We start from the raw sequence: 115,343 nt of genomic DNA on the forward strand, positions 1-115,343 counted from the left end.
AGAGAAAGCACCACCACCATGACGGGAATAACCGCCATAGGTATCTACAATGATTTTACGGCCTGTCAAACCAGAATCACCTTGAGGACCACCAATGACGAACTTACCAGTGGGGTTAACCAAAAAGCGAGTTTGTTCATCAGGCTTAACATCAATATCACTAAAGATGGGTTGTACTACAAGATCCCATAAATCAGCTTTGATTCTAGCTTGGATAGCAGCATCATCGCTAATATCGTCAATGGTAGCAGTATGTTGAGTAGAAATTAATATTGTATCAATTCCTACAGGTTTACCATCTTCATAAACCACAGTAACTTGAGTTTTGCCATCAGGACGTAAATAAGGTAAATCACCTGTTTTTCTCACTGCGGCTAATCTTCTGGCAATGCGATGAGCTAAACTAATAGGTAAAGGCATAAATTCGGGCGTTTCATTACAAGCGAAACCGAACATAATCCCTTGATCGCCTGCACCAATGCGGTCAAATGCTTCATCACTATCTTGTGCGCGAGTTTCTTGGGCGACATTCACACCTTGGGCAATATCGGGTGATTGTTCATCTAAGGCGATTAAAACGCTGGCACTATTAGCTGAAAAACCGTTCACCGCGTCAGTATAGCCAATTTCTGCGATTTTTTTACGGGCTAAATTGACATAATTGATATTAGCCTTAGTGCTAATTTCTCCAGTAATTAATACTAAACCAGTATTAACTACTACTTCTGCCGCCACACGACTAGCAGGGTCTTCGGTCAGTAGTGCGTCAATAATAGTATCAGAAATTTGATCACAGATTTTATCTGGATGGCCTTCTGTAACTGACTCAGAAGTAAATAAATAGCGTCGAGACAAAGGAATTTCCTCCCGTGAGAATTTTTTCACCGATGTGGACTGGACATCAGCGACTAGTTTCTGCAATCATAACAAAACATAGAAAATTTTGTAACCTTTATTCTAGTTTAAATCTTGGTTTTCTCAGCTTAACCACTCAGCAACCTAGTAATTAATGGAGATATTTACACAATATTTGGCAAAAATAAGCAAAATTAGTCATACAAGATACATAAATCATATACGAATTAGGACTTGTACTAGATACAATTAAAACTATGATAATTAAGTAGTAGATCCCCGACTTCTTCAAGAAATCGGGGATAAAATGTTAATTATCATTTAAATAATCAATTGCTGCTGCTAATTTAGAAGGATAATTTCTCGCAAAGCCTTCAAACCATAAACCTTCAGTGGATAGAGGATCTAATTTTTTTAACCATTCCTGTGCTTGTTTTTCTAATTTTACTAATTCTTGGGCTTTAATTTCCGCTTGACGCTGTTTCTCCCTAGCAATTTCTGCTTGTTTTCTTAATTCTTCTTCCGCCTCTTTTTTAGCAATATCACCTTTAACTTGTGATAATAAATTATCCATTAAAGGATCTGATTCATAAGATTTATCTGCACCACCAAAAATTGATATATTACCAATATTTACTGAGTTTATTGCAGAAGATTCAGCTTTAACTTGTGATAATAAATTATCCATTAAAGAATCTGATTTATCTTCTCCACCAAAAATTGATATATCCTCAATATCCTCAATATTAGCAATATTAGGTATGGGGTTTATTGCTGGAGGTTGATTTTTTGGTTGTGGTTGTACTGGTGGTTTTGGTTGAGTATATTCATTTTTGAGATCATCTAATAATTTATCAATTTCATTCATAATAATTACTCCTTCAATTATATATACAGCAGTTTCCGTTATTATAAGGTACAGATATTAATAATAAAACCCTAGTAACACAGGTATCTTGCTGTGTTCCCACTGTACCTCATGTAGATGGAATGTGCTGTAACTATAACAGGATATAAAGTTTCAGGAATTACTGGTTTGGTTGATTTAGTTTTTTTAATTACAGTTTTCCAGGTAATTAAATCACATGAAAAACTGCAATCTCCTTGAAATCAAAAAAATCAAAAAAATCAAAATGCTGATTTTTGATTATTCAATGTATTAATGAATTTTATGTTTAATCATTAATAGCATTGAGTAATACTTCTGATAAACTCATATCTTCCATATCATCCATTGTTACTGTATCACAAATATCAAACTTTGCGCCAGCACCTTGCAATTCATCATCTAAGACTTTTAAAAAGCGAGTAGCTTGGGGATCATTGCCAACTTGAATAAAGGAAATGGCTAATTCCTCATCTCGATCCATTTTGCGAGATGCTTCAATAATTACTTTCATCACAGCTTTACGATCATCAGGTTCACCATCAGTAACTACTAAAATTGTTTCACCATTTGGTTTAGTTTGTCCTGCGGCTTTCCTTTGAAAATAATCATCTGTAGCAACTTTTAAAACTCCTGCTAAGTCTGTACTTCCTGATGGATCATTTTCTTGAAAAATTTGTCCCACTTTGCCAGATGTGACATTATCATATTTTTTAAATCTTCCAGAAAATAAATAGACTGTGATACCATCAGGATCAAATTGTTCACATTTACTTGCTAACGCCAAAGTTGATTCTTGGGCTGCTACCCATCTACTTCTACCACCTTTTTGGTCAGGTGTTGACATACTACCACTTTTGTCAATGATTAAAGTATAATCGCGGTTTTCTAACATGATTTAATTCTCCATTTTTTGATAATTAGGTCATCATTTTTCCATGATTATTTTATGATTATTTTATGATTATTACATCATACTTGTATATCATTTGTATATCAAAAAATACCAGGGTCAAATATCAAATAGTAAATTATCAAATTATCAAATTACATTTGATTTTCTTACCAAACTAACTGTTACATCCGTCTAGTTTCTCCTGATAGCTAACTGCTAATTAAGCTGTTGTGCCTTTAACTTGAATAATTAATACAAGCAAGATGCTTGTGCTACTGTAACGTCAGGTTGTTTAATTATACAGTGAGTGCTGCACATTAGCTTACTAATAACGTAAGTTGCCAGTTAAATAAAGTAAGGTGCGTCAGAATCTTAAAATTGGTAATTTCAACCTAAATTATTCTGTCTCACGCACCCTACAAACTACAAAATATCCGAAAATTAATAACTAGCGACTTGAGTTAATAATTAATCAGTAATTGCATTCATTAAAACATCAGCCAAACTCATATCTTCTATTTCATCTAAGGTGACGGTATCACAAATATCGAATTTCGCACCTACACCTTGTAACTGATCATCTAAAGCTTTTAAGAATTTTCTAGCTTGAGGATCATTGCCTACTTGAATCACAGAAATGGCTAATTCTTCATCTCTTTCCATTTTTTGAGTAGCAGCAATAATGATTTCAAATACCGCTTTACGATCATCAGGTTCACCATCGGTAACTACTAAAATTGTTTCACCATTTAGTTTAGTTTGTCCTGCACTTTTACGTTGAAAATAATTATTTATGGCATCTTGTAATACACCTGCCAGGTTTGTAGTTCCTGCTGGATCATTTTCTTGAAATATTTGGGCAACTTTGGCAGATGTTACGTTATCGTAACGTCTAAATTTGCCAGAAAATAAGTAAACTGTAATGCCATCAGGATCAAATTGTTCACATTTTCTCGCTAAAGCAATTGTGGACTCTTGGGCTATTTCCCATCTACTTCTACCCCCAACTTGGTCAGGTGTAGACATACTGCCACTTTTATCAATAATTACTGTGTAATCACGATCGCTCATCATAATTTCCCTTTTTTAATCTCATCACTTTCTATTGTAACCCGTGAATATGAGTATGGTACTAAAAATGACAAAAAAATTAAAGATTAAAAATTAAAAAAATGTTAAGAAACGTGATCAGCTGATGTGCAGCACTCACTGTATAACTAAAAAACCTAAAACTACAGTAGCACAAGCATCTTGCTTGCATTTATTATCCTAAAACTAATGTAGCACAAGCATCTTGCTTGCATTTATTATCCTAAAACTAATGTAGCACAAGCATCTTGCTTGCATTCATTATCCTAAAACTAATGTAGCACAAGCATCTTGCTTGCATTTATTATCCTAAAACTACAGTAGCACAAGCATCTTGCTTGCATTTATTATCCTAAAACTAATGTAGCACAAGCATCTTGCTTGCATTTATTATCCTAAAACTACAGTAGCACAAGCATCTTGCTTGCATTCATTATCCTAAAACTACAGTAGCACAAGCATCTTGCTTGCATTCATTATCCAAATTAAAAGTACAACAACTTAGCTAACTGGAATTAAAAAAATCTTTACATAAACTTAGGGATTAAAGGATAATTATTACAAAAATTTATGATAATAATTAGAAAAATCAACGGATCAAAAAAATTGAGAGAAATTTGATAAAAATATTTATGATGATTTTTTCTTGAATTTATTAGATATTATCAAATTAAAGGCTTAAATCTAGGCACATCATTATGTCTGTAACCAATGTCACTGAAGCCACATTTAAACAAGAAGTATTGGAAAGTGAAACCCCTGTTTTAGTTGATTTCTGGGCTCCTTGGTGTGGTCCTTGTAAAATGTTATCACCTGTAGTTGAAGAAGTGGCTGCTGAATACGAAGGTCAAGTAAAAGTAGTCAAATTAAACACTGATCAAAATCCCACAGTAGCTAGTCATTATGGTATTCGCAGTATTCCCACATTAATGGTATTTAAAGGAGGAAAACAAATTAATACTGTAGTTGGCGCTGTTCCTAAAACTACCTTAGCTAAAACTTTGGATCAATATATTTCTTCATAGCTTTTAGCTTTTAGCTATTAAGAACTAATTGAATATTTTATTGATAGATCATTTTCGATCTGATATCTCTAACTTGTTAACCAAAATTGGAGATTTCAGATCCCGGACTTCTTGAAAAAGTTCGGGATCTTTTTGTTGAGTCAGATCCCGGACTTCTTGAAAAAGTTCGGGATCTTTTTGTTGAGTCAGATCCCGGACTTCTTGAAGAAGTTCGGGATCTTTTTGTTGAGTCAGATCCCGGACTTCTTGAAGAAGTCCGGGATCTTTTTGTTCATAACTAATTGAGAACTACTATATTTTGATTTTTGAGCAAATGAACCTGATCCGCAAATTCTTTGATAATTTACGAATATATACCTTGAAATTAAAACTAAATAACGCTATTCTAACCATATCACTTAAATAAATGAACATAGCATGACAACTAATACCGAAATTCAAGCCTTGGATGTACCTACCGCGATTTTACAACGTCGTTCCATCAAAACCTTTAAACCAGATGCGATCGCCCCAGAATTACTCAAACAATTGATCGAATTAACTGTGGCTGCACCTAGTAGTTTTAATGTACAATCATGGCGGATTATTGTGGTACAAGATCAAGCCCAAAGAGAGGCTTTATGTGCGGCTTCTTGGAATCAAAAACAAATTAAAGAAGCACCTGTAACTTTTGTTTTTGCGGCCGATGCCAGTGCAGGAGAAAAAGATTTAACTCCTATTTTAGAACAAGGTGCAGCTACTGGTGCATGGAATGAAGGTACTGTTAATTATTTCAGAAATGCCATTCCTAAATTTCAAGTTAGTTTAGGAGAAAAACGTCGGGAATATGCTATTAAAGATGCCATGATAGCGTCAACAAATTTAGTTTTAGCCGCAGAAAGTTTAGGTTTATCCACTTGTTTTATGAATGGTTGGATAGAAGATCAAGTAAAAGCGGTAATTGGTGCAGAAAATGATCCAGAATTAGCGATCGCTGTCTTAGTTCCCGTAGGATATGCAGCCGAACCTCGGTTAAACCCTGGACGTTTACCATTATCTACTAATGTTTTTGTAGATAAAATTAACACCTCCTATCAAGGTTAATGGTAGATAATTATCTATTTTGGTATGGTAAGGTAAACCAAAAACTTACCTCCATACCAAAACTAAGCCAATGTGTAGCACTCACTGTAAAACCACAGTAACGCAAGCATCTTGCTTGCATTCATTATCCATAACAAGTGACAGTTTCAGCTATTCGTCATCCCCAAAGTTTCTGATTTTTTAGACCCAAAATGCACACTTTTGATGGTGTAGGAAAATCCTGGAACTTTCTTTTTGTGTGTTTAAGCTAATGTGCAGCACTCACTGTATAATTAAAAAACCTGAAGTTACAGTAGCACAAGCATCTTGCTTGTATTAATTATTCAAGTTAAAGGCACAACAGCTTATCAACCTCAAACCTTTCATTCGTCAAGATTTGGGTTTTATTCAGCAAACCCTAATTAATCCATATCAGTTTCAATATTATTATTAAACCCCAACTCAGATAATGCAACTTTCGTTTCTTCAATCTTTTGCATAGCTATTTCTCCTTCTATTGTAAACTCAACTTTTAATGTTAACTTCAAACTTGGACTAGTAGTAAACTTGGCCAGCACTTTCGAGTAAAAGTTCATCCATTTTTGCGGTGTAATTACACCACTCCACTTTAATAATTTGGGTAATACAACTGGGGTAATAATTTCAGGATCTTTTGTTGGTTCTGGTTCATCTGGTAATTTCTCCTTATTATTATTAATGTTATTATTAATGTTATTATTAATATTATTATTAATATCATAAGATGTAAGTTTCTCTCTCACAGTGTTGGAAATCAGTGTAGAATAATCTTGAGTATTCAGGTTATGAGTAATATTTTCCCTATTTTCTGATAGTATTGACGAGTTTTCAGAAACAGTTTCCTTAGCAGCTAAAGCTATTTGATAAGCATCTGCTGTTGCTTTAGTAATGATAAACATATCCTCAGAAATTTCTACATCTCTACTGGAAAAATCACATTCAAAATAAAAAGGCTCATAACCATGATTACTTTTTCCAACATAAGCTAAAGTTCCCTCCTTGACACCGCGAGATATAGCATCTTTGACAGCATCACTATTCACATCACTATTTAACAATCTAGGAAATAATGGAGATGCAAAAAAAGCATCGCGGACAGCTTTGGTACTCCATTCTCTAAATGCCGGTGGCCAATTTCTACTTAAAAAGCGCGGGTTAATACTATCAGTAACATCACCACTTTGGCGTAATTTATTAATAATTAAACTTACTAATGTTGTAGATTGACTGGAGTTTACTTGACCCAAATCTATGACACGGATTTTGTTATCTTTACCCAATAAAGCCACAAATTTATAAGCATTCCACACACTTTCTTTTAAATTAGATTCACATTTTTTCAGATTTTCTGCTAATTGCCGTTTTTGGTTTTCATCTAATCTTTCCTTTTCCTCATCCCGTATATCTTCCCAGGCTAAAACCTTTCTCGCTTCTTCTCGCAGTTTGGTATCAGTATCAGCAATTGCCCAAATTATGGCGCTCTTAAAAGTTCGATTGGATGCGCCACATTCTTTAGTCATAAACTCAATCATTTTTAGAGTCTGACTATCCTGTATAGAATGTTCTGGTGCTAACATTGCTAAAGTTAAAACAGGACTATTAGAAATCCTACTAGAATTTTCTGGAAATTCAGCTAATTGTATTCCTGGATGAGAAGTAAAAACTTTTTGAATTTCTGATTTTACTCTTTCCGTAATTCTTGATGATTGAACATTGGCGCGACGGTCTGCTAAAATTTTATTTAAATTTGGTGACAGACTAAAACAATATTTATTTTTTTCTATTAACAAATAATAACAATCTGTAGATAATGTCTCTAAAACTGTTTCTACATTGCCAATATCTAAAGATGGTTCTGCCACCGCTAACCGAATTTCTGGGATAGTAGATTCAGCCCGTAAAATACCACCATTAGATTCAAAAAATATCGTAGTTGTAACTTTGCGGTGTAATCGTAGTTTTTTAATTTGGTCGTCAGCTACCATATCTAAACGGATAGCATGGGAATCTTTTTTACCACAAATATCAGTTGTGACTGCACCTTCTAATCTATTTTCTCCCAATTGTTCAAAAACAGCAGAGCGAAATTGGGGGTCATCTAGGGGTGCTGTTCCTAAAGTAATTAAGGGATCACGGTGCGCGCCTTGATATCCTTCTTTATAGGCATGGGACACCCATAAAGCTAATAAACGCAATACTCCCCTAGTACGTTGGAAACGAGGTACAACTTGCCATTTACGCTCAAAGACTGATAATACTGAAGGATGGAAAGGATAGGTAGCATAAAAAGCTTCACGGGGGTTATCTACAGGAAACCAATTAGGAAGTTGTTGGCGGTGGTCTAGTACCCAGTCAGCGTATTCATTACAGGCATCAATAGCATCTTTTGGTAACATAATCCTACCATCAGCACTCACAGCCCTAGCATCCCATTCAAATAGTCTTCTTCTGATAATTTCTGAAGTTTCCGCTTCTGCTGACATCATAATAGGTTTACCCACCCGATCCAGCATTTTTTTAAATCTTTGTTCATCCCCTTCATCAGCTGAAGTGTATTCCATTTCTGAAGCAGGAATGGAAACTACTAACACCACATTATCTGAACCTCTAGCGGTTTCTGATAATGCTTGAATGAAATTATATAAACTATTGTGATAACCATCTTTTCGATATGTACTAACATAGTTGATAATTTCATCCATTAATATTAAACAGGGTTTATCTTTGGGCAGAAATTGTTTAATCACATCGCCTTTAGGTTCAGTAAATCTTCGCTCATGTTCTGCTAATATAGCTAAGGCATTTTCTCCACCTAATTGATAAGCAATTTCTCCCCAGGGTGTTTTCCGTAATGGTATACCATCAACTCCACCACGGCCATTAATAGAATCAAATTCAGTGCCTACAAACACAGCTACTGCTGCTTCTGGAACGGAAGAAATACCAGCTTTTTGTAATATCTTTTGTACACCAGTCCAATTATTAGCAATAGCACCACCTTTAGCTAGATGATAGAGTAAGGTTAAAGCGTGGGTTTTACCACCACCAAATTGAGTAGAGAGATTAAAAATAGCAGAGGTTTCTGTTTTTTCACCAGATAAACGCCGCACAACTTGGGCGGAAAATTCAGTTAAATATTTAGTTAAATAGGTACGTTCAAAAAATCTTTCTGGTTGTTGATAGTCAGCAGGTGCTTTTTGATTTCTAACCTGGTCTAAATGTACTGCAAATTCCGCAGCGTCTAAAGGTTTACCTTCCCGTAAGTCTTCGCGGGGTGTTAGTCCATCAATTTTGTACCAAGGTTTAATAGTTGCCATAAGTTTAAGTGTGTGGGTTAAGTGTGTGGGTTAAGTGTGTGGGATTGTGGTATGTAGTGCGGAGTATGGAATGTGAGTAGGAAGTTTTGAGAGATATATTTTCTAATATCAGTTTATAAATTTACTAAAAAATTCCCAGGATTAATTCCAAGGATTAATAATTACAACTTTAGTACCAACAAAATCTTTTTCATTACGGGTAACAAGGATAAGAGAATTTTTTAACGCGGTGGCAGCAATGAGAGAATCCATAGCAGGTAAAGGTTGTCCATTTTGTTCTAATTCTGCCACTAGGTTTCCCCATAAAACCATTGTGGCAATATCTAGACCTAAAATTCTATTTTTAAACCGATGGGGTAGGCTTTCATTGAACCATTTGGTAAGAGATTCTTTCCGTTTAGATATAGGAAGTTTATTGATCCCTTTAGCAATTTCACCAATTGTAATTACGCTCAAGTAAAGTGTTTCTGGAGGTTGGGCATCTAGCCAGTTTAAAACTTGTTGATTTGGTTGTTTAGTAATGGTTTCAGAAATCAAGCAAGTATCAAGAAGATAAGTCATGGGAATCAGTTAGGGAAATGAATCATGGGATAAAACTATCACGGGGTAAACTGGTATCTCTACTCAGGTCTAATTCTTCAGCTACTTCAGCTAAGGGAGATTGACGGAAAAATTCTGAAAGTTTACTTGGTTGTTCTGGAAGTGTTTGGTAATTTTTATTTTCCATATTTAGGCTTTGTACTAGTAATTGAATTATGTAAAGTTTATCGTTGAGGGAAAGTTGCAGGAGTTGTTGTTCAAGTTCTGGAATAACCATAATTTTGGTAGTGTGAAAGTGTGGGGTCCTGGTTGGGTTTCACTGTGTTCAACCCAACCTACGCACCTGTATAAATTAACCATACTAAGTAAGTAGACGAAAATAAATCAAAGTAGATTAAGTAATGTAAAAAATCTGGAGATGATTTCGTAGTGAGGGCTTCAGCCCTCAAATGAGGAATAAATTCCTCACTACAAACTTTGAATTATTCAAGCCGTTCTACTTATAGTTTAACTATTATAGTACGTTTTAGGGTTTAATCACCAATAATATTGATTGTAAAAATAACCATGTTGTAGAGGTTTAGCAGACTTTCAGATCCCGGACTTCTCAAAGAAGTCCGGGATCTAAGCACACAGACCTTCAGATCCCGGACTTCTCAAAGAAGTCCAAAATCTAAGCACACAGACTTTCAGATCCCGGACTTCTCAAAGAAGTCCGGGATCTAGTGGGCAGAAATGCGTTTAATGGGTAGGTCAACTTCGATGAGGCGTTTAGCGTATTTGGTGGTGTTCATGGTTTTTTGTTTGAATTAGGTGGTTATTGAAGGAGTAACTTGTAGATGAACTACCCCATTTTACTTCATTGAAGATGGGGTTTCTACATCCCCATCAGTAAAGTTGATCTACTAACTCTTTGTCTCATAAAGGTTACAATCTCAATTAGTCATTAATCAGAATTGGATTAAGCAGAAAAACCACACCAATTACATGGTTTATTAATCACTCTGACTGATTGAAAACCTTAAAATCAAAATCCTTTGCTATCAAGACTTACAAGGTATTTTTAAAAGTAATCAATCAGCAATTAGTGAGTAATTTATGATTGATATTTTTAATATAGCAACTATATCCACTAGCTGACATATTGGATATATTGGATATATTGGACATTGTTATTATAAATGACGTATATGATAAGATTTTTGTATGAGTATGTTAATGAAATAATGGATATAATGGATATGATGGATAAACAAAAGAGTAAAAAAGATATGGCAGAAATAAGAGTTTTTGTTAAGCCAGAATTAAGACAACAATTTAAAAGTAAGTGTGTACTAGAAAATAAAACCATGAGTGATGTTATTGCTGACTTCATGGCTACTTATGTTAACGACAATCAAGAAACTAGCCACACTTAAAAACCAATGACAGTTAGAGCGATCGCGCTAACAACCCCAAACAACCAACCCAACGGAACCATGACAACTGAATTAAGTAGATTAGACCGGATAGAAGCGATTTTAGAGCGCGTGGCGGTGCAACAAGAAACTACTGCTACAACACTGGATAACTTAACAGGTAAAGTTGAGGATATTACTTATAAAGTTGATGACTTTATTAATACAGCTACCAGTGTTTTAGGAAGAAGTGCCATTTTAGATGACATCATAGTTAGACTTGACTGCAATTTTGAACTACATCAGCAACGATTTGAGGAAAACCAACGCTCAATTAATGCTGCTTTAGAAAGACTAGAGGCAATTTTGATGCAACTAATGGATAAGTAAAGCGATCGCCTAAAACAAAATTAAAGACTTTCAGATCCCGGACTTCTTAAAGAAGTCCGGGATCTAAGCACACGGACTTTCAGATCCCGGACTTCTCAAAGAAGTCCGGGATCTAAGCACTTCGTTTTCAATTGATAATGTTCTATTTTTATCAATGGTTGCCAATTTAATCTCACTGGATCTTGAATAATATGAACTTCTGGAAATGAAGCACAATTAAATACTACATACAACCAGTAATCATTCTTCAATCTTTCTGCTGTTTTATATTCATTAGTTGTTAATGCCAACTCACCAACATTTGCCCGTCCTTTGACTTCAATAAACCTCACTGCACTAGCTTTTAATGGATCTCCAGAATCAATTTCACGGGATATCAAATCAAACCCGCGATTCTCCTTCTCCACACTCACAACTTGCCAACCTCTAGCTTTTTCATATTCTATAACTGCTTGAATTGCTATTTTTTCAATTTCATCATCATCTACCATCGGCGCAATTTCTGGAGAACTTCTTTCAGGATGGGGTAATACCCAAGCACGTCCATGATGATGAATATCAGTAATGGCACAACTGGCCTCTTTTTGTAACTCTTCCCGTCGTTGTTCTAACCTGCCATTTAATTCAAATAGTCGGTCTTCTAGTTGTTTAATGCGACCATCTAACCCTTGTTCTTTAGAACCAGATTCTTTGGTTTGAAATAACTCTGCATATTGAATCTGGATTTTATCAATAATCACATTTAGACTAATTTCTATATGATTAGAAATTGTCTGTACTTCCTTTTGTCGCTGTGTACGAATTTCTGTTAAAAAGCTATTTAATTCCTGTTCAATTAATGCTTGTTCTACCTGTTCTCGACTAGGTAAACTACTATCATCTGGTAAATAATCAACTAAATTAGCTAAATTCACAGAGTTATTATTATTGTGATTATTCTCTGTTTGTACTTCGTTTTGCTTGGTAAAATCTCCTATTTTTGCTGGTACTAAATCTAAAAATAAAGTTGGTTGACGGACAGACATTGTTCCATTTAACTCTGTCTGCACTACATATAAACGCTCATGGAGTTTTCTACCCCGTCCATCGGTAATAGCAGCCGAAAATACATCTAATCTCGCTGGTTTATGACGGTGTAAATCAAAAAACACCGCACCCCGACGCAAATCTTCCTGTACTTGGTTAGAAACTTCATCCCGCACACATTCAAATAATGGATGTCCTGGTGTCACCCATTCTAAGGTGGGGTCATCTGTTAAGATATTTTTATCAAATGCAATCTTTTTATAATCCCGTCCCAATTTACCAAAGCGGTTTTCTAACCTATCTCCTGTTGCCCATAAAGTCCGAGGAACACGCCCAATTCTGTATATTTTCTTACCCTTAGCCGTTTCCTTGGGATGAATCCCCGCTATAGGTGCTGCTTGCACAAAGAAATCATGGATCACTTCCGGTACTAATCTCCGTTCTTTAGCTTCAGCAGATTTACCGATAATTTGTGATAAATTTAATTCCCGTTTCGCCAGTCCTTCCAAAGCTGAATCACTAATTTTACGGAAACGTTCTGTATCTACTTGTTCTACAATCCGATTAAGAATTACAGACTCAGTAAGATTATGAGCGTACATATCCCGAATCATCCTTTCTAACTGATTAGCAGGGAAAATATCACCCAGCACGTTAAATACTTTACCTGTCCTATCTGGATCTAAATCCATCTCAATAGCGTGAATCCTGTCAAACAATTTCCATAAAACGTAACCTTCTTTAGTATTAGTAGCTACAAAGTTAAAAATCAAACAATCTTTATCCTGTCCATAGCGGTGAATCCTACCCATACGCTGTTCTAACCGCACTGGATTCCAGGGAATATCATAATTAATCATAAACCAACAGAATTGTAAATTAATACCTTCTCCTGCGGCTTCTGTCGCTACTAAAACTTGACAATCTTCTCTAAATTCCCGTTCTGAATAAATGCGAGTATGGGGAGTATCTCTATCACCTATTTTCATTCCGCCATGAATTTGAGTAACAGTTAATCCCCATTCTTTTAATTTTACTACTAAATAATCTAAAGTATCTTTATGCTCGGTGAAAATGAGCATTTTCATTTTCGGATCTTTAAATATTCCTTTTTGGGTAATTACTTCTTTTAACTTGACTAATTTAGATTCAATTTCCCGTTTTTCTAATATTAGTGCTTGACTAATTAGTTGATTTAATTGTATAATTTCCTGTTTTAAAGCAAAGGGATCTATGGAAGCTACTACACCTTCTAAATCACCGATAATTTTTTGTTGTTCAGGTTCTGGTAATTCTTCAAAATTGTCTGGTAATTTCTTATTAATTTGTTCTTGACGATAGCTTTCTGGATCTTCTAAAATTCTTTGGCGTTTATCGCGCATTCTTTCTAAACTACGGCGAACAGCGTAAATACTAGAAGCAAAGCGACGTTGTAACATAGCCATAGTAAAACCTAACGCTCTACCTCTGGCTGTATCATCACTGGCAGCTTTAATTGATTGGTCTTCTACATAATCAGTAAGTGCATTATAAAATTCTAACTCTTCTGCATCAATTTGAAATTCTATGGTTTCAACTTTACGGTTAGTGAATAGTTTTTTCACAATTCCTGTTTCTGCATCGGGAAATGTTTTTAACGATTCTTTAGTGCGACGTAGGTAAAAAGGAGCATTATTCCGTTTCATTGCTTCCTCTAAACTGCTCACATCTCCATAAACATCTCGGTCTAATAATTCTAGAAATAAACAAAAGTTTTTCGGATCGCCTTTATGGGGTGTAGCTGTCATTAATAAATAGTGGTCGGTAATTTTTCCCAGTTCTTCACCAAGTTTATAAGCTAGGGTTTTGCTATCGGAACTGTAGGCACTCATTTTATGTGCTTCATCTACAATAATTAAGTCCCAGTTACTTCTTAATAAACTATCTTTTGCGTCCTCAATGCGCGAAACCCAAGATACAGAAGTGACAACTTGATTTTTTTCTTGCCAGGGATTAGAACCATAGTTAGCGCGTAGCACATCACCGCGTATCACTTCAAATTCTTCCCGAAATTTGTCTTTGAGTTCTCGTTGCCATTGAAATGTTAGGTTAGCAGGGGTGATAATTAATGTACGTTGAACTAATCCTCTAATTTTCAGTTCTTTAATTAATAATCCTGCCATAATTGTTTTTCCCGCACCTGGATCGTCAGCTAGTAAAAACCGAATGCGAGGCTGTTTTAAGAAATACTCATAAACTGCTTCTAGTTGGTGTGGTAAGGGGTCTACACGAGCGATCGCTAATGCAAAATAAGGATCATATTCATAAGCTAAACTTAAACGTAATGATTCTATACCAAAGCGAAAATACTGTGCATTACCGTCAAAGGGTTCTTTTTCTGGTGTACATTCTAACTGTTCCAACTGTTCAGCATTGAGAATGGGTTGATAGGTATAGTTAGTATTGATTCCTGTACCAATGAGTTTTATAGCATCACCCATAGGTATAACCATTAATACCTGTACTGGTTCTGGAAACATTGAACCACTTACAATTACATTTGCTTTCAGGCGTTCTAGTTTCATAGCTTTACTAATTATATCTGTTTGCATTTGTTTATACATTTGTCTTATTTAAGGCTTGCTAAATAAATGTAAAACCTGGATATGTCAAAAGTTACAAGCTGATCAACACGCAAAAAGTGCCAGAGTTTTCCAGGGGATACCTAAAAAAGCGTGTATTTTGGGTTGAATAAATCAGAAAATTTGGGCATGACAGCGATAAATTACTGTATTAATCAATAATATAATGTATAAATGTATTCTGTAAATATTTTATTAGTTTATTTTTGTTGCGTTAAGTTAAGAATTAGAGATTTTTTGTAATAAAACTTTAATGATCAATACTTCAGACAGCATATACAGCCGTTTCCGTTATTATGAGATACAGATGTTAATGATCAAACCCTTGTAACACAGGCATCTTGCCTGTTAATAGTGTACCTCATTTACCTTAAATCTGCTGTAAAACCTGTCCGATAATTAAATGTGTATCAAATGTGTAAGCTGTTGTGCCTTTAACTTGAATAATTAATACAAGCAAGATGCTTGTGCTACTGTAACTTCAGGTTTTTTAATTATACAGTTTAGTTGCACATTAGCTTATCAAATGTGTATGATCAGCAAAACCTCCTAGGGACAATTCATGAATTGTCCCTACCATAATTTTCACCACAAGTCTATAGAGTTTCTATTTTTTTAATCTTGGTTTAACTCTCTAGCACAAGTTAAATATCTCGCTAATAAAGCTAAACTAATGCTTGTAAGACTGGCTGTAATCATCCTGATTTTATTATCTATCTGTGAAAATTGTATATCACTCAAATCACCTTTAAATAAATTAGAAATAATTGGACTTATAAACAGCCATAGAAATATCCCCAATGATGTTAATACAGTTAATAACTTAGCTGTTTGTTTAGGTTTACAATAATGTAACCAACGTAAAGCTAGATAACACCCCATTACTTCCCCTATCCACCAACCTAAGAATACACCTAATAAAACTGGTAATAATCCTTCTAATCCGGCATTAGGCATAAAAAACTTAGTATAGTTAGTGCCTAAATATACACCCAAAGCTCCTAATGTAATAGATCCGATTAAACTACCAAAAGCAGCCGCAATGTATCCACCTTGTTTACTTTTTTCTAAAGACATTATACCCTTTACTATTTAATTAATGTGATTTTATTTCAAAAATAATTGAATTATAGTTAAATTATAGTTGAATTATAGTTAAATTATAGTTGAATTATAGTTGAATTATCATATAAAACTCCTATTTTAATTTTGAACGAAACTGTGGTAAATTTTCTAAAATCCTCTTCCCCTTTGCCTCTTGCCCATATTTCTGTACATATCATTACAAAGTTATAATTTGTAATTGTACATTAATAAACATAAAAATAATTATTTTTGATTTAAAAATATGAAAATAAAGCAATAGTTAAAAGCTGTTGTTTTACCCTGTAATCATTGTAAAAGGTTTGCCTTTAGTTATTTGACCAGTTTACAAAAAGTTACTTAACCTAAACTTAATCTGGTTTTTACGTCTAGGAACAATAAGATCCCCCACTGGTTGAGGAAGTTGGGGATCTGGAAGATATGGTAGTCAAAAACACGCCTTTATAGCTTCATAAATTGCTAGGCGTAACTAAGCGTAATTATTATTGTGGCAAATATCATCAATTGCACAAATAAACCAATTTTTGATATCTGACGCACTCTAAAAAACAATCAAAAAGCATAAGTTTGATCAAGGTGTAAAACCATCGGTCTAAGTCTAGGAGAAGACAATGCTAGATTTTTTCACGTCATTGAATGAACATAATTTACCATATCCAGATCCTTTACATCCTATCGTGGTTCATTTTGTAATTGCGATGGTATTATTCTCAGTTTTCTGTGATGTGGTTGGTTATTTCACTGGCAAAACTCGGTTATTTGAAGTGAGTTGGTGGAATATGTGTATTGCTACAGTTTCGATTTTTGTAGCAATTATTTTTGGACAATTTGAAGCAGGTTTAGCGAAACCTTATGAATTAGCTAAATCAATTTTAAATGTTCACACTCTTATTGGTTGGTCACTTTCAGGAGTGATCGCTGCTATTAATGCTTGGCGTTATGTTTTGCGGAGTCGTAACCCCAATAAACTGCCATTTCATTACATTGCAGTGGGTATTTTACTAACATTAATTGTTGGTTTACAAGTGTATCTTGGTGATGAACTTGTGTGGGTATATGGCTTACACACTGTGCCAGTCGTGGAAGCAGTAAAGGATGGACTTTTACCATGAACTCAGAACTACTTGATCAAATAAGTCACCACATGGGGGCAAATGGCCTACCTTACGTTTTACCTATTCATCCTAATTTAGTTCATTTAACTTTGGGATTATTTATTATTGCCATTGTTTTCGATTTTTTAGGTGTGTTCTTTCCTTTGGAAAAATGGGTGTTCAAATTCTTGGGAATTACTGTAGAACGTTCTCAATTATTTGATGTAGGTTGGTACAATATTTTTGCCGCTTCTGTAATTACCTTTTTTACAGTTGGTGCAGGTTTTTTTGAAATGTTGTTAGCTGCACCTCCTGCTGATATTAAAAGCCCTTGGGGAATGTTAGCAATGCCCACAATGATGTGGCATGGTGTCGGTGGTGTTTTACTTTTAGCTATTATTGTGGGCATGACATTTTGGCGTGGTTGGCAACGTTATATTATTGGACTACAACATGAACGAGAAGTACAAATTCCTTATTTAGTTGTAGGGGCAATAATTATGTTGTTATTGTACTTACATGGCACATTAGGAGCGCATTTAGCAGCAGATTTTGGTGTCCATAATACGGCAGATAAGTTATTGCGAATGGGTCAAGATTTGAATCAAGTATTAGGTGGAAAATAGCTGTCACCTATGGACTGTAACTTGCTATATTTCCTTTTCTCTCCTTGCTAACTAACATGAATATTCGACTAATTTTGAATTTTTTAACTCTAGCAACTGGGGCGATCGCTGTTACTTTTACAAGTATTTGGATCGGAAAACAATCTTACTCTTGGCTTCCTCCCCAGGCTGCGGCTGAATCTCATCTTGTTGATGATTTAATCAGTTTTTTAGTGACAATGGGCGCGTTTATTTTCTTAGGAGTAACTGCGGTTCTATTGTATTCCATTCTCTTCCATCGGGCGCGAGATACAGACTTTAGTGATGGTCCTCATATTGAAGGTAATATCACTTTAGAAGTAGTGTGGACTGCCATTCCCATTATGTTAGTTTTGTGGATAGCTACCTACAGTTATCAAGTTTATGAAGAAATGGGGATTCAAGGACCAAATCATTTATTACATTTGCATAATCCCATAAAAATGGTCATGGCAAATAGTGATAATTCAGAAACTCCTGAAATTACTTCTAAAACCACAAAACCCATGGAAGAAATTGACGTTTTAGCTAAACAATGGGCATGGGTTTTTCACTATCCAGAAAACAACGTTACTAGTACAGAATTGCATTTACCAAGCGATCGGCGCATTCGTTTAAAACTGCATTCAGAAGACGTACTGCACGGCTTTTATATTCCCGCATTTCGCGTCAAACAAGACATAATTCCTGGTCATAACATTGACTTTGAATTTACTCCCATTCGTCCTGGAGAATATCGCCTCATAGACTCCCAATATAGCGGTACATATTTCGCTACCATGACCGCCAATGTAGTTGTAGAAAACTCAGAAACCTACCATCAATGGTTAGCATCCGCCGCAAAAAATACACCTTCACCTGCGCCTAACCAAGCAGTAGCAGAATATAACCTAAAACTCAAAAATGGCATTGATAGCGGTTGGGAAAGTATTCAACCCGCCGCACCTCCACTAGTTAACTTTCCTGGTTAATCATAAACTGTAACTTTACACCTAAATATGACAAATATTCCCATAAACAGCTTTAGCCATGCTGAACATCAAGATCCAGGAGACTGGAAAAGGTACTTCAGCTTCAGTACCGACCATAAAGTTATCGGTATCCAATATCTCGTTACCTCCTTTATCTTCTTTCTCGTCGGTGGCATTTTCGCCATGATCATCCGAGGCGAACTGATCACGCCAGAAGCGGATCTCATAGATCGTACCGTGTACAACGCCATGTTTACCATGCACGGAACAGTCATGTTATTCCTGTGGACATTCCCATCCCTCGTTGGTCTTGCTAACTACATTGTCCCCATCATGATCGGGGCGCGGGACATGGCCTTTCCTCGCCTCAACGCCGCCGCTTTTTGGATGGTCCCAGTGGTCGGTATTTTGATGATCGCCAGCTTTTTTGTACCTGGTGGTCCCTCCCAGTCTGGTTGGTGGGCATACCCCCCCGTCAGCACTCAGAACCCCACTGGTAACTTAATTACAGGTCAAGTCCTCTGGTTATTAGCAGTGGCAATTTCCGGTGTATCTTCCATTATGGGCGCAGTAAATTTTGTTACTACTATCGTCAAAATGCGTGCGCCTGGTATGGGATATTTCAGAATGCCGTTAATGGTATGGGCAGTATTTAGCGCACAAATTATTCAATTATTTGGACTACCAGCATTAACAGCCGGAGCAGTAATGTTATTATTTGATATTACTGTGGGTACATCGTTCTTTGACGCAACTAAAGGCGGTGATCCAGTAATGTTCCAGCATTACTTCTGGTTTTACTCCCATCCAGCGGTTTATGTAATTATTCTGCCAATTTTCGGCGTATTTTCAGAAATATTCCCCGTTTACTCTCGCAAACCCCTATTTGGTTATAAAGTTGTCGCTATTTCTTCCATGCTAATCGCTGTAGTAAGCGGTATAGTATGGGTACATCATCTGTATGTAAGTGGTACACCTGGTTGGATGCGGTTATTCTTCATGTTAACAACCATGTTCGTATCTGTACCTACAGGAATTAAAGTATTTGCTTGGGTAGCGACCATTTGGGGTGGAAAAATACGATTAAATACACCAATGTTATTTGCATTAGGTGGATTAATCATGTTTGTATTTGCTGGGATTACTGGAATAATGCTTTCTTCAGTACCAGTAGACGTTCACGTCAATAATACATACTTTGTGGTGGGACATTTCCACTATGTACTGTATGGAACAGTCACAATGGGAATGTATGCAGCCATCTATCATTGGTTTCCCAAAATGACAGGAAGAATGTTCCATGATGGCTGGGGAAAAGTTCATTTTTGGTTGGCATTTATTGGTACAAATTTGAATTTTTTACCCATGCACCCATTAGGTTTACAAGGTATGTTAAGACGTGCAGCCTCTTACGCACCAGACTTAATTGGTTGGAATATTGTAGCTAGTTTGGGTTCATTTTTGTTAGGAATGTCCACCCTACCTTTTATTTTCAATATGCTAATTTCTTGGATGCAAGGTGAAAAAGCACCGGATAACCCTTGGTTAGCAATTGGTTTAGAATGGGAGATTTCTTCACCTCCTCCTATTGAGAATTTTGAACAGATTCCAGTGGTAATTAGTGAACCCTATGGTTATGGTAAGTCCGAACCTTTAACAGCTACTTCTGAACATAAATAATTGATATTGTGCGTCATATTTATAGGTTTTTTATTAATTTTGACGCACTATTTCTATTTATTTTCTCACGCAGAGGCGCAAAGTCACAGAGAGAGTAATTGGTAATTAGTAATAAGTTTGTTGAGTAAGTGGGAAGTTATGATGGATAGTTCTATGAGTTCTGAGGAATTACATCAGCATCATGAACATGAACATGATGAAGAAGGCAATAAGATGTTTGGTTTTATTGTGTTTCTTTTATCTGAAAGTGTCATTTTCTTGAGTTTTTTCGCTGGTTATATTATCTATAAAACTACTGCGGTTAATTGGTTGCCGCCTGGTGTCTCTGGTTTAGAAGTTAAAGATCCTAGCATTAATACTGTGGTTTTAGTTGCTAGTAGTTTTGTAATTTATTTTGCAGAAAAAGCCCTAGAAAAACATGATTTAAAAACTTATCGCTTCTTGTTGTTTCTAACAATGGCAATGGGTAGTTATTTCTTGTATGGCCAAGCGGTGGAATGGAGTAGTTTGGAGTTTGGTTTTACTTCTGGTACTTTCGGCGGAATGTTTTATCTATTAACTGGTTTTCACGGTTTGCACGTTTTCACGGGTATTCTGTTACAGTTAATTGTGTTGTTACGTTCTTTCATGCCTGGTAATTTTGATAATGGCCATTTTGGCATCAATGCCACTTCTTTGTTTTGGCACTTTGTTGATGTTATTTGGATTATTTTGTTTATCCTTATTTACGTTTGGCAATAGGTGTTTTGTTAGCTGAAAATCAATCTAAGAATCAATAAATTATCTAGGGGTTTAGCATTGCTGAACCCTTGTTCATGTATTTGTGTATTTGTATAATTATGCTAAAATTATCTATTTGGGAAAATAGCGATAAATTTCTTTTCTGTGTAAAACTCTTTCAAAAATTAATGTTTCACCATCAAAAATAATACCAAGACGATAATCACCTATGCGAATACGATAAGCATTATCATATCCCTGAAGTTTTTTGATATTTGTGATTTCTTCAAAACTTGATATTGCGATTATTTCTTCAAAAGCAAACTTTTTAATAGACTCATAGTATGGTGTACTTTTAAGTGCTTTTAAATCTTTAATAAAACTGGGTAGATACTGAGTATTCATTATTTTTCTAATTCTGCTAATGCTGCATCTAAATTTAATGGTGTTTCATTTTCTACCTCTTTCATAGCTAGAATAAGTCCTTCATCTTCAAGTGCTTCTAGCAATCGTAAATAGTCTTGAAAATCTATAACTACTTTTCTGATATTACCTTGAATATCAGTAATCAATTCTTGGGCAAAGGGATATTTATTAGCTTGCATTTTGTTTATATTTTTGTTTGGTGTCAATATGTTGATATTTAAACTTAATTTAGCATATCTATATCAGGTTTGAATAGAAGTTATAAAAATTATGTAGTAAATTCACAAATGAAGCCATAAATAATACTCAGTATTTTTTTGTTAAGATAAGTAAATTCACTTTTGCTAATTAATTACAAGTATCTATATTATATAAGTAGATGTATAATTACATATATATTATATTAAGATTAATTGTAGTGTCATTGCAAAAACTCTGTATTTACTAATATAGCAAAAATTTATGAACCTCCATACTTTCAAATCTTGTTTAAGAAATCCTGTCTACGAAGATCAAGACATCTTAATTTATCAAGGAGATTCATTATTATTAATGAATAAATTACCAGCAGAATGTTTACCTTTAACTGTCACATCTCCTCCCTATAATATAGGCAAAGAATATGAATCTATATTGTCATTAGAAGATTATATTCAATGGACAGCTAAATGGATTAATCAAGTCTATCATTGCACATCATCAGATGGTGCATTCTGGCTAAATCTTGGTTATCTTTCTATTCCTAAAACTGCTAAAGCAATTCCTATTCCTTATTTAATTTGGGATAAAGTTCCTTTTTATTTAATTCAAGAAATTGTTTGGAATTATGGTGCAGGCGTAGCTGGTAAACTGTTTTTTTCTCCTCGTAATGAAAAGTTTTTATGGTATGTTAAAGATCCTCAAAAATATGTATTTAATTTAGATGATATCCGAGATCCTAATGTGAAATATCCTAATCAAAAGAAAAATGGTAAATTAAAATGTAATGTTAACGGAAAAAACCCTACTGATGTTTGGCAAATTCCTAAAGTTACTTCTGGTCAAAATCGTAGTTCTCAAGAAAGAACTCCTCATCCAGCACAATTTCCCATTGAGTTAATTACTAGAGTTATTTTAGCTAGTAGTCATCCTGGAGATATCATATTTGATCCTTTTTTTGGATCTGGTTCAACAGCAGTAGCAGCTATTAAAACAGGACGTAAAGTAATAGGTATTGAAATTAATCCAGATTATGTAAACATTGCCGTAGAAAGGGTTAAAAGGATTCGCTATGAACAGGAAAATCAAGTTAAACAAGGTATAATTGGTAAATTACAGCAGTTTCCGTTATTATGATGTACAGATGTTAATGATAAAACCTTTGTAACACAGGCATCTTGCTGTGTTCATAGTGTACCTCATATAGATGGAATGTGCTGTAAGTCAAGCAATTTCTAAACCAGTTTGTACTAAACTAGTACCAATTCCTTGATTTTGATATTTATTCTGGAATTATAGCTAATGGTGCTAAACATAACACGGAGAATCACGAATTTTATCTATCAGTTTTGCTTCGTTTTCAGTTGCAAATACTTGAATATTCACTTCTGCTATAGATGAATAATCTAATCCTGTTTCAGGACGAATTTTCATGATTTTCTATTCTCTGATGATTTTATCTAGGTTAGATAAAATAAATTCCATCTTTACTTAATTTTATCAGACATCACTAACCACAAGATCCCCGACTTCTTTAAGAAGTCGGGGATCTGACTTGATCGCAAATATTAAGAATTGATTAAAAACTAATTATTTATACTCATAGATGATATAAGAAAATATATTTCTTACCAATCACCAATTATCTATGAATCACAAACCTTATCTCGTTAAACCAGGTTCACAAATTTCTCTGCTTAAAGATTATGATCCCGCCTATAAATGCGAGTTTCATGAAAAAACTGATGCTGATAAAAAATTACAAGCAGGTATTGAGAAACTTGCTAGATATCAAGATATTCTTTATGCCCAAAATACCTATGCTTTATTAATTATTTTTCAAGCTATGGATGCTGCTGGTAAAGATAGTACCATTAAGCACGTAATGTCGGGAGTTAATCCTCAAGGTTGTCAAGTATTTAGTTTTAAATCTCCCAGTGATGAAGAGTTAGATCATGATTATTTATGGCGTTCTATGAAGGCTTTACCAGAACGCGGTAGAATAGGCATTTTTAACCGTTCTTACTATGAAGAATTATTAATAGTTCGTGTTCATCCAGAAATTCTCAAAAAGCAACAATTACCACATTTTCCTAATGGTAATAAAATTTGGCTGCAAAGATTTGAAGAAATTAATAATTTTGAAAAGTATCTAGTTAATAATGGTGTTATTGTTCTGAAATTTTTCCTCAATGTCTCCAAAACTGTCCAGAAAAAAAGGTTTTTAGAAAGAATTGACGCACCATCAAAAAATTGGAAGTTTTCGGTAAATGATGTTAAGGAAAGGGCTTTTTGGTATGACTATATGAAGGCTTATGAAGATGTTTTTAATCATACTAGTACCACCCATGCTCCTTGGTACATTATCCCCGCAGATCGTAAATGGTTTACAAGGTTAATTGTAGCAGATATTATTTGTACAAAATTGCAGGAATTACATTTACAATATCCCCAAGTCAGTGAAGAATATAAACAACGTCTTGCAGAAGCTAAGAAAATTTTAGAAGCAGAAGATGACACTTAAAAAGACTCGGCCTTGCTGAATTAGAGTATGAAATGGAAAAGTTACAAAAATGAGTCTACCTTAGTGTACCTTTAAGGCAAGCAGGACTTACGCAACTGGCACATTGGTAGGGTGCGTCACATATCAACAATTTGTTTATTTGCAGGATTTATGAAGTCTGACGTGGTTAATGACCTTAAGGAAATTAACAACTACTCTTTGCTATTATCTTAAAACTGTTGCCGATGAATCTTTTATATATTAGCATTGAACTAATATATTATATTGATACTGGCTGTAAGATTATATTATTTGCTAAAGAACGACGTTTACTTACATAAGCATCACGTAGGCTGGGTTGTGGTCTGGTGATCTTTTTAGATAGTTTCTCTAAAATAGGTTGGGGAATAGCTGCACTGTGACGTTGAGTTAAGATGGGCATTTCTTGCCAACAACTCCGGCAAAACCAGTAGGTTTCTTGTCCACGAATGTGTTTGAGTAGAGAATCTTTACAACAAGGACAGTAGTACATAACGGTAAATCCTTTTCTTTTATTAAAGTTATCATCTGAATTTCATTTATGAAGCTAATTAAGGTAATCACTGGAATTAGTTAAGTCGCTTAGTTCTATTAAGATTCGTCGAATTTCGCTAAATTATAGATGTATATTCCTTACAATATAGATCGTAAATGTGAGGAAGTTGTGAGGATGTTTACAATATTATTTATTTTGTAACATTTGTATATATTTTTTGAATTAACTAACAGTCATATTTATGATCCCTGATTGTTCAAGAAAGTTGGAGATCATTTACTTTTGTTAAGAAAATATATCCTCACAAGATCCTCAAAATATCTCTGTATAACAAAAATATAGCTGAAAAATTCATGGGTTACATGAGAATAAATCTTGAAGGAATGTAACAGTATGTTAAACACACAACTGAATCCAGAAATAGCCCAACAAGAAAGACAAACGGCGCTGGTATTACCTTTTAACTGTGTAGGTATTGTAGATATTCCCCTAGTAGGTGGTAAGAATGCGTCATTAGGGGAAATGATTAAACAACTGGATACTAAAGGTGTAAAAGTTCCTAATGGGTTCGCTACTACTGCCTATGCTTATAGATATTTTATTACTGATGCTCAAATAGAAAAACAATTGAGAAAGATTTTTGCTGACTTGGATGTAGAAGATGTTGATAATTTACGACGATGTGGTAAATTGGCCAGATCATTAATGTTAGAAACGCCATTTCCCATGGACTTACAGGAAGCGATCGCTCGCTCTTATCAAGCCTTATGTCAAGTATATGGTACAGATACAGATGTAGCGGTGCGTTCTAGTGCTACAGCCGAAGATTTACCTGATGCTAGTTTTGCAGGACAACAAGAAACTTACCTGAATGTACATGGGCTTTCAGGTGTATTAGACGCTTGCCATAGATGTTTTGCCTCTATCTTTACAGATCGTGCTATTTCCTATCGGCAAATTAAAGGTTTTGATCATTTTGAAGTTGCTTTATCGGTTGGTGTCCAAAAAATGGTACGTTCTGACTTAGCAAGTTCAGGTGTAATGTTCTCTATAGATACAGAAACAGGTTTTAAAGATGCGGCTTTAATTACGGCAGCCTATGGTTTAGGTGAAAACGTGGTGCAAGGTGCTGTCAACCCTGATGAATATTTAGTATTTAAACCTACTTTAAAAACCGGACATAAACCCATTTTACAAAAACGCTTAGGCACAAAAGAAATTAAAATGGTTTATGATGTTGGTGGTACAAAACTAACAAAAAATGTTTCCGTTCCTGACTCAGAAAGAAGACAATTTGCCTTAAATGATGATGAAATTCTGCAATTAGGAAAATGGGCTTGTATTATTGAAGATCATTATTCCCAAGTGCGAGGAATGTTTACACCAATGGACATAGAATGGGCAAAAGATGGTATCACTGGTGAATTATTTATTGTCCAAGCTAGACCAGAAACAGTTCAATCCCAAAAATCTAAAAACGTCCTGAAAACCTATCAGTTAAAAGAACAAAGTCCCGTATTATTAACTGGTAGAAGTGTAGGCGAAATGATCGGCAAGGGTAAAGCCAGAGTCATCCTTGATGTTCACCAAATTAATCAGTTCCAAAGTGGAGAAGTATTAGTTACCAACCGTACAGATCCGGACTGGGAACCTATTATGAAAAAAGCTAGTGCAATTGTGACTAACTCTGGTGGTAGAACCTGTCATGCCGCAATTATCGCTAGAGAAATGGGTATTCCTGCCATAGTTGGTTGTGGAAATGCAACTACAGTTTTGACAAATGGTCAAGATATTACTGTGAGTTGTGCTGAAGGTGAAACAGGCAAAGTTTACGCAGGTTTATTAAACTTTGAAATTCATGAATTGCCGTTAGATGAATTGCCCAGAACTCGCACAAAAATCATGATGAATGTGGGCAACCCTGAAGAGGCTTTAGGTTTAACTGCCATTCCTAATGATGGCGTGGGTTTAGCCAGAATGGAATTTATCATTGCTAATCATATTAAGGCACATCCTCTAGCATTGTTACATTTTGATGAATTGGAAGATGAATTAGCTAAGTACAAAATTGCAGAATTAACAGCCCAATATGAAAGTAAAGCAGAATTTTTCATTGCCCAATTAGCCCAAGGTATCGGCACAATTGCTGCGGCATTTTATCCTAATCCTGTGATTGTGAGAATGTCCGATTTCAAGAGTAATGAATATGCTAATCTTTTGGGTGGAAGACAATTTGAACCTAAAGAAGAAAACCCGATGATCGGTTGGCGTGGTGCTTCTCGTTACTATGATTCTCGGTATCGTGAAGGTTTCGCTTTAGAATGTCAAGGGATGAAACGAGTTCGGGATGAAATGGGTTTAACCAATATGATTTTAATGATCCCATTCTGTCGCACTCCCGAAGAAGGAAAACGGGTATTAGATGAAATGGCCGCTAATGGTTTAGTGAGAGGAGAAAACGGTTTAGAAGTTTATGTAATGTGTGAATTGCCTAGTAACGTAATTCTTGCGGATGAATTTAGTAAAGTATTTGATGGTTTCTCCATTGGTTCTAATGATTTGACTCAACTAACGTTAGGATTAGATCGAGATTCAGAATTAGTTGCCCATCTGTTTGATGAACGAAATGAAGCGGTAAAACGCACCATTGCTAAAGCTATTGCTACTGTGAAAGAACATGGTAAGAAGATTGGTATTTGTGGACAAGCACCTAGTGATTATCCAGAGTTTGCGAGATTTTTGGTAGAATTGGGAATAGATTCTATTAGTCTCAATCCTGATTCTGTGATTAAGACAATGCTGGAAATTGCTTCAGCAGAAAAAGGTCAATAATTAATTGACAATTAAGCCAGATCCCCGACTTCTAAGATCAATTGATAGTTGATTTATCAGGTTTAAAAAAGTCGGGGATCCAATATTCGACAGTTTGGCAGCAAAAAGTGAATTTTCAAATCTAATAAATCAAATCTTAAATTATCGGGTTCTCTTTAGCAGAATTTACTGATTATGCAGCCAATAAGTTTAGAAAAATCAGAAGAATTACCCACAGGAAATTTTGCAGCATCGGATCTAACTCATCCTGCTAATTTGTTGCAAACTTTAGAGGAATTACGTCAAACTGTAGAAAGAGAAGGTACGGAAATATTTACAGAATGGCGATCGCAAATTCATCGTTTAGCATTTATTGATAGTAGTCTGAATCTGGCCTATTATTTAGCATTAAGAAGACATGATTTACGCCCCCTACAAGCAGCTTTAATACCCTGGGGTTTATCTTCTTTAGGCCGCATAGAAGCTAAGGTTTTACCCACTTTAGACGCTGTAATTGCCACCTTAAAAGCAGTTTGTCGTCAACAAACTAGTTCACAAATTAATCATCCACCAATTAGAGAATTTTTACAAGGCGATCGCTTACTACAACAAAATACAGAACATTTATTTGGTGAAACTCCACATCAGCGCCGGGTAAGAATTATGGTGACATTACCCAGTCAAGCTGCTACTAGTTATGAACTTGTGAGGGACTTAATTCGTCAAGGTACAAATTGTGTAAGAATTAATTGCGCTCATGATCAACCTACACAATGGTTAGGAATGATTAATAATGTGCGTCAAGCCGAAATAGAATTAGGATATACTTGCAAAGTAATGATGGACTTAGCAGGACCAAAACCCAGAATTAAATATGCCATTGCCCCCCATCCTAAACATCGTATATTTAGAGATGATTTACTACTTTTAACCCACGAATTACCCACAACTTTAGGCTCACAAACATTTCAAGCTAGTTGTACAATTCCTGAAATATTACCACAATTAAAAACAGGGGCAACAGTGTGGATTGATGATGGTAAAATTGGCGCGAAAGTTGAATCAATTACTTACGAAGGAGTGTGGTTAAGAATTACCCATGCTCGCATTAAAGGAGAAAAAATATTACCAGATAAAGGCATGAATTTTCCCTACACAGAGTTAAATCTAGCAGCATTAACAGAGAAAGATAAACAAGATTTAGACTTTATTGCTACCCACAGTCATAACATTGATATCATCGGTTATTCTTATGTACAAACTGCCGCAGATATCCAACTTTTACAACAAGAACTCACAGCTAGATTACCAAAAAATGCCAAAGTTCCTGCCATAGTTGCCAAAATAGAAACACCTTTAGCTGTGAACAACTTACCAGAGTTAATTATTCAAGCAGCAGGAACACAACCCTTGGGAATTATGATTGCTAGAGGAGACTTAGCCATAGAAATAGGTTATCAAAGATTAGCAGAAATTCAAGAAGAAATTCTCTGGTTATGCGAAGCCGCGCATATACCTGTAATTTGGGCTACTCAAGTATTAGAAAATCTGGTGAAACATGGAATGCCATCTAGGGCAGAAATTACCGATGCTGCGATGTCAGAACGAGCAGAATGTGTCATGCTTAATAAAGGTGCTTATGTGGTAGAAGCTGTGGGTATTTTAGATGATTTACTCACTCGCATGGAAGCCCATCAACTTAAAAAAACACCTCAATTGAGAGCTTTACATTCTTGGTAGAGTATCTTGGAATGCATGACTTCCGCTTTGCGGTACTAATGGATCCTCAACTTTTCAAAGGAGTTGAGGATCTTTGTATTGGCAAAATTTTACAAAAATTATTATCATCATATATACAACTACACTTATAATTACAACTATAAGTTTGTAATTATTGCAAAAGTAGCAAAATATATTACTGATCTAGCTATGAGTCATCAACCCTTGGAGCAAGACACAATAGAAAGAGAAAGATCACAAAATTCCCTAGAACAAAGTGAAGCAAGACTATTTTTAGCCATGTCAGCAGCTAACATGGGAATATGTGACTGGAATTTAATAAATAATCAGGGTATTTGGACAGATAATATGCCCAAATTATATGGTGTTCCTAATAATAGTAAATGCCCCAATTTTCCAGATTTCCTAAACTTAATTTATCCAGAAAATCGCTCTTCAGTAAAAGAAGCTATATATTTAGCAATGGAAAAAGGAGTAGAATTAAGCATTGATTATCAAATAATTTGGCCAGATGGTAGTCTTCATTGGTTAGGTAGTAGAGGTAAAGTTTATCATGATGAAAATAATCGCCCCATTCGTCTAATTATCATTACTAGAGATATATCGGAAAGAAAAGCAGCCCAACAAAAAATTTATGAACAAGCAGCACTTTTAGATATTGCTAATGATGCTATTTTTGTCAGAGATTTTCAAGCACAGATTTTATATTGGAATCAGGGAGCGACGAGAATTTATGGTTGGGAAAAGTGTGAAGTTTTGAATAAAACCATTAAAGAAATTTTTTATAGAAATATTTCCTATACCCAGGAAAAATTAGCTTTAAAAGCAGTAGTTAAGTCGGGAGTTTGGTTAGGAGAATTACATAAAGAAACTAAATTAGGAAAAAAAGTCATTGTAGAAAGTCGCTGGACATTAATGTTTGATAGTGATGGACAACCTAAATCTATTTTAACTGTAGATACGGATATTACCTACAAAAAAGAATTACAAGAACAGTTTTTTCGTTCTCAAAGAATAGAAAGTATTGGCACTTTAGCTAGTGGTATTGCCCATGATATTAGTAATATCCTCACGCCAATTTTAGGCTCTGCCCAATTACTGAAAATTAAATTAGGTTCACAGCAAGAATGTGAAAGAGAAATGATAACAACTATTGAAATTAATGCTAAACGCGGTGCTAGTTTAATTAAACAGTTGTTATCATTTGGTAGAGGAGTTTCTGAAAAATCTCAAATTATCAATGTCAAAGATTTGATTCAGGAAATTATGCAATTTACGCAAACTTTCCCCAAAACTATTGAATTTTCTCAACACATACCTGAAAAATTATCATTTACATCTGGAAATTTTACTCAATTATATCAAGTATTAATAAACCTATTAATTAATGCCAGTGATGCTATGCCTCAAGGTGGTAAGATTGATATTAGCGCTGAAAATTTATATATTGATGAAACCTATGAACAAATGAATTGTGATGCTAAAGTGGGCAATTATGTAGTAATTAGTATCACGGATACAGGAGAAGGAATAAAACCGGAGAATTTAGAGAAAATTTTTGAACGATTTTTTACCACCAAACCAATAGGAAAAGGTACAGGTTTTGGTTTATCAACAGCTTTGAAAATTGTTAAGGAACATGAAGGTTTTATCAATGTTTTTAGTCAAGTTAATAAAGGGAGTAAATTTCAAGTATTTTTACCAGCTATCAATATAGGAAAAACCGAGGATCACAATGAAGATGTAGATGTAGATGTAGATGTGGAAAAATATCAAGGAAATGGAGAATTAATTTTACTAGTGGATGATGAGGCGAAAATTAGGAAAATAACTAAGAAAATATTAGAAAATTATAATTATCAAGTGATGACTGCTAGTAGTGGTATAGATGCGATCGCTCTTTATTGTCAATATCAACATAATATTAAAATGGTATTAATGGATATTATCATGCCAGAAATGGATGGCATTATAGCTATTCGCACATTAAAAAAAATCAATCCTCAAGTAGAAGTAATTGCTTGTACAGGAATGAGTACATTAGATATATTAGAATCTATTAATAATATCCCAGTAGCATCTATTTTATTAAAGCCATATACTAATAGAGAGTTACTTAGCAAATTAAAAGAATTGACAATGGACAATGGACTTACGCAAGTGTCACAGTAAAAAATCTGTTGTAGGGTGAGTCAGATATCAACAATTTGGTTATTTACATGATTTATAATGTATGACGTGGTTGGTGAGCTTGTCGAACCACACCTTACAAATGTACAAGTTGCCTAAGTCCTGTTGATAATTTTTCGTTGTCAACTATCAACTATCCACTATCAACTATCCACTATTAACTATCAACTATCAACTATCGCCTACATAAATGCCTAAAGATCGGGCAGTTTGAATTAAATCACCATCAGGATCTACATAAAAAGGACTCCTCTTAACCACATCCGTAATAGGAACAGAAACAACGTGATTATCTTGCCAAGCTATCATTTGATTATACGTTCCTTGAGCAATTAAATCTACTGCTTTTTTACCAAACATAGTGGCTGTTAACCTATCTAAAGCGGAAGGAATTCCACCGCGTTGAATATGTCCTAAAACTGATACTCGCGTATCTACAAAATGATGAGTTAATTCTGTAATTTGATCCGCAATATATTGACCTCTGCCACATTTAGGTGCAATAAAATGAGGAGAAGGGGCATTTTCTAAACTGCAAGTATCACCATTGCATAAATCTTCTAAACAGGGAGTAGCACCTTCAGCTACCACAATAATAGCAAACTTCCTTTTCCAGCGATCGCGTAATTCCTGCAAATGATCACAAATACCCTTAATAGTATAAGGAACTTCAGGAATTAAAATCACATCTGCACCTCCAGCAATACCAGAGTGTAACGCTAAATGTCCGGCCGTGCGTCCCATCACTTCCACGATCATCACTCGATCATGACTTGCTGCTGTAAATGTGAGACGATTAATAGCGTCAACGACGGTATTTACAGCTGTATCAAAACCGATAGCACGTTCTGTTAAAGCCACATCATTGTCAATGGTTTTAGGGATACCGACTAAATTCCATCCACCTGCCACTGCTAATTGATTAATAATATTTAAGCTACCATCACCTCCAATTACAATTAAAGCATCTAAGCCCAATGCTTGATAACTTGCCATCATTTCAGGTATGGAAGCTAAAGTATCACCCTTATTAATACTGCCCAAAACAGTACCGCCCATATTTAATAGAGGATCAATACCGCGTAAGTCCCAGCCGTGCATACTCAAAGGAACTGTTTGGCGTTCTAATAAGCCTTGGGTAGCATAGGGAATACCCACCACTTCCCAATCGTAAGTAAGATTAGCATGACTAACCACAGCGCGAATGGCGCAATTTAAGCCTGGACAGTCACCACCACTAGTAAGAATACCGATACGTTTGTTCATAATTTGGTGTGTAATATAACATCAAGGAATCAGGAGTTTGGCTTTCATACCCACCTGGAACTTGAGTTCCAGGCTAATAGCTAAAGTTTACTAAAGTTTACTAAAGTTTACTAAACAATTTAAAAACAATTCTGGTTATTTCAGTCATCTTTAGATGAATTTTGCTATTAGACACAGGAATCAATTCCCAGTCGGGCTATGGGTTTTACGTTAAGTTGACACTTATGTATTGTTTCCAGATATCTCGCAATGCTTTGAGAAAAATCCCCAAAACGTTGTTCCTAGTACCCAATCACCCATTACCCATCACTACTTATCGTACTGGTGCTAACTTTTGTATATTCCGTTCCCAGACTGGGTTATAAGTTTGTAACGCCTTCATATATTGAGCGCGTTCAAAAGCACTAGGATCAGGGCAATTACGCTGACTCATACTACCTTGCATTTGCTTCACAGATTCGTATTCATGGGTTTCCATCCATTCTAGCAAATCTTCCCGCAAACACTGAATATGATTAATACCATGCCGTAATAAAACAGAACATAACATAGTAGCATTTGCGCCCACCATCAACATCTTTACCACATCATGGGCATTATGAATACCACTGGTTGCGGCCAAACTACCGTTAATATGACCAAAAAGAATAGCTATCCAACGCAATGGTAAACGCATATCTTGGGGTGTACTCAATAATACATGAGGTTCTACATCCAAAGTTTCTAAATTAATATCAGGTTGATAAAAACGATTAAACAACACTAACCCATCAGCCCCAGCATCATCTAAACGTTTAGCCATATTTGCAGTATTAGTAAAATAAGGACTGAGTTTTACAGCTACCGGAATAGTGACAGCACTTTTCACAGATGTGAGAATATCCAAATAATTCTGTTCAATTGCTGAACTTGTTAAATTGGGGTCAGTGGGAACATAATAAATATTTAATTCTAATGCAGATGCTCCTGCTTCTTCCATCAATTTGCCATATTCTGTCCAACCGCCAGGAGAACAACCATTTAAACTAGCAATAATGGGAATATCCACTTGTTCTTTTGCTTTGCGAATATGGTCTAAATATTCTTCAGGTCCAATTCGGAAAGTAGCAGGTTCAGGAAAATAAGTTAAAGCCTCAGCAAAACTTTCTGTACCATAAGTTAAATGATGATGCAGTTCGTATTTTTCTAAAGTTAATTGTTCTTCAAATAAAGAGTGCATCACAACAGCACCAGCACCAGCATCTTCCATTAATTTAATATTATCCACATCTTGAGAAAGGGGAGATGCAGAAGGTATTAAAGGTGATTTTAATTCTAGTCCCAGATATGTGGTGGTTAAGTTCATAATTTTGGTAATTAGTGATTGGTAATTAGTGATTGGTAATTGGTAGCAGATCCCCGACTTCTTTGTTGATCTGGTACAATAAATTATCAATTAATATTAGAAGTCGAATATTAGAAGTCGGAGATATTATTTGGCGTTATTTAACTGGTTCTGCTTGTTGACTTTCTTGTAATTTTCTCGCAGCTAAATATTGATACATTTGCCAACGAGTATTAACATCTGCTTGGGCTTCTTGTAATAATTCTTTTGCCCTTTCTGGATTAATTTTAGTCAACATTTTAAAACGATTTTCCATGTACATGGAATTTTCTACAGGTATTCTAGGAGTGCGTGAATCAAGCTGTAAAGGGTTTAAACCTTGTTCCACACGGTCGGGATTATAACGATATAATAACCAACGTCCAGAATCAACTACAGCCTTTTGATTTTGCATAGCTGTGGCCATATTAATACCATGAGCAATACAATGACTGTAGGCAATAATTAATGATGGTCCATCGTAGGCTTCCGCTTCTAAAAATGCCTTTAATGTTTGTTCATCTCTTGCACCCATGGCCACACTAGCAACATAAACATTACCGTAAGTCATGGCAATTAAACCTAAGTCTTTTTTAGTTGCAGGTTTACCACCAGCGGCAAATTTTGCTACTGCACCTTTGGGGGTAGATTTGGACATTTGACCACCTGTATTAGAGTAAACTTCTGTATCTAACACAAGAATATTTACGTTGCGTCCACTAGCAATTACATGGTCTAATCCACCATAACCAATATCATAGGCCCAACCGTCTCCTCCAATCATCCACACACTTTTCTTCACTAAATAATCAGCAAGGGATTTTAGATTTTTGAACGCAGATAAACGCTGACAAACACCGATATCATCTTCTTGTATCTGCGTTAATCTGTGTTCATCTGCGTTAATAATTTCCTCTAATTTTCCTTTGAGAATTGATACTCTTTCTCTTTGTTCATAAATATCTGCTTCGTCTTTTTGTTCAGCATTGAGAATTGCAGCAACTAAATTATCTCCAATTTCAGAGGCTAATTGTTGCAATAAATAAACGGCAATTTCTGCTTGTTTATCTATAGAAACGCGGAAACCTAAGCCAAATTCAGCATTATCTTCAAATAAACTATTGGACCACGCTGGACCTCTACCTTCAGCGTTTTTAGTCCAAGGAGTTGTAGGTAAATTACCACCATAGATAGATGAACAACCAGTGGCGTTTGCTACTATCATGCGATCGCCAAATAATTGCGTTACCAGTTTAATATAGGGTGTTTCGCCACAGCCTCCACAAGCACCAGAAAATTCAAATAATGGTTCTTGCATTTGTTGTTGATTAATATGATTCAACTTCAAATTTCTGCGGTCTGGATTTGGTAAACTCAAGAAGAAATCCCAATTATGTTTTTCTTGTTCTCTTAATGGTCTTTGTTCTGCCATATTAATGGCTTTTTTCTTAGGTTCTGCTTTATTTTTTGCCGGACATACATCCACACATAAAGCGCAACCGGTACAGTCTTCCGCAGCTACTTGAATCGTGAATTTTAAATCATGCCAATCATGTTCTTTAGCATTAGCACTCTTGAAAGTGCCAGGGGCATTTGCTAACTGTTCAGGTTCATAAACTTTACCCCTAATTACACCATGAGGACATACCATGACGCATTTTCCACATTGAATACAAACATCAGAGTCCCACACAGGAATTTCCTGGGCAATATTGCGTTTTTCCCATTTAGATGTACCCGTTGGATATGTACCATCACAAGGTAATGCACTCACTGGTAAATCATCACCTTCACGGGCAATCATTTTACCTAAAACATCACGCACAAAGGCAGGTGCAGTGTTAGGAATTGGTGATTGGTGATTGGTAATTTGTGATTGTTTAGTTAATTCTTTAGTAGTGATTTCGTGCAAATTCTCCAAGGTTTTATCAACAGCTTGAATATTCATTTGGACGATTTCTTCACCTTTTTTACCATAGCTTTTACGAATTGATTTCTTAATTTGCGCTATAGCTTCATCTTTGGGTAACACACCTGATAAGGCAAAGAAACACACCTGCATAACTGTGTTAATATGTCCGCCCATTCCCGCTTCCCGTGCCACTTTATAGCCATTAATCACGTAAAGTTTCACATTTTTATTGATAATTTCCTGTTGCATAGAAATGGGTAATTGTTCCCAAACTTCATCTTTATCGTAGGGTGAATTTAATAGGAATGTACCACCAGGAATAATATCTTTCAACATTGGGAATTTTTCCACAAACTCCCATTGATGACAAGCCACAAAATTAGCTTTACTAATTAAATAAGTAGAACGAATTTGTTCTGGCCCAAAGCGTAAATGAGAAACTGTCACAGAACCAGATTTTTTAGAATCATACACAAAATAACCTTGGGCATAATTATCGGTTTCTTCCCCAATAATTTTGATAGAATTTTTATTTGCCCCTACCGTACCATCTGCACCTAAACCATAGAAAATTGCCCTTACTGTGCTATCTGTTTCGATGTTAAATTGCGGATCATATTCTAAACTAGTGTGAGTGACATCATCATTAATACCAACGGTAAAATGATTTTTTGGTGTGGCACTAACCAAGTTATCAAATACAGCTTTTACCATTGCAGGAGTAAATTCTTTAGATGATAAACCATATCTACCACCCACAACTTTAATATTATTAATTCCCTTTTCTGATAAAGCTGTAATCACATCACTATACAGAGGTTCACCAATTGCCCCAGGTTCTTTTGTTCTGTCTAAAACTGCAATACTTTGGGTTGTTTTTGGTAATGAATCTATAAATCTTTGGGTGTCAAAAGGACGATATAATCTAACTTTAACTACGCCAACTTTTTCACCATTTTTATTCAGATAATTTATGGTTTCATGCACTGTTTCACAACCTGAACCCATGAGAACAATTATCTTTTCTGCTTCAGGATCTCCATGATATTGGAATAGCTTATATTCTCTTCCCGTTTCCGCCGCAAATTCATCCATTACTTTCTGTGTAATATCAGCACAAGCCAGGTAAAATGGATTCACTGTTTCTCTAGCTTGAAAGTAAACATCGGGATTTTGGGCAGTTCCTCTTAATACTGGTCTATCAGGTGTTAATGCCCGCCCACGATGGGCTACAATTAATTCTATGGGTAGGAATTTTTCTAAGGTTTCTCTTGTTAATGTTTCTACTTTCCCTACTTCGTGGGAAGTGCGAAAACCATCAAAAAAATGTAAAAATGGTATCCGTGATTCTAAGGTTGCCCTGGTAGAAATAAGTGCAAAGTCTTGAGCCTCTTGTACGGATGCAGCACATAACATGGCAAAACCTGTACTTCTAGTGGCCATAACATCGCTGTGATCACCAAAAATAGATAATCCCTGTGCTGCTAGGGATCTAGCCGCAATATGAAACACTGTAGGTGTCAGTTCACCAGCGATTTTATACATATTAGGAATCATTAACATTAATCCCTGAGATGCTGTAAAGGTTGTTGTTAGTGAACCTGTCTGTAATGCACCATGTACAGCACCAGCAACTCCTCCTTCACTCTGTAACTGCACCACTGAAGGAATAGCACCCCAAATATTAGGTTTATTTTCACTCATCCAAGCGTCAGACCACTCGGCCATAGGAGAAGATGGTGTAATTGGATAAATAGCAATTACTTCATTGATAGAATACGCTACTTTAGCAACCGCTTCGTTACCGTCTATCGTGGCATAATTTCTCGTTTTCATCGTCATTAACCTTTAATTTTTCTCAAATATAGGACTTACACAACTGCTACATTGGTAAGGTGCATCAAATATCAATAATCTGTTTATTTACAGAATTTATGGAGTCTGACGCACCCTACAACAGATTTTTGGTGTAAGTCTTAATAGAATTAGTAAAACTCATTTAGTTTTCTAGTTTCTCCTTTGAGATTAAAGGTAAAATTTGAGGAAGTTGTGAGGAATACTCCACTGTCTTAAAAATACCAAATTTCTTAATATCACCCAGTTTGAATTTCAGTTGAAATTTACATTTATTAACTTTCTTATAGTTATGTTATCCTCAAAGAAGTCAGCTTGATCTTTAATAAAAGATCCCTGACTTCTGGAATAGATCAGGGATTTTGTTGTTTAATTGAGTGATGATAAATCTGGATAATGATCTGAATTATTAATGTTTTGATGAGATGTATTGGTAATCAAAAGACGATTTTTTTGAATCAAACGGCTATAAGTACGTTGAGGAATATAATGAATAGGATTGTAACCAATATAGCGCAAAATTAACACACAAGCCCAAGAATACCGACCATTAGTTATGGCTTCAGTAATTTCATTAAATTGTTCAGGAGTCATGATATTATGACGATGATTGTGAGAATAAGTTTGGTAGTTCATAAATCTTGATCTTCTAATATTGTATGGTTTTATGCTTTTCATGCTTTTCATGCTTTTTAGGTTTTATAAACTTTTTTCCTATTCCTTAGTCTCTATCTACAGAGATAAATTTTTTCATATCCCCCAGATCCCGGACTTCTCCCAGATCCCGGACTTCTCCCAGATCCCGGACTTCTCCCAGATCCCGGACTTCTCCCAGATCCCGGACTTCTCCCAGATCCCGGACTTCTTAAAGAAGTCCGGGATCTTTATCTTTATTATTAATACTATGGGTTTTGACGAAATTTAGCTTTCATTTCTTGTAATTCTTTCTCTATTGGATCATTAGCTTGTGGTTTTCCTTGACTACTTGTAAATTGAGTTTTCATTTCTTGTAATTCTCTCTCAATAGCCGGATCTCTGGCAATAACTGGTTTAATAGGAGTAGTTGGTAATGTTGTACTTGGTTGTTTAGGTTTTTGGCTAAGATTTGGGTTGACATGGTTTAAATCTTGAATAATTTCTGCAACTTTTTGATATCTTTGACTAGGAATAGATTCAACCATTTTATTAATAATGTTAGTTAATTGTTGACTTACAGGAGTCTTTAAGAAATGTTGCCAAATCCACACTCCATTATGACTATCATAACTATCAAAAGGCGATCGCCCAGTTAACAAATTAATACAAGTCACTCCTAAACTATAAATATCACTGGCAAAAATAGCCTTTCCTCGCATTTGTTCTGGTGCTACATATTCAGGACTGCCAATACTTGTACCTGTCTGATTTAAAGCAGTAGCCGTAGCTGATTTTGCCGCACCAAAATCCACAATTACTAATTTATTATCACTACTACGACGAATAATATTTTCTGGTTTAATATCCCTATGTATCACTTTTTTATTATGACAGAATTGCAATACTGGCAATAAATCATTTAACAATAATCTAATTTTATCTTCATTAAAAACACCATTTTTTATTAATTCTTGATGTAAATTTAAACCATTAATAAATTCTTGCACTAAATATTGTCTATTATCCTGTGTAAAATATGCTAACAACTCAGGTATTTGCGGATGTTGTCCTAAATCATCTAATTGTACTGCTTCTTGATTAAATAATTCTATTGCCTTTTGTGCGGTATTTGTTCCTTGTGCTTGCGGGTAAAACTGTTTAATCACACATGGAGGTTTAGAAGGTTTATCTTCATCCACTGCTAAAAAAGTTCTCCCAAAACCACCTTGTCCGATAGGTTTAATAGCGCGGTAACGCTCTTTCAATAATAGTTTAGTACCACAAGTTAAACAAAACTTGACATCATCAGGGTTTTCTGGTTTAGAACAGTGAGCATGAAGACAATAACTCATAATTTTAGATTTAGAGATTTAGATTATTGATTGTGATTCTATTTCTAATTCTATCTTTTATGTACCAAAACCTAAAAACCCGATCAAGATTGACCGGGTTTTGAGCGAATTTAGAGATTTCAAATGGGTAAACTTAATAAGTTGATAATAAGGTGGACTGGGAAAACACAAACTAGGCATCTTAATGTTTTTCCGCTTTGGGATTTGGTTTAACCACTTACAGATGGTCTTTTGCCACTTTTTATTAAATAATGCTGTCGTTTGTCCGGGCTAATGATGGAGGACACTGGATCAATCGCCCCTTTGTTTTTTTTACTCTGTGTCCTGATGCTTTTAATATAGCACCGTTTTTTCTGATGAGATCATTTATTTACTAAACTTGATGTTTCTTAAAATTCCTTAACATTTGCTCGGAGCAAATGCCGTAAATTCGTGGTGATGATATTGATTTTTAGTAGAAATTTTATTTGTACAGCATTTACATACATATTGCATACATAATTACATCTTATAAACATATATAAGATACCCGACTTCTTAAAGAAGTCGGGTATCTGGCGATTGAGGTCTGATTTATTAATGCTATAGATATGAAAAGAAAAACAAATCAATAAAATTTTAATAATTTTCATAAATCGTAGTGAATGTTACACACAATTATGAAATCAGTAGTTAGGATTGAAAAAATGTTGAATCAATCTAGGAAAAGCCAACAAAAATCATTATTTCCCTCAATTCTTTTCTGTCATAGAAAGTTATTAATAGGAGTTTAACGTTCCCAAACAAAATATTCTCCAAACATCCTCATAAAGTTTTGAAAATTGAATGAAAAGCAATAGAGAAAAGTAATTTACCCATCTGAAAAAATGTAGTGCAGGCATCTTGCCTGAAATATTGGCATAATTTTGAGATTTTTCGACACCCGAAAAGGAGTTTACCATGCCTCAACAAATGTGCTGGTTATCTAAGTCTAGTGGTGATGATGAGAAGATTTTGTATTTACAAATAGCACCGGGACAACCTTGGCGGCCTTATACAGCGTTTCCCCAATTTTCAGTTCCAGATTATCGTATTCCTGGTGGTTCAAAGGGTTGGGCAACCTATCAGAAACTATTGAAAGCAGGTTGGACATTAGTACCTAGTGCTAGGGCAAGTGAGTTTTCTACTAAGATTATTGTAGAGGCAACTGTTAATAGTTAAATAGTAGATGATTCAGATCCCCGACTTCTTAAAGAAGTCGGGGATCTTATTTATTTTATGAACTTATGAAACTTGTAATTCTGCTAATCTTCCCAAAACTTCCTTACTGTGAATTGTCGGCGCAACTTTTACAAAAGTTTCCCTTAAAATACCTTGAGGATCAATAATAAAAGTATGGCGCATAGAAGACACTCCCAACCATGAACCATACATTTTACTAACTTCACCTTTTGTATCAGCTAAAAGAGGAAACTTCAAACCTTCAGAATCACAAAATTCTGCATGAGAATTAACATCATCAGCACTCACACCAATAATCTGTGTATTTTTGGCAATGTATTTAGGTAAATCTTCTTGAAAACGCCGCGCTTCAATGGTACAACCAGAAGTAAAATCTTGGGGATAAAAATACAAAACTACCCATTTTCCACGATAATCACTTAATGAAATTTCTCCATTTCCTACATTAGTTGGTAAGGTAAATTCCGGTGCAGGCTGATTAATTGCTGGTAATTTACCACCTAATGCTGTGGCACTAGGCATAAAGTTAAACCAATTAATCACTGTTAAGCAAATGGCAAATAAAATGATGATAAAATTGCGACGAAAAATCATGATTCTCAACAACAAAATACTTAACACAAGTTTACATCATTTATGAGTGATTTGTGGATGATTCTGGTGGATTTTCTATACTTTCCATATATTGACTATCTATCAAAAAAGTACCTTTACTTAAACGAATACCCCAATAACCTCCGGGACGACGGTCAATAACTATACCTTCTTCCCCTAGTGTAATAATATCAGGAGGACGTAACATAGGCATAGAATCAGCAGTTTTTACGTATGTAGGTAGGGCAATAATGCGAACTTTACTACCTATAGGAAACTCTGGCGACATGAGGCAATAATTCCTATAATTAATGATTTAATCTCATTAAGACTTAACTAGTGTAAGGTGCGTCAGACAGCATAAATAATGTAAATAAACAGGTTATTGATATCTGACGTACTCTACTAATTTTCTAATTGGGTAAGTCCGGTTGATTTAACCAATTTATTCCTGTAAATTCTACATTATTTTGTCAGAGAAAATACTTAAAAAACCATTAAAAAACCATTGATAAAATCAGGGTAGCTTTCAGTTTGATAGCAAAAGGAATCACTTTTCTTTTTGATTTATTCTTTATTTAGTTTTTATGTATTTTGATGACAAATAATTACAAATATTATATGATCTGGGTAATTTAATGTTTACAATCTAATTAATGTCATTGAGGATCAGGTCATGTACAAAAACATTGGTCTAGCAATATCTACATTGGCCAAACCAATACTTCTGGTAACGATATTTAACTTATCACTACAGTCAATCTCTGTAGCAGAACCACAAGGATTTAAAACCCCTAGCGGTAATATTTTTAGCTAAAATCACCACACAATCAACAAGAAACATGACATTTATAGTCCCCAGTAATTACAATTTTTTAGGCAGATTTTACCGACTAGCTAGTATTAGTATTTTGGCTAATATGATGGTTCCTTTAGCTGGTTTAGTAGATATTGCTTTTTTAGGACATTTAACAGATATTCGACATTTAGCAGGAGTAATTCTTGCCACTATTCTGTTTGATTATCTCTATCGTGTGTTAAAATTTATGCGTTCTAGCACTAATGCAATTACGGCGCAAGCAGTGGGTAAGGATGATGATAAAGCTGTAATTTTAGCTGGTTTACGCAGTGGTTTAATAGCTTTAATAGTGGGTTTAGTTATTATTTTATTGCAATATCCTTTGCAAAAAATTGGTTTCTTTATTTTGAGTGGTTCTTCTGATATTGAAACGGCGGGAGTTGATTATTTTTATGCGCGAATTTGGGCAGCACCTGCGGTATTATTGAATTTTGTTTTATTTGGTTGGTTTTTGGGTAGAGAAATGAATTGGGTAATGTTATTAATGTCTATGGTGGGTAATGTTTCTAATGTTATCTTAGATTATTTCATGATTTCTAAATGGGGTTGGGCTAGTGCTGGAGCAGGTTTAGCAACGGCGTTAAGTCAATATTTAGCTTTACTTATTGGTTTAATTTGGATGGTTTTTACTATTCCTTGGCAAGTTGTACCATCTGCTATTAAAGAATTATTTCATTGGGTATCTTTGAAAGAAACTTTTGTTTTAAAGGCTAATATTTTGATCAGGTTTATAATCTTAATTTCTGTCTATTCTATTTTTACTAATTTGAGTGCATCTATGGGAACAAATGTGTTAGCACAAAATGGTTTATTATTACAAATTGCTCTATTGAGTCAATTTACAATTAATGGTGTGGGAATGACAACACAAACTATGATCGGTAATTTTAAAAGTAAAGGTAATTCCCAACAAATGATCCCTGTTTTAATAGTTGCTGTAGTTACTAGTGTAGTCATAGCATTAGGCTTTTCTAGTACATCTATTTTGTTTCCTGATCACGTTTTTGGATTATTAACTAATCATACAGAAATAAATCAAGATATTAATCAATTTACGATTTGGTTATTACCTATTTCAGTAATTACAGGAATTACTTTTGTTTTGGAAGGTTATTTTATTGGTTTAAAGGAAGGTGGAATTTTACGCAATGCGGTATTAATATCTTTTTTTGTGGCTTTTATTCCTGTATTAATTGCAGCTTGGTATTTCCACAATAATCATTTATTGTGGTCTACTTTGTTATCTTATATGACTAGTAATATGATTTTTTTGGCTGTCTCTATACCGCAAACATTGCCAGTTAAAGTTACAGATGAACTGACAGATAAAACTGCCTAAAACATCAATCCCCAAATTATTTAACTTGAATAAACTTAAATAATTGGGGGATATGTTTTAAATAAATGGAATCAATTATTGGAAGTTTCCATTTTGCTGACGAGAACGCATATTTTGTTTAAATTTTTCCAGTTTGGCTTTTTGTTCAGGAGTTAAAACACCTTCCATTCCTTTTTTTGCTGATTCTCTAGCTGCTTTAATTTCTTTCTTTTGTGCATCAGTTAAATTTAAAGACTCAAATATATTTTCTTTATCTCTACCTCTGCCTTCCAATTTTTGATTGCCATTTTTTCTCGCTTCGTGTCGTGCTTTCATTTGTGCTTTTGCTGCTTCTAATTTTGCTCTTTGTTGAGGAGTTAATACAGATTCAATTTTTACACGGGTACTTTCATGAATTTGTTTGAGTTGCGCTTTTTGTGCATCTGTTAAATTCAATTTACTAAAAGGACTTTTTTCCATTGTTTCCTGTTCTGGTGGTGGTGGATTGTCACCCATTTGCGCTTGAGCTATAAAAGGTGTGGCTGTTAAAGCTAGAGCAAAAGTACCAGCTATAAGTGATAGTGTTTTAATTTTCATAATCTGCTCCATGCTTGCTTTGTTGTTTATGGTTTGTTGTTTGTTTTTCTATGTTTTTATCATAATCCTTTACTTGAGTAATGACATGAGAAAAAAGTCATATCTTTACCCGTTACTTTAGTCATGGTTACTTTATTCACCATAATATATACAATAAAATAAGATTCGTGACTTCTGAATATTACAATCAATAAATCTATGAATAAACCTATTCAATTTGATAATCATCCATTTAGATTTCTCCTTTATTTAGAATGGATACTATTAGGATTTTCAGTTTTTATGGTACTTTTGCCATCTGCTTCTCCACGTTTTCCTAGTGATTTTCCTGAAATAACAATTTGCAGTTTAACTATTTTCGGTGTTATGGGTTTATGGTTGCCAACTCAGAATAAACCTCAAAAAATACTCTATACATCTATACAAGTATTTTTAATTATAATTACTGGCTTTTTTGGTGGAAGAACTGCTAGATTATTTCCTTTTTTGTATTTAATTTTAGTCACTCGTAGCTGTTTAATTTTTCAGCTTCCTGGCAGATTAATAGTAACTTTATTATCGTTTATTCTATTCTTAATGAGTCTGAAACAACGAATTCCACATCGGATAATGTCACCTTTTGAACAAGAAAGATTTCACTTTTTCAGTTTTAGTTTAGCGGTACTTTTTGGATTAAGTTTGGTATTTGTTTTATTATTAATGAATGCAGTTTTATCTGAAAGAGAAAGTCGAGAAAAGTTAGCATCTGCTAACCAAAAATTACGAGAATATGCTTTAAAAATACAAAATCAAGCTACTTTAGAAGAACGTAATCGTATCGCTAGAGAAATTCATGATTCTCTAGGTCATTCTCTCACAGCTTTGAATTTACAATTAGAAACTGCTTTGAAATTATCAAAAACTGATATTCCTAGAGCGATCACTTTTTTAATAACAGCTAAAGAATTGGGTTCAAAAGCATTACAGGATGTGCGTCAGTCGGTTTCTACCATGCGATCGCAACATCTTAATGGTATGTCTTTAGCACCAGCAATTAATACCCTAATTACTGATTTTCACCGTTATAACGGCATTTTACCGCAATGTCAAATTTCTATTAATTCTCCTTTATCAATGGAAATTACTAACCCTATTTATCGCATTATTCAAGAATCATTAACTAATATTTCTAAATATGCCAAAGCTACAGAAATTAATTTACAATTAACTACCACATTCGACAAATTGACATTAATTATCCAAGACAATGGTAAAGGTTTTGATTTACAACAAAATACCACTGGGTTTGGATTACAAAGTATGCGCGATCGCACTCTGGCTTTAGGAGGAGAATTTCAAATTAATACCCAACTAGGAGCAGGTTGTCAAATTATTGTGGAAATTCCTTTATCATAAATAAACGTTTGAATATCTCAAGAGATCACTGAACTACTATGATTACTATTTTACTTGTGGATGATCAAAGCTTAATCCGTCAAGGCTTAAAAGCATTATTAGAATTAGAGCCAGATTTAAAAATTATTGGAGAAGCAGAAAATGGCGAAAATGCCATTAAATTAGTTACTGAATTACATCCTGATGTAATCTTAATGGATATTAGAATGCCGATTATGGATGGAGTAGCTGCTACTAAACAAATTATGACTCAGTTTCCGCAAACTAAAATATTAGTGCTGACCACTTTTGATGATGATGAATATGTCAAAGCCGCCTTAAAAAATGGTGCTATTGGTTACTTACTTAAAGATACCCCTTCTGAAGAATTAGCGATCGCCATTCGCGCAGTCAATAAGGGATACTCCCAACTTAGTCCAGGAATAGTCACAAAACTCCTCAACGAATTTGATCCTAGTCCATCCATACCAGATAACTTAACCGAACTTACCCCCAGAGAAAAAGAAGTTTTGCGCTTAATTGCCATAGGTGCTAAAAATCGAGAAATAGCAGAAAAACTTTACATCTGTGAAGGTACAGTTAAAAATCATGTAACAAATATTCTTAATAGGCTGAACTTGAGAGACCGTACACAAGCAGCAATTTTTGCCAACACATTTTTAGGGTACTTAGAAGAAAATACATAAACAATGTTGGAGTGATGCTTATTGTTAATTAACCTCCATTTCTTGAAGAAATTGGGGATTTTTATTATTTTTCAATCTTTACATAACTAAATACATTCATGCTGTTTATGTCATATTTTTTACATTTCCACAACAATATTACTTTATTTGTATTTTTGGTATTTTTGGTATTTTTGTATTGTATTAAGCTGTTGTGCTTTTAATTTGGATAATAGATGCAAGCAAGATGCTTGCACTACAGTAATTTTAGGTTTTTTAGTTATACATAGAACTTACGCAAGTGTCACACTAAAAAATCTGTTGTAGGGCGCGTCAGATATGAACAATTTGGTTATTTAGATGATTTATACTGTCTGACGTGGTTGGTGAGCTTATCGAACCACACCCTACCAATGTGCTAGTTTGTTAATTTTTATATCAAAATTACGGATTTGTGAAAATAAATAATAAACTAGAAATCTGCTTGAATCGCTACCAAGTAAGTCAACACAATAAAATCCAGATATGTTTATTTTTGTAAAAACCGTAAAATACCCTTATTTATAAAGTATTTCATTAATTTACATTTAGTTACACAGCTTGATTACTTAACGGGGACTTACTTAGACAACATCAGGAATTTGAACAGGAGCGCGTCTAGCGATAAATCAGACTTTGATATTTATATATAAACTAAAGTTGAGAAAAGATGCTATGGATAAAACATCCCTTACTTCTATTTCACCTTGGACTATTTCTCCGGTTATTAATCTTCAACAACAAGAAATTAGCGAATTTCCTAGCAAAGCTGGTAAGAAGTTAGCCCAAAGAGTTCTGGAAACCACCAAAGATTTGAAACCAATTATATTACAAGCACCTCCCGGCAGTGGAAAAACTTTTACCGCTAATTTTATTCATAGAAAATCTGGACTAAAAAACGGTATTTTTGCGGAAATAGATTGTTCCCAACTACCCAAGGATGATACAGGAAAGATTGGTATTGATAAACTCTTAGGGAATATTCATCAACAGGGGATAATTGAAGAGATTCAAGAAGCTACCTTATTAATTGATAACATACATTTGTTAAACGAAGAAGAAAGCGATCGCCTGAAAATATACTTAAAAAGTCAAGAGAGTACAACGAGTCAAGTACGCTTTATTCTTGCCAGTTCTAAACCTATAATCATACCTGGTTTAGAAGTTCATCAACTCAAACTTTTTCCCCTTTCCCAAAGAAAAGAAGACATCCCTATTTTTGCTAACTATTTCTTAAAAAAATTCTGTCAAAAACAAAATCGTCCCCCTTTACAACTGAGTCAAGTCTCTTTACGGCGGTTACTCAGTTATGAATATCCTAACAACCTTTCCGAATTAGAAATCATTATGGAAAGGGCAGTATTAATGACTCCTGCCGACCAAACGATGATTTCTGAACAAGTATTATGGTCGGTAGAATCCAATAAAAATAGCTTTCGCATTGACTTATTAAACTATATCCCCCCTTTGCGCCGTTTTTTTCTGAGTAACTGGTGGTTAACCCCTTTCTGGTGGTTACATATAACAATTTTTATCCCCCTGGTTATTCTCGGTTTTATCGGTTCACCAACACGAGATCAAAGCCTTGTACTGAATATATTCTGGGCATGGTGGTGGCCATTATATTTATTGCTGTTTCCCCTAGTGGGAAGACTTTGGTGTGCAGTTTGTCCATTTATGATTATGGGTGAATGGGTCAGAAATATCTCCCTTTGGATTTATCCGCGTCAATTGCGCCCCTGGCCGAGTAAATGGCTTAATCAATGGGGAGCGTGGTGTGTTTGGGGAGGATTCTTTCTGATTTATTTATGGGAAAAACTCTGGGATTTACCTCATTCAGCCTATCTTTCAAGTTGCTTATTACTATTGATTACAAGTGGGGCTGTAATCTTGAGTTTCATCTATGAACGTCGTCTGTGGTGTCGTTATTTGTGTCCCATTGGCGGTATGAATGGAATGTTTGCCAAGCTATCTATGATTGAGTTGCGTTCTACCGAGCAAGTTTGTGCTACTCAGTGTAATACCTTTGCCTGTCAAAAACCAACTCCAGCTACAAAAGTGACATTCGCAGAGGCCTTACCGACGGAAGGACAAGCAAGTAATGCCTGTCCTCTGTATACTGTACCGGCTAAGTTGTCCAATAACCGCGATTGTGTGTTATGTATGGAATGTCTTAAATCTTGCCCTAATCGTTCTGTACAGCTAAATTTGCGCTTTCCCGGTGCTGATTTATTGGAAAATCATCAAGGTTTTCCCGCCGAAGTTGCCTTAATGCTGTTACTGTTAGGGGGAGTGTTTCTGCACAATTCCCACAGGTTTCTCAGTTGGTTTGGTTTAGGTGATTTGTCAGTAGATTCGCAGCATTTATTAGTAGCTGTACCGGTAGCAATAATTTTGTTAAGTCTACCTGGGATAGTAACTTATTTAACTCACCATCTGAGTCGGAAAATTGATCCTCAAATGCCCGATTATTTAACGGTTGTTTATGCCTATTTACCAATGACATTGATAGGAAATCTAGTATATTATATACCGTCTTTAATCACTGAATCTGGGAGAATTTTCCCAGTTCTTGCCCATAATTTGGGTTATCATAGCTTAAATTTACCAAGCTTGACATGGAGTGCAGATGTAGCTAATTTTATCCAAGGAGTTATATTGCTTTGTATTCTGCCGTTGAGTATTTTGCTCTTGAGCAAAATTACTAACCGTCCTTTTTTCAGCAATTTGCCACATCTTGGTTCACTTATGGGGTTTGTTGCTGTGTTTTTTGCTATGATGATATTTTAGCCCACATTCCGCAGTCTAGTACGTGGGATAACATGGTATAAATCAGTTCCTTTAATAATTTATTTCTTCATTATTATCCTACCTAGATCCCCGACTTCTTTGAAAATTCGCGAATCTGAATCAATTAATTATCACCAAGTCCTGATAAAATTACTCAGGGCTTGTTTTTTTATAAGGTAAAAAATGTCTAACAACACTACTAACCACAATTTATTAATTTGTAAAACCTGCGCTAGTGTGTGGCAAGATGGAAAACGTATAGGTGAAAGCGGGGGGGAAAAATTATGGCAAAAATTACAACAACTTGCTGAAAACTGGGACTTATATCACAACTTCCCTATTCAAGCTGTGGAATGTATGAGCGCCTGTAACCGCTCTTGTGTAATTGCGTTTATCGCTGAAAATAAAATTACATATCTTTTTGGTGATTTATCAGTTGAAAATAGCCCAGAGGAAATATTACAATGTGCTAGTAAATATTATCATCACCCTGATGGTTTTTTACCTTGGGCTGAAAGACCAGAAAGTTTAAAAAATGGGATTTTAGCGAAAATACCTCCCATTAAAGGTACTAAAAAATTATGAATAAACAACAAAAACTTGCTCGTGATCTGCAAAAAAGAACATTAGAAAAACAACAAGAAGAAAAATTAATGGAGGATGTTCGTCTCCTATTAACTAATTTATTCCAAAGAGAAGAAATAACTATAAAATTAATTTTGGGTTGTCTTTATGATGTGGCTACAACTAATTTAGTTAATCAAAAGTTGCACTATGGTATTAGGAATAATCTCCTGAAAAATACTACAAAAATTTCCAAACCTATATTAAAAATCATAGCTTGGCAATGGTTTATAGCCAACTGTCCTCAGTTAGTTACTAATTGGTTAAGAAGCAAGGTAGAATTTGCCAGAACTGATATTACAAATGCTGAATTATTATTAGATAATCTTGCCATATCTGTACCTGAACTTCCAGAATATCAACCTTCAGATCATAAAATTAAACGTTTAAGTTTTCAAGTTAAGTTATTAATTGGTTTATTATTGGGTACTATAACTATGTTTAGTGGTGGTTTAGTGTGGTTGAGCTATTCTTTAGATAAAGCCCATTCAGCTAATGTGGAACAATTAGAAAATCAATTAAGAACTCTTCAATCTCAACTTAATCAATCAGTAAAATAAATGTGAAATATCAATGATAAAAATTTTAATTTTAGGGGGAACAAGTGATGCAAAGGAATTAGCTAATCAACTTGCTAATATGCCTAAAATTGCTGATAAAACTCAAGTTTTCAGTTCTTTAGCAGGTCGCACTCGCGCACCTTTTTCTCCCATTGGTAATGTCAGAATTGGAGGTTTTGGAGGTGTAGATGGTTTAGTTAATTATCTTGAAGAAATGCAGATAAATATATTAGTTGATGCTACCCATCCTTTCGCTAGTCAAATTTCTGAAAATGCAGCTACAGCAGCAAAAATAGTTAATATTCCCCATTTAATGTTAGTACGGTCTGCATGGATAAAATTACCAGATGATCAATGGCTGGAAGTGGAAAATAATATAGCAGCAGCTAAAGTTTTAGCAAGTGAGAAAAATGATATTCACAGGGTATTTTTAACTATTGGTAGACAGGAAATTTCTACTTTTGCACATTTACAAAACATCTGGTTTTTAATGAGAATGATCGATCTTCCTGATGTTAATAGTGTCATACCATTAGGGAAGATTTTATGCGATCGCGGTCCGTTTTCGCTGGAAGATGAAAAACAAATTTTAACTGAATATAAGATAGATACTATTGTGAGTAAAAACAGTGGAGGTAATGCCACTTATGCTAAAATTATTGCCGCTAGAGAATTAGGTTTAAAAGTGATTATGGTACAACGTCCTATTTTGCCTTCTGGGGAACAAGTTCCCGATGTGGAAACAGCTTTACAGTGGTTATTAAATATGATAATTGAGGATTAACTATGTCTTACAGTGAATTTAGTTTAGCAAAAATCAAAAAAATATTTAACCTAACTACCTCAGAAAAACCTGATTTATTTGCTAATATTCCTGAAATTAACTGTAGTGGTTATCTACAGGAAACCCTACATTATAATGTTCCTTTAGCCTTAGCTAGTAATAGTGAAAAAGCACGATCTGAAATGATTATTGCTCCAATTTTAATAGAACTGAGAAAACATTTACAAGCAAAAATCAGCTTATTTTCTGGTGTTGACTTTAATGTTAATCCAGAATTAGGATTAAATGGGTATTGTGATTTTATTATTAGTAGTGTTGTAGAACAATTATTTATTAGCGCACCTGTGATGATGTTAGTAGAAGCTAAAAATGAAAATATCACAGGAGGAATTGGACAATGTATTGCAGAAATGATAGCAGCCCAAATATTTAATGAACAAGAAAATAACTCTATTTCTAGTATTTACGGTGCTGTTACTTCAGGTACAAACTGGCGTTTTTTACGGTTAACTGATCAATTAGTAGAAATTGATTTAAGCGAATATTATTTAACCAATATTAATAAAATATTTGGTATTCTTGTCCACAGTATTCAGTGAAAATTTTGATAAGTAGTCATATACCTACAAGTCAGATCCTCCACTTCCCTAAGAAGTTTGGGATCTTGTTGTTTATATATACAGCACATTCCATCTACATGAGGTGCACTATAAACACAGCAAGATGCCTGTGTTACAAGGGTTTTATGATTAACATCTGTACCTCATAATAACCGAAACTGCTGTAATTAGGTTACATTAGCTGAAAATGGTAAGCACCCTAGGACGATCAAAGTTACAGCTTGCGTGTTATGATTGTACCTCACTCGGATGAAGTATCCTGTATTATCTGCTAAATCTTAACCCTAATTAAGCTAATGTGCAGCACTCACTGTATAATTAAAAAACCTGAAGTTACAGTAGCACAAGCATCTTGCTTGTATTAATTATTCAAGTTAAAGGCACAACAGCTGAAAACCTAATGACTCAAAACATCCTCAGTAATGCCAAACATTTCACCAACAATATCCAAGGGTAATTCAGCAGATTTAAAACCGGAATAACCATTATTGACACCATTATTTCCATAATTTTCTGAAGCAATTCCTAACTGTACAGTGGGAAGATAAACGATTTTGTAATTTGGGATATTTAAACTAAAACCCGATATATTAGGCAAGTTAAATAAACTATGTAATGGTAATTTGTACAAGTCACGATGGGGAACTAAAATTATCGTTTCTATACCTTCAAATTCTTGAAGAATTGTAGAAATATTCAAGATTTTTTGTAACTTCAACAATTTAGTTTCCATAGCTAATTGTTGTGACTGTTTACCATTAAATATTTGCAGTTCTAAACTTGGTTGTGAGTTTTGCCAATCTGCAAACCAATTTTCAAATTCTAATAACCTCCACGCAGCTTCAGGAATTGCTTCACTATCTTTAATGGGAGTAAATAGTAAAATGGGAGATGGTGCTTGATCCTTAATAATAAATGTCTGTAAGGATGCTGGACTAAAATGCCAGTAAATAATCGCAGTTGTGGGATTTAATAATCTTTGTATTTGACTATATTCAGCAGATTTAACTTCATGATAATCATGAGAGGTTAACCATTGCAAACATTGATTTTTACCCTTTTCTGCTAATTCCCATGCTTCTACTAAATCACCATTATTAACTGCAATATCTACTCCTAATTGTTGCAAGCCTATAAATTTTAAAGCTAGTTGTTTTTTGTTTTCATCACTACGATAGGATTGACTTAACAACTCTTTCAATAATTGCATTCCCCAGGATTGTAATTGTTTCCCAGTGGCATTTTCTCTTAAATTAACTAATACTTTAGTTAGTGATTGTAAAATTTCTAAATGCGATTCAGGAAAATCTTCAGGAGTGAGTGTTGATAGTGCTATTTGATAATTAGAAATAGCTTGATGCCAATAATCACGATGTGTAAATTCTTTTTTACCTTGTTCATAATATGTATTACCAATCGCTATATACAATCTTCCCCAACCTTCGGGATGGGTATCTGGCCGCAGATGTTTTAACCCTTCTTGATAACTTGCTAATTTGCCCTCATAACCACCTAAATTTAATGCAGGATTGGATACCGCAAAAGGACTGACTACACTTAAACTTTCATTTTCTCCTAAACTTGCTGCTGCTGCGCCACGTCCTAACCATGCTTCCCAAGAATCTAATTTAATTTGTAAAGCACTATCATAACAAGCAATAGATTGAGGAAAACGTTTTAAATGAAATAGTCCTAACGCCTTATTATACCAAGCAGGATGAAAGTCTGGTTTAATAGTAATGGCTTGTTGATAAGAACCTATGGCTTCTTCTCCCATTCCCAGATTTTCTAATGCTACACCACGATTATACCAAGCTAAATATAACTCAGGCTGAATAGCTAAAGCCCGATCCCAAGAAGCGATCGCTTCTGACCACTGTTTTAAATTAAATAATACTACTCCCCGATCAATCCATACCTCATAATAATCAGGTTTAATGCTAATAGCTTTATCATAACTGCTAATAGCTTCTGCGTATTGTTCACTTACAGCTAAGGCTACACCGCGATAATACCAAATTTCCGGATCTTCTCCGTTAAGACTCAAAGCCTGATCATAGCTAATAATCGCCTCCGAGACTAAACCCAACTTTAGTAAAGCTAACCCCTTACTAGCCCAAGCAGGTTGATAATCTGATTTAATAATAATTGCCTTTTCAAAAGAAATAACTGCCCCATTAAAGTCTCCTAATTCTCCTAAAATACCGCCACGATTATACCAAGCCTTATACAAATCTGGTTTCAATTCCAGAGCTTTATCATAAGCTGCGATCGCCTCTGGCAACCTTTGTAAATAAAATAGTATTAATCCTTGATTATACCAATATTTATATGCTTGATCATCTAACTTAATTGCTGCTGTATATAAAGCCAAAGCAGCCAATAAATTTCCCGCCTTAGTTTCCTCTAAACCTTGATGAAATAAAATTTCTGCTTGATTAACCTCATTAAAAACCACAATCTCCGACTTATGTTTATTAGTATCCCTAACCCCTAAATTAGAAGCCAACTGTTGTACTAAACTCGTGGTTTGTTCCAACCTAACGGACAACTCATCCAGAGCTTCAGCTATTTGTGGTTCTACAATAGCCAAACAATCATGATGTGATAAAGCATGATCTTGTTTATCCTGGGATAGATAATGATCTACTGTTGCTTCAGAGAAAGACTGATCATTAGCTACATTCTCATCATGGATGTAAACATCAGCATCAGAATTATGGAATACCCCCTCAAACACCTTTCTTTCTTCAGGAGGTTGAGTCAAAGATGCTGGACTCATAAATTCCCAGATCACTTTATCCGAATCCGAGTCATCAAGTAAATGCTCAGTAATAGAAGGTTCCGAAGTGACAACCTGACGAGAGTTTTGTTGATATTGTTGAGCTATATTACGCTGAGTGAGGCGAATACCAATATCATAAGCAGCATCACCCACTGCACCAATATTTAACTCACCTAATTCGATCAGGCGTTTAGCTAATTGAGTATTAGGTGCAGGAGAAAGTAATAATTTATCTCGAAACCCTGACAACCAGTCCAACCAACGCTCCACAGTAATGCGTGGTTCCATGCGTTGTAAATATTTTAAAGCCCATTGTTGCCCGCGTGCTTGATGCACTCCCTCAAGTAATTGAGTAAACAAAAACTCTAGATCGGAGCTACTGAGTTCTGGTAATGTATCAACCATATCACTTGGATTAGACTGGTGAGGATTCATCCAGTGTCGGACAAAGGTGTAAGTGAGAACCTTGTTAAACAAATGCAAAAGCCACCTGAACATATGCAAGCAAAATAATTGGATTTTATTTATCCTAGATTGTAACCATTATTGTGTCAAAAAGATCATTAATTTCATTAATTACTGAAATAGATGATCAAAATCAAACTTGTACAACTTCTAGCGAGAGTAGGTAAATTATTCAGTCAATTATTGAGTAAATTTACTTGATCCGCAAGAATAGATTTTTTCTTACCTGTATTAGTAAGTGTACAACTTAAATCATTGCTAAATGATCGTGACATCGAATTTATTTTAGTCCTAGCCAAAAAGTAGCTATGAAAGTTCACTTTGACTGACAAGGGTGGCGATAATTTCCTCTGGATTATCTGATTGTATCCCTAATTGCTGGGCAACCTGACGACGCAAGTTTTCATCTTGTTCTAGCATAATCAAAAAATCATCGAGACTTACCGCTTGATATTCTTCTGGAGGAAGATCCTCATGATCGAGGTTAGCAGTATGGGACATAGCATCGGGTCCATCATATTCAAATATAGGCTGTGCCGATGTCCGCGTTAATACTTTCATTCCTAACTGATAAGCTAAATTACCAAATTCACCCACACCTAATTCACCTAATCTTACTAACCTAGATGCTAACTCATTATGGGATTGAGAAGAAGCTAATAATCTTTCTCCAAAGCGGTTTAACCATTCTAACCATTGTTCTTGAGTAACACGGTGTTCCAGATTTTTGAGCCATTTTTCTACCCAAGATGCTTGTTTACCTTGATATACACCTTCTAACAGTTCTGTAAATAGAAATTCTAAGTCTGTATCAGTAAGAGGATGTGCGGATGGTTTAGCAACGTTAGTCTGTTTATAAGCATTTCTTGTAGAAACAATAAGTCGTTTATTTTTAAATAAACCCTGAAATAATCTTTTAAACCACTGAATTAAACGCTTAATCATGTGCTTCACTATGAAAATTTTTTGCTGTGATTATTTAACCAGGACTTACGCAACTGGCACATTGGTAGGGTGCGTCAGATATCAACAATTTGGTTATTTACATAATTTATACTGTCTGACGCACCCTGCAACAGATTTTTTAGTGTGACACTTGCGTAAGTCCTACTAACATTGTACAGGAGTCACCGAGTCAGTGGAGTCTAAAGCGCAAAACTCCGCACTTCCCATCCCCCATCCATTAATTCCTGTTTTTTCCAGAAAATTTTGCCATTTAGTAGTACAGTTTTATTACTAAAACGAATATTGTACGATGGTACTTGCTTAATTTCTGACAATTGAACCTGACAATTCAAAATCTTTGTAACCCACAACCCATAACTAGTAAAATATTACCTCTGCAATTTTCTTGGCAATCTTTAATTTTTATTCTCTTTATTTTTAATTTGTATTAATTCTATGTCTTACGAACCTTTACATCATAAATATCGGCCTAAGAGTTTTGGTGAACTAGTAGGACAAGAGGCGATCGCTACTACTCTTACTAATGCCATTTTATCAGCAAAAATCGCTCCTGCCTATTTATTAACAGGACCTAGAGGAACAGGAAAAACATCCAGCGCCAGAATTTTGGCTAAATCTCTTAATTGTCAAAAAACAGACAAACCAACCCCCGAACCTTGCGGAGTTTGTCAGATTTGTCAAGGTATTAGCAAGGGTTTTGCTTTGGATGTGATTGAAATTGATGCTGCTAGTAATACTGGTGTAGATAACATCCGTGAACTTATTGAAAAAGCGCAGTTTGCCCCTGTTAAATGTCGTTATAAAGTATATGTGATTGATGAATGTCATATGCTAAGTACCGCAGCATTTAACGCCCTACTAAAAACCTTAGAAGAACCTCCTAATCACGTTGTCTTTATTCTCGCTACCACTGATCCCCAAAGAGTCCTACCTACTATCATCTCACGCTGTCAAAGATTTGATTTTAGAAGGATTCAATTAGAAGCAATGGTTAAGCATTTAAGAAAAATTGCTACTAATGAAAATATTAATATTTCCGAAGATGCACTAATATTAGTCGCTCAACTATCACAAGGAGGATTACGAGACGCTGAAAGTTTATTAGATCAATTGGGATTATTTCCAGATCAGGTAACACCGGAACAAGTATGGGACTTAGTGGGATCTGTGAGTGAAAAAGACTTATTTACATTGTTAGAAGCGATCGCCCAAGATAACCCAGAAATTGTACTTGATGCTACCAGAAAAATCCTAGATCGTGGTCGAGAACCTTTGATAATTTTGCAAAATTTAGCCTCATCTTATCGTGATTTACTAATAGCTAAAACTGCTCCCAAGCGTCAAGATTTAGTTGCTTGTACTCAATCTACCTGGAAAGCATTAGTTGAATTTGCCCATAAATTAGATATTACTACCATCCTGCGTGGACAACAACATCTCCGCAGTGCAGAAGTACAATTAAAAAATAGTACACAACCTCGTTTATGGTTAGAAGTGACATTATTAGGATTATTACCTAGCGCCAATATTCAAGTTATTCAAACTACAAATACTAATATTCCTCTATCTGGTTACAGTCAACCTCCACAAAATCAACCGCAATACCAACAACCGCAATATCAACCTCCACAAAATCAACCGCAATACCAACAACCGCAATATCAACCTCCACAAAATCAACCAGCCACAAATACAGAAACTAATGCTACACAAACAGCAAATAATAGTAACAATGACTTAACACAAACTTGGCAACAAGTAATCAATCATATTCCCCAATTACCCACAAAAACTTTACTTAATCAAATGTGTCATCTGCTAGAATTTAATGGCACAACGGCTATTGTAGGAGTAAAACCAATATGGTATGACAAGGTAAAATCCTATTTACCTAATCTTCATACAGCTTTTCAACAAACATTTCAAAAACAAATTCAAGTTACCTTAGAAAAAGCTACTGCTGGTACTACTAATAATAGAAGTAATAGAATAAATTCCCAACCTTCACAAAATCCACAACCTCAAAATTCACAACCTCAAAATTATGTTTCATCTCCATCTACAAATTATTCTCAACCAACAGAACAACCACAAGTAGAACATCCACCAATACAACCACAAGTTAATAAAATAGAACCAGAGGTTATTAAAAATAATCCAGAAATATCACAACCAATAGAAGCAGTACAACCAATACAACCGATAAACAATATTAATTCTCCTCCAGTTTCAGCAACTATTAATAATAGTAACAATACTAATAATAGTAATAATTGGGATAGTGAACAGGTAATGAGGGCGGCAGAAAATTTAGCAAAATTCTTTTATGGCGAAGTTATTAGCTATACAGATGATAGTTTTCAAATTTCTGATCATGTTACCCATGTGGAAACCTTAGAAGTTTATGATAGTTATGAAGACGATTGATAATCACCAATCGCCAATCACCAATCACCACAATATTATAAAGCTCCTGCCGCAGTTTTATCCAAAATACTATTACTTAAATGACTGGTTATGTTCATTGCTTGTAATACCGGATAACCTTGATTTTCCACAGGATAATCAATTACTGTGACAGCACCATTACCTTGACGGAAATTCCAAAAATTCTCATTAGATAAACCCAATACATGACATAATAATGTTTTATTTGTGGCATCATGGGCTACTACTAATCCGATTTTTAGGTGCTTATCTTGAGCATTTTTAATAATAGTATTCCAATCAGCAACACTCCTTTCTTTTACCTCTTCTAAATTTTCACCTTCAGGCATTTGTACTTGGGCGGGAATTGTGCGCCATCTTTCTAGTTCTCCAGGAAATTCTGTTTCTATTTCTGATTCAAATTTTCCTTCCCAAAGTCCATGACTAATTTCTCTTAAACCTGGAAATAATTCTAAGTTTAAATGCGGATGATATTTTAAAATTATTTCTGCTGTTTCTTTAGGACGAGACATGACACTACTAACAGCAAAATCAATATTTACATCCTGGAGAAAGTCGGCAGCTTTTGCAGCTTGGTTTCTACCATTATCATTTAATGGAATATCAATTTGTCCTTGAAATCTCCCTTGACGATTCCATTCGGTTTCACCATGACGAACTAATAATAATCTTACTCCTTGATGTCCAGGACGTAAAGTAGGTAATTTATCTCCTATATGTTGAGTTTGATTCATTGATTCTAACTGAACTGGTTCACCTAATTTACCAGTAAAGTTTAAGATACTAATGCCACAATTAGATTGTTGTAAACAGTGATAACGACTGGGATTTATGCCTAATGCTGTGCTAATTAAGGCGCGATTTATGCCATTATGTCCAACAATTAATATGGTTTCTCCTTGATGTTTGGTTAATATTTCTTGCCAAAATTTTTGGGCTTGATTATATAATACAAGTACGGGAAAATGTTCTTTTGTAGCTTCACCATCTTTAATTATCATCCTCAATTCGTGAGGTTTTTGTTTCCAAATACTATAATCTTCGGTGAATTTTTCTTTAACTTCATTAGATAACATTCCTGCCCATAAAGGTAAGTCAATTTCTACTAAATTTTCTGAAGTTAGAATATTTGCAGATGTTTGTAAGTGACTAGTAATAATTTCTGCGGTTAATTTTGCCCTTTGTAATGGACTGCTGTAAATTGCTTGGAAGGGAATATTACTCAGGGCTTTACCTGTTTGGTTAGCGTCGTTTTTACCTTTTTCAGTTAAAGATGACGCATCCGTACGTCCTTGAATACGTCTTTCTATGTTGTAGGTACTTTGTCCATGACGCACGATGATCACACGGGTCATTTTTTTTCCTTCTTGTTGTTGTGTTAAATCACTTATTTTACCGTAAAATGTTGCACTCAGTTACAAGAAATCATTCTTCAACAGGACCTACACAACTGGCACATTAGTAAGGTGCGTCAGATATCAATAATCTGTTTATTTGCATAATTTATGCTGTCTGACGTGGTTGATGAACTTGTCGAACCATACCCTGCATTAGATTTTTATGTGACGCTTGCGTAAGTGCTAATAAAGTAACTAACTATCCAATGTAATTACCATCATCCTTTACAGGTTTATTGATGGTAATAGAACCACAGGAAATAGATTGATAAATAGCAATTCCTATTGAAGTAAGGTACAAGAAGTAAAAATTAAACTCATATTAATTCAGATAATTATCTATCGTAATTAGACTATAAAACTCTATATCATCATGTCCTAACACTCCTTTACTAAATTACCCTATTACTCATCAATTATCGTATCCCGATCTAATATTAACAAATTACGTAATTGATCAGTATCCATTTCTGTTAACCAATCTTCCCCATTACTAACCACTTGTTCCGCTAATTGTTTTTTCCCCTCAATCATATCATTAATTTTCTCTTCTAAAGTGCCTGTACACACAAATTTATATACCTGCACATTACGAGTTTGGCCAATTCTAAAAACCCTATCTGTTGCTTGATTTTCCACTGCGGGATTCCACCATCTATCAAAATGAAATACATGATTTGCTTTGGTTAAATTTAAACCCACACCTCCCGCTTTTAAAGATAAAATCATAATTGGTGGTCCTTGAGGATCATGTTGAAATCTATCTATCATTTCTTCTCTTTGTTTTTTCGTCGTACTTCCATATAAAAAGAAAATTTCTCTATTTAACTGTTTTTCTAAATGGGGTTTTAATAATTTTCCCCATTCTGCAAATTGCGTAAAAATTAACGCTTTATCCTTTGCTGCTAAAACCTCTTCTAGCATTTCTTCTAACCTTTGTAATTTAGCAGAATGATGTTTTTCTAAACTTGATAACTTTAAATATTGCGCTGGATGATTACAAATTTGTTTTAATTTTACCAATAATCCTAAAATCATTCCTCGTCGTTGTAAACCTGCTGCTGAATCAATTTCCTGTAAAGATTCCTCTACTAAATTCTGGTATAATGTCGCTTGTTCTGTACTCAAACCACAAAATACATTCATTTCTTGCTTTTCTGGCAAGTCTTGAATAATTGTTTTATCAGTTTTTAATCTTCTTAAAATAAAAGGTTGTACTAAACTCCGCAATTGATTTAAAGAAGCACTATCTCCATATTTTTCAATCGGCATAGCAAACCGGCGTTGAAAAAATTGTTTATTCCCTAAATATCCAGGATTTAAAAATTCTAAAATTGACCATAATTCCTGTAGTCTATTTTCCACTGGTGTTCCAGTTAATGCAATACGAAATGTAGTTTTTAATTTTCGCACAGCTTGAGATTGTTTAGATTCATGATTTTTGACATTTTGCGCTTCATCTAATACTACTATTTGCCAATTAATAGTTTCTAATTCTGCTAAATCTCGATGTACTAAGGAATAACTAGTAATTACTAAATCATGTTTATTGACAATAGTAGAAAATAACTTACCTTTAGGACGTTTATCACCATGATATTGTAAAACTTTGAGATTAGGAGCGAATTTTTTGACCTCTCTTTCCCAATTACCTAATACAGAAGTTGGACATACTAATAAAGTGGGTTTTTCTAATTTATTTTCTTGTTGTAAATGCAGTAGAAAAGCGATGAATTGAACAGTGTTATGACAAATAATATTATTAGCAACAAAATTATGATGTTCACTAACTTCAAAGTCATAAACCCACCCTTCATAATCTACATCTTCTATACTCTTGATTTTACAATAATATACTTCTTGTTCTAGTAATCTTTGTAGATATTGCTGTGTTAGCTTTAGTTGTTCCATATCTAAATGAGTATATGCTTCTATAGTTTTAGCCGTCAATTTAGAAGGTTTTAATAATTGATATTTTTGTTGAGTTTCGCCGCTAATTATTTGATTTATACTGAATAAAACCCGTTCTAAACTCTCTCTAGAAAATTGCTGTGAACCATTAATGTAAACAGTATTGTGCATTCCCAAATGACGTAATGGCAAACCAGTTTGTTTAATTGCTTGGGCTACAATATCAGAAGCGGGAATACCTTCTACATTCGTATTATTTATTTTTTGACAAATTCTATCTAATTTATCTTTTTTACTTGGTACACATACATAATCACCCACATTCAAATGATTATTCCATCCTTGATGAGTTAATAATTTATGCTGACGAGTAATAGTAATACTACTACCATCTTCCAGAGTAACTTTTCTTAATGTTTCCCTCACCTGTTGACGATATAATTTATTAATAGGTGCTTGGATAATCTTGCCAGTTTTTTCATTGATGGAATTTACCAACAATTTTTCATTGGTATTAGACCAAAAACCTTCACCATCAAAAACCGTTTCTCCAGCATAAAAATTCCAAATATTTTCTGCTGTCAGCAATTTACCATTAATATTTACTAATGTATCTGGTCCTACACATTTACCTAATCCCATATCGTCCGCAAGACAAGCTCCCAAACCCCATTTTTCTAAAAATGTTAACCAACCTACTCCTCTTTGTTGATATGGCCGTAATTCTCCTTTAAAATTCACAGGAGTTGGTAAAGATTGAATTTCTTGATTATTAGTTAATGTTGATATTAATTCTTGTAATATTCCCGAAGTTTCAAAACTCACTACTGGCAATTTTTCAATTATTTGAGTATCCCCTGTACTAATTCTTAACGCGTCTTCTAATGATAATGTCATTTGTTCTTGACGCAAAACAAAAAAGTTTTGTGCAGTTTTAATATCTTGAGAACGTAATTCTACCCATTCTCCATTAATTTCTACTAATGGACTATTTAAAGCAACTAGTTTATCAAATTGTTTTTTAGAAATTATTTGTCCTCCTATGGTTAATTGCCATTCAAAGTTTAATAAACTTTGTAAACCTAAACTTTGCTGTTTTTGATCGTTATTTGCTGATGTTAATTTTAATCCTAGACGATTGGCAAATCCATCTTTTTGCATTAAACTAGATGGCAAAATTACCCCTATTCCACTATCTTCTAATTTCCACACAATTGATTTAATAAATTGATATGCTTCCACAGGAGTTAAGTAACAAAACTCTGGAGTTTCTGTTTCTAAACTTTGATTAATAATAGGATATATTCGTGATGCTAAACCTAAACCTCTTAAAAATGTTTCTTGTGGTTGTAAAATACTGCGATCGCTATATACTAATTCTTCTATTGGATGTTGCCAAATCGTCTTAGCATCTATGATAAATTCACTATTATCTATTGCTTGTAAATAATAACCTAATTTCCAATTTTTTTCTGTATCTGTTGGTGGATATAATTGTAAACAAGTTCTAAATTTAGATGTTTCTCTTAGTTGAGATTCTAATGGTAACATCCAAGCTGTTAAGGTTGTTTGTAATCTTTCTCCATGGATAGGATCTAAATGATTGATGGTATTTGTATTATTAATTAGGTTTAATAACCATTGTTGAATGGATGTGGATAAGGATACAATTGATTTAGTTTCTATGGGAGATTCAGAATTAATCATAATTCTAATTTGACTATCTATGATAGGATTTAGAAAGTCAATTATTAATTCTCTTGGTAATATTGGTAATTCAATTGCTAGGTTACTATTTTGTTGATAACTACAACAAGCTAGGGGCATTTTTTGGGCAAATTTTTCTAATCTTTGGTTATCTATGGAACTATCTAGAATTGCTTGCCATTTACTGATGAATTTATCATCTTTTTGTTTTTCAATGGTTGGTAAAAATTTTCCTCTCGCAATTAAATCTAAACTCCATCTGGCTATATGTATCCAAAATTTGATATCTTCTCCTAGTAATTCCCCTTGTTGACTGTTAGGATTTAATGGTAAATTTGTGAGAAAGTAAGTGGTTAATTTTGCTGGTATATAAAAACCTGGAATTTTCCAAGGATGTAAATATTTTTCTTGGTTATTTTCTGGGTTTACAACAGAGTTTAATGGATAAATTTCGGCAATTTTACCTGTTTTATTCTCAATGAAATAACTAGGTAAGTTAAATATTTTCTCCTGAGTTATATGAGATTTAATAAGATTTATTAATTGAGATTTTTGTAACCAATTTTCTAATTCCGTTGTGCTCATTCCTTGGGGATATTCAATTATATCATTCATTTCATCATCTAATTTAATTTGTTGATTTTCTAGCGATCGCCAAATTTCTCCCCAAATGAAAAAACCACTATTTTCTTGATTTTCTCTATTAATTACCCAAGTACCATGTAAAATTGTCATAATTTTGTTAGTTAGTAATATATTGGTTTTCACATACCCGACTTCTTTAAAAAGTCGGGCATCTGTTCATGTATCTATTTAAAATGTGCCTCTAAATGCTGCATAAGCTAACGTCAGAACAATTGGTAATATAATGGGAATAGCAACTACTAAACCTATTTTACCAACTTTTATTTCTTTGCCATCTGCTTTGAAAAGGGCAATTACTCCCACTATTCCCATCGCAAACCAAATAATTCCAAAAATGATAAAGATTGTAAATGCTGAGTCTTTCATAATTTTGTAGTATTTGTAGTATTAGTTTATTACTTTTATACATGATATTAAACTATTCAAGTAAAAAATCAAAATTTAATATTTCTTCAGGAGAAAATAGGCATTTTTCAGTAAATAAATATTTTAGGAGATAATTCTGATTTTCTTCTCTTAGATACTAACCATATATTATAAGACTAACTTTTGATTATTATAGCAGTTCCTATGTCACCATTTATTACTCCTCCTGTAAATATATCCTATTTCCTATCTATTTCTTATGAATGTGATCCCAGACTTTTTTTAACACTGTTTTAGTAGATAATGAAAAATCTGCTTTATTCATCATCCAATCATAATAACCTGGATTTCGGGTGAATATTTGTTGTAAACTCTCACCTTTATATTTACCAAAATTAAATACTATGTCTTGTTTTTGGGCATCATAAATTAATTTACCTGTAGGATCTAAAAAATTGAATGTTGCTAATTGATTTGTGAATTGATTTAAAATATCCATATCATTTTTAATAGATACAGAAACTTCTGAACCATCATTACTACGCTCTACATTTTCATAACGGGCAATTTGCGCTTTTAAAACTTGATATGTGGCTTTAATATCACTAACTGCATCATGGGCATCAATTAATTCTTCTCCACAATAAAATTTATAAGCTGCTTTTAAATTGCGTCTTTCCATCAGATGAAATATTATTTGTACATCAATTAAATTTCTCCCTTGTAATTTCCATACTATACCCACCCTTAAAAATTCTTCCATTAATAATGGTATATCAAATCTATTAGAGTTAAATCCTGCTAAGTCACTATCATTAATAAAAGTTAAATATTCTGGTGCTAATTCTGCAAAAGTAGGTAGATCCTTTACATCATGATCATAAATTCCATGTACCAATGAAGCATGAAGCGGAATAGGAATTGTGGGATTAATTTTATCTGTTTTTAACTCTTCTTGACCATCAGGAAATACTTTGAGAATGGCAATTTGTACAATTCTATCTTTAGTAACATCTACTCCTGTAGTTTCTAAGTCAATCAATGCTAAGGGTTTAATTAGGTTAAGTTTCATGAAGTAATTTCACCAATTTTATTAAGGTTTATTAATTAGTATATTTGTATTACCAGGGATGAGCAGTCATAATATCAAGCGGTTATAACTCAGGTGAGGACTGAGAACCAGGAATTTCACATTTCTTGACCTCATAACCAATTCTCCACCACTAATTTCCTATTTGATACCATTTTGGTGTATCTTTAGTTTTAGGAGCAGCAGTCCATAGAGGTTAAATGTTAGGATTGCCACAGAGAGAGAATAGCGAGCATAGAAGGAAAAAAAACTCAATGGCAGAATTTGAAAAGTCAATATCCTTTGATGGACGGGATATTAGACTAAAGGTGGGCTTATTAGCCCCCCAAGCGGGAGGGTCTGTTTTGATACAATCAGGGGATACGGCTGTTTTAGTAACAGCCACAAGATCAGAGGCCAGAGAAGGCATTGATTTTTTACCCCTGACTGTGGACTATGAGGAAAGATTGTACGCTGCTGGGAGGATTCCTGGGGGAATTATGCGCCGCGAAGGTCGGCCACCAGAAAAGGCAATTTTAATCAGTCGTCTTATTGACCGCCCCTTGCGTCCTTTATTCCCTTCATGGTTACGGGACGATTTGCAAATCGTAGCATTAACTATGTCTATGGATGAGCAAGTCCCACCGGATGTATTAGCAGTTACGGGTGCTTCCATTGCTACTATTATCGCCCAAATTCCATTTTATGGACCAATGGCGGCAGTAAGAGTGGGGTTAGTTGGTGATGATTTTATCATTAATCCTACTTATGCGGAAATTGAAGCGGGAGATTTGGATTTAGTTGTCGCTGGTTCACCTGATGGGGTGATCATGGTGGAAGCGGGAGCAAATCAATTGCCAGAACGCGATATCATCGAGGCCATTGATTTTGGTTATGAGGCTGTTAGAGACTTGATTGCCGCCCAGCAAGAGTTAGTATCTGAGTTGGGTTTAACTATGGTGTCTACGGATGCACCAGAGGTAGACCAAACATTAGAAAACTATATCCGCGATCGCGCTAGTGAAGAAATTAAAAACATCTTAGCGAAATTTGAATTTACCAAAACTGAGCGAGATTCTGCCTTAGACAGCGTTAAAGATGGTATTAAAGCCCAAATTGAGGCTTTACCAGAAGAAGACCCCGTTCGCATCGCGGCTAATGCCGACAGCAAAGCCCTTAGTAATACTTTTAAAGATATTACTAAATACTTCATGCGTCGTCAAATCATTGAGGATAATGTGCGAGTTGACGGTCGTAAATTAGATCAAGTGCGTCCTGTATCCTGTCAAGTTGGATTATTACCAAGACGGGTACATGGTAGCGGTTTATTTAATCGGGGACTGACTCAAGTATTAAGTTGTTGCACTTTGGGAACTCCTGGTGATGCCCAAAATCTTAGTGATGATTTGCAATTAGACCAAGCTAAACGCTACCTACATCACTATAATTTTCCACCCTTCTCTGTGGGTGAAACAAAACCATTACGCGCCCCAGGTAGAAGAGAAGTGGGTCATGGTGCTTTAGCAGAACGCGCTTTATTACCCGTTTTACCCCCTAAAGAACAATTTCCCTACGTTATTCGCGTAGTTTCTGAAGTTCTTTCTTCCAATGGTTCAACCTCTATGGGTTCAGTTTGTGGTTCAACTCTATCCTTACTGGATGCAGGTGTACCCCTGATTAAACCTGTAAGTGGCGCAGCTATGGGTTTAATTAAAGAAGGTGATGAAGTTCGCGTTTTAACGGATATTCAAGGAATTGAAGATTTCTTAGGCGACATGGATTTTAAAGTTGCTGGAACAGATAGCGGTATCACAGCATTGCAAATGGATATGAAAATCTCTGGATTATCCTTAGATGTGATTGCTCAGGCTGTGAATCAAGCTAAAGAAGCAAGATTACACATTCTAGGGAAAATGATGGAAGTTATTCCTACCCATAACCTGGAAACATCACCCTTTGCACCACGCTTATTAACCATCAAAATTGATCCTGATATGATTGGTTTAGTCATAGGACCTGGTGGAAAAACTATTAAGGGTATTACCGAAGAAACTGGTGCAAAAATTGACATTGAAGACGATGGTACTGTAACTATCTCCGCAATGGATGAAAACCGTGCTAAACGTGCGCGGAGCATAGTTCAAGGTATGACTCGCAAACTACATGAAGGTGATGTTTATGTAGGTCGCGTGACACGGATTATACCAATTGGTGCTTTTGTAGAATTTTTACCGGGTAAGGAAGGAATGATTCACATTTCTCAACTTGCTGACTATCGAGTTGGTAAAGTAGAGGATGAGGTAGCAGTTGGTGAAGAAGTGATTATCAAAGTCAGAGAAATTGATAATAAAGGTAGAATTAATTTAACACGGTTAAATATTCACCCAGATCAAGCAGCAGCAGCACGAGAAGCAGCAGCAGCAAATCGCTAAATCAACGGAGGATTTTAGATTGTAGATTGAGAATAAATCACAAATCTAAAATCCTGGATGTTGTAGCAGTCAGTAAGTAGTTTGAAGAGATTTGTCCATAAAATTACTAATTTTTAGTAACTATTAGTCAATTACCTGGATTTAGATTTTAGTAATATACTGTAGTGCAGTCTAAAAAAATATAAAATTGCTGCTTAAAATCATTGCCCCGTTCTACCTATCACCTATTCTGTTAAATTTATGTCTGAAACAATACCTGCTTTACTTGTTCTTGCTGATGGTACTACTTATCGCGGTTTTTCCTTTGGTGCAATTGGTACAACCATTGGTGAAGTAGTTTTTAATACTGGCATGACTGGATATCAAGAAGTGTTAACCGATCCTAGTTATTGTGGACAAATCGTAATTTTTACCTATCCAGAATTGGGGAATACAGGAATTAACCCAGAAGATGAAGAATCATCTAAACCTTATGTTAAAGGAGCGATCGCTCGTAACATCTGCCATAAACCCAGCAATTGGCGCTCCACACAATCCCTGCCAGACTACCTAAACCAGCATCACATCCCCGCTATATATGGCCTTGATACCCGCGCCCTCACGCGCAAAATTAGGACAGTAGGGGCAATGAATGGAGGCATATCTACCACAATTCTCGATGAAACCGAACTCCTAGAAATGGTACAAGCTGCTCCTTCCATGACAGGTTTAAACCTAGTTAAAGAAGTCACCACAGATATCACCTATGAATGGACAGAAAGTACCATTGAACCTTGGGAATTTAACCTTGAAGCGATCTCCAATACAAACAAAGAAACCTACACCGTTGTAGCCCTAGATTTTGGAGTCAAACGGAATATATTAAGAAGATTAGCCAGTTATGGTTGTCGAGTGATAGTTGTTCGTGCAGATACAACTGCAGAAGAAATTCTCAAATACAATCCAGATGGTATATTCCTCTCTAACGGGCCGGGAGACCCCGCCGCCGTCACAGAAGGTATTACCACCGCCAAAGCCCTATTACAAAGTGAAAAACCTATATTTGGGATTTGTATGGGACATCAAATTTTAGGTCATGCGTTAGGAGCAGAAACATTTAAACTAAAATTTGGACATCGGGGATTAAATCAACCTGCGGGACTGCAAACACGAGTGGAAATTACTAGTCAAAACCATAGTTTTGCGATTGATCCCAACTCCCTCCCAGTGGAAACAGTGGAAATTAGTCATTTCAACCTGAATGATCAGACTGTAGCGGGAGTTCGTCATAAAACTTTACCTATATTTTCTGTGCAGTATCACCCAGAAGCGAGTCCAGGTCCCCATGATGCAGATTACTTATTTGAGCAATTTGTATTAGAAATGCAAAAAGTAAAAGCAAGTAATTAAAAATTGACAATTGACAATTGACAATTGTTTATAAATACAGGTTACAGAGTGTCCGCAGCAGGGAGAAAATTCCTGATCCTGACGGCTGTACCCTGCACGCAGCGTTAGCCATAAGCTGATAACTGATGGCTGACTTCTACCACTAGACAAAACACCCAAAAATCATCTATACTAGAATGTTTACTTTAAGTAAAAACATGAGGAGGGAATTATTGCTGAACCACTAAATCTCACCGTTAGCCTGAGAGGTAATAGAGAAGTTCGGGATCACTGTCAGCTATTCCGCCTTACAGGTTTATTAGACGCATTTTCTGAGCCGACATTTCGTAAAGTTTTAGGTGCTAAACTTGAAGAAGGACCAGCACACATTATTCTTGATCTCTCACAGATTGACTTTGTAGATAGTTCTGGATTAGGTGCATTAGTTCAGTTAGCCAAACAAGCTCAAACTGCTGGAGGTACTTTACAAATCGTCACAAATGCCCGCGTCACTCAAACGGTCAAGCTTGTACGCTTGGAAAAATTTCTTTCTCTACAAGTCACAGTTGATGCTGCCTTAGAAAACATTAAAGCTTCCTAAGAACTGTATAGGAAAAATTAGCTATCCGATGTTATGTCTGGATAGCTTAATTTTTACTAGTCAGGAGTTCAAGGAGTCAGAATAAAGAATTTTCTCCCTGCACTCCCAACTCCCGCACTCCGCACCAATCTGCTAATTTATGCGGAAAAGGTATTTTCACTATGGAAATTTTTTTTGTTTATTGACTTAATTCATGATATAATCCTTGTTTACCCAATTGCGGGCAGAGTTTACAGCTATTGTAAAGATTATCTCCTCATGTAGTGATTTGTTAGGAAGGATGTATTTGTGCAGTTACCAACAGAAGCAAACCAAAATGAAGATGATGACCCTGCCCAAGATTCATCAGATGATTTATTTGAGTTATGTTTGCTGAATCGGAGACTATTACCACAAAAACTATCCCTCTCACAAGTTCAACAAATTTCTCCCTCTGCTTTAGCTTATGTGGGTGACGCAATTTATGAACTATATGTTAGAATGTTCTATCTGTGGCCACAGAAACGACTGGAAAATTACCATCGTCTAGTAGTGGATCAGGTAAGAGCAGAAACACAAGCGCTACATTTGCGAATGTTAACTCCTTACTTGAGGAGTAATGAATTAGAAATAGTCCGCAGAGGTCGTAACTCTGTCAGTAATCGTCCTAAACGACTTAATCCTGAAATTTATCAACAAGCAACTAGTTTAGAAACCTTAGTTGGTTATTTATACCTGACCGATAACGAACGTTTAATAGAACTTTTACAACAAGTCCATCTGGAGCAATAGCCATCAGCTACTGCTGGAGGTAGGAATCTCTGTGAAGATTCTTCATTATTGTTCATTAAATTAATGTCGTCGGCCTGTCAATTTGTATCGCAAAAAAACCTAACAAAAAACCTAATTAGTGATTATGAAAACTCAAGCTAAAAAAATCAATTCTGCCCATGATGCTAAAGGTGCACAGCCTGTAAAAATCAAAGGTAAGCGTGTTATACCTCATCCTATTCGTAAACAAGGCAAAACTGATGGTCAGTCTTTAGTTAGTAAACCGCGCCCCTCTCGTCATGATGGACACTCCTTGGCTGATGTAAATACGAGCAAATCTGCTTCTAAGTATCCACGTCGTCATGATGGACACTCCTTAGCTGATGTAAATACGGATAAATCTGCTGGTTTTAAACATCGTTCTCGTCGTCATGATGGACACTCCTTGGCTGATGTAAATACGGATAAATCTGCTAGTTTTAAACATCGTCCATCCCGTCATTCATCTTCTGAAGTTACTACAGGAAAGTCTGTTTCTTTGAAACCTCGTTCTTCCCATTATTCAGATTCAGAAGTTAGTACAGAAAAATCTTTACCTGATAATCGTCGTTATCCTCGTCACTTTGTACCAACTTTGCCAGCAGTCACAGTGACAGAAGATACCGATTTAATTTATGGTCGTCATCCAGTGTTAACTGCTTTAGAAAATCAACGTAATCTTAATCGCCTGTGGATTACTTCCCGTTTGCGTTATGATCCTAGATTTCATAATTTGATTTTGCAAGCTAAGGATAATGGTACAGTAATTGATGAGGTTGAACCCAAACGCTTGGATCAGCTTACTGGCGGTGCAAATCATCAAGGTATAGCTGCTCAAATTTGTCCTTACGCTTATACTGAGTTAGATGATTTACTGGCTAAGTGTAAATCTATCAATGATCCGGTGATTGTGGTGGCCGATGGCATTACTGATCCCCATAATCTAGGTGCTATTATTAGAACGGCAGAGGCTGTTGGAGCGCAAGGTTTAGTAATTCCCCAAAGAAGGGCGGTGGGCATTACTTCTACAGTGGTAAAAGTATCTGCTGGAGCTTTAGAGAATTTCCCTGTGGCTAGGGTGGTGAATTTAAGCCGAGCTTTAGAACAGTTAAAAGAAGAGGGTTTCTGGATTTATGGAACTGCTGCTGGTGGTAGTGAGCAGTTACAGAATGTGAACTTTCGTGGTCCGGTGGTTTTAGTAGTAGGTGGTGAAGGTGAAGGTTTAAGTATGCTGACACAGCGTTCTTGTGATGTTTTGGTATCTATTCCATTATTGGGTAAGACTCCTAGCTTAAATGCTTCCGTTGCTACGGGGATGGCTCTTTATGAAATTTATCGTCAAAAGTCACTAAATACGTTATATCTTGATAAACTACAAACATTTTCTGGTAAAAAATAGTAGTTAGTTAGGAGTCAGGAGAAAAAATTAATAGGGAACTGGGAACTGGAAAAAGTGCTAAAAGTATTATTTTTAAGTATCTTTGATGTTTCTTGTGTGTCTCTGTTAACCTGATATCTACTGTCAGGTACTAGTTATGATGTAAATATCTGATCCTGAGATCAAATATAAATCTTGTGATCGATTGTGATCACTACTGTGTTTATTTTTGTCTCTATTGTTGATGATGTTTATTGTGCTTGAGTTTGAATTATGTTCAAGCTTTGATGACATAACTAGTGATGATCAAAGGTAGTTAGGATGTAAAATTCAAGTCAATAATCAAATGATTTATTGGTGAAGTGCGGAGTCGGGGGTGCAGGGTGCAGGGAGAAAATTATTTATTCTGACTGCTGTATGGGCGAACGGCCGTTCGCCTATACTGACTCCTGGATCTCGTAACTGCTGATAGCCAAATAAGCAAATGTAAAGATGATAAATTCAACATATTTTCACACCCACTCTTTTATAAATTGGCGGAAACCATGAACAATTTTTGGCATAATTTCCAAGAGGGTTTAGTTAATACCTTTAACAGTTTAGGACTAGCTTGGTGGGTAGAAGTAGTTACACAAAATCCTAATTGTACTTATTACTTCGGTCCATTTGTTAGTTCAAAGGAAGCAAGTATAGCTAGTAAAGGCTATATAGAAGATTTAGAAATGGAGGGAGCGCAACGCATTACGGTTAACATTAAACGTTGCAAACCAACTGTTTTAACTATTGCCGAAGATTTGGGGGAATGGATTGACCGTAAAGTAAAGCCAGTCTTTAGCGGTCAAGTTTAATTTTAACTATTTTCATCAGGCTGGGGTCGTTCCTGGGCTTGTCCTGGGAGCGAATGTCTCTTAGTATTGGTAATTGGTATCTTGTGCCACGTTAATACACGCTACATTTATTCTGTAGCCATTTATCAATATCTTTTAATATTTGGTGGGGTATTTCCCAGGGGAAAAGATGGGCTGTGTTGGGGTAACATTGCCACTGACAGTTTTTCAGATTTTGGGCTGTTTCTAAGCTGGATTGGGCTGTAATATGACGGTCTTGTTCTCCTGCAAGTATTAAAGTAGGACATTCAATTTTATGCAAGTCCGGTAAACGATTATAACCTTCCCGGATGGCGTTGTAAAGAGATTTTGTTGCACTAGCTGATGTTTGTAAATATGCTGATACTGCTGCTTTGGCTATATATTGATATGCGATGTTCGTATGCTGTTGGATGAGGTAACGAAACAGCGATCGCTTGCCAAATGTTTCTATATTCCATTGCCAACTAGGTTTAATATAATTCAATACACCTGCTATTCCTGTATACAGGTTATCTGTCCAGGAAATGGGGGGATGATTTCCTTGGGGTCGGGCGGCACTGGCGACTAAAATTAATCCTGTGACTCGTTGTGGTAGTTTCAGGGCGAGTTCTAAAGATAAAATGCCTCCTAGCGACCATCCCAGGAGCATAAATTTATCAATTTCTAAGCGGTTTAATAGGGTTTCTAGGTCGCTTAAATGGTCTGTCATGGCAAAATCACCAAAAAAGCGACTTTTGCCGTATCCGCGCAAATCTGGAGCGATGGTTTGATATTTTTCAGATAAATGATCTGTGAAGATGGCCATGCTAGATGCGGAACCGGGATGGCCATGTAAGCAGAGGATAGGGAAACCTTGGCCTTGAAGGCGATAATTAAGATGGATCACTTAATTCCTATTTGTGTTAATGCAGTTTCTATTCTTGCCAGGGTATGGGCATTTTCTGCCGGTGTACCAAGGGTAATACGTAGGGCTTGGGGAAGTAGTCTGACCAGTGTACCTTGATTTTTGAGTTGTTGATGTAGTTCTGGTAATGCGGAGGAATGTTGAGGTTGCAGCCGCAAATAAACAAAGTTGGTAGAACTAGGGGTAATTTCTAGGGATGAATGTGCTGATAATGACGTGATTAATTTTGTTCTTTCTGCTAGGGTTTCGGGAATTGTGTCTAGTAGTTGAGCGCGGTTTTCTAGAGACGTTAAGGCAGCCATGATGGAAAAACTTGGCAGGTTATAGGGTAGACGAACTTTTTCTAAAATAGCGATCGCTTGGGGGTGGCCAATACAATAACCTACGCGCATGGCTGCTAACCGAAAGGCTTTGGAAAATGTCCGTAATACTACCCAGTTAGGATATTGCAATATTTCAGATACTAAAGTTGTTTGACTAAATTCAAAGTAGGCTTCATCTATAACTACTAATGTTTCTGGTGATAAACTTTTGAGCCAGTTTATTTCTGCTTTAGTTAAGCAGTTAGCAGTAGGTGAGTTGGGATGAACTACAAAAACGGTACGAATAGGAGGATTTTGTGTATTAGTAATGGCTGCTTGGGCTGCTTCTAGGTTTATTTCAAAATTTTGCTCGTTTCTATTAACTGTAACTACAGGAATGCCTAATGTTTGGGCTAAAATCGCATACATAGAGAAGGTAGGTTTAGCTACTAATATAGAACCTTCTCCTTTTAAGCAAGTGGCAATTAACAGCGATCTAATTAATTCATCTGAACCATTACCAACGGATATGTTTAGAGATGTGAAGGTAGAGGTGGGAAGATTCGCGGATTCGTTAACATATTCAGCGATCGCATTTTTCAGATTTTCATGACTACCATCGGGGTAACGATTAGTTTCTATAGTTTGCTGATAATACCCAGCTAATTTTTCCTTAATTTCTGTTGGTAAGTCTAAAGGACTTTCATTAGTATCTAATCTATCAAACTGAATATTAACTGGTGCTGCTGTATCACTACCAGGATGAGGTTTGTAAGCATCAAATTGAGACAAATCTGAACGGATAAATTTAAGCATGATTAGATAAATTAGGTTTGGTTAAGATAAGTATGATTGAAATATGGTTTGATTTCACGCAGAGGCGCGGAGCTTCAGAGAGGAGGATGTTCGATTATATATTAGGCATCTGAAACTTTTAATTAACCTGTGTAGAGACGTTTCATGGAACGTCTCTACACTCTTTTTCACCAAATGTCTATTGTTTGAGTATCATAACTATGATCAAATGATATCAAATATTGTGCATTTTATTGTACATTCAGACAGAAAACACAACTATCTGGAGTGATGGGAAGTTTTGTAGTTGATGTTAAACACCATATTGAATAACCATATTGAAGAGAGGTAAGAATGTCTAAACTAGGGTTTAAATTCTTTTCTGTTACTGCATTAGTACCGACATTATTAATTTCACAATTACAACAAAATACAGCATTTACAGATCAACAACTAAATCAACAAGTGATGTTAGCAGCGTTGACTTATCAAGCGTTTAATTTAGCCAGAACTTACCAAACTTGATGATAGATGCACACTTCAAAGCCTTGACCACTTTTCAGCCACGCAACTTTCAACGAGAAGTTATTACCAAACTCCTCCACCGTCAAGATATCCTCCTCCGCGCACCCACAGGTTCAGGAAAAACCGAAACAGCGATCGCCCCTGTCAATTCACTTTTAAGTTTCGCCTATGCTTTATTGCAATGTCAAGTCATGGCAGCTGTTAATGTGGCTGGATTAGATCCTTATATTGGTTATTTACATGAGGTTCATCATGGTCAACCAGCAATGGTTTTAGATTTAATGGAGGAATTTCGAGCTTTGATAGCTGACAGTTTAGTGTTGTCTATTTTAAATAAGCAAGAAATTAAACCAAATGATTTTAATGAAAGTTTGGGTGCTTATAGACTGAAAGATAATGCCAAAAAAACCTTTTTGGAAGTTTTCAACAAAAAAATGAATGATGAATTTAAACACCCTGTGTTTGATTATCGTTGTACTTACAGACGTGCTATAGAGTTACAAGCTAGGTTACTAAGTCGGCACTTACAAGAAGGAGTTCCTTACAAACCTTTAATTCTAAGATAATCTTAAGATGACAACACAGTTTTATCTCATAATTTACGACTTACCAGATAGTAAACCCGCCAATAAAAGACGAACTCGTTTACATAAAATGTTGAGCGGCTACGGAAAATGGACTCAATATAGTGTGTTTGAATGTTTTTTAACTACTGTACAATTTGCTCAGTTACAGACTAAAATGGAGAAGTTGATTAAAGCTGATGAAGATTCTATTAGGATTTATGTACTAGATGCTGGTAGTGTGAAAAAAACTATCACTTATGGTTCCGAAACCCCTAGACAAGAACAAGTGATCATTATATAATTACTACATCAGCTTAATTTTTTGGCGGACCTGGAGCGAGGTCAAAAACCCTGGGGGGTCCGCCAAATCTCCAGAACCTTGATAATTGAATAGTTTTAGCGTTTTTTTAGTTTCAGTTGGAACTTACTCTAAAGCCTGAAATGAGGTTTTTTGAGAGGTCCGCCAAATTCCCCCCTACAGTCTGCTCCCAGACTATGTTTCAGAGGTCGGGGTTTCTAAACCAATAATCCCCGCAAGGGGACTGAAACACGGGCGTACCGGAATTGAACAGGAATCTGACAACTCGCCAAGGTTTCTAAACCAATAATCCCCGCAAGGGGACTGAAACTAAGTTCACCAGTTCTCGTGTTGATGGCGATGAACTCCTGTTTCTAAACCAATAATCCCCGCAAGGGGACTGAAACAATCTTTTCCCATCTATTTTAAAATTGGGTTGGATGTTTCTAAACCAATAATCCCCGCAAGGGGACTGAAACATTGTTAGTTCATATCTCATCGTGTCATCTAAATCAAAGTTTCTAAACCAATAATCCCCGCAAGGGGACTGAAACGTTGCCTTAACCACCCAAGGGTGGGTAGAAAGCTGACCATAAGTTTCTAAACCAATAATCCCCGCAAGGGGACTGAAACACATTAAATATTTACTCCTAGGTTCTGAGATAGTTGTGTTTCTAAACCAATAATCCCCGCAAGGGGACTGAAACCCAACACCAGTAACAGCATCACCACTAATAAAAATTGTTTCTAAACCAATAATCCCCGCAAGGGGACTGAAACCATCTTCCTCTTCTACGGCGACATAGCCGCCTATTTGTTTCTAAACCAATAATCCCCGCAAGGGGACTGAAACTAGCTTCTTTCAGGTCCTCTTCTGTTGGTACATAGTTTCTAAACCAATAATCCCCGCAAGGGGACTGAAACCAGCCTCAAGACTTTCAACCACTTCGTTAATTAGCGTTTCTAAACCAATAATCCCCGCAAGGGGACTGAAACAAACTTTTTGTCGTGGTATTCCCTATCCGTCATGGTTGAGTTTCTAAACCAATAATCCCCGCAAGGGGACTGAAACACGCAATCAAAGGATAGTTCTCCTCCACTGATCCTGTCAAGGTTTCTAAACCAATAATCCCCGCAAGGGGACTGAAACACAACCCTAGCCGCGTCCACAGATTACATTCTCTATAGAGTTTCTAAACCAATAATCCCCGCAAGGGGACTGAAACACGGAAAATTTTTTGCTCATTGCTGACATATATATTGTTTCTAAACCAATAATCCCCGCAAGGGGACTGAAACCGATACGTCCCCGCTAGACATCATGAGAATCATCAGTTTCTAAACCAATAATCCCCGCAAGGGGACTGAAACTAGCAAGGATCCTAGCAATTCTGCTAATCCTAAAAGTTTCTAAACCAATAATCCCCGCAAGGGGACTGAAACAAGCGAGTATAATTTGTGACTTACTTCATTCTCAAGGGTTTCTAAACCAATAATCCCCGCAAGGGGACTGAAACCATAATTCTCTGACTTGACTAATTTTCAAATTACGCTGGTTTCTAAACCAATAATCCCCGCAAGGGGACTGAAACAACCAAAGACTGCTGTCAGTGGAATCAAGGACACTACAGGTTTCTAAACCAATAATCCCCGCAAGGGGACTGAAACTTAGATTTCCTTCAGCATCACGATATGCCTTACCACGTTTCTAAACCAATAATCCCCGCAAGGGGACTGAAACTTATATATTTTATCACACTCTGCAACTTTTAATTTTCTTGGTTTCTAAACCAATAATCCCCGCAAGGGGACTGAAACAGCTCTTTCTCTATATCAAGCTTTAACCACAGCTCTGTGTTGGTTTCTAAACCAATAATCCCCGCAAGGGGACTGAAACGCTATTTGCTCATCAGTCAATAATTCTGGAATTTCTGGTTTCTAAACCAATAATCCCCGCAAGGGGACTGAAACGATGCATAGTCAATTCCCTCGAACATTAAATCCTGCAATCGTTTCTAAACCAATAATCCCCGCAAGGGGACTGAAACGGAATTGCTCCATACTACTTATAAAACTGTTCCATGTTTCTAAACCAATAATCCCCGCAAGGGGACTGAAACTGGAGCAATTCCCACTGCTTTATATGCAAAAATTTGATGCTGGTTTCTAAACCAATAATCCCCGCAAGGGGACTGAAACACATCACTTGTTTTAGGGGTAATATTTACCCCTATGTTTCTAAACCAATAATCCCCGCAAGGGGACTGAAACTTTTCATGATTTTCTTAAATAAGTTTATAATTATATTAACAGTTTCTAAACCAATAATCCCCGCAAGGGGACTGAAACCTATTACTTTGTACTTCATTTTCATAATCCCTCTAGTTTCTAAACCAATAATCCCCGCAAGGGGACTGAAACAAATTCGTTCACCCTATTCTGGAGAGACAATTGTGTATCGGGGGTTTCTAAACCAATAATCCCCGCAAGGGGACTGAAACAAGGAACTCAGAAATGAAGCGATAGCAATGATGCGACTAACGTTTCTAAACCAATAATCCCCGCAAGGGGACTGAAACTCATCTCGCACTACCGTTTTCTTAATTTCTTTCAAGGTTTCTAAACCAATAATCCCCGCAAGGGGACTGAAACGTTAGAGAGACCGATGAACTGACTGTGCAAACAGCCAGTCAGGTTTCTAAACCAATAATCCCCGCAAGGGGACTGAAACCTGCGGTAGGTGGTTTAATGCCTGCCAATTCAGAGTTTCGTTTCTAAACCAATAATCCCCGCAAGGGGACTGAAACATTGAGCGTACATTTGCGCCTCTGGCTGATTAGCAAATCTAGGTTTCTAAACCAATAATCCCCGCAAGGGGACTGAAACTATACTTATTTTTTCTGTTTAATCCAATTTGATATAAGTTCACGGTTTCTAAACCAATAATCCCCGCAAGGGGACTGAAACAGAACAAACCCTCCAGGCTGTCTAGCGTTATTAATAGTTTCTAAACCAATAATCCCCGCAAGGGGACTGAAACTTTTCCGAATGTTAGATTTGTCATTGTTTTTTTTTCCTTGTTTCTAAACCAATAATCCCCGCAAGGGGACTGAAACCTATCCAGCAAGCAAAAGAGGTAAAAAGGAATCAATCGTTTCTAAACCAATAATCCCCGCAAGGGGACTGAAACATAAATTATCTAACTCAGACGATCAAGACATCTACTTAGGTGCTATAAAAATATGAATCCCTGTTTTGGGTTGACACTTATAAGAAAATATTTTAAATTTATGATTATTAGGTTTGACATAAGAATTGTCTACATTATGAATAAACACAAGTGCTTTTTAGGGTTAGCTATATTAGCTACTTTAGTCACGACTCCTGCTCAAGCTGAGGAAGTTTCTAGCAAGGCATCCGATTTAATGGTTCAAAGTTATAGTTTGAATGATTCATTAGATCAAAACACTAATAACAATCAACCAATTAATACCCCAGGATCGATATATAACAGTAGTGATATTGATTCTAAACCGTCTGCAAGTAATTACTGGTATGTAAGCAGAAGTGTTGGTAGTGCTTCTCCGGGTATAGAAAAAAATACTGCTTTTATTGCTGAGAATAGAACTAATAGAACTATATCTCAGGATCAAATAAAAGTAGTACAAGGAATAGGATACAGAGTCATTAAACTACGTTTATCAGATACTGGTGTTTCAGTTGGTAGTGTTATCGCTTGGGGATTTGGTGGATTAATCCAAAAAAGATCCACTGATTGGGTACGTTTAGAAATAAACGGCAATCAAGTCAGGGTAGTACATACAACCAGAACAACTAATGCGATTACTCAGTTTTCTAAATGGTGGGATCATCCTGTCAGAAAAATTGCTTTTAAACCAGATTCTTGTACAGTAGATAATGTCCAGAAAACAGGTGAATCAGATACAGAAACGAAACTGAGAGAACTAAAAAAATTGTATGATTCTAAACTGATAACAGAACGAGAGTATCTAGATTCACGAAGTAAAATCCTGAGTCAAATTAATACAAATACAACTCCAACCACTACAACTAATTTAGATTGTGTTGTAGTTAAAGAAAATGGGATCATAGAACTCAAAGATATAAATTTGTTGACCAAAGGAGAATTTAAAATTGAATATTTAGAAAGCGGTGAATGGAAATATGCGGCCTTCCGAGTTCCGGAAAAAGAATTTGGTAGTAACTAGTACACGGACTTACGCAAAATAGAAAGTAGGGGTAATTCATGAATTACCCCTACGCAAGAATAAGGTTTTGAGTGGAATCTGGAGTAAGTCCTATAAATAACCTACTGCTGGTAAAATCAAGTTTTATTCCTGAATCCTGTAGGGGTTTAGCATTGCTAAACCCCTACATCCTAATAGTGATAGTTATAGCTATAGCTGATGGCGATCGCCTACCCATACTATCAAATTCTGGAAAAATCAACCTAATTCCTCAAAACAACTAACTAATACTTAATCAAGATGGAATACATTTTTGTTTACGTCACTTGTAAAGACCGTAGCGAAGCCCTTAATATAGGTAAAGCTGTAGTCACAGCGCGTTTTGCTGCCTGTGCTAATATAATTGATAGTATAGATAGTATTTATTGGTGGAACAATGAATTACAAATAGAAAAGGAAGCAATTTTAATTATGAAATCCCGCCGTGATTTATTTACACAATTAATGGAAAAAGTAAAATTAATGCATTCCTATGAAGTCCCTTGTATTGTAGCTTTACCAATAGAAAATGGAAATCAAGATTATCTACATTGGTTAGTTACAGAAACTAATACTATGTAACAATACTAAATGAGATATAAATAACAATATACCGATAGAATGTTTTTAAAGTCTAAATGAATACTAAAATGGACAATTCCAAATTGTATTTACCGCTATAGCTTTCACATTAAGTTGACACCAATAATCTCATACTTTACCCCTACTTCCTAATCTTAATGACTACAGGTATATATTCGCCCAATCCAAAACTATATCAATCATGTCAATAATTTCTTAACTAAGATAACACTCTATTCTTAATCTAGCTCGACAATTTACTGGAAAAATGTCACATGATTGTTAAATTTATTTAAGTCTTAAACAACACTGTGATAGTTAGGATCAAATCACTATAGAATGTTCTATAAACAACGTACCACTTATAGTTTAAGATCAAAATTAACTTAAAATTCAGGCGTTGGTGAACTCAGGTATAAAATTGAGAAATCCAAAATTTGAAACTTTGCGTCTAACGCAAGTGCTTCGCTAATGCGCGAAATAAATATCATACCCCAATTCAGCAACGCCAAAATTCACACTACTAGATAACATTATGGTTAGAAAAATTAGCCGTTTACCCAATGTGAGAAAAATTCGTAGTTTAAAAAGGGCTATTAATCAACCGTACAATGATGAATTTTACCATGAACCCGGAACTCCTCCAGGTACTCTAATTATTGATGAAGATGCCCAACCACCTATTATTTTTCTGTTTGACTATAATCAAACTAATTTAATTCATAAACAAATTACTCATCCAGAAGAATGTAGTAATTATTTAGATACTGAATCTGTTTCTTGGGTGGATGTGCAAGGTTTAGGTAATAAAGATATTTTACACCGTTTAGGACAGGCTTTTGATTTACATCCTTTGATTTTAGAAGATGTAGTTAATATGACTGAACGTCCTAAAATCGAGGATTATGAAGATCAATTAGTGATTATCGCTAAAATGGTAGTCCCTAATTTTCATACCTATAGTTTTTATAGTGAACAAGTTAGTTTTGTATTAGGAAAACATTATTTACTAACTATTCAAGAAGAACCAGAACATGATTGTTTTGAAGGTGTGAGAAATAGACTTGATAAGTCTAAAGGTATTATTAGAAGACAAAAAAGTGATTATTTGGCCTATGCTTTATTGGATGCAATTATTGACGGTTTTTTCCCCGTTTTAGAATTATATGGTGAACGTCTGGATATATTGGAAGAAGAAGTAATTCTCAATCCTAGTCAGAAAACCTTACAACAAATTTATGAAATTAGACGGGAGTTATTGCAGTTAAGAAGGGCAATTTGGCCACAAAGAGATGCTATTAATGTTTTAATTAGGGATGGTAGTAATTTAATTAGTGATGAAGTGAGAATTTATTTAAGAGATTGTTATGATCATGCGGTACAAGTAATGGATATTGTGGAAACTTACCGCGAGTTAGTTGGCGGTTTGATGGACGTTTATTTGTCAGCAGTTAGTAATAAAATGAATGAAATTATGAAATTACTCACGGTAGTTTCTTCCATTTTTATTCCTTTAACTTTTATTGCCGGAGTTTATGGAATGAATTTTAACACTGAAAAGTCCCCCTATAATATGCCAGAGTTGAATTTTACCTGGGGTTATCCGCTGTGTTTAGGGACAATGGCCACTATTGCCGTTAGTTTATTATTCTTGTTTTGGCGACGAGGTTGGTTAACTAATGATGTTAATTTCCACAAAGACTTTGATTAGTAGTTGTGCTTAAACTACTGGTGCTGCTGTGAAAATAAACCACAGCAATAGTGCTAATAGAATTATACCGAATTTGATGAGTAGATATCTATAAGGATGAGGAATGATAAAGTCTTGAGTAGTCATATTCCACCTACTAATTTAGATATGGGAAGTTGATATTCTCATTATCACTTAAAAATGATAGTTCATGATCTCGAGTGCGGTTTTAGTAACATTTTTTATTATTAGTTATTATTACTTTATATGATCCAGATCCCCGACTTCTAGCAGAAGTCAGGGATATTACCGTGATTTATTATGCAATGTCAATTAAGATACTGCCGTCTTCTTCTTTGATAGGGAAGACTGGAAGCGGTTTTTCTGCCGAGATTTTACCTAATAATGAACCAAATACGGGTGGAAAAGGACACCAGGTTTTTACTTCTCCATTGTTGAGATTGAAAGCACTGCGATGGAAGGAACAAACTATAGCTCCATCTTGGATTTTACCACTTTTCAGGGGTACTTTGAGGTGGGGACAGTTGTTTTCCACAGCATAAAGTTGATTTTCGTGGTTAAGTAGTAAAATGTTGCGATCGCCCACTTTAACGACTTCTCTTGCTCCAGGGGTTAGTTTATCGGCTGTCAAAACTTTTGTCCAGGCCATATTATGCTCCTTTTGTTATAGGTATTTTCAGAGATTTTCCTAATTATGTCAGATTCTAGCCTGAAAATTCGAGTCAGATTTCCGACTTCTCTAAGAAGTCAGGGATCTTTAGTATTAGGATAGGATAACTATATCTGTAAACTCAATGGTGGCAATAAATTCTAAAATATTTTGTTGCATCATCGCTGTTATTTCTGACATTGAACCATGAGTTTTTCCATCTACCACTGTATTTTGCATACTAATTATATACAGGTATTCGTCTTTTATAAAACTTATAAATCCTCTATAAGCATTTATGTTAATAGCTTTACCATTGTTTTTCTGTTGATAACTTGTAGAACCTGTGGGCATTTTTAGGAATATATAATAATAGTTTAATGATGAAAATGATCTATTTTCTACATATTCTGTGTATTGAATTTCAGCTTGTGGTATATTAGCAGTGATCATTTCATGAATATAGATATCTCTGACAATTTCCTCAAAGAATTTTTTACTTCCTTGCTCTTCTATATGATCTAATTGTTCTAAAGAAAGTGGATAATAATCTATTCTAAATAATTTACCAAGATCATTATAAAATTCCACTAAGTTATCTTCACTGTGTACTCTTCCTCCTTGGTCTACATTCACAGGTATAGTCACACGAAAATTACCCCAAGGAGATTGATATATTTCTTGACCTAATTTATCTATAATAATTGGTTGATAGGGTGTTTCTTGGTTTTCCTGGGTATCTGTTTCTGCCACAATATTAATAATTTCTCCAATGATTTGTTCTGCTTCTTCTGTTTCTAATTCTAAGGCTTTTTGTAGAGCTTCAATATAAGGATGTTTGTTTTTAGGAATAATTAATTGTTCTGGTTCCAACAACATAATTATCCCAGCAGCAAAACCATCTAATATTATTTCATCATCTAAACTGGCATTAGCCGCGTTAAATAATGATCCTAATCCTTGTTTTTTAGCTATTTCTATTAATCTATCTATTGTTTCTAAAATTTCTTCATCTGAATATGCAGCAAATAAATCAAATTCCCATAAAATTCCCGCCAAACTTTCTGGATCTATATTTTCTATACCACTATCCACAATAGCACTAATTACTGCTATAGCTGCTACTGCTTCTTCTTGATTTAATGATTCTTGAATTTCGGCTGCTGATTTGAAAATATAATCATAATAATCATGGTTTTTCATATTTTTACCTTGTGGATAATTACCAAAATTGTCTTATATTTTATTGTACCTAATATTGTACCTAATAATTTGGATATTTAGATCACCAAATTTTCTTAAAATTTTTCTGAATATTTTCAATAATTTTCATGATTTTCATCACTTGAGAATTTACTTTTTCCATGCTATATCTCATTTTAATTATTTTAATTGTATTTAGTAGATTTTAATAAAATATAATTATTTATAGATAGGTGTAAATAGATTGTGTTGGGGATATCCAGATCAGTAAATTATTTGTGGTGATGGTCAATAAGTTATAAAATGAGAAAAATAGTAGAGTAAAATGACGAATTTACTAGAAACTAAAAGATTAATTATTCGTAATTGGATACCTGATGAAGATGCAGAACAGGTATTCACAATGTATAATGATCCCGATGTTACCTATTTTTTAGGAAGTGCTGCTTGTCCTCCTAGTATTGAGTCACAACGTCAAAGATTAATAGATAGTTTAGAGCGATCGCAATTCCGTCAAAACGGTTCCGGTTCTTGGGCAATTGTGGAAAAAACTAGTAATATGATAGTGGGAAAAATTCTCCTTTCAGAATTACCTGATACTAATTGGATGTTAACAAAAGATTTTGAAATAGGATGGCATTTAAGACGTTCTGCATGGGGAAAAGGTTATGCTACTGAAGCAGCTGATGGTATGTTAGAATATGGATTTAATACTTTGCAGTTACCAGTGATTTATGCAGTTGTTAAACCAGAAAATTACCGTTCAATTCGTGTTACCCAAAGGTTAAAAATGACAGCATTGGGAACAACCAAAAAATATTATGGTATGGAAGTGTTATTATTTCAAAAGTTGCCTGATACAAATATTAATCATATTAATCAAAACCGCACATTAACTAATGAATAAAATTCTGTTTCGCTTAGGATTATTAGGGATATTTCTACTGTCTTTTAGTTTACGTTTTTGGGGACTAGATAGATTTAATACTCTGGTTTTTGATGAGGTATACTTTGCGGTTTTTGGTAATAACTATCTCATTGATAAACCATTTTTTAATGCTCATCCTCCTTTAAGTCAATATCTTATTGGTATGGGAATTTGGATTAGTAGTCATCTTCCTATTAAACATGATGCAGTTAATAGTTTAACAGGTTCTTTATTATCTCCCTGGGATTATCGTTGGATGAATGCTTTTACAGGTTCATTTATTCCTTTATTCGTCAGTTTATTAACTTATCAATTAAGTTACCGTCGCAGTTTTTCTTTGTTAGCAGGATTTTTTACCGCTTGTGATGGATTATTTTTAGTAGAATCTCGTTATGCACTCAGTAATATTTATATTGTCATTTTTGGATTATTAGGACATTGGTTATTATTATTAGCTTTGGAGAAACCAAAACAAAAACGTTGGTTTTGGTTGATTTTATCAGGTATCTTTTTTGGTGCTTGTGTTGGTACTAAATGGAATGGTTTATGGTTTTTGATTGGTGTTTATTCTCTGTGGATAGTAGTATGGATAATTAAGTTTTTACAATCAGAAAGATTCCAACCCTATCATATACCAATATTGCCATTTTTACGGTTGTTAAATAGTTCTCATACTCTGGAAAAATATTCTAATTCTCAGTTAAAAATACCATTGGTAAATTTAGCAGAAATTAATATTTTTGAGATGATTTGCTATTTAGGAGTTATTCCTGGTATAGTATATAGTTTAATCTGGATTCCTCATTTACAACTGGATAAAAGATATGATTTTATTGAGGTTCATAAACAAATTTTAGGGTTTCATTTAAGATTAGGTGGTGATAATATTCATCCTTATTGTGCAGCATGGTATAAATGGCCATTATTAACTCGTCCTATGGCTTATTATTATGAAACTAGTCAAAGTATTTATGATCCTCTTCCTGTGTTTGGTCCGGCTTTACCTGGTGGATATGCAAAAATAGTGTATGATGTTCATGCTATGGGTAATCCTTTTTTATGGTGGTTCGCTTTAGCTGCTATCATATTTTTACTAGGATTTGTGATGGTTAAACTTGCTATTCCAATGGTAGAAAAAAACCGTTTATTTGTTCCTAGCAATTTAAGTGTAGATGTTTGGATAGGGTTATATTTGGTGATTAATTATGTGACTAATTTATTACCTTGGGTAAAAGTTACAAGATGCGTTTTTATCTATCATTATATGACTGCAATTATCTTTACATTTATAGCGATCGCTTGGATTGTTGATCGGACAATTAACAGTTATTATCCCATAGTTCGTGCTTTTGGTGTTACCATTACCTTTGTAATTATTGCTGCTTTTATTTTTTGGATACCCATCTATTTAGGTTTACCTCTCTCGATGGATGCTTATCAAGCAAGAATGTGGTTTAGATCCTGGATATAACTATACATAAGCTAATGTGCAGCACTCACTGTATAATTAAAAAACCTGAAGTTACAGTAGCACAAGCATCTTGCTTGTATTAATTATTCAAGTTAAAGGCACAACAGCTTATCAGATTCCCAACTTTTTCAAGAAGTTAGGAGTCTGAATCTTCATATATATACATAAAATCTGAGTATTCAATCTCAGGAAAATTTTACATTTCTTATGGGTATATTCTTTAAGAGATTGTTAAAATGTAGAAAAATAAAATAACGGAATTTATCAAACTAGATATTTGCTAAAAATCGGGATTAAATAAGATTTTTCGGGAAAAATATCACTGGAAATTAAAGGGTTGCTGAACTCAGGTATGAAATTGAGAAATTCAAAATTTGAAACTTTGCGTCTAATGTAAGTGCTTCGCTTCGCTGATGCGCGAAATAAATATCATACCCCAATTCAGCAACGCCGAAATTACTAATAGCTAACTATAGAGAGGAATGGATATGGATAGTGACTTAAAGTTTCATAATATGAAGATTACTAGCAATATTACTAGTAATATGACCAGCAATATTATCAGCTTGAAAGAAGCAGCTATACATCTTTCTAGTAAAATCCAGAGTTATGGCATTTTATTAGTCTTACAGGAACCAAATTTACAAATATTACAAGCGAGTGAAAATACCTGGGATGTGTTTGGCATTACGGCCGAGGATATTATTAAATGTGATTTAGAAGCAATATTTGATCCTTATCAAATGGAAAAAATTAAGTTCTGGTTATCAGAAGGTAACTTAGATTTAATTAATCCGACTAAAGTATGGGTAAAACAAAATGGTGATGATTATGTAGTATTTGATGCGGTATTTCATCGCAACAAAGAGGGATTTTTAATCTTAGAATTAGAACCAGCTTTATCTCAAGATAATATCCCTTTTTTGACTTTTTATAATTTAGCTTCAGCAGCGATTCATCGCTTACAAAATAGTAGAAAAAACGCAAATTTGAGTCAGGTTATTGTGGAGGAAGTTAGAAAGATCACTGGATTTGATAGAGTGATGTTATATAAATTCGATGAAAATAATCACGGTTGTGTAATTGCAGAAGAGAAAAGAGAAGACTTAGAATCCTATTTGGGTTTAAAATATCCTGAATCTGATATTCCTTTACCTGCAAGAAAACTATTTTTAGAAAACTCAATTCGGGTAATACCAGATAGAAATAATCAAGCAATAAACATTTTTCCAAAACTTAACCCAGTAAGTGGTAAGGCGATTAATTTAACAAATTCTATCCTGAGAAGTCCAGCACCATGTCATATAGAATATTTACAAAATATGGGAGTAGGTGCATCTCTAACAATATCATTAATTAAAGATAAAAAACTATGGGGATTAATTGCTTGTCATCATGAAAAAGCAAAATATGTTTCCTATGAAATGAGAAAAGCCTGTGAATTTCTAGGAAGAATTATCTTTGCTGAAATTTCAGCCAAGGAAGAAATTGAAGATTATGATTATCAAGTGAAATTGAAAAATATTCAAACAACATTGGTGGAATATATTGCCACAGAGACTAATTTTATTGATAGTTTAACTCAACATCAATCAAATTTGTTAGACTTAACTAATGCCCAAGGGGCAGCTATATACTTTAATGGTCAGTTTACCTTAATTGGTCAGACACCACCAGAAGAAGAAGTAATTTTTTTAGTGGAATGGTTGCAAAATAATCTACAAGATGAGACATTTTCTACCAATTGTTTACCAGATATTTATCCCGATGCAATAGGATTTAAAAATGTAGCTAGTGGTTTATTAGCGATCGCTATTTCTCAAAGAAATTATGTATTATGGTTTAGACCAGAAGTAGTGCAAACAGTAAACTGGGGAGGAAACCCTCAAGAAGCATTTTCTTTAGAAAGATCAGAAAGAAATTTTCGGCTATGTCCAAGAAAATCATTTACATTGTGGAAACAAACAGTACAATTAACATCATTACCTTGGCAAAATGCAGAAATTAAATCAGCATTAGAATTGAAAAAAGTATTAGTGAATATTGTACTTAAACAAGCCGATGAATTGGCAGAATTGGCGGAGAAACTTACTCGATCTAATGTAGAATTGAAAAAGTTTGCTTATGTGGCTTCCCATGATTTACAAGAACCATTAAATCAAGTAGCTAATTATTTACAATTGTTAGAAATGGATTATCAATCACAATTGGATGAAGATGCTAAAGAATTTATTGGTTATGCTGTGGAAGGTGTAAATTTAATGCAAACTTTAATAGATGATATTTTAGCCTATTCTAAAGTGGATAAATTAGCGATCGCTTTTCAATTGACAGACGTAGAAATAGCCCTAGAAAAAGCCGTAAACAACCTCCAACCACGCATTAAGGAAACTAAGGCAATTATTACCCATGATCCTTTACCTAAAGTCATGGCTGATAGCATACAATTAATGCAATTGTTTCAAAATTTAATTGGGAATGGGATTAAATTCCATAGTGAAAAACCTCCAGAAATTCATATTAGCGTCGAAAGATTAGCAGATGAATGGTTATTTTCTGTGCAAGATAATGGGATAGGAATAGATTCAAAATTCAGCGATCGTATATTTGTTATTTTCCAACGTTTACATACTAGAAACGAATATCCAGGAACAGGAATGGGATTAGCAATTTGTAAAAAAATCGTTGAATCTCATCATGGTAAAGTCTGGGTAGAATCCCAATTAAATCAAGGATCAACCTTTTATTTTACGATTCCCATTCATTGTTCATCGAGAATATGATAGAAAAAACCACAGAAACACACAAAACCATATTATTGATGAATAGAGGACAATAAAGCCAACATTCGACTATTGACTATTTTTCATTAACCAATCTCCCAAACTCAATCAACTATTTCCAATAATTAAAATAAAATCAATAATTAAAATAATTACAGAGATAGAAAAATTTTGTTTGAATATCATTACCTTACCATGAGTATCAACAAAACCATCATACCCAATATAGTAAACTTCTCTGATATTCATCATCAGAATATCAGGGAAAAAACCTATTTATTAAAAATTCTCCTTATTGAAGATAACTTAGCAGAAGCTAGGTTATTACAAGAGTATCTTCGACATACAAAATCACCAGAATTTAGTTTATTTCATGTCCAAAGACTACAGGAAGCAATCAGACAACTAACATTAGAAAAATATGATATCATCTTATTAGATTTAACCCTTCCTGATAGTCAAGAATTATCATCTATAACCCCAATTATAGAGAAAAACTCTAGCATTCCTATTATTATCTTAACCAACATCAATGATGAAGAAATTGCACTAGCAGCAATTAAAAAAGGAGCGCAAGATTATTTGATTAAAAAACAAATTACCCCTGATTTTTTAGTGCATTCTATACGTTATGCTATAGAACGTAAACAACTTTTAGAACAATTACGCATATTCAATCAAACACTAGAAACAAAAGTTGAAGAAAGAACAGAAGAATTATTAAAAGCACAACAAATTAATCATTTCAAATCACAATTTCTATCCATGCTTTCCCATGATATTAGAAATCCATTAAATAGCATACTTGTAGGTATTGGGTTAATTCAAAATAGCGATATAAATATCACCGAAAATAATAAAAATCATTTAAGATTAATTCGTTCTGCAATTAAAAACCTCACACAACTATTAGAAGAAGCCTCATTTATTAGTCGATATGAAATAGGTAAATTACAATTTAAACCGCAAATAATTAACATAGAAAATCTTTGTTGTGAATTAGTAGCACAAACCAAAATATTAGCCTTAGAAAAAAATGTTAATCTAGTATTTACCACTTTAGGAACTCCCAAAAAACTATTATTAGATGAAAAGTTAATCAGACATATTTTGAATAATTTGCTAAGTAATGCAGTTAAATATTCATTAGCTAGTAGTCAAATAGTTTTTGAATTACAATATCAAGAAAAGAACATTATCTTTAAAATTCAAGATACAGGAATTGGTATTAGTTTAGAAAATCAAAATCAACTATTTCAGCCATTTTATCGAGGTGAAAATGTGGGTAGTATTCCTGGTAATGGTTTAGGTTTAGCCATTGTTAAGTACTGTGTTAATATTCATCAAGGAGAAATTACAGTTAATAGCAATATTGGAACTGGTTCAACTTTTACTGTGATATTACCGATATAATTCCATCAGATCCCTAACTTCTTAGAGAAGTCCGGGATCTTATTGCTAAAATTGCTATATCTATGGAATATAGCTTAAAAATAGCTTAAAAATTAGTAAATTTTTATGATTTTTGGCTATGGAAAAACGCTAATTTCTCAACCATTTTACTAACTGTTCTAATTTTGTCCAAGCATTACCACTAGCTAAAATTTCCTTAGCTAAATTTACCCCCTGTTCATGATTTAACCAAGGTACTACTCCAGCTACTTGCAACGCTAAAGATGCATTAATTGCAACTACATCTAGCTGTGCTTGAGTACCTTGACCTTGTAATACTTTTTTAAGTATTTCTGCGTTTTCTTGGGAATTTCCACCCTTTAAAGCAGTAATTGGTGCTGCTTTAACTCCTACCTCTTGAGGATTAACAGTAGTTAACTTAACCTTACCATCAGATAATACAGCTAAATCAGTAATATCACTTAAACCAACTTCATCTAATTTTTCCCTACCATGCAAAACAATAGCTTTCTCTGTTCCCAAGTTATTTAAAGCCTGTGCCATAATTTCTATCAGCTTAGGATCAAACACGCCTATAACCTGACCAGAAGGTTTCATCGGATTTACTAAAGGTCCAAGTAAATTAAAAACAGTCCTGACCTTTAAATTTCTTCTTAAAGGTGCCACAGCTTTAAGCGCAGGATGCCAACCTGGAGCGAATAAAAACGTAATTCCTACCTCCTTAACTGCTGCTTGTACTTTTTCAGGAGTAGCAGCTAAATTAACTCCTAACGCTTCTAAAACATCTGCACTTCCAGTTAAACTTGATGCTGAACGACTACCATGTTTGGCAACGGATATACCAGCCGCAGCAACCACAAAAGCCACCGCAGTGGATATATTAAAGGTTGATGCACCATCTCCACCAGTACCACAGGTATCCACTAAAGGATATATAGTATGAGATTGTACTTCTTGAGATAAAGATTTTAATACTTCAGCCATTCCCGTTAACTCTTCAGCAGAAATACCTTTGAAGTTTAAGGCCATTAATATAGCACCAGATAATTCTGGAGGAACGGTTTCATTTATCCAGCCGTGCATTAATTCTGCTGCTTGAGTGCGAGATAATGATTGATGTTCTAATAATTGTTTAAGGAGGTTAGACCAAGTGGTAGAATCCATTGTGATTATTTGTGATTATTATTGATGACACTGGTTTTTATATTACCAGAAAATGCCTATGTTCAATTTCTATTTTTCATATTAGAACTTGATAATTTTAATTGAGGTTATTTGAGATCATCACATATCATAATTACTAATAAATAATTCATCTCCTTTTGTGCCTTGTTTCTGTTTATAGTTATTCATGCCATTTACTACAACAAATGATCAAATAATGTGATAATTTATATGATAATATAAATTATAATTTAGAAAAATTCACGTAAAAATAGCAAAAAACTCGCAACTTAAGATTATGAACCGTTCACAACCTTATCAACCCTTGATTTTAAGAATCTTTCATGGTATTAGTGCCATTTTAGTAATTGGTGCAATTATCAGTGGATTTTTAGTATATAACACTTTTGATGGTAGATTTGGCAAATTACCAATTCCTAAAATTAATCCTATTCAGGACATTCATGGAACTATTGCCGTATTTTTCTTAATTTTTCTACCATTTTTCGCTATTTATAGTTTTCATGCTGGTAAACACCGCCTAGTACAAGATAACTTTTTAGAAAATTTGACGCGATTTAATACTCCTATTTGGTGGGTAAATTTACAACGTTTAGTTAATACTAAAATGTTAATTTTTGCGGTGTTAGCAGTGATTTCTGGGCGGATGATGCAGGAGGAATGGCTACCTTTAGGAGAATTTAATCATATTTGGTATTCCCTACATTTGATAGCTTGGTTAATTATGATTTTAGGGTTAGCTACTCACTTGTTAATGTCAGCTAAAGTCGGTGGTGCACCATTATTATTATCCATGTTATCATGGCAATTTCGTCAGGTAGATAGTCCTGTAAATTGGTATAATCGTTTCATGTCTTGGTTGATAAATTTTACTAATAATATTAGCACCGAATTTAATCAGTTTATGGCAGGTAATTTATTACTGAAAATTTTTGAGGTGATAGTATTGGGGGGAATTTTAATAGCGTTTATTTTACCTTTATTTTTTGCTAGTGGTGAATAAGCTGTTGTGCTTTTAATTTGGATAATAGATGCAAGCAAGATGCTTCCACTACAGTAATTTAGATTCATAGATACCCGACTTCTTTAAAAAGTCGGGTATCTTAGTATCAAGATTTGTAAAAAATCCGAGACTTTTCATAGATTTAGGTAGAAGAAGAACTGAAAAATTTAAAAAAAAATTTAAAAAAAAATTTAAAATCACAAAATGACTATTGGCAGGTTTTTGGTAATAAGATTCCTCTACACCACGCTGATATAATTAACAGATATCTTCTTTTTATCCCATCTGAAACTCGTGTATATGTTGGTAAGCTAATGTGCAGCACTCACTGTATAATTAAAAAACCTGAAGTTACAGTAGCACAAGCATCTTGCTTGTATTAATTATTCAAGTTAAAGGCACAACAGCTTAAAATAAGTAATTATGATACTATGATCTATGGCATAGCTAAGGAATGTCAAAGCAGATTTGAGGTAAATGAGGTACACTATCTACAGGCAAGATGCCTGTGTTACAAGGGTTTGATCATTAACATCTGTATTTGATAATAACGAAAACTGCTATATTTACAAGATTGACATTAAAAATTTGTGACGAAGAAAATTGTAGAGATATTATTTTGAATATCTCTACAAGAATTGTCAAACAAGTAATGGGGATAAATTCTTTTTATAATCTAGTAATTTAGGAAATTCATCCCAAGTTTTTCCATCCAATTCTCTACCAAATTTTTTCTTTTGTACTCCTCCCCACTGTTTAAAGAAAAACGGAACATTAGCTTGGATACATTGATCTCTAATATCTCTGACCCATTCAATTTTTAAAGGACGAGCACCTATACCTGATTCTCCACCAACTATAATCCAATGAAGATTATCCAAAGAAAGTTTTAAAGAACTTAACAATGGTTCACAGGATAAAAATCTAATTTTTGCAGGAATTTCTTTTAAAATCTCACTGCGATGTGTCCATACTTGAGATTCTACACTAACTCCAGCCCAAACATTAGGTGGCCATTCTTTTAAAATTTTAGATATTTCTAACATCCTTTTTGGACGTTTAGTTAATAGTTGAAATTGATGCCAATGTGCTTCTTTCATGACATTAAATACGTTGATAATAAATTCTTCAGGAATTTCATCAAGGAATAAATCACTCATAGAATTAACGAAAATTACACGCGGTTTTTTCCATGAAAGAGGCATTTTTATTCTGTCAGGCCAAATTTTTACATCAAAACCTTGTTCATAAGGATGACCAGGAATACCACGCCATCTTTCTGCAAAACGCTCTGCATAACAGTTCTGGCAACCAGGACTAATTTTATGACAACCAGTGGTAGGATTCCATGTGCTTTGAGTCCATTCAATTGTTGAAGATACTGACATATAATTTTACTCAAGAAATGTATATTTATTGTATTAGTATTATTTTACTACTCTGATGTCACTTTTCAAGGTTAGTTGATATTTTTTACCTAAGTTCCTAGCTTCTATGATATTTTCTGCGTACAAATCTAAGAATATTTCTCGATATTTAGCTCTGTTTAAGTAACCAAGGTTGCTAATTTCTAAAATAATCAAAGTTATAGCATCTTTTAACATTATCCAGTCTTGATTTCTGGTGCATAAAATGTCAATTATTTGAGGTTTTATTGTGGAAATACGCTCATTATTTTGACGATCAAACTCATGTTCCATAAACTGATGATATTTACCAGTGATGTCATCTTTATAAAAGAGTAATTCATTTTCCTGATACACAAAGTCATTTAATAATACACCAAAAGCATCTTCAGGATAATTACTACCAACTACAATATGATACTGTGGACGAGGATCATTATACTCTTCTTTAATTTCAAAACTAGCTACTCCTCGAAAACGACTTTCTTTATTAAGTCTATCTTTAAAATATTCCAATGCCCATCTTTCAAATTTCTGTTCTTCGTTTTGATATTCTAGCCATTTTTGTTTCCAATCTAAATCAGAATTATGACCCAATAGTTTAGTTAAATTTTCTATAAATGTTTCCGCAGTTTTTTGCTCTTTATCACTTTTATAACTTGTTTTATAGAAACCAGCATAACGAGCTACTGATGAATTATGAAATAGTAAGAATAATTCACCTTTATGTTTACTAACATAATCAGATATATAACATATTTCATCAAAAGTTACTCCTTTAACTCCAAAAGTGTCAAGAAAAAATAATGTAGGATAATTTTCTAATTCATTTATTAATTGAGGTAACACTTTATCAAAGTTTCCAGGTTTATAAATTTTGTAAAATACTTCTTGAGCAATTAAACTACAATGATTTTAGAGTTCTTGATTGCGTTTCTTATCTTTTTCTGCAAAAAAGCACCTCAAATTAGCACGCTGTTCATCTAGAAATATTTTCGCTAGTTTGAGAGATATTAAAGGTGAACCATCAGTATCTGAAAAAATATTTTTATCTTTATACTTTAGCCAAAACTTAGACTCACCTACAAAATTCTCAATACCAATTCCTTCATCATATTTACCTTTTCCTGCAAAACCATCAACATAGTTAAGATATGTATTGCTACCACCCAATTTATAGCAGAAACTTTGTATATATCTCAGCATGATCCTATGTTTGGTTGCTGTCCATGTTCTTTTACGATTAAAATACTCTGGTTCTTCACCAAACATAGATAGTTGTGTTCCTAACATTGTTAAACCTCAAAAAATCAATGAAATATTTAACGAATATATTATAGTTTAGCAAATCTAACTATACTTTGTCAAAAATGTTACTATTTGTTAAATATTTAATTTTTGTGATTTAATTTTTGTCAAATTCTCAAAACAACTATCACAAAATTACCTTAAAGTTCTAAATATCACTCTTCCTGGAAATTCCTCTTGATTAATTTTGGCATATACTCGTAAACAAGTTAACACTTCTCCAGGATTCCCACCAGAATCTAATTGTAAATCATCTTTGGAAAATTCACACACATCTGCATACAATCCTGATAATTGTTTCAGTTTAACATCATGGCCAGCTTTAACAGCTTGATCTGCTATTCTTTTGAGAATACGACGTGATTCTTTTTGTAATTTTCCCCACCAAGAATAACGTTCTGCAGGCGGAATAAATACTAAAGAATTTATCGCTTCATCTATATCTATCCAGGCGTTTAAATTTAATAAAATATCGCCACTTTCGGCTGATTTTTGAGTACGATAAAAGCGATCGCTGAATGTATCTATATACTGTTGTTTTTGTTCTAAGTTAGAATTTAACGAGATAATATCAAAAGTAAATACACTTTTTAAAGCGTGATTTAAGTCTGGTTCTATTTCCATAAATTTAATATATAATAATAGAAATCCTGCTATTAATTCCAACTCATCTGCTAAATATTTCTCTGAACTACTTTGTGAATAGTTCTTAGTAATTCCTGAATTTAATAATGCTTTATGTGATAAACATAATCCTTTAACTTTAATTGTACCATTTAATCCAGGATAAATAATTTCATCTCTAACAAATGGTAATTCTTTTAAGTTATGATCATCAGCATTCGCACCTACTTCTGCCGCATATTTCACGGCCTTTTCTTGCCAATATGTGGCTATATCTTCAGGAAATCTCAATAATTTTCTGTGAATTTCATTCCAAATATCAGGATCATTGTCACTTTCTATTTGAGAAGTTCCCAAATACACCTTTAATTTAGGATCATCATTAAATTCTTTTTTTAAATTAATTAATAAATTAGTAGATTTTAATTCTTCTTGTGTAGGAAATGATTCTAATATTTCTGATATTGGTTCTATTTTGATTTCTAATATTTGCTGAATTTCTGCTATCAACTCTTGACAAATTTCAGTTCCAGGATCAAGTGGATATGCTTCATTAGCTTTATTTAAAGTAGTTAATAAACCATGTAAATTAAAGCGTAATATTTCAGCTAACTGTGATTTTTCTACTTTAAGAAGTTGATGTAAGTGTTGCATATTTTTGCAGTTGGAAAAATATATATAAGCTCTTGTACTTTTAATTTGGATAATTAATGCAAGCAAGATGCTTGCGCTACTGTAATTTCAGGTTTTTTGGTTATAGAGTGCTACACATCAGCTTAGTATTACAGCAGTTCCCGTTATTATGAGGTACAGATGTTAATGATAAAACCCCTGTAACACAGGCATTTTGCTGTGTTCATAGTGTACCTCATGTAGATGGGATGTGCTGTAAGTAAGGTGCATCAGAAATTTAAAACTAGAATTTTTTGTTAAAATTGTCTAATCTGACGCACCCTACAGGCTGACTGCTGATAACTGACAGCTAATAATTAATGAATACCACAAAATGGATCACGTTCTTTATCCACTTCATTGGGTTGTAATGCCAATTCTGTGCGATAAACACATCCTTCTTGCTTTAAAGATTCTACATGATTAGAAGTCCAATAAGGAACTTCACCAGCGTGCATTCTTAACACCCCTTTATGATCAAGAGTAACATGATATTGACAAGGATAATCAGTAGCAATATCTGGTTTAGTTAGTGAACCAATTCTGATCCATTTTTTGCTATTTGTTTGACTATCAGTTTGATAAATATAGAATGTATGCTGCCCATTTTGGGGGAAAGGAGGTAAGGGTTTACTAATTAAACCAGTACCCGGTTGTTTAACACCATCTTGTAAATAATGGAAGGTTTTCAAGGCTTTTTCATTATCAGCATCAACCGCAAATACTAAATGATATGCTTGAGGATGATCTACCGTTGCTGACTCTAAAACATTAATGGCAATATCACCATCATGTAAGTTATGATCTTGTTTTTCTACAGCAATATTCCAATTTAATTTACCATCACTAAATATAGCTTTATCGCTAGATTTTGCCAGGCATAAATTCAAGTCAATACCACTGACATCTATTAAATAATGGGGATTTCCATTACATAATAAAACGCTAAATTGTAAAGTTTGATCTATTTCAAATTGGATTTTAATTTTTCTGAGAAATTCTCCTTCTTCCATGCCTAATTTATCCATGAGGATTTTACCATCAAAACTACCCCATAATCTAAAAGTTCCTGGTTCATAATCTTGACGATGGATAATATTAGTTAATTGTATGCCTTGCCAATAGGTGCGTACTTTTGCCACTGTATCCCAGGGAGAAATTTGATAAAGTTCCTGTCCAGCGCTAAATATTAATAATGTATCATTACTTTGAGTTTTGCGTTTAAAGTTGCAAGGAAGATAATAGAACAGGTTTTTAACATCAATTTCTAGTTGGTTTGCACCTTTAGTTAATAAAGTTTTTGACTCTTCAGGATCAAATCTAAAACGACGCAATTTTTCCGCATAGCAAGCACCAGCAGAAGTGGCTAATTTAGTAAATTCTAACACAAACGTAATGCGTTCTGGATTCCAAACAAAATAAGGTGATTCACTAAATTCTTCATAAATTTGTTGTTGCACTAAATTGAGATTACAAGTTTTACCAGAAAGTATTAACCAATCAACTTTTTGATTTTTTTCAGATTTCAACCTACTTTCCATTAAACCTTTAGCAATACCAATTGCCTCTTTAATTGGTGAAATTGCTGCTTTTTCAAATTGTTGACTATCAATAGAAACAGAAATTGATTCCCCGCTTCTAACTTGGAATTTTACCGCACTTTGTAATAGTAATTCTCCAATTTGTTGTTCATTTAATGTGAAAGTTAATAAACTATTATTGCTAGTATTGCTAAAATGTTTCTGTCCTAATTTTAGTTTCGCAGCTTCCGCATGATCCCACAAAGTGTAAAAAGTTTGTAATCTTTGGGGCGCTTGTTGCCAGCGAGTTGGTAATACTTTTTCTGCCGTATCTAAGGCATCTTTAAAAGCTACATCACCTTCAGGATTTTCTTTATCTATACATTTTAATAAACTACCACTTTTGAATTTACTGTCTTCTAAAAAGCGTTCATTTAATTCCGAACTAATTAAGTCTTCTAATTTATCACATTCGATGTCACCATTGGTAACAGCAGTCAATAAATAATCAGCGATCGCAATTTTTAATAACCGGAAAATTCTTAATGTAATTAATTCACCTCCTAATTGTAAATGTCCTGAAGATCCTAATAATTTTGGTGTGAGTTTATAGTATCTTCCTCCTAAACCGCGATCTTCATTTTCCCCAAAAATAGGAGTTTTATCTTCTAAAGTTAGTTCAATTAATGCTAAATCAGTTGTCCCACCACCAATATCTAAAACTAAGACATTTTGTGACCATTTACTACCGATTTGATGACAGCGAGTTTTAAAAGATTCAATACCAATATTCAAATTACCACCAAATTCCCGCCAGAGGAAAAAGATAGCTACAGATACAGCTTCATCATAGGCAGTTTGTACATCATCTATGCCTAATTCCTCCACTAATTGTTTAACTTCCTTACGAACTAAAGGAGGGGCAACAGTAGGATAGGTAACAACTGCGGTTAAAAATTCCCCTTCAGAAAATCTGCGTCTTGCCCGTTGACGATAATCTTGAGTTAAGTCTATTAATTGTCCCCAAGCTGCTTGAATTAAACGGTTGACTTTAATATTTTCTTCTTCATTATCAATGATCACTGAAAAATCTCGATCTTGACCAAAATAACGTTTTGGTGAATGATGAAATCTACTCATAATTTCTTGAATAGATATACTTGTTCCTTGGGCGATCGCTTTTTTTCTATTATCCCTAGCTACCACTCCCATCCGCAATTTTAAAGGTATTAATTGACTAATTTCCATCTCACTAGGAATTTCTGTGTTGCGTCTATCAATATCTAAAACCACAGGAATTAAATTTTGTGATTCTAAAGTAGGAACTCTGAAAACTTCATGATAGATTTGATAAAGTTTCTTACTTACGGATCTTCTAAATCTCTCACTAGTTCCTAAACATAATTCTATTTGGCGAATTGCTTCTAAAAAAACCTCTTTATTATCACTTTCAAAAACCTCACTTAATTGATTTAATTCAATTTCTAAATTCTTGCTAATATCAGCCAGAAATTTCTCCCATTCTGCCGCAGTCACATCTGGTAATGCCACATCAGCAGCAGAATTTAACCACTCGGCCATGCGTTCTCTTAATCTTAATTCCTGTTCTTTTGGCAATACTTCGGCAATGGGTACTTCTATGGGGTCAAAAAGTGTCACGGTAGAATTAGAAGTACCAAAATCAACAGCTAACCAACCGGGAAATCTATTCTTATCTTTTTCGTGAAGTTTTTCACTAATTTGTTGACTTAAATTATTGAGATATTGATCGTATTGAGAACTATTCATGATGTTTGTTTGCTAATTTTTGCTAATGTTTTTATTCCCCAAGATCCCGGACTTCTTTAAGAAGTCCGGGATCTGAAATATTGAAATATTACAATATTAAAGATACATTTGGACATCCTTTTCATTAATGTTAGCAATATCTTCTAAAATCTCCAACCAAGCAGGTATAGCTAATTCTGTTTCCACATCTTTTGTGGCCATATATCTGAGTAAATTTTCTTGCTTAGACAGATTTTGTAAATTTGGAATAATGCGATCTAAAATTCCTTTCATTTCCTGATTTACCTGTTGATTAATTTCATTGACATATTGGACTAAATGTAAACTAGCACTCGCAATAATCTCATCTCTTAATCTTAAAAGAAAAATTTGATGATTATTAGCTTTTGGTGCAGATTGATTTCTTTCGGGAGACCAATCAAAAATTTGCCCCATTCCATGTTTTTCATCTTTTCTCGCTAGGGGAAAAATTAGTTCTGGATTAATACTTTGAATTTGGTTATTAATCTCCACAATAATCGCTTCTTTCCATTGTCGCGGATCACATCCTAACAACAAATGATAAAATAAATCAGCTTCTTCTGTGCCAAATTTATCCTCAATTTCTGCCTCCATCTCTGGTTTAACAATTGTTTGTAATTTCTCCCTTTCTAATGTAATCTTATGGGCTATATTGGTTAATAAATCTATCACTGCTTGCCGAATATGATCACTAGCAAACTGTTCTAAATCTTTGATAGTTTTTTCAAAAATTCCATAGAAATCATCGCTTTTTGTGGGCATACTATTATTAACTCTATTCCCCCGATCAAATAATTTACCAGCAGCACCTTTAGATTCCGTTAGGGTAATAGTACCATTTTGAACTTTATTAAATAATAATGTCCACTGACTCCAATTTAAAATTCTCAATGTTAATTCATCTTTAATCACATCACTTACTGGTATTCCTCTTCTGTCTTTGAGTTGTTCTTTAGTAATATCTTTTTGCAGATTTCTGTAGGTTTTATCTAAACTTTCAATTGCGGCACGTAACTCAAATAAAAGCGGAGTATCTGCTATGGGTATTCCCTGTTGATGAATTTCTGCGATAATTTCTTTAAGATATTGTTGTTGTTGATAAATGATATCTGCCGATCTGCGGGCATCTTCATAAAGTTGTTTTAAACCATGAGTAGTAATATGATTTTGGATCAAATCTCGGAGTTTACTAATACCACCATCTTGGGCAAAATAACCTAATTGTCTACCTAATTGATTTCTGCCATCAACTGCTAATAAAGCCTCACTTAAATTACCCCATTTTTCCTGTAATCTTTTTGATCTTTCTAGATAATTAGGATAATCTAAATTTGCTAGAAATTCCTCTGAACCTGCTTTAATTTGGGTAGCACGTTTAGCTAATTCTGCCAACCCTAATAAGGGAGATAATAACACAATTCTATCTTTTTGATTCGTAAATGCTTCCCCAGCATCAAGTATAGTTTTCAAAATTTTTAATCTTTGAAAAACTATATTAGTTTGTAAAGGTTGACCAGGGGTATTATGATTAATTAATAAATCTAATTCCCTTTCTCCACCTTCACTTTCTAATGGTAATTGATCAAATCTACCAATACCCACCAAAATTAAATCTTTTAAATCTTGTCCAGGGCGTTGTTGCTGCATCATAGTAAAGATTTTATTGGCGCGATCGCTCCCCGGTGACTTACCATTTAATAAAACTAAAATTGTCTGTACCTGTGCCAATTCTCGTAATGATAAAAACGTATCTCGCGCACCAGAATTAGCAGCCCCTAAACCCGGAAAATCTAACAGTACAAATTCCTCAGCCCCAGTCACATCCCAAATTTCCCGTGATATCTTAACTTCAATATCCACACGACGAATTAAAGGAAAACTATTTTGTAATAATTGACTTGCTAACTTTTGAGGTGCATTAGGTAAACGAATATGTACTGGAGGTAACTCATCAAAATATAAAGATTGAATGGCCATAGGCATTTCTGGCAATTCTAAACCCTGTTGGGCAGTAATACCATCAATTTGATAAAATCGTCCACATAAAGCCTCACCATAGGCCTGATAAGACCTTAAAAATAATATTAACTCTCTAATAGAATATCGCAAATCCAAATTATTAGAACTGCGCCACACTTCCTCACACCAATTACTAATATCCTTACCACTTTTAATCTTAGTAACTTGTAAAGGACTCACTCCCACATCACTAGCGCGACGGTTAGCTTCTTTTAACATGAAATGTAGACATTCATTCACACCTTCATGAGATAAATATTCCACCGTGTAATTATCTACTTGAGTCGTGGCAAAACCATCTTGAGGTTTAATATGAATTGCCGTCACATTACCCGTAGTAGGATTTTCACTCACAGGTAAAGCATCAGCATAACCAATTAAACTACCTAATAATAAACTTTTGCCACTACTAAATTCTCCCATAATGCCAATTTTCACCGGAGAGGAAGCCAACTCCACAGTTTTCTGTGCGGCCTCTCTTAAACGCACCAAGCAGTCATCAAGGTTAGTGGGTATCCAATCTTCCTCTTGAGAAGGTTTATGTGGTACAGAGTCAATTTTTCGCAGAATAAATTCCCCGTACTCTTTCAATTTTGCTAATTTATCCAGTTCCATAGAGTAGTCTTTAATTTGGAAGTTGTTTAATAAAGCTATCAGCAGTCAGCTATCAGCTAATTAATAGCTTATTCTGTATTTCATAGGACTTACGCAACACACCAAAAATCTGATGTAGGGTGTGGTTCGACAAACTCACCAACCACGTCAGACAGCATAAGTTATGTAAATAAACAGATTTTTGATATCTGACGCACCATACTAATGTTCCAGTTGCATAAATCCTGTTTAGATATCTAAGCTGAGAGTTTGCTAAATTAGGATATTACCTTTATTTGAGGTTTATAACACAAAATAGCAAAATTACCACTGTGCGTGCAACAAGTGGTAAAAAATGATATAAAAATCATTTATGCCCTAAAAATGTGGTTTTTCATTTATTTGTTAAATGTCGTATTTTTAACCATAGGATTCTCAAGTTTTGACTATTGATCACTAATAGTTTTTAATTTTTTAAGCAATTTATCTAAAAATCCTGGTTGTTGATGATAACTTCATCTAAACTTAACCTATTTTTATTTAAACCTTAAATTTTTAGTTATTTAATACTTGGTTAAATTCACTTTTTGCTGCAATTATTTTTACCCCCAAACCCCTTGGAGTGACAAGGCTTGGGGATTACTTGTTATAATACAGCTGTTAGCCGTCAGCTATCAGCTATCAGCTAAGAATAAAAAACTGACTAAGCTGTTGTGCCTTTAACTTGAATAATTAATATAAGCAAGATGCTTGTGCTACTGCAACTTCAGGTTTTTTAATTATACAGTGAGTGCTGCACATTAGCTTACTAACTCCCTGAGATCCTGACTCTTACCTTAATGTATATGTTGATAGTTGATAGTTGATAGTTGGTGATTGGGTAAAATATAATTCCCCTGACTGCTGACTGCTAATAAATAAAGCCTTATAACCATTTTTGGCTATAAGACTTTATTTTGTTCCCATGAACAACCAAAAATCAAAACAGAAATCAAACGAAAAATCCAGCTTTTATCAACAAAATTATCAGGGGGCAATTTAGCAGAAAATGCTGAAATTGCCAATAAGTAAGTCCAATAGCCTTTACTTACAAACAAAAGTTAAACCTCATTCAGTAGGTTTTCATGAGATTTTTCACAAGTGCAGAACATCTATTTGACATTCCTTTTTGTGGTCTAACACAACGGATTTTGTTACACAAAGTTACTAATGACCGATGGATAGTTGATAAACTGAATGAGGATTTTTCAAAACAATGTTCTCAGGGCAAGTGATTTTTATTCACCTGTTTGGTAAATGAATTTAACACCTTGGACTACTAGCAGATGCTAGATTTCACCGTTCACTTGTCTTTGGTGAACTTGATCTGCTAAATCTTGACGACCCTGATCATCTAATCTGTCAATTGCCAACATGCCCATCAAGATAACCTCTTTTAAGGTTAAGCGGGTGGAATGTGCCTGTTTTTGCACAATCTCTTTAATGATGGGACTTACGCCGATTGCGGTACTTGCTCTAGCCACTTGAGTAAAAGGAAACATTTAACGACTTCGGACAAATAGTAACATCTTTAGGAAACTTAGTAAACATTCCTCGAACTTATTTGCTTATATTTTTATAATTCTTTACTTGTTTAAGCAAAAGTACAAATAGCTTTAATTTTAGATGCTCGCAAGTGGCTTCAGCCTATATATAGTAGGCTTTTTAGTACTTTAAGAGTTGCATTGAAAGTTGACAGATAGCTACATTTACAGACTAAAACAAAGACTATTCGCTGCTACTTATAGATAGTAGTTCATAAATATGACATAAATAAACATATCTATGATTTAACATAGATTAATTGTAAAACCGTTATTATATAAGTTTATGGCCTATTATTTTTGTCTATTTAAGAATACAGATATTAATACTGAATAATTTTATATTAAACTTTCTTATATTTTTTCCTATCATTCAACAATCTTATTTATCATCCGCCAAAAGTAGGAAAGTTAGGAGGGAGTTCTGGGTTCTGGGTTTTGGGTGCTGGGTGCAGAGTCAGTAGGGGTTTAGCAGTGATCATTGGTGTCAACTTAACGGTATAGCTTCCCAAATTTGCTCGTACTGACCTAGCGATCGCTATCGCTAGGTCAGCAAGAAGGACATTCCGCGCTATTTTTCTCAAAATAAACCAGAGGTAATTTATTTGATGGTGGGTATTAATGATTTACGAAAGGTTGCTACTAATCAATCTATTTTACAAAACTATCAATATATTATTAAACATTTATGTTTTTCTTATACGCAAAGTCAAATAGTTATACAATCTATTTTACCTGTGCGTTATCAAAAAGTTGCTAATAGTCGTATTTGTCATATCAACTCTCAACTTTATATCATTGCCCGTCAAGAATTGGTTAATTATCTTAATATTCATAGTATATTCATAGTTGGTTGTCCGATGGTGATAGAAATATGCAAATGGAATTAACTAGGGATGGATTAAATCTTTATCAAGCAAGTTATAAAGTTTTCCAATTAGCACTGTATGAAGTTTAATATAGAGTAGCAGCTTTATAAGCAAGATCATTCAGCAGGTGTTTATCACTGCTAAACCAGTACAAGGAGTGAGGAGTCAGTTTTTTTATTCTTAGCTGATAGCTTTAAGTATCAATTATTTTGTAATACCCGATTTAATTTACCACTTTTATAACCTTCTAAATCTAAAGTTACATACATAAAACCCAGATTTTGGAATGCAGAAACTAAAGCAGGTAAGTCTGTATTTGTGACAAATTCCGTAATTTTTTCCGGTGAAATTTCAATTCTAGCAGTATCATTTTCTGAACGTACCCGCAAATTTTGCCAACCTAAATTTCTTAAATAAATTTCCGCTCTACCCACTCTTTGTAACTTATTTATGGTAATTTCTTCACCATAGGGAAAACGTGAACTTAAACAAGGTTGTGCTGGTTTATCCCACCAAGAAAGTCCTAATTGTTGGGAAATTTGTCTAACTTCTATTTTAGTAATTCCTATTTCTGCTAAAGGCGATCGCGCACCTCTTTCTTTTGCAGCTTGAATACCTGGACGATAATCTTTTAAATCATCAGCATTTACACCATCTACCACATAAGGATACCCTAATTTAATCGCTAATGGTTTGAGAGTATCGTGCAATTCACTTTTACAAAAATAACATCTATTCACAGGATTAGAAGTATAATGAGGATTATTCATTTCTTGAGTTTCTACAACTTCATGTTTGATACCAATCATTGCAGCTTGAATTTTCGCATCTTCTAATTCTTCAGGTAATAATGAAGGAGAAACAGCAGTTACAGCTAATGCGCGATCGCCTAATACATCATAAGCAATTTTAGCCACTAATGCACTATCAACTCCCCCAGAATAAGCAATTAAAGCCCGATCTATCTCTGTAAATAATATCTTTAATTGTGCTAATTTTTCCGTGAACATCATTCTCATAAAACTCAATAACAATATTATAGCACTTATAGCACTCACCGAGCCAGGAGTTAGCAATTAGTACAATTATTCGCTTTTAACCGAGTATCTTCTTTTAGATGATGTTTTTAAAAGTATTGGGTAAATTACCTAGATACACAGGAGAAGTCTACTTGCGTGGACTAATCAAAAAACAAAGAATTTTAACAGGACTAACTGCAATTTATGATTGCATTTACTTTACAAACATACTCTTATACAAGAGATTTATTTCCTGGCTAATATCACAATTCAGCTGTTATTGGTGAATTAACTAGACAAATAAAAAATAACTTATTTAATCATAAATATGCAAACAATGGTTTTTATATTAATCTATAAAAGAGTTTTTTCATACTTCACTTTGCTAATAGATATTTGCCAATAAACTAATATAGTATATATTTTTAAATTCGTTAACTCGCCTTTAGAGGATGTTTGTAAAGTCTAAATTAATACTAAAATAGGCGATTATAAATCTCGTCTACAAAGATAAAACTTTTCTAAGCAGGTTAAAATCCGATTTATTTTTTATTAGTCCACGCAGGTGAACTTTGTTTGTGTAGTAGCAAATTACAGCAGTTTCCGTTATTATGAGATACAGATGTTAATGATAAAACTCTTGTAACACAGGCATCTTGCTGTGTTCATAGTGTACCTCATGTAGATGGAATGTGCTGTATATTCGCCCAATACTTTCAAAACATCCTCTTAGGCAAAATAAAAGCGAGACAAAAATTGTGGTTGATGTACCTGAAAATAACTGTAAGGCAATATAGTAGTAACCGAGTAAGAATGATACATGAAAAAATAAATATGATAGATAAGATAAAGTTGATAGATTGATTATAGTGGAAAATATAAATTAGGTGTATTCTAGGTGTATTCTATATTGATTTTTATAAAACCCGTCTGATCTGATTTCGATAATCTTGTGTCAAGGTTAATTAAAGGTTCAGTCTGAAATTTTTTGTCAGCTTAACTTTTTAGCATTACAGCTATTATTTTCTTGAAATTTCCATGTCAACTCTTGTCATTGTTGAATCTCCAACCAAAGCACGTACCATTCGTAACTACTTACCTAACAACTATCGAGTAGAAGCGTCTATGGGTCACGTCCGCGATTTACCACAGTCTGCTAGTGAAATTCCACCAGCCGTTAAAGGCGAAAAATGGGCGCAACTAGGAGTTAATGTAGAAGGTGAATTTGAACCAATTTACGTTATTCCAAAAGATAAGAAAAAGATTGTCAGTCAATTAAAAGATGCTTTGAAAGAAGCAGATGAATTAATACTGGCCACAGACGAAGATAGAGAAGGTGAAAGTATAAGTTGGCACTTATATCAACTGCTTAAACCTAAAGTTCCTACAAAGCGGATGGTATTCCATGAAATTACCCAAGAAGCTATTAAAAAAGCACTAAAAAATTGCCGTAACATTGATGAGCAGTTAGTTCGCGCTCAAGAAACTCGCCGCATCTTAGATCGTTTAGTAGGATATACCCTATCTCCCTTATTATGGAAAAAAATTGCTTGGGGACTATCCGCAGGTCGAGTTCAATCCGTAGCAGTGCGATTATTAGTTAATAAAGAACGTCAACGTCGAGCCTTCCGAGAAGGTTCATATTGGGATTTGAAAGCCAGTTTACTCCAAGAAACAAGCCCCTTTAGCGCGGTTTTAATCACCCTAGCAGGCACAAAAGTAGCGACAGGCAGCGATTTTGACCCTAACACCGGACAAATAGCCGCAGGACGCAATGTAGTTCTATTAAATGAAGCACAAGCCCAAGCCCTGAAAGAAAGGTTGGAAGGGAAAAATTGGACGGTTAATGATGTGGAAGAGCGTCCTGTAACTCGCAAACCTGCACCACCATTTACCACATCCACATTACAACAAGAATCAAACCGAAAATTAAGACTTTCGGCACGAGATACAATGCGAATTGCTCAAAACTTGTATGAGCAAGGTTATATTACCTATATGCGAACTGATTCTGTACATCTATCTGACCAGGCTATATCCGCAGCTCGTAGTTGTGTAGAACAGAAGTATGGCAAAGAATATCTTAGCCCTCAGCCTAGACAATATACTACTAAGTCTAAAGGCGCACAAGAAGCTCATGAAGCCATACGTCCTGCTGGTAGTACCTTTAGAACCCCCCAAGAAACAGGTTTAAGTGGCCGAGAATTTGCCGTTTATGATTTAATTTGGAAGCGTACAGTAGCATCTCAAATGGCTGATTCCCGTCAAACTCAAATTACAGTACAATTACAAGTTGAAGATGCGGGTTTTAGAGCATCTGGTAAACGTATTGACTTTCCTGGATTTTTACGCGCCTATGTAGAAGGTTCGGATGATCCTGAAGCAGCTTTAGAAGATCAAGAAATTATTCTTCCTCCATTAAAACAGGGAGAGCATCCTAATTGTACAGAGTTGGAAGCTATTGGTCACGAAACTCAACCTCCAGCAAGATACACAGAAGCAACCCTTGTCAAAACTTTAGAAAGTGAAGGTATTGGTCGTCCTAGTACCTACGCCAGTATTATTGGTACAATCATTGACAAAGGTTACACTCAATTAGTTAGTAATGCTTTAATTCCTACCTTTACAGCTTTTGCTGTGACAGACTTACTAGAAAAACATTTTCCTGATATAGTTGATCCAAGTTTTACGTCAAAAATGGAACAAACCCTCGATGATATTGCTGAGGGTGAAGTGAAATGGCTGCCTTATCTTCAAAAATTCTATCTTGGTGAACAGGGTTTAGAAACGTTAGTTAGAGAACAGGAAAGCCTTATTGATGGTACAAGAGCCCGTACTGTAGAATTAGAAAACCTGGCTGCTAAAGTCCGTATTGGTAAATTTGGTCCATATTTAGAAGTGGAAAATGGCGATACTGTAGTTACAGCTTCTATTCCTAAAGATGTCACACCTGCTGATCTTGACCCTAGACAAGTAGAAATACTTCTCAAGCAGAAAACAGTCGGACCTGATGAATTAGGTCGTCACCCCGAAACAGGTGAAACAATTTACGTTAAAATAGGTACTTATGGACCTTACATCCAATTAGGTGACAAAACCGAAGAAAACCCTAAACCCAAACAAGCATCTTTACCTAAAGGTGTGACACCAGAAACAGTTACATTGGAGATGGCTGTAGGCTTGTTATCTTTACCTAGATATTTGGGAACTCATCCTCTGACTGGAGGTAAAGTCCAAGCGAGTTTAGGTAGATTTGGTCCTTATGTAGCTCATGATCAGGGTAAGGAAGGTAAAGACTATCGTTCTCTAAAATCTAGTGATAATGTATTAACAATTTCTTTAGAGCGGGCATTAGAGTTATTAGCAGAACCAAAAAAAGGTAGATCCACTACAAAGAGTAAAACTAAAGCCGCATTACGAGAATTAGGTAAACATCCTGATGACGATGGTGATGTTAACATTTATGATGGACCCTACGGACCATATATTAAACATGGTAAAACCAATGTTAGTATTCCCGAAGGTGAAACTGTAGAAGGTATTACTTTTACAAAAGCTTTAGAATTATTATCAGCTAAGGCCAGTACAAAAACAACTCGCAAAACAGGAACTAAGTCAACAACTAGGAAAAGGAAGGAAGGTTAATAAGAGTCAGGAGTTAGTAGGCATAAAGCATGATCTCATGTCAACTTAAGCTACAGAGGCTTATTTGCCTGGCTTTTGCACCTGCTGTGGAAATGATAGCAAGGCGTGGCGCAAGCCATATTTCCACAGCTAATAGCTCAAGTTTACTAAAGTAAACTAAACAATTTAAAAAATTTTCGGGCTATTTTATTCATCTTGCTGATGACTTTTGCTATGACATACAGGAATTGATTCCCAGTCGGGTTATGGGTTTCACGTTAAGTTCAGACCAATGATCACTGCTAAACCCGACACCTCCCACTCCACACTCTTGGAAAACTAAAATTGTTAACAATTGCTTAATTAACCACTAACAATTAATCAAAAAATGTGATATTGTAATAAGTAAGGTAAAACACCAAATTTGTCAATTGTTATTGGTAAACCCCATACACTCAAATATAGCAGGTAGTATCTCAGGAGCAGTCCGTTCAATGGATTATATAGAAAAGGTACTGGAAAAGCTTAAAGAATTAGCACGGAAGCTAGTTGAAGCCCTACTAGGTCCGGAAGCTGAACCGGAAGCGGAATTAATTCCTATTCCTGTTAATGAACGTTCCCGCCGTCGTTAGAGTTATTAAGGGTGCGGGAGAAAACTTTGACTAATTTAAGTATTCTGGTACTTCATGGTCCTAATCTTAATTTGCTGGGTTTAAGAGAGCCTGGAATTTATGGATCTCTAACTTTAGCTAATATTAATCACTTGTTAGAAACAGAAGCAGTGAATCTACAAGTGAAGCTAACACCTGTACAATCAAATCACGAAGGGGTGCTAGTGGATAATATTCATGGGGCATTAGGGCGGCATCAAGGTATAATTATTAATGCGGGAGCTTATACTCATACAAGTGTAGCTTTACGAGACGCGATCGCTGCTGTTAATATCCCCACTGTGGAAGTACATCTAAGTAATATTTATCGTCGGGAAGAATTTCGTCATCACTCTTATATAGCACCAGTGGTTATAGGCCAAATTAGTGGTTTTGGTTCTCAGAGCTACATATTAGGTTTACAAGCTCTGGTGCATCATTTAAGAAGTTAGATGATAGGTAATTGAAAACTAACAGTTGAAAATTACTGACTATAGCTAAATGCTTGATTTTTGGTTATTAATTGTTTATGCGTTATTCATTAGTTAATAGAGTTAGAGGTGCATTTTTAGGAGCAGTATTAGGAGAAAAATTAGGGACTAGTAATTCTGGTAACTTAGGTAAAATTGCGGTTGCTGGTACAGAAAGTTTAATTAATTCGGGAAAACTAGATATAGATAATTGGTTATTAGAAGCAAGGAAAATAAACGTTGAATTAGAGGATCAATTAAATGATAATATTCACAGTCATGGACAAAGAATCATCGGTACTTTACCATTAGCGATATTTTATCATGAGAACCTGGGAAAAATGCGGGAGAATATCCTAGAATTGGTAAAAACTTGGGGATGTGATGCTATAGTTAGAGACGGTAGTTTAGTGATAGGATATGCGATCGCTAAATGTTTAAACGAGAAATTAGTAGCAGAGAAACTCATTCCTGAAATTATAGATTTTTTAGGAGAAACATCAACATTAATTCCAGAGAAATTAATGATAGTTGATCATCTTTTAAGAGAAAATACAGGATTAGAAATAGTTCAAAGTCAAATAAAATCTCCAGAAATATTAACCAATAATATCAGTTTAGCAATATATACTTTTTTAAGTACCTTAGAAGACTTTAAACTTACGGTATTAAGAACTAGTAAAAATAATTATTTTCCCTACCCAGATATTACAGGAGCGATCGCTGGTGCATTATCAGGAGCATATAATAGTAAGATTAGCATACCTATAACCTGGCAAACTTCCCTAACATCTGAAAAATTACCCCTGTGGGGGTTAAACAATGTTAACCAGATGTTAAAATTAGCTGATACAATGATAGCAGTCTGGTCTGGTTGTTATCATGTTAATCAAGATATTCAAGATAATGTGAGTAATTTCTCAGAAACAGAGTATAATATTGTTGCTGCACCTGATATTATTAGCAGTTACTAAGCTGATGTGCAGCACTCACTGTATAACTAAAAAACCTAAAATTGCTGTAGTGTAAGCATCTTGCTTGTATCTATTATCCAAATTAAAAGCACAACAGCTTAACAAACAAGAAAAAATAAATTAATTCAATGAAAACCCATAAACTTTTACAATCTTTACATCAGAGATTGAGACAATGGCAACAACACTATCAGGTATTATGCCATAATAATCAGTATTTTGGTTTATTTCGTTGTATTTCTCAACGATATTTTTATAAAATACACACAACGAGGATCACAAAGGTAGTTAAAAGCATAAATAGAAACTTTATTAAAAAATTAAGTTTATTTTCAACCACAACTCAGCAACAACAAAAACAGAGAACATTAAATTTTGAACTAATTACAGACAACCAGCAAAGAAGTCATAGAATAGACAGAATAATTTACAATTGGATACATAAACATCGGTCTTTAGTAATTTTAGTATGTGCCATATTATCATTAACCAGTTTAACAGGATATCAATTATATAATCAACCACAAATTCAACTGGGAAATATAGCATTAGAAACCTTTGTTGTTCCCTATACAGATAAAATTGAAAATAAGGAAGAAACAGAAATTAAACGTCAGGAAGCTAGTAAAAAATCTGTACCTATATTAATTATTGATACTGAAATAAATGGACAAATTAATCAAAATTTAGCAGAAATTATTAAAATAGGAAATGATCTGCGGAATACTGTGGGTTTATTTCCATTTTTTGATAGTTCTTTATTATCAATTCCCACTCAAAATTACTTACGTTCTTGTAGTGATGAACAATGGCAAAAAATACAATTAACCTTACTACATAATTTGCCAAATAAGCAAAAGCAGAAAAATAACTTCATTAAACCATTATCTAGCTTTCCCTTATTAGGTATAAATAATAAGAATCACAACAATAATAACCAAGTTAATTTTAAACAAGTTATTACACAATTACAAACATATCAGATAATCAAATTAGATCATCAATATTCTCAAATTATCAAGGAAATAAACCAAGCTAGAAAAAGCTATCAACAGGGAATTAATAAATTAGAAAGATTAGAAAGTTCACAAGTTAAAAGAATATATGCAGATACATTAATTTTACAATTAACCGATGATAATTGGGACAAAACACAAACAGGAATTAGTCAAAGTTTACAGAGAATACTGACTCAAGGAATAGCTGAAGGAATACCTTTACAAATACGTCGAGATGCGATAAATTTACAAATACAATCTTCCGTACCTATAGAAGCAGAACCCTTAGCAAGTCGAATTTTATTAGAAGTAGTAAAACCGAACTTAAAACAAGATGAAATACAAACTAAACAACAAGCAGAACAAGCAGCGCAACAAGTTGAAGCTGTAATGGTAGAAGTAAAAGCTGGAGATATAATAGTCAAAAAAGGAGAGAAAATTAATAATTGGAACTTGCAAGTTTTAGAACATTATAAATTAATAACCCATAGAATAAACTGGATCAGATTAACAATTTTAGGGTTATGTGTTACCCTAGCAATTAGTATATTTGTCTGGTGTGAAAGCAAGAGTAAAAATTATTTAAGACAACGCGATCGCTTTCTCATTTTACTATTAACATTAACTGTATCAGGAGCATTAGCCATCGGTTTATCCCATAGTACATGGAGTGGAATTGGCCTATTATTAGGTAGTTTTTATAGTCCCACAATTAGTATTACAGTAATAGGATTATTAGCAATAATCATACCCATAGGAACAGATATTAGTAGAATAGCGTTATTAGCCGGAACTGTGGGAGGAATATTCAGTGGTTATATGGCGCATAAAAGGCGATCGCGGGAAGAATTAGCATTACTAGGAATTGCTACAGCGCTAATACAAGGAGGCACATATTTATTATTAGAAATTATCATAAAAATATGCACAGGTAATATATTTCATAACCCTTGGTACATAATTTTTCAAGAAGCGAGTTTATGTGGTATATATGGTTTAACATGGAGCATCATAGCATTAGGAATAAGCCCGTATTTAGAAAAAGTATTTGATTTAATTACCCCCATTAGACTAGCAGAAATAGCCAATCCTAACCTACCATTATTAAAAAAATTAGCCACAGAAACACCAGGAACATTTCAACATACATTATTAGTAGCTACCCTAGCAGAAGCAGCAGCAAAACAACTCAAATGTAACGTAGAATTAGTTAGAGCCGGAACACTATATCATGAT

88 protein-coding genes, 1 pseudogene and 1 CRISPR repeat array (2 of these 90 cut by a window edge) are annotated in these 115,343 nt (G+C 34.6%); of the genes and pseudogenes, 49 read left to right on the forward strand and 40 right to left on the reverse strand.

Annotated elements, in window-relative coordinates; all coding sequences use genetic code 11:
- The 4 genes from metK to H6F32_RS03875 all read right to left on the reverse strand — a co-directional run.
- On the reverse strand, nucleotides 1–855 hold the 5' portion of the coding sequence (metK, locus tag H6F32_RS03860) for a methionine adenosyltransferase (RefSeq protein WP_190368112.1). Its footprint begins 384 nt before the window's first position; only the first 855 of its 1,239 coding nucleotides appear in the window; its start codon is at nucleotides 853–855; its stop codon lies beyond the left edge, outside the window.
- A 310-nt stretch (nucleotides 856–1,165) separates the two neighbouring features.
- On the reverse strand, nucleotides 1,166–1,723 hold the full coding sequence (locus tag H6F32_RS03865; protein WP_242031041.1) for a salt stress protein, Slr1339 family: 558 nt from the start codon (nucleotides 1,721–1,723) through the stop codon (nucleotides 1,166–1,168).
- A 307-nt stretch (nucleotides 1,724–2,030) separates the two neighbouring features.
- Entirely contained in the window at nucleotides 2,031–2,636 is a 606-nt protein-coding gene (locus H6F32_RS03870) for a VWA domain-containing protein (RefSeq protein WP_190368024.1), read from the reverse strand.
- Between the two features lie 468 nt (nucleotides 2,637–3,104).
- On the reverse strand, nucleotides 3,105–3,710 hold the full coding sequence (locus tag H6F32_RS03875; RefSeq protein ID WP_190368025.1) for a VWA domain-containing protein: 606 nt from the start codon (nucleotides 3,708–3,710) through the stop codon (nucleotides 3,105–3,107).
- A gap of 710 nt (nucleotides 3,711–4,420) precedes the next feature.
- On the opposite strand from H6F32_RS03875, the gene trxA reads away from it, so the two are divergent.
- The 3 genes from trxA to H6F32_RS03890 all read left to right on the forward strand — a co-directional run bounded on the left by trxA (nucleotide 4,421) and on the right by H6F32_RS03890 (nucleotide 5,833).
- On the forward strand, nucleotides 4,421–4,750 hold the full coding sequence (trxA, locus tag H6F32_RS03880) for a thioredoxin (protein ID WP_190368114.1): 330 nt from the start codon (nucleotides 4,421–4,423) through the stop codon (nucleotides 4,748–4,750).
- A gap of 86 nt (nucleotides 4,751–4,836) precedes the next feature.
- On the forward strand, nucleotides 4,837–5,031 hold the full coding sequence (locus H6F32_RS03885; protein ID WP_190368026.1) for a hypothetical protein: 195 nt from the start codon (nucleotides 4,837–4,839) through the stop codon (nucleotides 5,029–5,031).
- Nucleotides 5,032–5,167: 136 nt separating this feature from the next.
- Entirely contained in the window at nucleotides 5,168–5,833 is a 666-nt protein-coding gene (locus H6F32_RS03890; protein WP_190368027.1) for a nitroreductase family protein, read from the forward strand.
- A 401-nt stretch (nucleotides 5,834–6,234) separates the two neighbouring features.
- On the opposite strand, the gene H6F32_RS03895 is transcribed toward H6F32_RS03890, so the two are convergent.
- The 3 genes from H6F32_RS03895 to H6F32_RS03905 all read right to left on the reverse strand — a co-directional run bounded on the left by H6F32_RS03895 (nucleotide 6,235) and on the right by H6F32_RS03905 (nucleotide 9,985).
- Nucleotides 6,235–9,168: an ATP-binding protein gene (locus H6F32_RS03895; RefSeq protein WP_190368028.1), complete on the reverse strand. Its 2,934-nt coding sequence runs from the start codon at nucleotides 9,166–9,168 to the stop codon at nucleotides 6,235–6,237.
- 141 nt (nucleotides 9,169–9,309) lie between these two features.
- Complete coding sequence (locus tag H6F32_RS03900; protein WP_190368029.1) at nucleotides 9,310–9,729, reverse strand: type II toxin-antitoxin system VapC family toxin; 420 nt, start codon at nucleotides 9,727–9,729, stop codon at nucleotides 9,310–9,312.
- A 22-nt stretch (nucleotides 9,730–9,751) separates the two neighbouring features.
- The gene (locus H6F32_RS03905; RefSeq protein WP_190368030.1) at nucleotides 9,752–9,985 is read right to left on the reverse strand and encodes a hypothetical protein; all 234 of its coding nucleotides are present in this window, start codon (nucleotides 9,983–9,985) and stop codon (nucleotides 9,752–9,754) included.
- 994 nt (nucleotides 9,986–10,979) lie between these two features.
- Here H6F32_RS03905 and H6F32_RS03910 point away from each other — a divergent pair.
- Both H6F32_RS03910 and H6F32_RS03915 read left to right on the forward strand, forming a co-directional pair.
- Nucleotides 10,980–11,126, forward strand: coding sequence for a copy number control protein (locus H6F32_RS03910; RefSeq protein ID WP_190347803.1), 147 nt, complete (start codon nucleotides 10,980–10,982; stop codon nucleotides 11,124–11,126).
- 60 nt (nucleotides 11,127–11,186) lie between these two features.
- Nucleotides 11,187–11,495 carry a hypothetical protein gene (locus tag H6F32_RS03915; RefSeq protein ID WP_190368031.1) on the forward strand — a complete coding sequence of 103 codons (309 nt, stop codon included), beginning with the start codon at nucleotides 11,187–11,189 and terminating at the stop codon, nucleotides 11,493–11,495.
- Between the two features lie 95 nt (nucleotides 11,496–11,590).
- On the opposite strand, the gene H6F32_RS03920 is transcribed toward H6F32_RS03915, so the two are convergent.
- Nucleotides 11,591–15,112, reverse strand: coding sequence for a helicase-related protein (locus H6F32_RS03920; protein ID WP_242031042.1), 3,522 nt, complete (start codon nucleotides 15,110–15,112; stop codon nucleotides 11,591–11,593).
- A gap of 645 nt (nucleotides 15,113–15,757) precedes the next feature.
- Complete coding sequence (locus tag H6F32_RS03925) at nucleotides 15,758–16,219, reverse strand: hypothetical protein (protein ID WP_190368032.1); 462 nt, start codon at nucleotides 16,217–16,219, stop codon at nucleotides 15,758–15,760.
- A 638-nt stretch (nucleotides 16,220–16,857) separates the two neighbouring features.
- Between H6F32_RS03925 and H6F32_RS03930 the strand changes: the two genes are divergently transcribed.
- From H6F32_RS03930 to H6F32_RS03950, 5 genes are all read left to right on the forward strand, one after another.
- Complete coding sequence (locus H6F32_RS03930; RefSeq protein WP_190368033.1) at nucleotides 16,858–17,358, forward strand: DUF2231 domain-containing protein; 501 nt, start codon at nucleotides 16,858–16,860, stop codon at nucleotides 17,356–17,358.
- Complete coding sequence (locus H6F32_RS03935) at nucleotides 17,355–17,966, forward strand: DUF2231 domain-containing protein (RefSeq protein WP_190368034.1); 612 nt, start codon at nucleotides 17,355–17,357, stop codon at nucleotides 17,964–17,966. The genes H6F32_RS03930 and H6F32_RS03935 overlap by 4 nt, the downstream gene beginning before the upstream one ends.
- A gap of 56 nt (nucleotides 17,967–18,022) precedes the next feature.
- Entirely contained in the window at nucleotides 18,023–18,955 is a 933-nt protein-coding gene (locus tag H6F32_RS03940; RefSeq protein ID WP_190368035.1) for a cytochrome c oxidase subunit II, read from the forward strand.
- Between the two features lie 27 nt (nucleotides 18,956–18,982).
- Entirely contained in the window at nucleotides 18,983–20,635 is a 1,653-nt protein-coding gene (locus tag H6F32_RS03945) for a cbb3-type cytochrome c oxidase subunit I (RefSeq protein ID WP_190368036.1), read from the forward strand.
- Nucleotides 20,636–20,776: 141 nt separating this feature from the next.
- Nucleotides 20,777–21,376 carry a heme-copper oxidase subunit III gene (locus tag H6F32_RS03950; RefSeq protein ID WP_190368116.1) on the forward strand — a complete coding sequence of 200 codons (600 nt, stop codon included), beginning with the start codon at nucleotides 20,777–20,779 and terminating at the stop codon, nucleotides 21,374–21,376.
- A 111-nt stretch (nucleotides 21,377–21,487) separates the two neighbouring features.
- On the opposite strand, the gene H6F32_RS03955 is transcribed toward H6F32_RS03950, so the two are convergent.
- Nucleotides 21,488–21,760 carry a type II toxin-antitoxin system RelE/ParE family toxin gene (locus H6F32_RS03955; RefSeq protein WP_190368037.1) on the reverse strand — a complete coding sequence of 91 codons (273 nt, stop codon included), beginning with the start codon at nucleotides 21,758–21,760 and terminating at the stop codon, nucleotides 21,488–21,490.
- A complete protein-coding gene (locus tag H6F32_RS03960) occupies nucleotides 21,760–21,960 on the reverse strand; it encodes a hypothetical protein (RefSeq protein ID WP_190368038.1) in 201 nt (66 codons plus the stop codon). The genes H6F32_RS03955 and H6F32_RS03960 overlap by 1 nt, the downstream gene beginning before the upstream one ends.
- A gap of 283 nt (nucleotides 21,961–22,243) precedes the next feature.
- Here H6F32_RS03960 and H6F32_RS03965 point away from each other — a divergent pair, with 283 nt between their 5' ends.
- The gene (locus H6F32_RS03965; protein WP_190368039.1) at nucleotides 22,244–23,116 is read left to right on the forward strand and encodes a site-specific DNA-methyltransferase; all 873 of its coding nucleotides are present in this window, start codon (nucleotides 22,244–22,246) and stop codon (nucleotides 23,114–23,116) included.
- 171 nt (nucleotides 23,117–23,287) lie between these two features.
- Here the strand turns inward: H6F32_RS03965 and H6F32_RS20855 are convergent, their stop codons facing one another.
- The gene (locus H6F32_RS20855) at nucleotides 23,288–23,413 is read right to left on the reverse strand and encodes a hypothetical protein (RefSeq protein ID WP_277875036.1); all 126 of its coding nucleotides are present in this window, start codon (nucleotides 23,411–23,413) and stop codon (nucleotides 23,288–23,290) included.
- A 214-nt stretch (nucleotides 23,414–23,627) separates the two neighbouring features.
- On the opposite strand from H6F32_RS20855, the gene H6F32_RS03970 reads away from it, so the two are divergent.
- Nucleotides 23,628–24,503, forward strand: coding sequence for a polyphosphate kinase 2 family protein (locus H6F32_RS03970; protein WP_190368040.1), 876 nt, complete (start codon nucleotides 23,628–23,630; stop codon nucleotides 24,501–24,503).
- A gap of 259 nt (nucleotides 24,504–24,762) precedes the next feature.
- On the opposite strand, the gene H6F32_RS03975 is transcribed toward H6F32_RS03970, so the two are convergent.
- Nucleotides 24,763–25,014 carry a hypothetical protein gene (locus tag H6F32_RS03975; RefSeq protein WP_190368041.1) on the reverse strand — a complete coding sequence of 84 codons (252 nt, stop codon included), beginning with the start codon at nucleotides 25,012–25,014 and terminating at the stop codon, nucleotides 24,763–24,765.
- A gap of 396 nt (nucleotides 25,015–25,410) precedes the next feature.
- Between H6F32_RS03975 and ppsA the strand changes: the two genes are divergently transcribed.
- From ppsA to H6F32_RS03990, 3 genes are all read left to right on the forward strand, one after another.
- Nucleotides 25,411–27,849, forward strand: a complete 2,439-nt coding sequence (gene ppsA / locus H6F32_RS03980; RefSeq protein WP_190368042.1) for a phosphoenolpyruvate synthase — start codon at nucleotides 25,411–25,413, stop codon at nucleotides 27,847–27,849.
- Nucleotides 27,850–28,023: 174 nt separating this feature from the next.
- Complete coding sequence (locus H6F32_RS03985; RefSeq protein ID WP_190368043.1) at nucleotides 28,024–29,568, forward strand: pyruvate kinase; 1,545 nt, start codon at nucleotides 28,024–28,026, stop codon at nucleotides 29,566–29,568.
- 189 nt (nucleotides 29,569–29,757) lie between these two features.
- Nucleotides 29,758–31,740, forward strand: a complete 1,983-nt coding sequence (locus H6F32_RS03990; RefSeq protein ID WP_190368044.1) for an ATP-binding protein — start codon at nucleotides 29,758–29,760, stop codon at nucleotides 31,738–31,740.
- 189 nt (nucleotides 31,741–31,929) lie between these two features.
- Here H6F32_RS03990 and H6F32_RS03995 read toward each other — a convergent pair whose 3' ends face one another.
- From H6F32_RS03995 to H6F32_RS04015, 5 genes are all read right to left on the reverse strand, one after another.
- Nucleotides 31,930–33,024: an ATP-dependent 6-phosphofructokinase gene (locus H6F32_RS03995; protein ID WP_190368045.1), complete on the reverse strand. Its 1,095-nt coding sequence runs from the start codon at nucleotides 33,022–33,024 to the stop codon at nucleotides 31,930–31,932.
- A gap of 313 nt (nucleotides 33,025–33,337) precedes the next feature.
- The gene (locus H6F32_RS04000; RefSeq protein WP_190368046.1) at nucleotides 33,338–34,369 is read right to left on the reverse strand and encodes a dihydroorotate dehydrogenase-like protein; all 1,032 of its coding nucleotides are present in this window, start codon (nucleotides 34,367–34,369) and stop codon (nucleotides 33,338–33,340) included.
- A gap of 136 nt (nucleotides 34,370–34,505) precedes the next feature.
- Entirely contained in the window at nucleotides 34,506–38,135 is a 3,630-nt protein-coding gene (gene nifJ / locus H6F32_RS04005; RefSeq protein WP_190368047.1) for a pyruvate:ferredoxin (flavodoxin) oxidoreductase, read from the reverse strand.
- A gap of 387 nt (nucleotides 38,136–38,522) precedes the next feature.
- Nucleotides 38,523–38,789 (reverse strand): HetP family heterocyst commitment protein, encoded by a 267-nt coding sequence (locus H6F32_RS04010; RefSeq protein WP_190368048.1) that lies wholly within the window; start codon nucleotides 38,787–38,789, stop codon nucleotides 38,523–38,525.
- Nucleotides 38,790–39,055: 266 nt separating this feature from the next.
- Complete coding sequence (locus H6F32_RS04015; RefSeq protein WP_190368049.1) at nucleotides 39,056–40,141, reverse strand: serine/threonine-protein kinase; 1,086 nt, start codon at nucleotides 40,139–40,141, stop codon at nucleotides 39,056–39,058.
- Nucleotides 40,142–41,080: 939 nt separating this feature from the next.
- Here H6F32_RS04015 and H6F32_RS04020 point away from each other — a divergent pair.
- On the forward strand, nucleotides 41,081–41,341 hold the full coding sequence (locus tag H6F32_RS04020) for a hypothetical protein (RefSeq protein WP_190368050.1): 261 nt from the start codon (nucleotides 41,081–41,083) through the stop codon (nucleotides 41,339–41,341).
- A gap of 63 nt (nucleotides 41,342–41,404) precedes the next feature.
- On the opposite strand, the gene H6F32_RS04025 is transcribed toward H6F32_RS04020, so the two are convergent.
- Nucleotides 41,405–41,956 carry a peroxiredoxin gene (locus tag H6F32_RS04025; protein WP_190368051.1) on the reverse strand — a complete coding sequence of 184 codons (552 nt, stop codon included), beginning with the start codon at nucleotides 41,954–41,956 and terminating at the stop codon, nucleotides 41,405–41,407.
- Between the two features lie 40 nt (nucleotides 41,957–41,996).
- Nucleotides 41,997–42,245 (reverse strand): regulatory protein SipA, encoded by a 249-nt coding sequence (gene sipA / locus H6F32_RS04030; RefSeq protein ID WP_190368052.1) that lies wholly within the window; start codon nucleotides 42,243–42,245, stop codon nucleotides 41,997–41,999.
- A gap of 553 nt (nucleotides 42,246–42,798) precedes the next feature.
- On the opposite strand from sipA, the gene gntT reads away from it, so the two are divergent.
- On the forward strand, nucleotides 42,799–44,154 hold the full coding sequence (gene gntT, locus H6F32_RS04035; RefSeq protein ID WP_190368053.1) for a guanitoxin biosynthesis MATE family efflux transporter GntT: 1,356 nt from the start codon (nucleotides 42,799–42,801) through the stop codon (nucleotides 44,152–44,154).
- Between the two features lie 75 nt (nucleotides 44,155–44,229).
- On the opposite strand, the gene H6F32_RS04040 is transcribed toward gntT, so the two are convergent.
- A complete protein-coding gene (locus tag H6F32_RS04040) occupies nucleotides 44,230–44,730 on the reverse strand; it encodes a Spy/CpxP family protein refolding chaperone (RefSeq protein WP_190368054.1) in 501 nt (166 codons plus the stop codon).
- 198 nt (nucleotides 44,731–44,928) lie between these two features.
- Here H6F32_RS04040 and H6F32_RS04045 point away from each other — a divergent pair, with 198 nt between their 5' ends.
- From H6F32_RS04045 to H6F32_RS04075, 7 genes are all read left to right on the forward strand, one after another.
- Entirely contained in the window at nucleotides 44,929–46,125 is a 1,197-nt protein-coding gene (locus tag H6F32_RS04045; protein ID WP_190368055.1) for a sensor histidine kinase, read from the forward strand.
- 38 nt (nucleotides 46,126–46,163) lie between these two features.
- Nucleotides 46,164–46,811: a response regulator transcription factor gene (locus H6F32_RS04050; RefSeq protein WP_190368056.1), complete on the forward strand. Its 648-nt coding sequence runs from the start codon at nucleotides 46,164–46,166 to the stop codon at nucleotides 46,809–46,811.
- Between the two features lie 693 nt (nucleotides 46,812–47,504).
- Complete coding sequence (locus H6F32_RS04055; protein WP_190368057.1) at nucleotides 47,505–49,619, forward strand: 4Fe-4S binding protein; 2,115 nt, start codon at nucleotides 47,505–47,507, stop codon at nucleotides 49,617–49,619.
- Nucleotides 49,620–49,802: 183 nt separating this feature from the next.
- Nucleotides 49,803–50,204, forward strand: coding sequence for a DUF1636 domain-containing protein (locus H6F32_RS04060; RefSeq protein WP_190368058.1), 402 nt, complete (start codon nucleotides 49,803–49,805; stop codon nucleotides 50,202–50,204).
- Nucleotides 50,201–50,803: a hypothetical protein gene (locus tag H6F32_RS04065; RefSeq protein WP_190368059.1), complete on the forward strand. Its 603-nt coding sequence runs from the start codon at nucleotides 50,201–50,203 to the stop codon at nucleotides 50,801–50,803. The genes H6F32_RS04060 and H6F32_RS04065 overlap by 4 nt, the downstream gene beginning before the upstream one ends.
- 13 nt (nucleotides 50,804–50,816) lie before the next feature.
- The gene (locus H6F32_RS04070) at nucleotides 50,817–51,587 is read left to right on the forward strand and encodes a cobalt-precorrin-6A reductase (protein ID WP_190368060.1); all 771 of its coding nucleotides are present in this window, start codon (nucleotides 50,817–50,819) and stop codon (nucleotides 51,585–51,587) included.
- Between the two features lie 2 nt (nucleotides 51,588–51,589).
- Nucleotides 51,590–52,186 (forward strand): hypothetical protein, encoded by a 597-nt coding sequence (locus H6F32_RS04075; RefSeq protein WP_190368061.1) that lies wholly within the window; start codon nucleotides 51,590–51,592, stop codon nucleotides 52,184–52,186.
- A gap of 418 nt (nucleotides 52,187–52,604) precedes the next feature.
- Here the strand turns inward: H6F32_RS04075 and H6F32_RS04080 are convergent, their stop codons facing one another.
- Nucleotides 52,605–55,397 (reverse strand): tetratricopeptide repeat protein, encoded by a 2,793-nt coding sequence (locus H6F32_RS04080; RefSeq protein WP_242031043.1) that lies wholly within the window; start codon nucleotides 55,395–55,397, stop codon nucleotides 52,605–52,607.
- A 366-nt stretch (nucleotides 55,398–55,763) separates the two neighbouring features.
- Nucleotides 55,764–56,402, reverse strand: coding sequence for a hypothetical protein (locus H6F32_RS04085; protein WP_190368062.1), 639 nt, complete (start codon nucleotides 56,400–56,402; stop codon nucleotides 55,764–55,766).
- Nucleotides 56,403–56,858: 456 nt separating this feature from the next.
- Here H6F32_RS04085 and H6F32_RS04090 point away from each other — a divergent pair, with 456 nt between their 5' ends.
- Nucleotides 56,859–58,850, forward strand: a complete 1,992-nt coding sequence (locus H6F32_RS04090; RefSeq protein ID WP_190368063.1) for a DNA polymerase III subunit gamma/tau — start codon at nucleotides 56,859–56,861, stop codon at nucleotides 58,848–58,850.
- A 35-nt stretch (nucleotides 58,851–58,885) separates the two neighbouring features.
- Here the strand turns inward: H6F32_RS04090 and H6F32_RS04095 are convergent, their stop codons facing one another.
- From H6F32_RS04095 to H6F32_RS04110, 4 genes are all read right to left on the reverse strand, one after another.
- Nucleotides 58,886–60,226: a histidine phosphatase family protein gene (locus tag H6F32_RS04095; protein WP_190368064.1), complete on the reverse strand. Its 1,341-nt coding sequence runs from the start codon at nucleotides 60,224–60,226 to the stop codon at nucleotides 58,886–58,888.
- Nucleotides 60,227–60,673: 447 nt separating this feature from the next.
- Nucleotides 60,674–64,621, reverse strand: a complete 3,948-nt coding sequence (locus tag H6F32_RS04100) for an SNF2-related protein (RefSeq protein WP_190368065.1) — start codon at nucleotides 64,619–64,621, stop codon at nucleotides 60,674–60,676.
- A 78-nt stretch (nucleotides 64,622–64,699) separates the two neighbouring features.
- Nucleotides 64,700–64,897 carry a hypothetical protein gene (locus H6F32_RS04105; RefSeq protein WP_190368066.1) on the reverse strand — a complete coding sequence of 66 codons (198 nt, stop codon included), beginning with the start codon at nucleotides 64,895–64,897 and terminating at the stop codon, nucleotides 64,700–64,702.
- A gap of 250 nt (nucleotides 64,898–65,147) precedes the next feature.
- Nucleotides 65,148–65,969 carry a 3'-5' exonuclease gene (locus H6F32_RS04110; protein WP_190368067.1) on the reverse strand — a complete coding sequence of 274 codons (822 nt, stop codon included), beginning with the start codon at nucleotides 65,967–65,969 and terminating at the stop codon, nucleotides 65,148–65,150.
- A 272-nt stretch (nucleotides 65,970–66,241) separates the two neighbouring features.
- Here H6F32_RS04110 and H6F32_RS04115 point away from each other — a divergent pair, with 272 nt between their 5' ends.
- The 6 genes from H6F32_RS04115 (at nucleotide 66,242) to H6F32_RS04140 (ending at nucleotide 73,382) form a co-directional block, all read left to right on the forward strand.
- Entirely contained in the window at nucleotides 66,242–68,398 is a 2,157-nt protein-coding gene (locus H6F32_RS04115; protein ID WP_190368068.1) for a polyribonucleotide nucleotidyltransferase, read from the forward strand.
- Between the two features lie 240 nt (nucleotides 68,399–68,638).
- Entirely contained in the window at nucleotides 68,639–69,787 is a 1,149-nt protein-coding gene (carA, locus tag H6F32_RS04120; protein ID WP_190368069.1) for a glutamine-hydrolyzing carbamoyl-phosphate synthase small subunit, read from the forward strand.
- 208 nt (nucleotides 69,788–69,995) lie between these two features.
- Nucleotides 69,996–70,367, forward strand: coding sequence for an STAS domain-containing protein (locus tag H6F32_RS04125; protein ID WP_190368118.1), 372 nt, complete (start codon nucleotides 69,996–69,998; stop codon nucleotides 70,365–70,367).
- 288 nt (nucleotides 70,368–70,655) lie between these two features.
- Nucleotides 70,656–71,138 carry a ribonuclease III domain-containing protein gene (locus tag H6F32_RS04130; protein WP_190368070.1) on the forward strand — a complete coding sequence of 161 codons (483 nt, stop codon included), beginning with the start codon at nucleotides 70,656–70,658 and terminating at the stop codon, nucleotides 71,136–71,138.
- A 517-nt stretch (nucleotides 71,139–71,655) separates the two neighbouring features.
- On the forward strand, nucleotides 71,656–72,555 hold the full coding sequence (rlmB, locus tag H6F32_RS04135; protein WP_190368119.1) for a 23S rRNA (guanosine(2251)-2'-O)-methyltransferase RlmB: 900 nt from the start codon (nucleotides 71,656–71,658) through the stop codon (nucleotides 72,553–72,555).
- A 524-nt stretch (nucleotides 72,556–73,079) separates the two neighbouring features.
- Nucleotides 73,080–73,382 carry a DUF1816 domain-containing protein gene (locus tag H6F32_RS04140; protein ID WP_190368071.1) on the forward strand — a complete coding sequence of 101 codons (303 nt, stop codon included), beginning with the start codon at nucleotides 73,080–73,082 and terminating at the stop codon, nucleotides 73,380–73,382.
- 91 nt (nucleotides 73,383–73,473) lie between these two features.
- On the opposite strand, the gene H6F32_RS04145 is transcribed toward H6F32_RS04140, so the two are convergent.
- Nucleotides 73,474–74,289, reverse strand: coding sequence for an alpha/beta hydrolase (locus H6F32_RS04145; RefSeq protein ID WP_313926356.1), 816 nt, complete (start codon nucleotides 74,287–74,289; stop codon nucleotides 73,474–73,476).
- On the reverse strand, nucleotides 74,286–75,425 hold the full coding sequence (locus H6F32_RS04150) for a histidinol-phosphate transaminase (protein ID WP_190368072.1): 1,140 nt from the start codon (nucleotides 75,423–75,425) through the stop codon (nucleotides 74,286–74,288). The genes H6F32_RS04145 and H6F32_RS04150 overlap by 4 nt, the downstream gene beginning before the upstream one ends.
- Before the next feature lie 333 nt (nucleotides 75,426–75,758).
- Here H6F32_RS04150 and H6F32_RS04155 point away from each other — a divergent pair, with 333 nt between their 5' ends.
- The 7 genes from H6F32_RS04155 to corA all read left to right on the forward strand — a co-directional run bounded on the left by H6F32_RS04155 (nucleotide 75,759) and on the right by corA (nucleotide 83,333).
- On the forward strand, nucleotides 75,759–75,929 hold the full coding sequence (locus tag H6F32_RS04155; protein ID WP_190368073.1) for a hypothetical protein: 171 nt from the start codon (nucleotides 75,759–75,761) through the stop codon (nucleotides 75,927–75,929).
- On the forward strand, nucleotides 75,929–76,495 hold the full coding sequence (cas1, locus tag H6F32_RS04160; RefSeq protein ID WP_190368074.1) for a CRISPR-associated endonuclease Cas1: 567 nt from the start codon (nucleotides 75,929–75,931) through the stop codon (nucleotides 76,493–76,495). Before H6F32_RS04155 ends, cas1 begins: the two co-directional genes overlap by 1 nt.
- Nucleotides 76,496–76,502: 7 nt before the next feature.
- On the forward strand, nucleotides 76,503–76,796 hold the full coding sequence (gene cas2, locus H6F32_RS04165) for a CRISPR-associated endonuclease Cas2 (protein ID WP_190368075.1): 294 nt from the start codon (nucleotides 76,503–76,505) through the stop codon (nucleotides 76,794–76,796).
- Nucleotides 76,797–77,007: 211 nt separating this feature from the next.
- A CRISPR array of direct repeats spans nucleotides 77,008–79,983; the repeat unit is 37 nt; unit sequence GTTTCTAAACCAATAATCCCCGCAAGGGGACTGAAAC.
- Between the two features lie 52 nt (nucleotides 79,984–80,035).
- Complete coding sequence (locus H6F32_RS04170) at nucleotides 80,036–81,022, forward strand: SHOCT domain-containing protein (RefSeq protein ID WP_190368076.1); 987 nt, start codon at nucleotides 80,036–80,038, stop codon at nucleotides 81,020–81,022.
- A gap of 71 nt (nucleotides 81,023–81,093) precedes the next feature.
- Complete coding sequence (locus H6F32_RS04175; protein WP_190368077.1) at nucleotides 81,094–81,285, forward strand: hypothetical protein; 192 nt, start codon at nucleotides 81,094–81,096, stop codon at nucleotides 81,283–81,285.
- Nucleotides 81,286–81,301: 16 nt separating this feature from the next.
- Nucleotides 81,302–81,622 (forward strand): divalent-cation tolerance protein CutA, encoded by a 321-nt coding sequence (gene cutA / locus H6F32_RS04180; protein ID WP_190368078.1) that lies wholly within the window; start codon nucleotides 81,302–81,304, stop codon nucleotides 81,620–81,622.
- Between the two features lie 535 nt (nucleotides 81,623–82,157).
- Nucleotides 82,158–83,333, forward strand: coding sequence for a magnesium/cobalt transporter CorA (corA, locus tag H6F32_RS04185; RefSeq protein WP_190368079.1), 1,176 nt, complete (start codon nucleotides 82,158–82,160; stop codon nucleotides 83,331–83,333).
- A gap of 298 nt (nucleotides 83,334–83,631) precedes the next feature.
- On the opposite strand, the gene H6F32_RS04190 is transcribed toward corA, so the two are convergent.
- Nucleotides 83,632–83,982 (reverse strand): Rieske (2Fe-2S) protein, encoded by a 351-nt coding sequence (locus tag H6F32_RS04190; RefSeq protein WP_190368080.1) that lies wholly within the window; start codon nucleotides 83,980–83,982, stop codon nucleotides 83,632–83,634.
- Between the two features lie 114 nt (nucleotides 83,983–84,096).
- A complete protein-coding gene (locus H6F32_RS04195) occupies nucleotides 84,097–85,185 on the reverse strand; it encodes a hypothetical protein (RefSeq protein WP_190368081.1) in 1,089 nt (362 codons plus the stop codon).
- 325 nt (nucleotides 85,186–85,510) lie between these two features.
- On the opposite strand from H6F32_RS04195, the gene H6F32_RS04200 reads away from it, so the two are divergent.
- The 4 genes and pseudogenes from H6F32_RS04200 to H6F32_RS04215 all read left to right on the forward strand — a co-directional run bounded on the left by H6F32_RS04200 (nucleotide 85,511) and on the right by H6F32_RS04215 (nucleotide 91,780).
- On the forward strand, nucleotides 85,511–86,092 hold the full coding sequence (locus H6F32_RS04200) for a GNAT family N-acetyltransferase (RefSeq protein ID WP_190368082.1): 582 nt from the start codon (nucleotides 85,511–85,513) through the stop codon (nucleotides 86,090–86,092).
- Nucleotides 86,085–87,584: a dolichyl-phosphate-mannose--protein mannosyltransferase gene (locus H6F32_RS04205; protein WP_190368083.1), complete on the forward strand. Its 1,500-nt coding sequence runs from the start codon at nucleotides 86,085–86,087 to the stop codon at nucleotides 87,582–87,584. Before H6F32_RS04200 ends, H6F32_RS04205 begins: the two co-directional genes overlap by 8 nt.
- Before the next feature lie 545 nt (nucleotides 87,585–88,129).
- Nucleotides 88,130–90,413: pseudogene (locus H6F32_RS04210) on the forward strand (ATP-binding protein).
- Between the two features lie 149 nt (nucleotides 90,414–90,562).
- The gene (locus H6F32_RS04215) at nucleotides 90,563–91,780 is read left to right on the forward strand and encodes a hybrid sensor histidine kinase/response regulator (RefSeq protein ID WP_190368084.1); all 1,218 of its coding nucleotides are present in this window, start codon (nucleotides 90,563–90,565) and stop codon (nucleotides 91,778–91,780) included.
- A gap of 129 nt (nucleotides 91,781–91,909) precedes the next feature.
- Here the strand turns inward: H6F32_RS04215 and trpD are convergent, their stop codons facing one another.
- On the reverse strand, nucleotides 91,910–92,944 hold the full coding sequence (gene trpD / locus H6F32_RS04220; RefSeq protein WP_190368085.1) for an anthranilate phosphoribosyltransferase: 1,035 nt from the start codon (nucleotides 92,942–92,944) through the stop codon (nucleotides 91,910–91,912).
- 298 nt (nucleotides 92,945–93,242) lie between these two features.
- Here trpD and H6F32_RS04225 point away from each other — a divergent pair, with 298 nt between their 5' ends.
- Nucleotides 93,243–93,968: a cytochrome b/b6 domain-containing protein gene (locus H6F32_RS04225; protein WP_190368086.1), complete on the forward strand. Its 726-nt coding sequence runs from the start codon at nucleotides 93,243–93,245 to the stop codon at nucleotides 93,966–93,968.
- A gap of 641 nt (nucleotides 93,969–94,609) precedes the next feature.
- Here H6F32_RS04225 and H6F32_RS04230 read toward each other — a convergent pair.
- From H6F32_RS04230 to H6F32_RS04255, 7 genes are all read right to left on the reverse strand, one after another.
- Nucleotides 94,610–95,356 (reverse strand): DUF5131 family protein, encoded by a 747-nt coding sequence (locus H6F32_RS04230; protein ID WP_190368087.1) that lies wholly within the window; start codon nucleotides 95,354–95,356, stop codon nucleotides 94,610–94,612.
- A gap of 39 nt (nucleotides 95,357–95,395) precedes the next feature.
- A complete protein-coding gene (locus H6F32_RS04235; protein WP_199294467.1) occupies nucleotides 95,396–96,223 on the reverse strand; it encodes a hypothetical protein in 828 nt (275 codons plus the stop codon).
- 66 nt (nucleotides 96,224–96,289) lie between these two features.
- Nucleotides 96,290–96,667: a three-Cys-motif partner protein TcmP gene (gene tcmP, locus H6F32_RS20235; RefSeq protein ID WP_199294468.1), complete on the reverse strand. Its 378-nt coding sequence runs from the start codon at nucleotides 96,665–96,667 to the stop codon at nucleotides 96,290–96,292.
- A 150-nt stretch (nucleotides 96,668–96,817) separates the two neighbouring features.
- A complete protein-coding gene (locus tag H6F32_RS04240; RefSeq protein WP_190368088.1) occupies nucleotides 96,818–97,960 on the reverse strand; it encodes a hypothetical protein in 1,143 nt (380 codons plus the stop codon).
- A 335-nt stretch (nucleotides 97,961–98,295) separates the two neighbouring features.
- A complete protein-coding gene (locus H6F32_RS04245) occupies nucleotides 98,296–101,286 on the reverse strand; it encodes a virulence factor SrfB (RefSeq protein WP_190368089.1) in 2,991 nt (996 codons plus the stop codon).
- A gap of 96 nt (nucleotides 101,287–101,382) precedes the next feature.
- Nucleotides 101,383–103,941: a dynamin family protein gene (locus tag H6F32_RS04250; RefSeq protein WP_190368090.1), complete on the reverse strand. Its 2,559-nt coding sequence runs from the start codon at nucleotides 103,939–103,941 to the stop codon at nucleotides 101,383–101,385.
- A 1,307-nt stretch (nucleotides 103,942–105,248) separates the two neighbouring features.
- On the reverse strand, nucleotides 105,249–105,461 hold the full coding sequence (locus tag H6F32_RS04255; RefSeq protein ID WP_190368091.1) for a hypothetical protein: 213 nt from the start codon (nucleotides 105,459–105,461) through the stop codon (nucleotides 105,249–105,251).
- A 650-nt stretch (nucleotides 105,462–106,111) separates the two neighbouring features.
- Between H6F32_RS04255 and H6F32_RS04260 the strand changes: the two genes are divergently transcribed.
- Nucleotides 106,112–106,393 (forward strand): hypothetical protein, encoded by a 282-nt coding sequence (locus tag H6F32_RS04260; protein ID WP_190368092.1) that lies wholly within the window; start codon nucleotides 106,112–106,114, stop codon nucleotides 106,391–106,393.
- 179 nt (nucleotides 106,394–106,572) lie between these two features.
- On the opposite strand, the gene larE is transcribed toward H6F32_RS04260, so the two are convergent.
- Nucleotides 106,573–107,385 (reverse strand): ATP-dependent sacrificial sulfur transferase LarE, encoded by an 813-nt coding sequence (larE, locus tag H6F32_RS04265; protein ID WP_190368121.1) that lies wholly within the window; start codon nucleotides 107,383–107,385, stop codon nucleotides 106,573–106,575.
- A gap of 1,044 nt (nucleotides 107,386–108,429) precedes the next feature.
- On the opposite strand from larE, the gene topA reads away from it, so the two are divergent.
- From topA to H6F32_RS04290, 5 genes are all read left to right on the forward strand, one after another.
- A complete protein-coding gene (gene topA / locus H6F32_RS04270) occupies nucleotides 108,430–111,036 on the forward strand; it encodes a type I DNA topoisomerase (RefSeq protein WP_190368093.1) in 2,607 nt (868 codons plus the stop codon).
- 473 nt (nucleotides 111,037–111,509) lie between these two features.
- Nucleotides 111,510–111,647, forward strand: coding sequence for a hypothetical protein (locus tag H6F32_RS04275; protein ID WP_190368094.1), 138 nt, complete (start codon nucleotides 111,510–111,512; stop codon nucleotides 111,645–111,647).
- A 26-nt stretch (nucleotides 111,648–111,673) separates the two neighbouring features.
- A complete protein-coding gene (gene aroQ / locus H6F32_RS04280) occupies nucleotides 111,674–112,117 on the forward strand; it encodes a type II 3-dehydroquinate dehydratase (protein ID WP_190368095.1) in 444 nt (147 codons plus the stop codon).
- 77 nt (nucleotides 112,118–112,194) lie between these two features.
- Complete coding sequence (locus H6F32_RS04285; protein ID WP_190368096.1) at nucleotides 112,195–113,109, forward strand: ADP-ribosylglycohydrolase family protein; 915 nt, start codon at nucleotides 112,195–112,197, stop codon at nucleotides 113,107–113,109.
- Between the two features lie 128 nt (nucleotides 113,110–113,237).
- Nucleotides 113,238–115,343, forward strand: partial view of an HD family phosphohydrolase gene (locus tag H6F32_RS04290; RefSeq protein ID WP_190368097.1) — the 5' portion only. Its footprint extends 576 nt past the window's final position; the window shows 2,106 of its 2,682 coding nt (coding positions 1–2,106); its start codon is at nucleotides 113,238–113,240; its stop codon lies beyond the right edge, outside the window.

The sequence above is a fragment of the Anabaena sp. FACHB-1237 genome, assembly GCF_014696225.1.
In the GTDB taxonomy this organism is placed as follows: Bacteria; Cyanobacteriota; Cyanobacteriia; order Cyanobacteriales; family Nostocaceae; genus FACHB-1237.

Bases quoted from the DNA above. Each gene is read 5' to 3' on its own strand.
- H6F32_RS04070 (WP_190368060.1), top strand. From the start codon at position 50,817: ATGATAAAAATTTTAATTTTAGGGGGAACAAGTGATGCAAAGGAATTA.
- H6F32_RS04255 (WP_190368091.1), bottom strand. From the start codon at position 105,461: ATGTTTCCTTTTACTCAAGTGGCTAGAGCAAGTACCGCAATCGGCGTA.
- cas1 (WP_190368074.1), top strand. From the start codon at position 75,929: ATGATAGATGCACACTTCAAAGCCTTGACCACTTTTCAGCCACGCAAC.
- H6F32_RS03920 (WP_242031042.1), bottom strand. From the start codon at position 15,112: ATGCAAACAGATATAATTAGTAAAGCTATGAAACTAGAACGCCTGAAA.
- H6F32_RS03875 (WP_190368025.1), bottom strand. From the start codon at position 3,710: ATGATGAGCGATCGTGATTACACAGTAATTATTGATAAAAGTGGCAGT.
- carA (WP_190368069.1), top strand. From the start codon at position 68,639: ATGTCTGAAACAATACCTGCTTTACTTGTTCTTGCTGATGGTACTACT.
- H6F32_RS04010 (WP_190368048.1), bottom strand. From the start codon at position 38,789: ATGAACTACCAAACTTATTCTCACAATCATCGTCATAATATCATGACT.
- sipA (WP_190368052.1), bottom strand. From the start codon at position 42,245: ATGTCGCCAGAGTTTCCTATAGGTAGTAAAGTTCGCATTATTGCCCTA.
- H6F32_RS04240 (WP_190368088.1), bottom strand. From the start codon at position 97,960: ATGCAACACTTACATCAACTTCTTAAAGTAGAAAAATCACAGTTAGCT.
- H6F32_RS04015 (WP_190368049.1), bottom strand. From the start codon at position 40,141: ATGAGTTATTGTCTTCATGCTCACTGTTCTAAACCAGAAAACCCTGAT.
- H6F32_RS03930 (WP_190368033.1), top strand. From the start codon at position 16,858: ATGCTAGATTTTTTCACGTCATTGAATGAACATAATTTACCATATCCA.
- H6F32_RS04090 (WP_190368063.1), top strand. From the start codon at position 56,859: ATGTCTTACGAACCTTTACATCATAAATATCGGCCTAAGAGTTTTGGT.
- H6F32_RS04075 (WP_190368061.1), top strand. From the start codon at position 51,590: ATGTCTTACAGTGAATTTAGTTTAGCAAAAATCAAAAAAATATTTAAC.
- H6F32_RS03940 (WP_190368035.1), top strand. From the start codon at position 18,023: ATGAATATTCGACTAATTTTGAATTTTTTAACTCTAGCAACTGGGGCG.
- H6F32_RS03935 (WP_190368034.1), top strand. From the start codon at position 17,355: ATGAACTCAGAACTACTTGATCAAATAAGTCACCACATGGGGGCAAAT.
- topA (WP_190368093.1), top strand. From the start codon at position 108,430: ATGTCAACTCTTGTCATTGTTGAATCTCCAACCAAAGCACGTACCATT.
- H6F32_RS03865 (WP_242031041.1), bottom strand. From the start codon at position 1,723: ATGAATGAAATTGATAAATTATTAGATGATCTCAAAAATGAATATACT.
- H6F32_RS04155 (WP_190368073.1), top strand. From the start codon at position 75,759: ATGTCTAAACTAGGGTTTAAATTCTTTTCTGTTACTGCATTAGTACCG.
- larE (WP_190368121.1), bottom strand. From the start codon at position 107,385: ATGATGTTCACGGAAAAATTAGCACAATTAAAGATATTATTTACAGAG.
- H6F32_RS03915 (WP_190368031.1), top strand. From the start codon at position 11,187: ATGACAACTGAATTAAGTAGATTAGACCGGATAGAAGCGATTTTAGAG.
- H6F32_RS04285 (WP_190368096.1), top strand. From the start codon at position 112,195: ATGCGTTATTCATTAGTTAATAGAGTTAGAGGTGCATTTTTAGGAGCA.
- H6F32_RS03960 (WP_190368038.1), bottom strand. From the start codon at position 21,960: ATGCAAGCTAATAAATATCCCTTTGCCCAAGAATTGATTACTGATATT.
- H6F32_RS03990 (WP_190368044.1), top strand. From the start codon at position 29,758: ATGAGTCATCAACCCTTGGAGCAAGACACAATAGAAAGAGAAAGATCA.
- H6F32_RS04020 (WP_190368050.1), top strand. From the start codon at position 41,081: ATGCCTCAACAAATGTGCTGGTTATCTAAGTCTAGTGGTGATGATGAG.
- H6F32_RS04190 (WP_190368080.1), bottom strand. From the start codon at position 83,982: ATGGCCTGGACAAAAGTTTTGACAGCCGATAAACTAACCCCTGGAGCA.
- H6F32_RS03985 (WP_190368043.1), top strand. From the start codon at position 28,024: ATGCAGCCAATAAGTTTAGAAAAATCAGAAGAATTACCCACAGGAAAT.
- H6F32_RS20855 (WP_277875036.1), bottom strand. From the start codon at position 23,413: ATGAAAATTCGTCCTGAAACAGGATTAGATTATTCATCTATAGCAGAA.
- H6F32_RS04140 (WP_190368071.1), top strand. From the start codon at position 73,080: ATGAACAATTTTTGGCATAATTTCCAAGAGGGTTTAGTTAATACCTTT.
- nifJ (WP_190368047.1), bottom strand. From the start codon at position 38,135: ATGAAAACGAGAAATTATGCCACGATAGACGGTAACGAAGCGGTTGCT.
- H6F32_RS04105 (WP_190368066.1), bottom strand. From the start codon at position 64,897: ATGAAAGACTCAGCATTTACAATCTTTATCATTTTTGGAATTATTTGG.
- H6F32_RS03900 (WP_190368029.1), bottom strand. From the start codon at position 9,729: ATGACTTATCTTCTTGATACTTGCTTGATTTCTGAAACCATTACTAAA.
- H6F32_RS04150 (WP_190368072.1), bottom strand. From the start codon at position 75,425: ATGCTTAAATTTATCCGTTCAGATTTGTCTCAATTTGATGCTTACAAA.
- H6F32_RS04065 (WP_190368059.1), top strand. From the start codon at position 50,201: ATGAATAAACAACAAAAACTTGCTCGTGATCTGCAAAAAAGAACATTA.
- H6F32_RS04250 (WP_190368090.1), bottom strand. From the start codon at position 103,941: ATGGAACTGGATAAATTAGCAAAATTGAAAGAGTACGGGGAATTTATT.
- H6F32_RS04275 (WP_190368094.1), top strand. From the start codon at position 111,510: ATGGATTATATAGAAAAGGTACTGGAAAAGCTTAAAGAATTAGCACGG.
- H6F32_RS04085 (WP_190368062.1), bottom strand. From the start codon at position 56,402: ATGATTAAGCGTTTAATTCAGTGGTTTAAAAGATTATTTCAGGGTTTA.
- H6F32_RS03890 (WP_190368027.1), top strand. From the start codon at position 5,168: ATGACAACTAATACCGAAATTCAAGCCTTGGATGTACCTACCGCGATT.
- cutA (WP_190368078.1), top strand. From the start codon at position 81,302: ATGGAATACATTTTTGTTTACGTCACTTGTAAAGACCGTAGCGAAGCC.
- H6F32_RS03895 (WP_190368028.1), bottom strand. From the start codon at position 9,168: ATGGCAACTATTAAACCTTGGTACAAAATTGATGGACTAACACCCCGC.
- H6F32_RS04170 (WP_190368076.1), top strand. From the start codon at position 80,036: ATGAATCCCTGTTTTGGGTTGACACTTATAAGAAAATATTTTAAATTT.
- H6F32_RS03910 (WP_190347803.1), top strand. From the start codon at position 10,980: ATGGCAGAAATAAGAGTTTTTGTTAAGCCAGAATTAAGACAACAATTT.
- H6F32_RS03945 (WP_190368036.1), top strand. From the start codon at position 18,983: ATGACAAATATTCCCATAAACAGCTTTAGCCATGCTGAACATCAAGAT.
- H6F32_RS04115 (WP_190368068.1), top strand. From the start codon at position 66,242: ATGGCAGAATTTGAAAAGTCAATATCCTTTGATGGACGGGATATTAGA.
- H6F32_RS04245 (WP_190368089.1), bottom strand. From the start codon at position 101,286: ATGAATAGTTCTCAATACGATCAATATCTCAATAATTTAAGTCAACAA.
- H6F32_RS03970 (WP_190368040.1), top strand. From the start codon at position 23,628: ATGAATCACAAACCTTATCTCGTTAAACCAGGTTCACAAATTTCTCTG.
- H6F32_RS04110 (WP_190368067.1), bottom strand. From the start codon at position 65,969: ATGAAACTTAACCTAATTAAACCCTTAGCATTGATTGACTTAGAAACT.
- H6F32_RS04225 (WP_190368086.1), top strand. From the start codon at position 93,243: ATGAACCGTTCACAACCTTATCAACCCTTGATTTTAAGAATCTTTCAT.
- H6F32_RS03955 (WP_190368037.1), bottom strand. From the start codon at position 21,760: ATGAATACTCAGTATCTACCCAGTTTTATTAAAGATTTAAAAGCACTT.
- H6F32_RS04260 (WP_190368092.1), top strand. From the start codon at position 106,112: ATGGTGGGTATTAATGATTTACGAAAGGTTGCTACTAATCAATCTATT.
- ppsA (WP_190368042.1), top strand. From the start codon at position 25,411: ATGTTAAACACACAACTGAATCCAGAAATAGCCCAACAAGAAAGACAA.
- H6F32_RS04195 (WP_190368081.1), bottom strand. From the start codon at position 85,185: ATGAAAAACCATGATTATTATGATTATATTTTCAAATCAGCAGCCGAA.
- H6F32_RS03905 (WP_190368030.1), bottom strand. From the start codon at position 9,985: ATGGTTATTCCAGAACTTGAACAACAACTCCTGCAACTTTCCCTCAAC.
- tcmP (WP_199294468.1), bottom strand. From the start codon at position 96,667: ATGTTAGGAACACAACTATCTATGTTTGGTGAAGAACCAGAGTATTTT.
- H6F32_RS04200 (WP_190368082.1), top strand. From the start codon at position 85,511: ATGACGAATTTACTAGAAACTAAAAGATTAATTATTCGTAATTGGATA.
- H6F32_RS03975 (WP_190368041.1), bottom strand. From the start codon at position 25,014: ATGTACTACTGTCCTTGTTGTAAAGATTCTCTACTCAAACACATTCGT.
- H6F32_RS04040 (WP_190368054.1), bottom strand. From the start codon at position 44,730: ATGAAAATTAAAACACTATCACTTATAGCTGGTACTTTTGCTCTAGCT.
- gntT (WP_190368053.1), top strand. From the start codon at position 42,799: ATGACATTTATAGTCCCCAGTAATTACAATTTTTTAGGCAGATTTTAC.
- H6F32_RS04095 (WP_190368064.1), bottom strand. From the start codon at position 60,226: ATGACCCGTGTGATCATCGTGCGTCATGGACAAAGTACCTACAACATA.
- H6F32_RS04025 (WP_190368051.1), bottom strand. From the start codon at position 41,956: ATGATTTTTCGTCGCAATTTTATCATCATTTTATTTGCCATTTGCTTA.
- H6F32_RS04060 (WP_190368058.1), top strand. From the start codon at position 49,803: ATGTCTAACAACACTACTAACCACAATTTATTAATTTGTAAAACCTGC.
- trpD (WP_190368085.1), bottom strand. From the start codon at position 92,944: ATGGATTCTACCACTTGGTCTAACCTCCTTAAACAATTATTAGAACAT.
- H6F32_RS04000 (WP_190368046.1), bottom strand. From the start codon at position 34,369: ATGAACTTAACCACCACATATCTGGGACTAGAATTAAAATCACCTTTA.
- H6F32_RS04205 (WP_190368083.1), top strand. From the start codon at position 86,085: ATGAATAAAATTCTGTTTCGCTTAGGATTATTAGGGATATTTCTACTG.
- H6F32_RS04215 (WP_190368084.1), top strand. From the start codon at position 90,563: ATGAGTATCAACAAAACCATCATACCCAATATAGTAAACTTCTCTGAT.
- H6F32_RS04100 (WP_190368065.1), bottom strand. From the start codon at position 64,621: ATGACAATTTTACATGGTACTTGGGTAATTAATAGAGAAAATCAAGAA.
- H6F32_RS03965 (WP_190368039.1), top strand. From the start codon at position 22,244: ATGAACCTCCATACTTTCAAATCTTGTTTAAGAAATCCTGTCTACGAA.
- H6F32_RS03995 (WP_190368045.1), bottom strand. From the start codon at position 33,024: ATGAACAAACGTATCGGTATTCTTACTAGTGGTGGTGACTGTCCAGGC.
- H6F32_RS04045 (WP_190368055.1), top strand. From the start codon at position 44,929: ATGAATAAACCTATTCAATTTGATAATCATCCATTTAGATTTCTCCTT.
- cas2 (WP_190368075.1), top strand. From the start codon at position 76,503: ATGACAACACAGTTTTATCTCATAATTTACGACTTACCAGATAGTAAA.
- H6F32_RS04050 (WP_190368056.1), top strand. From the start codon at position 46,164: ATGATTACTATTTTACTTGTGGATGATCAAAGCTTAATCCGTCAAGGC.
- H6F32_RS04055 (WP_190368057.1), top strand. From the start codon at position 47,505: ATGGATAAAACATCCCTTACTTCTATTTCACCTTGGACTATTTCTCCG.
- H6F32_RS04080 (WP_242031043.1), bottom strand. From the start codon at position 55,397: ATGGTTGATACATTACCAGAACTCAGTAGCTCCGATCTAGAGTTTTTG.
- H6F32_RS03925 (WP_190368032.1), bottom strand. From the start codon at position 16,219: ATGTCTTTAGAAAAAAGTAAACAAGGTGGATACATTGCGGCTGCTTTT.
- H6F32_RS03950 (WP_190368116.1), top strand. From the start codon at position 20,777: ATGGATAGTTCTATGAGTTCTGAGGAATTACATCAGCATCATGAACAT.
- corA (WP_190368079.1), top strand. From the start codon at position 82,158: ATGGTTAGAAAAATTAGCCGTTTACCCAATGTGAGAAAAATTCGTAGT.
- H6F32_RS03870 (WP_190368024.1), bottom strand. From the start codon at position 2,636: ATGTTAGAAAACCGCGATTATACTTTAATCATTGACAAAAGTGGTAGT.
- H6F32_RS04230 (WP_190368087.1), bottom strand. From the start codon at position 95,356: ATGTCAGTATCTTCAACAATTGAATGGACTCAAAGCACATGGAATCCT.